This window comes from Flavihumibacter petaseus NBRC 106054, assembly GCF_000974785.1.
Classification (GTDB): domain Bacteria; phylum Bacteroidota; class Bacteroidia; order Chitinophagales; family Chitinophagaceae; genus Flavihumibacter; species Flavihumibacter petaseus.
Map to the genome: position 1 here is coordinate 345006 of NZ_BBWV01000001.1, position 115343 is coordinate 460348.

Annotated in this window: 89 protein-coding genes and 1 tRNA gene (1 of these 90 only partly in view); 37 read left to right on the forward strand and 53 right to left on the reverse strand. The window is 48.6% G+C overall.

Annotation, left to right across the window (positions count from 1 at the left end):
* Nucleotides 1-979, forward strand: the 3' portion of a protein-coding gene (locus tag FPE01S_RS01460; protein WP_046367166.1) for a DHA2 family efflux MFS transporter permease subunit. Its footprint begins 599 nt before the window's first position; 979 of the gene's 1578 nt are visible here — the last part of the coding sequence; its start codon lies off the left edge, out of view; it ends in the stop codon at nucleotides 977-979.
* 3 nt (nucleotides 980-982) lie between these two features.
* Here FPE01S_RS01460 and FPE01S_RS01465 read toward each other — a convergent pair whose 3' ends face one another.
* A complete protein-coding gene (locus FPE01S_RS01465; protein WP_046367167.1) occupies nucleotides 983-1888 on the reverse strand; it encodes an MBL fold metallo-hydrolase in 906 nt (301 codons plus the stop codon).
* A 58-nt stretch (nucleotides 1889-1946) separates the two neighbouring features.
* Between FPE01S_RS01465 and FPE01S_RS01470 the strand changes: the two genes are divergently transcribed.
* Nucleotides 1947-2519 carry an MCP four helix bundle domain-containing protein gene (locus FPE01S_RS01470; protein ID WP_046367168.1) on the forward strand — a complete coding sequence of 191 codons (573 nt, stop codon included), beginning with the start codon at nucleotides 1947-1949 and terminating at the stop codon, nucleotides 2517-2519.
* 129 nt (nucleotides 2520-2648) lie between these two features.
* Entirely contained in the window at nucleotides 2649-5066 is a 2418-nt protein-coding gene (locus tag FPE01S_RS01475) for an ABC transporter permease (protein WP_046367169.1), read from the forward strand.
* 50 nt (nucleotides 5067-5116) lie between these two features.
* Here the strand turns inward: FPE01S_RS01475 and FPE01S_RS01480 are convergent.
* From FPE01S_RS01480 to tgt, 5 genes are all read right to left on the reverse strand, one after another.
* Nucleotides 5117-5190, reverse strand: a tRNA-Ala gene (locus tag FPE01S_RS01480).
* 66 nt (nucleotides 5191-5256) lie between these two features.
* The gene (locus tag FPE01S_RS01485; RefSeq protein ID WP_046367170.1) at nucleotides 5257-5784 is read right to left on the reverse strand and encodes a YceI family protein; all 528 of its coding nucleotides are present in this window, start codon (nucleotides 5782-5784) and stop codon (nucleotides 5257-5259) included.
* A gap of 112 nt (nucleotides 5785-5896) precedes the next feature.
* Nucleotides 5897-7222 (reverse strand): citrate (Si)-synthase, eukaryotic, encoded by a 1326-nt coding sequence (locus FPE01S_RS01490; RefSeq protein WP_046367171.1) that lies wholly within the window; start codon nucleotides 7220-7222, stop codon nucleotides 5897-5899.
* Between the two features lie 90 nt (nucleotides 7223-7312).
* Entirely contained in the window at nucleotides 7313-8401 is a 1089-nt protein-coding gene (locus FPE01S_RS01495; RefSeq protein ID WP_046367172.1) for an LptF/LptG family permease, read from the reverse strand.
* 71 nt (nucleotides 8402-8472) lie between these two features.
* Nucleotides 8473-9612 carry a tRNA guanosine(34) transglycosylase Tgt gene (gene tgt / locus FPE01S_RS01500; RefSeq protein ID WP_217998158.1) on the reverse strand — a complete coding sequence of 380 codons (1140 nt, stop codon included), beginning with the start codon at nucleotides 9610-9612 and terminating at the stop codon, nucleotides 8473-8475.
* A gap of 62 nt (nucleotides 9613-9674) precedes the next feature.
* On the opposite strand from tgt, the gene FPE01S_RS01505 reads away from it, so the two are divergent.
* Genes FPE01S_RS01505 through FPE01S_RS01515 form a run of 3 tightly spaced genes read left to right on the forward strand, consistent with a single transcriptional unit; the run spans nucleotide 9675 to nucleotide 12096 of the window.
* Nucleotides 9675-10808 (forward strand): glycosyltransferase, encoded by a 1134-nt coding sequence (locus tag FPE01S_RS01505; protein WP_046367173.1) that lies wholly within the window; start codon nucleotides 9675-9677, stop codon nucleotides 10806-10808.
* Nucleotides 10778-11428, forward strand: coding sequence for a 16S rRNA (guanine(527)-N(7))-methyltransferase RsmG (gene rsmG, locus FPE01S_RS01510; protein WP_245623919.1), 651 nt, complete (start codon nucleotides 10778-10780; stop codon nucleotides 11426-11428). The genes FPE01S_RS01505 and rsmG overlap by 31 nt, the downstream gene beginning before the upstream one ends.
* 14 nt (nucleotides 11429-11442) lie before the next feature.
* A complete protein-coding gene (locus tag FPE01S_RS01515; protein WP_046367174.1) occupies nucleotides 11443-12096 on the forward strand; it encodes a response regulator in 654 nt (217 codons plus the stop codon).
* A 181-nt stretch (nucleotides 12097-12277) separates the two neighbouring features.
* Here the strand turns inward: FPE01S_RS01515 and FPE01S_RS01520 are convergent, their stop codons facing one another.
* The 6 genes from FPE01S_RS01520 to FPE01S_RS01545 all read right to left on the reverse strand — a co-directional run bounded on the left by FPE01S_RS01520 (nucleotide 12278) and on the right by FPE01S_RS01545 (nucleotide 17718).
* Nucleotides 12278-14191: a M1 family metallopeptidase gene (locus FPE01S_RS01520; RefSeq protein WP_046367175.1), complete on the reverse strand. Its 1914-nt coding sequence runs from the start codon at nucleotides 14189-14191 to the stop codon at nucleotides 12278-12280.
* 22 nt (nucleotides 14192-14213) lie between these two features.
* Nucleotides 14214-14573: a PepSY-like domain-containing protein gene (locus FPE01S_RS01525; RefSeq protein WP_169749116.1), complete on the reverse strand. Its 360-nt coding sequence runs from the start codon at nucleotides 14571-14573 to the stop codon at nucleotides 14214-14216.
* Between the two features lie 148 nt (nucleotides 14574-14721).
* Nucleotides 14722-15390 carry a 16S rRNA (cytidine(1402)-2'-O)-methyltransferase gene (rsmI, locus tag FPE01S_RS01530; RefSeq protein ID WP_046367177.1) on the reverse strand — a complete coding sequence of 223 codons (669 nt, stop codon included), beginning with the start codon at nucleotides 15388-15390 and terminating at the stop codon, nucleotides 14722-14724.
* Nucleotides 15391-15393: 3 nt separating this feature from the next.
* Nucleotides 15394-15639 carry a phosphoribosylformylglycinamidine synthase subunit PurS gene (gene purS, locus FPE01S_RS01535; RefSeq protein ID WP_046367178.1) on the reverse strand — a complete coding sequence of 82 codons (246 nt, stop codon included), beginning with the start codon at nucleotides 15637-15639 and terminating at the stop codon, nucleotides 15394-15396.
* A complete protein-coding gene (locus FPE01S_RS01540) occupies nucleotides 15636-16400 on the reverse strand; it encodes a CDP-alcohol phosphatidyltransferase family protein (protein ID WP_046367179.1) in 765 nt (254 codons plus the stop codon). The genes purS and FPE01S_RS01540 overlap by 4 nt, the downstream gene beginning before the upstream one ends.
* 7 nt (nucleotides 16401-16407) lie before the next feature.
* On the reverse strand, nucleotides 16408-17718 hold the full coding sequence (locus tag FPE01S_RS01545) for an aminopeptidase P N-terminal domain-containing protein (protein ID WP_046367180.1): 1311 nt from the start codon (nucleotides 17716-17718) through the stop codon (nucleotides 16408-16410).
* A gap of 289 nt (nucleotides 17719-18007) precedes the next feature.
* Between FPE01S_RS01545 and pckA the strand changes: the two genes are divergently transcribed.
* Together pckA and FPE01S_RS01555 are read left to right on the forward strand one after the other, a co-directional pair.
* A complete protein-coding gene (gene pckA / locus FPE01S_RS01550) occupies nucleotides 18008-19615 on the forward strand; it encodes a phosphoenolpyruvate carboxykinase (ATP) (RefSeq protein WP_052955433.1) in 1608 nt (535 codons plus the stop codon).
* A gap of 127 nt (nucleotides 19616-19742) precedes the next feature.
* Entirely contained in the window at nucleotides 19743-20345 is a 603-nt protein-coding gene (locus tag FPE01S_RS01555) for a DUF922 domain-containing protein (RefSeq protein ID WP_046367181.1), read from the forward strand.
* 549 nt (nucleotides 20346-20894) lie between these two features.
* Here the strand turns inward: FPE01S_RS01555 and FPE01S_RS01560 are convergent.
* From FPE01S_RS01560 to trpS, 5 genes are all read right to left on the reverse strand, one after another.
* Entirely contained in the window at nucleotides 20895-23030 is a 2136-nt protein-coding gene (locus FPE01S_RS01560) for a peptidase domain-containing ABC transporter (protein ID WP_072053936.1), read from the reverse strand.
* A gap of 1 nt (nucleotide 23031) precedes the next feature.
* Nucleotides 23032-24144: an HlyD family secretion protein gene (locus FPE01S_RS01565; RefSeq protein ID WP_046367183.1), complete on the reverse strand. Its 1113-nt coding sequence runs from the start codon at nucleotides 24142-24144 to the stop codon at nucleotides 23032-23034.
* A 35-nt stretch (nucleotides 24145-24179) separates the two neighbouring features.
* Complete coding sequence (locus FPE01S_RS01570) at nucleotides 24180-24362, reverse strand: hypothetical protein (protein WP_046367184.1); 183 nt, start codon at nucleotides 24360-24362, stop codon at nucleotides 24180-24182.
* 89 nt (nucleotides 24363-24451) lie between these two features.
* Complete coding sequence (locus tag FPE01S_RS01575; RefSeq protein ID WP_046367185.1) at nucleotides 24452-25087, reverse strand: deoxynucleoside kinase; 636 nt, start codon at nucleotides 25085-25087, stop codon at nucleotides 24452-24454.
* A gap of 41 nt (nucleotides 25088-25128) precedes the next feature.
* Nucleotides 25129-26136 carry a tryptophan--tRNA ligase gene (gene trpS / locus FPE01S_RS01580; protein WP_046367186.1) on the reverse strand — a complete coding sequence of 336 codons (1008 nt, stop codon included), beginning with the start codon at nucleotides 26134-26136 and terminating at the stop codon, nucleotides 25129-25131.
* A 40-nt stretch (nucleotides 26137-26176) separates the two neighbouring features.
* On the opposite strand from trpS, the gene gatC reads away from it, so the two are divergent.
* Genes gatC through FPE01S_RS01595 form a run of 3 tightly spaced genes read left to right on the forward strand, consistent with a single transcriptional unit; the run spans nucleotide 26177 to nucleotide 27744 of the window.
* Nucleotides 26177-26467 (forward strand): Asp-tRNA(Asn)/Glu-tRNA(Gln) amidotransferase subunit GatC, encoded by a 291-nt coding sequence (gene gatC / locus FPE01S_RS01585; RefSeq protein WP_046367187.1) that lies wholly within the window; start codon nucleotides 26177-26179, stop codon nucleotides 26465-26467.
* A gap of 1 nt (nucleotide 26468) precedes the next feature.
* On the forward strand, nucleotides 26469-27209 hold the full coding sequence (locus FPE01S_RS01590; RefSeq protein ID WP_046367188.1) for an ABC transporter ATP-binding protein: 741 nt from the start codon (nucleotides 26469-26471) through the stop codon (nucleotides 27207-27209).
* A complete protein-coding gene (locus FPE01S_RS01595; protein WP_174446973.1) occupies nucleotides 27178-27744 on the forward strand; it encodes a cob(I)yrinic acid a,c-diamide adenosyltransferase in 567 nt (188 codons plus the stop codon). Before FPE01S_RS01590 ends, FPE01S_RS01595 begins: the two co-directional genes overlap by 32 nt.
* Nucleotides 27745-27751: 7 nt before the next feature.
* Here the strand turns inward: FPE01S_RS01595 and FPE01S_RS01600 are convergent, their stop codons facing one another.
* Nucleotides 27752-28408: an ABC transporter ATP-binding protein gene (locus FPE01S_RS01600; protein WP_046367189.1), complete on the reverse strand. Its 657-nt coding sequence runs from the start codon at nucleotides 28406-28408 to the stop codon at nucleotides 27752-27754.
* A gap of 85 nt (nucleotides 28409-28493) precedes the next feature.
* Here FPE01S_RS01600 and FPE01S_RS01605 point away from each other — a divergent pair, with 85 nt between their 5' ends.
* Nucleotides 28494-28715, forward strand: a complete 222-nt coding sequence (locus FPE01S_RS01605; protein ID WP_039131553.1) for a DUF2795 domain-containing protein — start codon at nucleotides 28494-28496, stop codon at nucleotides 28713-28715.
* 62 nt (nucleotides 28716-28777) lie between these two features.
* On the opposite strand, the gene FPE01S_RS01610 is transcribed toward FPE01S_RS01605, so the two are convergent.
* The 5 genes from FPE01S_RS01610 to FPE01S_RS01630 all read right to left on the reverse strand — a co-directional run bounded on the left by FPE01S_RS01610 (nucleotide 28778) and on the right by FPE01S_RS01630 (nucleotide 34226).
* Entirely contained in the window at nucleotides 28778-29593 is an 816-nt protein-coding gene (locus FPE01S_RS01610; protein ID WP_046367190.1) for an enoyl-ACP reductase FabI, read from the reverse strand.
* A 25-nt stretch (nucleotides 29594-29618) separates the two neighbouring features.
* A complete protein-coding gene (recN, locus tag FPE01S_RS01615; RefSeq protein ID WP_046367191.1) occupies nucleotides 29619-31277 on the reverse strand; it encodes a DNA repair protein RecN in 1659 nt (552 codons plus the stop codon).
* 72 nt (nucleotides 31278-31349) lie between these two features.
* On the reverse strand, nucleotides 31350-32342 hold the full coding sequence (locus FPE01S_RS01620; RefSeq protein WP_046367192.1) for a sterol desaturase family protein: 993 nt from the start codon (nucleotides 32340-32342) through the stop codon (nucleotides 31350-31352).
* Nucleotides 32343-32358: 16 nt separating this feature from the next.
* Nucleotides 32359-33114 carry a zinc ribbon domain-containing protein gene (locus tag FPE01S_RS01625; protein ID WP_046367193.1) on the reverse strand — a complete coding sequence of 252 codons (756 nt, stop codon included), beginning with the start codon at nucleotides 33112-33114 and terminating at the stop codon, nucleotides 32359-32361.
* 14 nt (nucleotides 33115-33128) lie between these two features.
* On the reverse strand, nucleotides 33129-34226 hold the full coding sequence (locus FPE01S_RS01630; protein WP_046367194.1) for a Nif3-like dinuclear metal center hexameric protein: 1098 nt from the start codon (nucleotides 34224-34226) through the stop codon (nucleotides 33129-33131).
* Between the two features lie 84 nt (nucleotides 34227-34310).
* Between FPE01S_RS01630 and FPE01S_RS01635 the strand changes: the two genes are divergently transcribed.
* From FPE01S_RS01635 to FPE01S_RS01660, 6 genes are all read left to right on the forward strand, one after another.
* Nucleotides 34311-35819, forward strand: a complete 1509-nt coding sequence (locus tag FPE01S_RS01635) for a carboxypeptidase M32 (RefSeq protein WP_046367195.1) — start codon at nucleotides 34311-34313, stop codon at nucleotides 35817-35819.
* Nucleotides 35820-35851: 32 nt separating this feature from the next.
* Nucleotides 35852-36223, forward strand: coding sequence for a hypothetical protein (locus FPE01S_RS01640; protein WP_157473855.1), 372 nt, complete (start codon nucleotides 35852-35854; stop codon nucleotides 36221-36223).
* A gap of 81 nt (nucleotides 36224-36304) precedes the next feature.
* On the forward strand, nucleotides 36305-40651 hold the full coding sequence (locus FPE01S_RS01645) for a PKD domain-containing protein (RefSeq protein WP_169749117.1): 4347 nt from the start codon (nucleotides 36305-36307) through the stop codon (nucleotides 40649-40651).
* Nucleotides 40652-40655: 4 nt separating this feature from the next.
* Nucleotides 40656-41693: a PorP/SprF family type IX secretion system membrane protein gene (locus tag FPE01S_RS01650; protein WP_046367198.1), complete on the forward strand. Its 1038-nt coding sequence runs from the start codon at nucleotides 40656-40658 to the stop codon at nucleotides 41691-41693.
* 36 nt (nucleotides 41694-41729) lie between these two features.
* On the forward strand, nucleotides 41730-42200 hold the full coding sequence (locus FPE01S_RS01655) for a redoxin domain-containing protein (RefSeq protein ID WP_046367199.1): 471 nt from the start codon (nucleotides 41730-41732) through the stop codon (nucleotides 42198-42200).
* Between the two features lie 115 nt (nucleotides 42201-42315).
* Nucleotides 42316-42609 carry a T9SS type A sorting domain-containing protein gene (locus FPE01S_RS01660; protein WP_046367200.1) on the forward strand — a complete coding sequence of 98 codons (294 nt, stop codon included), beginning with the start codon at nucleotides 42316-42318 and terminating at the stop codon, nucleotides 42607-42609.
* Nucleotides 42610-42624: 15 nt separating this feature from the next.
* Here FPE01S_RS01660 and FPE01S_RS01665 read toward each other — a convergent pair whose 3' ends face one another.
* Nucleotides 42625-43797, reverse strand: coding sequence for a class I SAM-dependent rRNA methyltransferase (locus FPE01S_RS01665; protein WP_046367201.1), 1173 nt, complete (start codon nucleotides 43795-43797; stop codon nucleotides 42625-42627).
* 210 nt (nucleotides 43798-44007) lie between these two features.
* Here FPE01S_RS01665 and FPE01S_RS01670 point away from each other — a divergent pair, with 210 nt between their 5' ends.
* From FPE01S_RS01670 to FPE01S_RS01700, 7 genes are all read left to right on the forward strand, one after another.
* Nucleotides 44008-44517 carry a nucleotide exchange factor GrpE gene (locus tag FPE01S_RS01670; protein ID WP_245623921.1) on the forward strand — a complete coding sequence of 170 codons (510 nt, stop codon included), beginning with the start codon at nucleotides 44008-44010 and terminating at the stop codon, nucleotides 44515-44517.
* Nucleotides 44518-44548: 31 nt separating this feature from the next.
* Nucleotides 44549-45715 carry a molecular chaperone DnaJ gene (gene dnaJ / locus FPE01S_RS01675; RefSeq protein ID WP_046367203.1) on the forward strand — a complete coding sequence of 389 codons (1167 nt, stop codon included), beginning with the start codon at nucleotides 44549-44551 and terminating at the stop codon, nucleotides 45713-45715.
* Nucleotides 45716-45765: 50 nt separating this feature from the next.
* Entirely contained in the window at nucleotides 45766-46356 is a 591-nt protein-coding gene (locus FPE01S_RS01680) for an HD domain-containing protein (protein WP_046367204.1), read from the forward strand.
* 14 nt (nucleotides 46357-46370) lie between these two features.
* Complete coding sequence (locus tag FPE01S_RS01685; RefSeq protein ID WP_157473856.1) at nucleotides 46371-49130, forward strand: hypothetical protein; 2760 nt, start codon at nucleotides 46371-46373, stop codon at nucleotides 49128-49130.
* Entirely contained in the window at nucleotides 49120-49560 is a 441-nt protein-coding gene (locus FPE01S_RS01690; RefSeq protein WP_046367206.1) for a Crp/Fnr family transcriptional regulator, read from the forward strand. The genes FPE01S_RS01685 and FPE01S_RS01690 overlap by 11 nt, the downstream gene beginning before the upstream one ends.
* A gap of 188 nt (nucleotides 49561-49748) precedes the next feature.
* Nucleotides 49749-56105 carry an MBG domain-containing protein gene (locus tag FPE01S_RS01695; RefSeq protein ID WP_046367207.1) on the forward strand — a complete coding sequence of 2119 codons (6357 nt, stop codon included), beginning with the start codon at nucleotides 49749-49751 and terminating at the stop codon, nucleotides 56103-56105.
* Between the two features lie 16 nt (nucleotides 56106-56121).
* Entirely contained in the window at nucleotides 56122-58092 is a 1971-nt protein-coding gene (locus tag FPE01S_RS01700) for an adenylate/guanylate cyclase domain-containing protein (RefSeq protein ID WP_083990107.1), read from the forward strand.
* On the opposite strand, the gene FPE01S_RS01705 is transcribed toward FPE01S_RS01700, so the two are convergent.
* The 6 genes from FPE01S_RS01705 to FPE01S_RS01730 form a co-directional block, all read right to left on the reverse strand.
* Complete coding sequence (locus tag FPE01S_RS01705; protein WP_052955434.1) at nucleotides 58072-59814, reverse strand: vWA domain-containing protein; 1743 nt, start codon at nucleotides 59812-59814, stop codon at nucleotides 58072-58074. The genes FPE01S_RS01700 and FPE01S_RS01705 overlap by 21 nt on opposite strands.
* 91 nt (nucleotides 59815-59905) lie before the next feature.
* A complete protein-coding gene (hpt, locus tag FPE01S_RS01710) occupies nucleotides 59906-60445 on the reverse strand; it encodes a hypoxanthine phosphoribosyltransferase (RefSeq protein WP_046367209.1) in 540 nt (179 codons plus the stop codon).
* Nucleotide 60446: 1 nt separating this feature from the next.
* Entirely contained in the window at nucleotides 60447-61619 is a 1173-nt protein-coding gene (locus FPE01S_RS01715; RefSeq protein WP_083990108.1) for a glucosaminidase domain-containing protein, read from the reverse strand.
* Nucleotides 61616-62257, reverse strand: a complete 642-nt coding sequence (locus FPE01S_RS01720; protein WP_046367210.1) for an O-methyltransferase — start codon at nucleotides 62255-62257, stop codon at nucleotides 61616-61618. The genes FPE01S_RS01715 and FPE01S_RS01720 overlap by 4 nt, the downstream gene beginning before the upstream one ends.
* A 24-nt stretch (nucleotides 62258-62281) precedes the next feature.
* The gene (locus tag FPE01S_RS01725) at nucleotides 62282-62977 is read right to left on the reverse strand and encodes an LOG family protein (RefSeq protein WP_046367211.1); all 696 of its coding nucleotides are present in this window, start codon (nucleotides 62975-62977) and stop codon (nucleotides 62282-62284) included.
* Between the two features lie 94 nt (nucleotides 62978-63071).
* On the reverse strand, nucleotides 63072-64535 hold the full coding sequence (locus tag FPE01S_RS01730; RefSeq protein ID WP_046367212.1) for a sodium:solute symporter: 1464 nt from the start codon (nucleotides 64533-64535) through the stop codon (nucleotides 63072-63074).
* Between the two features lie 41 nt (nucleotides 64536-64576).
* Between FPE01S_RS01730 and FPE01S_RS01735 the strand changes: the two genes are divergently transcribed.
* Nucleotides 64577-65116: an LOG family protein gene (locus FPE01S_RS01735; protein ID WP_083990109.1), complete on the forward strand. Its 540-nt coding sequence runs from the start codon at nucleotides 64577-64579 to the stop codon at nucleotides 65114-65116.
* Nucleotides 65117-65130: 14 nt separating this feature from the next.
* Here the strand turns inward: FPE01S_RS01735 and FPE01S_RS24540 are convergent, their stop codons facing one another.
* The 11 genes from FPE01S_RS24540 to ygiD all read right to left on the reverse strand — a co-directional run bounded on the left by FPE01S_RS24540 (nucleotide 65131) and on the right by ygiD (nucleotide 80340).
* Nucleotides 65131-65742: a hypothetical protein gene (locus tag FPE01S_RS24540; protein WP_052955436.1), complete on the reverse strand. Its 612-nt coding sequence runs from the start codon at nucleotides 65740-65742 to the stop codon at nucleotides 65131-65133.
* Nucleotides 65743-65872: 130 nt separating this feature from the next.
* Nucleotides 65873-66922 (reverse strand): PorP/SprF family type IX secretion system membrane protein, encoded by a 1050-nt coding sequence (locus FPE01S_RS01745; RefSeq protein ID WP_046367213.1) that lies wholly within the window; start codon nucleotides 66920-66922, stop codon nucleotides 65873-65875.
* Between the two features lie 17 nt (nucleotides 66923-66939).
* On the reverse strand, nucleotides 66940-70602 hold the full coding sequence (locus tag FPE01S_RS01750; RefSeq protein WP_046367214.1) for a T9SS C-terminal target domain-containing protein: 3663 nt from the start codon (nucleotides 70600-70602) through the stop codon (nucleotides 66940-66942).
* 69 nt (nucleotides 70603-70671) lie between these two features.
* On the reverse strand, nucleotides 70672-72801 hold the full coding sequence (recG, locus tag FPE01S_RS01755; RefSeq protein WP_072053937.1) for an ATP-dependent DNA helicase RecG: 2130 nt from the start codon (nucleotides 72799-72801) through the stop codon (nucleotides 70672-70674).
* 15 nt (nucleotides 72802-72816) lie between these two features.
* Complete coding sequence (locus FPE01S_RS01760; RefSeq protein WP_052955437.1) at nucleotides 72817-74022, reverse strand: glycosyltransferase family 2 protein; 1206 nt, start codon at nucleotides 74020-74022, stop codon at nucleotides 72817-72819.
* Nucleotides 74023-74121: 99 nt separating this feature from the next.
* The gene (locus FPE01S_RS24545) at nucleotides 74122-75282 is read right to left on the reverse strand and encodes a sugar transferase (RefSeq protein ID WP_052955438.1); all 1161 of its coding nucleotides are present in this window, start codon (nucleotides 75280-75282) and stop codon (nucleotides 74122-74124) included.
* A gap of 33 nt (nucleotides 75283-75315) precedes the next feature.
* The gene (locus tag FPE01S_RS01770; RefSeq protein WP_046367216.1) at nucleotides 75316-75720 is read right to left on the reverse strand and encodes a response regulator; all 405 of its coding nucleotides are present in this window, start codon (nucleotides 75718-75720) and stop codon (nucleotides 75316-75318) included.
* 289 nt (nucleotides 75721-76009) lie between these two features.
* Complete coding sequence (locus FPE01S_RS01775; protein WP_046367217.1) at nucleotides 76010-77167, reverse strand: glycosyltransferase family 2 protein; 1158 nt, start codon at nucleotides 77165-77167, stop codon at nucleotides 76010-76012.
* Entirely contained in the window at nucleotides 77160-78095 is a 936-nt protein-coding gene (locus FPE01S_RS01780) for an ROK family protein (protein ID WP_046367218.1), read from the reverse strand. Before FPE01S_RS01780 ends, FPE01S_RS01775 begins: the two co-directional genes overlap by 8 nt.
* A gap of 15 nt (nucleotides 78096-78110) precedes the next feature.
* Nucleotides 78111-79487, reverse strand: a complete 1377-nt coding sequence (locus FPE01S_RS01785) for a sugar porter family MFS transporter (RefSeq protein ID WP_046367219.1) — start codon at nucleotides 79485-79487, stop codon at nucleotides 78111-78113.
* Between the two features lie 19 nt (nucleotides 79488-79506).
* On the reverse strand, nucleotides 79507-80340 hold the full coding sequence (gene ygiD / locus FPE01S_RS01790) for a 4,5-DOPA-extradiol-dioxygenase (RefSeq protein ID WP_046367220.1): 834 nt from the start codon (nucleotides 80338-80340) through the stop codon (nucleotides 79507-79509).
* On the opposite strand from ygiD, the gene FPE01S_RS01795 reads away from it, so the two are divergent.
* Nucleotides 80341-80940, forward strand: a complete 600-nt coding sequence (locus tag FPE01S_RS01795; RefSeq protein WP_052955439.1) for a class I SAM-dependent methyltransferase — start codon at nucleotides 80341-80343, stop codon at nucleotides 80938-80940. It begins immediately after the preceding gene.
* Here the strand turns inward: FPE01S_RS01795 and FPE01S_RS01800 are convergent.
* Nucleotides 80937-82340 (reverse strand): aminopeptidase P family protein, encoded by a 1404-nt coding sequence (locus FPE01S_RS01800; protein ID WP_046367221.1) that lies wholly within the window; start codon nucleotides 82338-82340, stop codon nucleotides 80937-80939. The two genes, FPE01S_RS01795 and FPE01S_RS01800, sit on opposite strands and share 4 nt — an antisense overlap.
* 28 nt (nucleotides 82341-82368) lie before the next feature.
* On the opposite strand from FPE01S_RS01800, the gene FPE01S_RS01805 reads away from it, so the two are divergent.
* A complete protein-coding gene (locus FPE01S_RS01805; RefSeq protein ID WP_046368548.1) occupies nucleotides 82369-83547 on the forward strand; it encodes a DUF3179 domain-containing (seleno)protein in 1179 nt (392 codons plus the stop codon).
* Here the strand turns inward: FPE01S_RS01805 and FPE01S_RS01810 are convergent.
* From FPE01S_RS01810 to FPE01S_RS01855, 8 genes are all read right to left on the reverse strand, one after another.
* Entirely contained in the window at nucleotides 83544-84299 is a 756-nt protein-coding gene (locus tag FPE01S_RS01810; protein ID WP_046367222.1) for an NIPSNAP family protein, read from the reverse strand. The genes FPE01S_RS01805 and FPE01S_RS01810 overlap by 4 nt on opposite strands.
* Before the next feature lie 11 nt (nucleotides 84300-84310).
* Nucleotides 84311-85738, reverse strand: coding sequence for a sialate O-acetylesterase (locus FPE01S_RS01815; RefSeq protein ID WP_046367223.1), 1428 nt, complete (start codon nucleotides 85736-85738; stop codon nucleotides 84311-84313).
* A 280-nt stretch (nucleotides 85739-86018) separates the two neighbouring features.
* A complete protein-coding gene (gene susR, locus FPE01S_RS01825) occupies nucleotides 86019-87644 on the reverse strand; it encodes a SusR family glycan utilization regulator (protein WP_046367225.1) in 1626 nt (541 codons plus the stop codon).
* A gap of 86 nt (nucleotides 87645-87730) precedes the next feature.
* Nucleotides 87731-88150: a hypothetical protein gene (locus FPE01S_RS01830; protein ID WP_157473857.1), complete on the reverse strand. Its 420-nt coding sequence runs from the start codon at nucleotides 88148-88150 to the stop codon at nucleotides 87731-87733.
* 281 nt (nucleotides 88151-88431) lie between these two features.
* Nucleotides 88432-90774, reverse strand: a complete 2343-nt coding sequence (locus tag FPE01S_RS01840; RefSeq protein ID WP_157473858.1) for a hypothetical protein — start codon at nucleotides 90772-90774, stop codon at nucleotides 88432-88434.
* Nucleotides 90771-91910, reverse strand: a complete 1140-nt coding sequence (locus tag FPE01S_RS01845; protein ID WP_046367229.1) for a DUF4249 domain-containing protein — start codon at nucleotides 91908-91910, stop codon at nucleotides 90771-90773. Before FPE01S_RS01845 ends, FPE01S_RS01840 begins: the two co-directional genes overlap by 4 nt.
* A gap of 5 nt (nucleotides 91911-91915) precedes the next feature.
* Nucleotides 91916-94654, reverse strand: a complete 2739-nt coding sequence (locus FPE01S_RS01850; protein ID WP_052955440.1) for a TonB-dependent receptor — start codon at nucleotides 94652-94654, stop codon at nucleotides 91916-91918.
* The gene (locus tag FPE01S_RS01855; protein WP_046367230.1) at nucleotides 94651-95394 is read right to left on the reverse strand and encodes a hypothetical protein; all 744 of its coding nucleotides are present in this window, start codon (nucleotides 95392-95394) and stop codon (nucleotides 94651-94653) included. Before FPE01S_RS01855 ends, FPE01S_RS01850 begins: the two co-directional genes overlap by 4 nt.
* A gap of 123 nt (nucleotides 95395-95517) precedes the next feature.
* On the opposite strand from FPE01S_RS01855, the gene FPE01S_RS01860 reads away from it, so the two are divergent.
* The 6 genes from FPE01S_RS01860 (at nucleotide 95518) to FPE01S_RS01885 (ending at nucleotide 104820) form a co-directional block, all read left to right on the forward strand.
* A complete protein-coding gene (locus FPE01S_RS01860) occupies nucleotides 95518-96609 on the forward strand; it encodes a family 20 glycosylhydrolase (protein WP_046367231.1) in 1092 nt (363 codons plus the stop codon).
* A gap of 54 nt (nucleotides 96610-96663) precedes the next feature.
* Entirely contained in the window at nucleotides 96664-97248 is a 585-nt protein-coding gene (locus FPE01S_RS01865) for an RNA polymerase sigma factor (RefSeq protein ID WP_046367232.1), read from the forward strand.
* A gap of 84 nt (nucleotides 97249-97332) precedes the next feature.
* Entirely contained in the window at nucleotides 97333-98319 is a 987-nt protein-coding gene (locus FPE01S_RS24550; RefSeq protein WP_052955441.1) for a FecR family protein, read from the forward strand.
* A gap of 33 nt (nucleotides 98320-98352) precedes the next feature.
* Nucleotides 98353-101832 carry a SusC/RagA family TonB-linked outer membrane protein gene (locus FPE01S_RS01875; protein WP_169749118.1) on the forward strand — a complete coding sequence of 1160 codons (3480 nt, stop codon included), beginning with the start codon at nucleotides 98353-98355 and terminating at the stop codon, nucleotides 101830-101832.
* 15 nt (nucleotides 101833-101847) lie between these two features.
* A complete protein-coding gene (locus FPE01S_RS01880; protein WP_046367233.1) occupies nucleotides 101848-103443 on the forward strand; it encodes a SusD/RagB family nutrient-binding outer membrane lipoprotein in 1596 nt (531 codons plus the stop codon).
* A gap of 24 nt (nucleotides 103444-103467) precedes the next feature.
* Nucleotides 103468-104820, forward strand: coding sequence for a glycosyl hydrolase family 18 protein (locus tag FPE01S_RS01885; RefSeq protein WP_046367234.1), 1353 nt, complete (start codon nucleotides 103468-103470; stop codon nucleotides 104818-104820).
* A 27-nt stretch (nucleotides 104821-104847) separates the two neighbouring features.
* On the opposite strand, the gene FPE01S_RS01890 is transcribed toward FPE01S_RS01885, so the two are convergent.
* Together FPE01S_RS01890 and FPE01S_RS01895 are read right to left on the reverse strand one after the other, a co-directional pair.
* Nucleotides 104848-106032, reverse strand: a complete 1185-nt coding sequence (locus tag FPE01S_RS01890) for an acetyltransferase domain-containing protein (RefSeq protein ID WP_046367235.1) — start codon at nucleotides 106030-106032, stop codon at nucleotides 104848-104850.
* A gap of 25 nt (nucleotides 106033-106057) precedes the next feature.
* On the reverse strand, nucleotides 106058-106501 hold the full coding sequence (locus FPE01S_RS01895; RefSeq protein WP_157473859.1) for a DUF2141 domain-containing protein: 444 nt from the start codon (nucleotides 106499-106501) through the stop codon (nucleotides 106058-106060).
* A 109-nt stretch (nucleotides 106502-106610) separates the two neighbouring features.
* On the opposite strand from FPE01S_RS01895, the gene FPE01S_RS01900 reads away from it, so the two are divergent.
* Nucleotides 106611-109166, forward strand: a complete 2556-nt coding sequence (locus FPE01S_RS01900) for a phosphocholine-specific phospholipase C (protein WP_046367236.1) — start codon at nucleotides 106611-106613, stop codon at nucleotides 109164-109166.
* 186 nt (nucleotides 109167-109352) lie between these two features.
* On the forward strand, nucleotides 109353-111857 hold the full coding sequence (locus tag FPE01S_RS01910; protein ID WP_052955444.1) for a glycoside hydrolase family 9 protein: 2505 nt from the start codon (nucleotides 109353-109355) through the stop codon (nucleotides 111855-111857).
* Nucleotides 111858-112176: 319 nt separating this feature from the next.
* On the opposite strand, the gene FPE01S_RS01915 is transcribed toward FPE01S_RS01910, so the two are convergent.
* Nucleotides 112177-113550 carry a DUF3472 domain-containing protein gene (locus tag FPE01S_RS01915; RefSeq protein WP_245623923.1) on the reverse strand — a complete coding sequence of 458 codons (1374 nt, stop codon included), beginning with the start codon at nucleotides 113548-113550 and terminating at the stop codon, nucleotides 112177-112179.
* Nucleotides 113551-113751: 201 nt separating this feature from the next.
* Between FPE01S_RS01915 and FPE01S_RS01920 the strand changes: the two genes are divergently transcribed.
* Nucleotides 113752-115293 (forward strand): S10 family peptidase, encoded by a 1542-nt coding sequence (locus FPE01S_RS01920; protein ID WP_046367238.1) that lies wholly within the window; start codon nucleotides 113752-113754, stop codon nucleotides 115291-115293.
* Nucleotides 115294-115343: the final 50 nt, after the last annotated feature.

A 115343-nucleotide genomic window follows, 5' to 3' on the forward strand; every position in this document is an offset into this window, starting at 1 on the left:
CAGGGCTAAAGATGTGGATTGGCTGGGTATTGGCCTGTTGGCAGTTGCAGTTGGCTCCCTGCAGTATGTGCTGGAAAAAGGCCAGGATGATGACTGGTTCAATGATACTACGATTATTTTCCTGACGGTTACCGCCATACTTGGATTCATCTTCTTCATATGGAGACAGCTTAATTACAAAAACCCGATCGTTGAATTAAGAGTGCTGGGAAATGGTAATCTCCGTGTGGGAACCATACTTTCCTTCATCATGGGATTCGGATTGTATGGGTCGACATTTATCGTGCCGCTCTATACGCAGTCGACCCTTGGCTGGACCGCGCAGCAGGCGGGTATGCTGATGATACCATCTGCACTAACCACGGCCTTTATGATGCCGATCATCGGCAAAATGCTGCAGAAAGGCGTACCGCAGCAATACCTCGTGGCTGGCGGCATGCTGCTGTTCTTTGTCTTTACTTTCTGGGGATATAAGATACTCACGATAAGCACCGGCGAAGACGCATTTTTCTGGCCGCTGATCATCAGGGGCATTGGGATGGGTATGTTGTTTATTCCGATCACCACACTCAGTCTGTCAACACTGAAGGGCAAACAAATTGGCCAGGGTGCAGCGTTTACCGGCATGATGCGGCAACTGGGTGGCTCCTTCGGGGTGGCGATCATTACAACTTTTATCACCCGCCGGAATGTATTTCACAGGCAAAGCCTGGTTAGTCACCTGGATGTTAATGATCCTGATGTGCAACAACGTGTCGCTGCGCTTCAGCACAGCTTCACCGGAAAGGGAATGCCGGTGGATGTTGCTGCCAAAAGCAGCTACCAGTTACTGGAAATGACTGTTAACCGGCAGGCTGTTGTATTGTCCTATATGGACGTGTTCCTTTACCTGGGTGTAATGTTCCTTTTGTGCGTACCGTTTGTGTTGATGGTAAGGAGAAACAGGAACAAAGTTGATGTTTCTGAAGCGATGCATTAATCCTCAGCTTTGTTTCGATTCTGTCAGCTCTTCCCAGGCAGCAGTAAGCGAACGTTCGATACCGTCTCCTACCCATTCCGTAACTCCCGGAATGCTGGTATTTTTCAGAAAGGCTTCTTTGGTGATGCCGGATTGTATTTCTTTTCCGGTGAACTCAAGAAGCCTTTCAAAATAACTTTTCATAGCGACGATTGCCTCTTTTTTTCCATAAACCGGAAAGCCTTCCGTAGCATGTCCGAATACAAAAGTGGTCTTGTCATCAAAGGTGGTTAGCGTTTTATTCAGCACACTGATCCAGCCTTTTATCGATGCCCCGGCGGTCCGGTCAATATAGGGATAACGCCGGTTGTTGATGAGGTCCCCCATATGCACAATTCCTGAAGTTTCAAAATATACCAGGCTGTCGCCATCGGTGTGTGCCGGACCAAAATAATGCATGCTGACTGTCTCTCTGCCAAACTTTCCGCTCCACTTTTCAGTAAAGGTGCTGTTCGGAAAATATTGTTTGTCTTCAGTCTTCTGTCTGATGGCAACGGTCCGCTGATTCTTTAATGAGTTCGCGTGGGCCACCACCTGGTCAGCCATGCTCTTGAAACTGATATTTCCCGAAGTATGGTCCCCATGATGGTGCGTATTGATCAGCACACTGACCGGCCGGGAAGACTTGCCTTTGATGACTGTGATCAGATGATCAGCCTGTTCCGGAAATTCAGTATCCACCACGATGATATTGTCCTTTGCAACCTGAAAAAGAATGGTTCCTCCTTTTTCAGTAAAAACGCCCGTTGTCTTGTTCAGCATGGAAATTGTCCACGGATCCTGGTACAATGGTTTGGAGAAGGCGCGTGGAATAAGTAACGCGCCTGCAGCAAGTGCGGAACCCTGCTGAATGAATTTCCTCCGGAGCATAGTCATGATTTAGCTAAAATTAGCAAAATCCTTCCGTTGAATTTAGTATCTTTTGTATATGCCTGCCAAACAGTTCGTGTCACAACATAAACTGAAAATCAGTTTGCTTTTTCTCTTCATGATTGCACTGATTGTGATCAATAACGTACACAACAGAAAAAATCTGACGGAGATGGACCATTCCGTGGCATCAATGTACCAGGACAGGCTGCTGGCTTCAACCTATCTTTTTGATCTGTCCAGCCAACTGCATGAAGGCGATATAAACGGACTGAAGAAAACGATCGATCAGTATGAAAAGACTTACCTGATCCCCCAGGAAAAAATAAAGTGGCAGGAATTTAAATCCAGTATGGTTGCAGTGACGCATGCGCAACCCGGTAAGGCAGATAAATCCGCAGCCATGAAAGCAGCACAGGAAAACCTGAAGCAGTTAATTCACATCCAGGCGGAAGAAGGGAAAAGATTGTTCAGGCAGACCCATGCCGATATTCAATGGTCCTACCTGGGTTATTACCTGGAATTGTCCCTCCTCCTGATCATGTGCATGATGTCTATCCACCTGATGGGCATAACCAAGGACAGTTATGATCCACTGGCCGGCAAAAGTCCACTCCGGATAATTCCATAAAACGGAAACGAACAGTTGCTGTATCAATACCGGACATCTAATCGCACAAAACAGGTAGTAAATCATTGAGACACTTGACAATAACTCACTGGCACGACCTTGGTGGAAATTCACCAATAACCGAGCTCCATGCCATCCCAGAACCTGCGCCTGGCTTTCCGGACACTCTGGAAAGACCGCTTTTTTTCAGTATTGAACATTATCGGGCTTTCCACTGGCCTCGCCTGTACATTTTTTATCCTGTTGTGGGTTCAGGAAGAAAAAACAACCGGCAGGTTTGGAAAAGATGATGACCGGAGATACCAGGTATTGATGAACGTAACGGCACCTGATGGCATCCATACAGGACATCAGACACCGGGGTTGCTGGCACAAACGCTGCAAAGCGAAATCCCGGAAATTGAACATGCAGTTGCAACCATATACCCGGGGGGACTGACCAGTGAAAAAGGCTATTTCAGGTATAACGGAAAGGCGACGGAGGCCCGCGCCCTTTTTGCCGGGGATCAACTACTCGATGTCTTCCCCTATCACCTGCTGTCCGGGAACCGGCAAAAACTTTTCCCGACAAGCCAGTCTATGCTCATTACACGATCCTTTGCCAAAAAGATCTTCGGCGCGGAAACGGTCGCCCCGGGGCGAATGCTTGAATGGAACCAGTTTGGAAATAGCGGACTGTACAGCATCGCCGGAGTGCTGGACGATCTTCCACAAGCGGCAATTGACAGATTCGACGTTGTGTTTCCTTATGCACTGTTCCTGCAGAAAAACCCCAAACTAAACAACTGGAACAACAACGATCCCTGTACTTTTCTCCTGTTGAATAAAGGAACAGATCCCATAGCAGTCAATAAGAAACTGACAGCGTTCATACAGGCAAAAAAGGGTAAAACCACCAGCGGCCTGTTATTACAACCTTATGGGGATATTTACCTTTATAACAACTACAAAAATGGTGCGGTAGACGGTGGCCGTGTCAGTTATGTAAAAACATTCACTGCAATAGCAGTCATCATCCTGTTGATTGCCTGTATCAATTTCGTGAATCTTTCTACAGCAAGAGCTTCGGGCAGAATGAAAGGCACATTACTCAGAAAGGTTATGGGTGCAAAACGTCTTTCACTCATCGTTCAGAGCCTTCGGGAAGCCATGCTGCTTTCCTTTGGTGCAACGGCACTGGCACTAATGATCGTAGTCTTTCTGCTCCCGCAATTCAACCTGATAACCGGTAAGAACATAATCGTTCAGGCAACGCTTTGGCAACTATCCGGAATCTTTGGCATAACGATTATCGTTGGGCTCCTGGCAGGCATTTATCCTGCATGCTACCTATCCGGATTCCGTTTGCCGGCAATGTTCCGGCAAAAGATACAACGCTCAAAGGAGGAAACAGTGTTCAGAAAGGCATTGGTCGTATTTCAGTTTGCGATCAGTGTAATCCTTCTAACCGGTGTACTGGTAGTTCATCAACAGATGCAACTCATCCAAAACAAAAACCTGGGATACAGCCGTAACAATGTAATCTACTTCGATTTCAGCGGATGGGTATCGGATCAGCAATCCGATTATCAGGCTGGTGGAAAATTTGAATCGGACCTTCACAGTTTCCTTGCTGAAGTCAGGCAGTTGCCGCATGTACTGCAGGCTGCAAATTTCAGACACAGCATCATTAACAGGCAGGGCGGTACAAGTGATGTCACCTGGCCGGGCAAACCACCAAACGCCAGTATAAATTTTACAGATATCGCAGCAGGATATGGTTTCATTGAAACCCTGGATATACAAATGGTGAGTGGCCGGCCTTTTTCGGAGAAATTCGGAGATAATAAATCATCAGTCATTCTAAACGAAGCCGCTGTCGCCGCAATGCAGCTGCCTGATCCGGTTGGCAAAGTGATCCGGGTATGGGGAGAAGACAAAACGATTATCGGGGTAACGAAAAATTTCAATTTCGAATCCTTGTATGAACCACTAAAACCCTGTTTTTTTGATTTCACTTTCAGTAACCGGGCTTCGAAAGTAATGGTACGGACGGAGCCAGGTACAACACATGAAACAATTGAAAAGCTTTCGGTGCTGTATCAGTCGTTTCAGCCCGGGATTCCGTTTACCTATTATTTTCTGGAAGATGAATATGCAGCGCTGTATGCTTCAGAATACCGCGTTGCTGACCTTTCCGGTTATTTTGCCATACTTGCCGTAATCATTTCATGCCTGGGTTTGTTCGGGCTGGTTGCTTACACTATTGTCAGAAAACAAAAGGAGATCGGTATCCGTAAGGTGATTGGTGCCAGCGTCTTGAGTATACTTGTCCTGTTATCGAAAAACCTTTTACAACTCGTGGTTCTTGCAGTGGCAATCGGACTTCCCGTATCCTGGTGGATTGCGCAAAGATGGCTTGACAATTTTGAGTACCGCATTGTAGCCGGTCCGCTGCTTTTTGGAGCATCCGCTGCTATTGTACTGATCATCACAGCGATTACAATCAGCGTCCATACCGTGAGAGCAGCCCTGATCAATCCGGTCAAAGTATTGCATAACGATTGATGCAACAAAAAGCCCTGAAACAATTTTAGATTGTTTCAGGGCTTGTCTTGTGGAGGATATCGGAGTCGAACCGACGACCTCTTGCATGCCATGCAAGCGCTCTAGCCAGCTGAGCTAATCCCCCTTACATTGTGCCTGCCTGAACAGGAGTGCAAATATAGACCGGGGAAGCATGCCGGCAAAAAATAAACTAGGCTTTTTTGATCAGTTCCACGTTGATTGACAACTTCACTTCGTCTGACACAACAATGCCGCCAGCTTCAGTTACAGCGCTCCAGGTGAGGCCGAAATCCTGCCTGTTGATCTTACCGGTCATTTCAAAACCAGCAACAGTATTGCCATAAAAGTCTTGCTGCGTGCCACCGAATTCAGCCTGCAGGGTAACAGGATGTGTAGTGCCACGAATCGTAAGATTACCCTTCAGCAAAAATTCATGATCCTTTTTAGGCGTAAGGGACTCAGATACGAAAGTCATTTTGGGATGTCCGCCGGCATCAAAAAAGTCAGGGGATTTCAGGTGCGCATCGCGCTGATCATTACCAGTGGTGATACTGTCAATGTCTGCCGAAAATTGCACTTTTGCATCGCTGAAATCTTCCTTCTCAGCTTCTACTGTTCCTTCAAAACTGCTGAATTTGCCGGATACCGTGGAGATCACGAGGTGTTTTACCTTAAAAGTGATCTCCGAATGATTGGGGTCTATGCTCCAGGTTGCCATATGATGTAGTTTTAATACTGTAAATCTAATGTTTAAACTTCGATATGCAATGTTAAAATAAAAAAAATCCAACAGTTGCTGGATTTCAATTATTTATATGACGAATAGGGGGTTAGTCTCCCCAAATTTCTTCCGTTCCGTTCAACCAGCCCCGCACCAGGTTCGTGGTTACAGACTTTGGCCGCTCAATCGGGAAGCCCAGGGCCCGGTCCCAGATCAGGCTGGCCATAACACCCAATGACCGGCTGACAGCGAACAATACGGTATAGAACTCATATTCCGTCATACCGTAATGCACCAGTAATGCGCCGCTGTGTGCGTCGACATTAGGCCAGGGGTTTTTGATCTTTCCAAGACTCTGCAGGATGGGCGGAACGGTGTCGTATATATTCCAGACAGTCTGACAAAGTGCATCATCAGGCATATGTTTCTTACCGAATTCCATCTGAGCAGTAAACCTTGGGTCGGTCTTCCGCAGAACGGCATGACCATATCCCGGCACAACTTTCCCGTTCGCCAGGGTCTCCTGTACGTATTTGCTGATCTGTTCCTTGCCGGGCAACTCTGTTCCCAATTGCTCCTGCATTTCAAAGATCCATTTGATCACTTCCTGGTTTGCAAGGCCATGCAAAGGACCTGCCAGGCCATTCATTCCCGCAGCAAAGCTGAGATAGGGATCACTCAGCGCTGAACCGACAAGATGCGTGGTATGCGCGCTCACATTGCCACCTTCGTGATCAGCGTGAATGGTCATATACAACCGCATCAGTTCTTTAAACCCATCGTCTTCATATCCCAGCATGTGTGCAAAGTTGCCTGCCCAGTCAAGGAGGCCGTTTGGCTGGATATGTTCATTATTCTTGTACTTGCGGCGGTATACATAGGCAGCAATCCGGGGAAGGCGTGCGATGAGGTCCATCGCGTCATCAAACACATGTTCCCAGTAATCCTTCTTATTCAATCCCCGCGCATACTCTTTGGCAAAATTGCTTTCCGTTTGCAGTGCCATCACACCAACCACAAACATTGTCATCGGATGAGTGTTGAGCGGCAATGCATCGATAGTATTGAACACATGGGTTGGCACATGGGATCTGCGCTGCAATTTGGCAGTCATCTCATTCATGTCTTCCTCACTGGGAAGTTCATCAAACAGCATAAGGTAAAAAATACCCTCGGGAAGTGGTTCGCTCCCTCCTTTTGCTTTTGGCAATTTCTCCTGCAACTCAGGTATCGTGTAACCCCTGAAGCGGATACCTTCATGCGCATCCAGTAAAGATGTTTCAGAAACAAGACCAGTAATGCCGCGCATGCCCTGGTAAATCTGGGACAGCGTTACTTCTCCGATTTTCTTGTTACCATGCTCTTTGATAATGTCCTTGATTTCAGCGGCAGCCGCATCAGCCTTTGTTTTGAATTTTTCTTTATACGATCCCATGTAGAACTTTTTAAATGTGTTCAGAGTGTCGCGCAGGGTTGACTATAACCGATAAAATTAGGTTATTCTGCATTAAAACGGAATGAAAAACTATTTGGGAGCGTTCCTGTAAAGTATCGTGGCAACGATGGCAAAAACGATATTGGGAAGCCATGCTGCAAGGAATGGCGGAAAGTTTCCTTTGGTGCTGAATACTGTTGAAAATTTATCCATCACCACAAAAAGTGCGGCAGATACTATTCCGAAAGCGAGGTGAAGTCCGCTGCCTCCCCTTGTCTTTCGGGCTGCCACCGCAACCCCCATCAACGTAAGGATAATGACCGAAACAGGTGTGGCAAACCGCCGGAACAACTCGACCTTATAGGTGTTCAGACCCTCGGTACCGCGGCCCTCTTCCTTTTTGATGAACTCCCATAATTCCGGTGAGTTCATTTTATCCTTCATGTATTCATCGCGCCGCAACTCACCAGGCTTCATATTGATGTCCAGCAGGAAAGTTGTATGTTTCGTCACGGTTTCATGCAAGCCGTCTATTTTCCGCTCCACGGCATTCTCTACCCGCCATTTTCTGGCAGCCGTATCCCATCGCACATAATCGCCCCGCAGGTTATAAATAACCTGGTTCCCCCGGATTCTGTCCATAAAAATGACACTTGCACTTTTATTGACTGTGTCATAATATTTTATCCCGATAAAACTGTTGGAGTCAGCACGGAAATAAAAATCCCTGCTGTTTCCACCCGCCTGATAGGAACTGTTCCGGTCAATGTACACTGATTTAAAATCACTGTAAATCTGGTTGGCTCTTGGTATGACGAATGCATTTGCCCAGGCCATGATCCCTGCGAGCAGGAAGGCGCCGATCATATAAGGCCGCAACATACGGTTGTAGGGGATGCCTGCTGCAAGTATGGCAACCGTTTCGGACCTGCCGGCCATTTTGGAGGTGAAAAAGATAACAGCGATGAACACGATCAGCGGAAAGATCATGGAAATCAGGAAAGGAATAAACCCGAAGTAGTACTTTGAAATAATCCCCCAAAAGGATAGACCGGACTTCACGAAATCATCTGTCTTTTCACTGGTATCGATCACTACAGCGATTACCGTTATGCACATAATGGCAAACAGGAAAGTGACCATGAACTTTTTAAATATATACCAGTCGAGTTTCTTCATTTGGATGATTGCGCTCTAAATGTACTTGAAATTGTATTTCTGGTTCAAAAGCACCCTGTTAAAACCATGTATCAAAGCCTGGTTTTGAGCAGGGGGATCATTTCGTTCTTCCACGAGAAATAGTCACCGGCTACTATGTGTGCCCTTGCCTCCCTGACCAGCCACAGGTAAAAAGCAAGGTTATGTACACTGGCGATGGTGAGACCCAGTATCTCCTTTGATTTTACCAGGTGTCTCAGATAGGCTTTGCTGTAGTACGCGCTGATTCCGCTTCCGATCCCTTCATCGATGGGTGAAAAATCCTTTTCCCATTTCTTGTTATCAATATTAATAACACCCTGGCTCGTAAACAGCATGCCGTTTCGACCGTTTCGCGTGGGCATTACACAGTCAAACATGTCTATCCCAAGCGCAATATTCTCAAGAATATTCCAAGGCGTTCCCACTCCCATCAGGTAGCGGGGCTTCTCCACAGGGAGGTTTTCACAGCATAATGCAGTAAGTTCATACATCATGCTTTCCGGCTCTCCCACACTCAAACCGCCAATTGCATTGCCGGCAGCACCTCTGCTGCTGATATAATCACAGGAAGCTTTCCTTAAGTCAGGGAAAGTACTGCCCTGCACAATGGGAAACAGATTTTGCGTATAGCCATACAGGTCGGGAGTGTCGTCCAGCCGGGCGATACAACGGTCCACCCACCGATGGGTAAGCTCCATTGATTTTTTGGCATATCCATAGTCACTGGGGTATGGCGGACATTCATCGAATGCCATGATGATGTCCGCACCAATACTGCGCTGAATATCCATTACATTCTCAGCAGTAAAGAGGTGCTTTGAACCATCAATGTGGGATTGAAACAACGCGCCTTCCTCTGTCAGCTTCCGGTTGGCAGCCAGCGAAAACACCTGGTAACCGCCGCTATCCGTCAGAATGGGCTTGTTCCAGCCCATAAACCTGTGTAAACCACCCGCTGCTTCGAGTACTTCAGTACCGGGCCGGAGATAAAGGTGGTAGGTATTGCCAAGTATAATTTCTGCCTGAACATCATGCTGCAGCTGCTGCTGCGAAACTGCCTTAACGCTGCCTACAGTGCCCACCGGCATGAAAATGGGTGTTTCCACAATCCCGTGATCGGTATAAATCGTTCCTCGTCTTGCGCTGGAACCCGGATCCCGGTGGGTCATTTCAAACTTCAAAACTGGCATAAGCCAGCAAAGGTAAGGTTTGCCGGTTTTAAGTATTATTTTCGCGCCAACCCTAGTCGTTTATGGATTTACTGCAGTTCCACTGGAATGGGGCATGGACCGCCTTCCTGATTTTCTGTATCGTTACAATTATCCAGCTCCTGTATTATTGGGGCATCTTCAGCCGTCTTGCATTTTACCGGAAGAAAACCAGGGAGCAAAACCAGCAGCATCCGGTTTCGGTAATTATCTGCGCCCGCGATGAAGCTGCCAACCTTGCCCGCAATTTACCGGGTGTATTATTTCAGCAATATCCTACCACGCATGAGCTCGTTGTAGTAAATCATAACAGCCAGGACGATACGCGTTTCCTGCTGGAAGAATTCAGAAAAACATTTAAGAGCCTTGAAATCGTCAACCTGGAACAGGAAGCGAAAGGTATTCCCGGCAAGAAATACCCCCTATCCATTGGCATAAGGGAGGCCAATCATGAAATTGTGCTGCTCACCGATGCAGATTGCGTGCCCGCTTCTGAATTCTGGATACACCGGATGCAGGATGCTTACGAAAACGGTGTTGACATTGTTCTGGGATATAGCCCCTATCACAAAAAGCCTGGACTGCTCAATAAGCTTATACGTTTTGAAACTTTCCACACCGGCATGCAATACCTCTCTTTCGCATTGGCCGGAATGCCCTATATGGGAGTGGGAAGAAACCTTTCCTACAAACGTCAGCTATTCCTTGCCAACAAGGGTTTTTCCAACATCAATCACCTTCCCGGAGGAGATGACGACCTCTTTATCCATAAAGTGGCCCGGGGAAATAATACCCGGATTGTTATTGATCCGGAAGCGTTTACACTGTCAGAGCCAAAACAAAAATTTGGTGACTGGCTTCGGCAAAAGAACAGGCACTATAGCACCGGTAAGTATTATTCAACCCGTTTCAAATGGATGCTGGGGGCATATTCCTTTACGCAGTTCATCTACTACCCGGCCCTGCTTTTCAGCCTTTTTCTCTTCGACTGGAAACTGACCCTGGCAGTATTCGGCCTGAGATTTTTGTCACAGGCATACGTAAGTTACCAATGCATGAAAAAGCTGGAAGAAAAAGACCTGTGGCCCTGGTGGTGGATGCTTGACATCTGGATGTTCTTTTATTATTGCATCTTTGCACCTGCAATATGGAAAAAGCCCCGTCAAAGCTGGGTCTGATCGAGACCTATTTCAGTGAATTCACGCCCAAACAGCTTGAGCAGCTGGCAGCGCTGGAAGGTTTGTATGACGAATGGAACAGCAAAATCAATGTGATTTCGCGTAAGGATATCAGCCAGTTATATCAGAACCATGTGTTGCATAGCCTGGCCATCGCGGCTGCATATCCATTCCCCAAAGGGGTACAGGTACTTGATATTGGTACCGGCGGCGGTTTTCCGGGCATTCCGCTCGCGATCTTCTATCCGGAGGTGAAGTTTTTCCTGGCGGACAGTATCAACAAGAAATTGACTGTTGTAAAAGAAATCGCAGGTGCTATCGGGCTACAGAATATTGAAACACGGCATACGAGGGTAGAAGAAATCAGGGACCGGAAATTTGACTATGTCGTTTCCCGTGCTGTTGCACCGCTCGGAGACCTCTGGAAATGGGCAAGACCCCTATTGCTGAAACGGCCTTCAGAAGGCGAATTCCCCGCATCCGGACTGATCTGTCTCAAGGGAGGCGATCTCGCAGCCGAAATCGCCGCATCAGGCACCCGACCGCGATTACAGGAAGTATTTGATTTCTTCCCCGAACCATATTTCCGGGAGAAATACATACTTTACGTTCACCGATAAAATGCTGTTTGATCATGGCTATTACAGTTTGCATTGTAGATGACACGAACGATATTCGCCAGGCGCTGGAAGAAATTATCCGTTTGTCGGATGAATTCAGACTCCTTGGCAGCTTTTCCAGTGGCGAAGACGCATTGGTCAAATTGCCGGTTCTCCAGCCAAATGTGGTATTGATGGATATCAACCTGGGCGGTATGAGTGGTATCGAATGTGTCCGTCGGTTAAAACCGGACAACAAAGAGATCCTGTTCATGATGTGTACGGTATATGAGGAAGACGAGAAAATATTTGAGGCACTCAGCGCTGGTGCCAGCGGTTATATCCTGAAAAAAACCTCCCCGGTCAAACTGCTTGATGCGATCCGTGAATTGAATGAAGGCGGGGCACCGATGAGTTCACAGATCGCACGAAAAGTTGTTGCGGCATTTCAACAGAAAAACGCTGTTAATGAGCTGCCGGTCGCCGGCAATTCGAACGGAAAACTGAATACCCTGAGCAATCGCGAAATGGAGATCCTGGAACTGTTGTCTAAAGGAATGCTCTATAAAGAGATCGCCGCCCAGTTGTTCATCAGCCAGGAAACAGTACGTAAACACGTGTATCATATGTACGAAAAACTACATGTAAACAACAGGATCGAAGCGGTAAACAAGTTTTTTGGCAGGTAAAATACCCACTTTGTGGTATGCCAAATTAAATGAGGCGTGGTATTTTTGATAATCCGGGATGCCCAAATATTGTTAATCATTAACCTTGCCTCTCCAATTCCGACAACCCTTACATTAAAACCTTGTCATAAAAAAAGCCGCCGCTAACAGCGACGGCTATATTTTTTTACTGACTGCGTGCCTACCAGGTCAATTCCAGAAGGTTATCTTTTCTGTTCACATCTGCCATCCGCTGCGACGGATCGATCTCTACTTTTACAATTTCCTGCAAAGGTTTCTTCGTCTGGATCTCATACTGCGGTTGTGTCCATTTCCATGGCTGATAAACAGTTCTGTTCATCTTTGGCGTTTCCTCGGGTTTACCACCGAACATCAGGTCAAGCGGCACATAGTGTAATTCCTTACTGCCATCTTTGAAAGTAATCACAACATCTACTGGCATAGGCATCTTACCAGTCCTTTTTAACCTGATCTTCGTTGCGCCATCCTGCTGGTACAGGCTGTCTACACCGTAATCAATGGTTTTAGTAGTATTCACCCAGTATTCCCTGTACCAGTCCAGCTGGATCCCACTGCGGTTCTCCGCAACACGGATAAAATCATTTACGTTCGGGTGCTTAAAATGCCATAGCCGGTAATAATCCAACAGTACTGCATCGCGCACCGATGCTCCGGTTATATAACCGAGTTGCTCCAGGAAAACCTCCCCTTTTGAATAGGCTGCTATGCTGTATGCCATATTCGTCTCGAAATGGTCCGCATGGGTCGTCATGGGCTCTTCCCTTCCGGACTTCACCAGGTAGAAATATCCATCATAAGCGCCTTTGTGAATATTTTCAGGAGAAGCCTCCCCTTTGGCGGGTCCTGTACCTGCGGCATGCGTGGTTTGTGCGCCGCCATGCAGGCCGGCATAGTATTCTGACACCAGGGATTCTGCATAAGAAGTGAATCCTTCATCCATCCAGGCATACAGGCTCTCATTGGTGCCCATCAGCATCTGGTACCAGGTATGCATCCATTCATGAAAGGCAGTACCGAGGCTTGGACCACTGATCAGCGTGCTCATGGGATATTCCATGCCGCCATCACCGCCATGAATAAACGAATATTGCTTGTAGGGATACTTCCCAAAATTCTTTTCAATAAAAGGAAGCACTTCCACCGCGGCATCTGCAACCCTGTTCCATGCCTCATCATTTTTGGCGTCATTCTCCTTGTAATTGTACAACACATGGATCGTTGGTCCGTTCGGCACCTGTCTTACCAGGTGTTTGTATTCGGGATCCGCCGCCCACATGAAGTCATGAACTTCCGGCGCTACGAAGCGCCACGCCAGCTTGGGTGTATTGGGTACCGTGAGTTTGGCTCCGGGTGTCTCATACCCATGCCCTATAGCATTGGGATTCTGCAGGTACCCGGTTCCTCCCAGCGTGTAATTTTTATCAATTCGTATGGTGACATCAAAGTCACCCCATACCCCATAGAATTCACGCGCAACATACAGCGTCGGATGCCATCCTTCATAATCATATTCGCACAATTTCGGATACCACTGGCTCATGCTGTACCGCACGCCGGTATTGGGATTGTCGCGTCCTGCGCGTCTTACCTGCAAGGGTACCTGCGCCTCGAAATCCATATTAAGCGTGACCTTACTGTGTGGCAGGATCGGCCGGCTAAGGTCTACCACCAGGATGGTTTCCTGTACGGTAAATTTCTGCTCTACGCCATTCATCTTCAATGACTGGATTTTCTGATATCCGATCTCATCAGGCTTGAGATTGAGGATCCGGTCCTTTACCCGCTGATCCCAGTCTGGACGGTTATTGATCGATATTTTGCCTAACTCCCTGCTCCGCTGGTCCATGTTGCTGTTTGGCTGAAAGGCGTTCCAGTAGAGGTGATAGTATATTCGTTTTAAGGTATCAGGAGAGTTATTGGTGTATTCGAGTTCCTGTTTGCCGGTGAAACGATTGGTATTGACATCCATGTCGATATCCATCTTGTATTTCACGCGTTGCTGCCACCTGTCGGGCTGCGCCTGAGAAAACAGCGCCAGGAGGGCAAGGATGAGGGTTAACGAGCCTTTTTGCATATGGTGTGTTTAATAAAAGCGGTCAGAGCGTGAGTTTGTCTTTCAGAAGACGTCCTTTATCGCTGAATGTCAGGTCTCTTTTATTGAGGTCAGATTTACGTACAACCAGCCTGTATTCATGGTGATCATCAGGAAAGATCATTTGGTAGTATGTATCAACCGACCAGTCGGCATATTTACTTTTTTCCAGGCCATCTTCAACGGAACCGGGAAGTTGATCTTTGGTGATTTCTTTTTGCGAACCGCTCCAGGTTCCATCATTCTTAAAAGCAGCCTGGTACTTATCGCCATTCAGAATAAAACTAACCTGGAAGTGGGATAGCTTGTCTTTCCATTCCACACTTTCTGCGTTACGGTATTTGTATGTAAATGCATCAGTCACGACTCCCGGGATTTTCCGGATCTGTGCAGTGGAGTGCTTTGTTACCAAACTAAAACCTATAACCAGACAAATCAATAAGGCGGATCTCATAGTATATAACATTGGTTCGTACAAATATCGATGCAGGGCTGATAAGGAAATCACAAAATCAATCCGGTTTACCACCAACAACTATCACGATCTCCCCTTTAACAGCTTTCTCACGGTAATGGTCAGCTACTGTTTGCAAGGTGCCCCGGATTGTCTCTTCAAACATTTTGGTCAGTTCCCTGCTGACGGAGCAGGCGCGTTCGCTGCCGAAGTACTGGGCTAATTCGTCGAGCGTCTTCACCAGGCGGAGTGGTGACTCATAAAACACCATCGTCCTGGGTTCCGCAGACAATTGCTTTAACAGGGTTTGCCGTCCTTTTTTAGGCGGGAGGAAACCTTCAAAACAAAACCGGTTGATGGGAAGTCCGCTGTTTACCAGAGCGGGTACAAACGCTGTGGCTCCCGGCAGGCACTCTACGCGAACAGCATTGCGAATACATTCCCGCACCAGCAAAAAGGCGGGGTCAGAGATTCCCGGCGTGCCGGCATCAGTAAGCACAGCCATAGTTTTTCCTGCCACCAGCTGATCAACCAGGTGTTGCAGGATGCGATGTTCGTTGTGCTGATGGTAAGGCGACAGCGGTTTCTGGATGTCAAAATGCGCCAGGAGCCTGGCTGAAGTACGCGTATCTTCTGCCAGTATCACATCGACACTGCGCAACACTTCGATTGCACGCAATGTCATGTCCTGGAGATTCCCGATTGGTGATGGAACGAGATACAGCACTGTTTAGTTCACACTGATTTCGAACTGCTCCATTACCGGGTTGGCAAGCAGTTTTTTGGCAGCCTGTTCAGCAATGGATTTTGCTTCTTCAGCAGTTTGAGCTTCTACCTGTAAAGTGATATTCTTGCCAATCCTGACATCCTGGATAGATGAAAGGCCGAGATTGCCAAGACCACCCATTACGGCTTTGCCCTGGGGGTCGAGAAGTTCCTTGAGTGGCATCACTTTTACCTGTACTGAGAAAGTCATTCTTGGTGCGTTTTAAGGGTCAAAGATAAGACAATGTAGGCTAGGAAAATAACCGGCATGGCTGCCCATTTCAGGAAAATAAGCGCCAGCAGGGCGATTGCGAGCACAAGGTAACGGGCAAGATTGTTCTTTACACTGTAATCCCTGAACTTAAACGCCATCAGCGGTAACTTACTGACCATTAGGAAACTCAACAGGATTATGATAACGTACAGGAACCAGCGGTTCATCAGCAGGTTGATCAGGGTGACGCTTTCTGTATGCCAATAAATAAGAGGCAGGGATGCGACAACCAACCCAACTGCAGGTACTGGTACACCCTTAAAGCCATAAGACTGGCTCGTATCAATGTTAAACCGGGCCAACCGGTAAGCCGCCGCACAGGGAACGAGCACTGCCGGCAATAGCCAGACCACCCCGGTATCCAGTGCATGTGATTCCCGGGCGATACTCAACCTGAGGAACTGGTAAAGGATCAATCCCGGCGCCACGCCGAAACTTACAACATCAGCCAGTGAGTCAAGCTGCTTTCCCATCTCGGAACTGGCCTTGAGTAACCGTGCCACAAAACCATCCAGGAAATCAATTACCGCAGCAAGGCCGATAAACAGCGCTGCCAGCCAGATGCGTTCAGGAAGATCAAGCAGGTATTCGCCGTTTGAACCGGTGTTAAAGGCAATACCATTTTGCAGAATCACCACGATGGCCAAGCAGCCGAATACAAGATTCAACAGCGTAAAAATGTTAGGGATTTGTTTCATAAGCAGGTCAAGATTTTACTTTGGCTTTTTTTGCGTTCATGAATTTCTCAATTTCATCTGCATGTATGGGAATTTTTGCCATCAGGTCTTTGTTGCCTGTTTTAGTCAGCCAGACATTGTTCTCTATTCTGATGCCCATTTGCTCATTTTCAATATATATACCCGGTTCAACAGTCAGCACCATGCCTGCCTGCAGCGGTTCCGTACGCGTTCCGAGATCGTGTACATCAATTCCCAGGTGATGACTGATCCCATGATACAGAAATTTCCGGTACGCCGGGTTGTCTTTGTCCTGGTTTTTGACATCTGATCTGGACAACAGACCAAGTTTGACAAACTCTTTGGTCGCCTCAATGCCGACCTTGTCAGTATAGTCCAACAGTGTAATGCCCGGCTTAAGGATCGATTTCGCATAATCATGCAACCGGAGACAGGCATCATATACTTCCTTCTGCCGGGGCGTGAACCTGCCATTCACAGGTATCGTTCGCGTCAGGTCAGCACAGTATCCCCCGTATTCAGCACCAAAATCCATCAGGACCAACTCACCATTTTTACATTCCTGATTATTCTCAATATAGTGAAGTACACGCGCCCTGTTGCCGCTTGCGATAATGCTGTTATATGCTGGTCTGGTAGCACGGTTCCTGATGAATTCGTGCCAGATCTCCGCCTCGATCTCGTATTCCATTACTCCCGGCCGTACAAACTGAAGGACCCGTTCAAAGGTCTTCTGCGTGATGTCTATCGCCTGTTGCATCACCGCAATTTCACCCGGAAGTTTAACGGCACGAAGCAGTTTAAGGATAGGTGCACTGCGGCGATACTGGTGTAACGGATACCGGTGCCGCATCTCGGCGGCAAACCGGTAATCCCGAACAGGTACCTGATTATTCTTCCGGTCATTTTCATTGGTGTTCAGGTACACTGTTTCAGCGAGATGTATCATCGGCTGTAACAGACCATCAAGGGAATCAAGCCAAACTATTTGCCGTATACCCGAAATGTTCATAGCCTCCTCCCGCCGGAGCCGGTGGCCGTCCCATTTCTCTTTCAGTTCATTGGGCCGCGTCAGCACCAGGAATTCTCTGAATCGCTGGTCTGGGTTACCGGGAAACAACACAAGCATGGAATCTTCCTGTACGATACCAGTAAGCCAGTACAGATCCGAATTCTGCCTGAAAGGATGCAATGCATCGCCATTGGAGGGCAATTCATCATTGCTGTTGAAAATAGCGATCGAACCGGGTACCATCTGCTTTACAAACCGATCGCGATTTTTCGTGTAGATCGCATTATCGAGCGGGGGGTATTTCATGGAAGCAGTTCAAATTTTCCGGCAAATATTCACTAAACCGGCTGATTATTACCAAAAAGGTTGAAAATCAAAGATGTTCCTTTCCCACGAGAGCGGCATCAAAATTTAGTTTTTAAGCAAACTAACAGTTGTTAGTTTAGATAATAACAAATTGCTCCGCCGCAGATAAAAAACAATTTCAAATAAATATGCCCTGTTATTAGACAGAATCTATAATGTAACAGTTACACATTACTAGGGCAAAGTGTCGTCAACCACTAGATTTGTGAAAATCAACGACTGTTTTGTTATGTCAGTACCGAGTTTTCTGATCCCCCTGAAGCAGATGGTAGCAACTGGCCTGAAGCACACTGAAAACGTTCATTATCAAACTCCTCCGGAAGAACTGGTCCAGCAATCACTGGCTATGGGAGAAGGCGTTCTGAACGATACCGGAGCACTGGTCGTAATGACCGGGAAATTCACCGGCAGGAGCCCGTTAGACAAATACATTGTACGGGACGAAGTAACCGCAGATACGATAAACTGGAACGAATTCAACCATTCCATTGAGGAAAAGACATTCCTTGCCATCCGGCAACAGATCAACGACCACCTGGCTTCCTGCCCGGCTATCTGGGTTCGGGATGCCTATGCCTGTGCCGATCCCCGGTATCGGTTGAACATCCGCGTGGTTACCGATAAACCATGGTTGAGTCTTTTTGCCTATAACATGTTTCTCCGGCCCACTGAGGAGGAGCTGGACGGTTTTGACCAGGAATGGACCATTCTGGCGGCGCCTGATCTCCAGCTGGACGCGAAGGCCCTTAACATCAGGCAGTCCAATGCTGCCGTGATTTCCTTCCGCCACAAGACAATTGCCATCGCCGGCACCGGGTATACCGGAGAGACAAAAAAAGGCATTTTCACGGTGCTGAATTACATCCTGCCCATGAAGCACGATGTATTGAGCATGCATTGCTCCGCCAATAAGGGAGTTAATGGTGATACTGCACTGTTTTTCGGCCTTAGCGGAACCGGAAAAACAACCCTCAGTGCCGACCCCTCCCGTCAGTTGATCGGTGATGACGAACACGGCTGGACCGACAACAATGTGTTTAACTTCGAAGGTGGCTGTTATGCAAAGTGTATTAATCTGTCCGCGGACAAAGAACCGGAGATCTATGGCGCCATCCGGCCCGGTGCATTGGTGGAAAATACCCGGTTCTTGAAAGGCACCAACAAAATTGACTTTGATGACGCTACGATAACTGAAAATACCAGGGTTTCTTATCCGCTCGATTATATCAGCAATGCAGCTGATCCTTCAGTCGGTGCTATCCCGGATAATATTTTCTTTCTGACCTGTGATGCCTATGGCGTTTTACCACCAATTTCCAGGTTGACGGCACCACAGGCCATGTATCAATTCATTTCGGGCTATACCGCCAAGGTCGCCGGCACTGAAACGGGTGTAACCTGTCCGAAATCAACATTCAGCGCATGTTTCGGTGCCCCCTTTCTGCCGTTGCATCCCGGTCGCTATGCAGAAATGCTGGGTCAGCGGCTGATCCGCCACAAGGTAAAAGTGTGGCTGATCAATACTGGCTGGACTGGCGGACCCTATGGTACCGGGCACCGCATGAAACTGTCTTTCACCAGGTCAATGATCAAAGCGGCTATTGACGGCAAACTGGATGGGGTAGCGTATGAAAAAGATCCGGTATTCGGCATGGCAGTACCGCTTTCCTGTCCGGGCGTTCCGGTTGAATTGCTGCAACCCAGGAATACCTGGGCCGACTCAGCCGCTTACGATCAGCAGGCCGCCTGCCTGGCTGCTGCGTTCCAGCAAAACTTTAGTAAATACGCTTCAGGTGTCTCAGCAGAAATCCTTGCTGCCGGGCCCCTGGTTCAATAATTTTTTTCGGTCTCAACGTTGCTTGCAGTCCGCCCTGTTCACAGGGCGGAATTTTTTTTAAATATTTAGGATTTTTTGTAACAAAGACGTGTTTAATAATTTCCATCTTTGCCTTAAAGCGTAACTGGTGACAATCGTTCATTTCCTGTTATTGGTCCCGTCCCTTCTGGTTCACCCGGATCCTCCCCCACTTCAAACGAATTGTTCGCACGAAAGCGTTATTGCATTTCCCTCATTTAATTCACCTGACGCCGAGAAAATCAACTGGAAAGAAAGAAGATTACTGACCTGGACGGATTTCAAAGCTGCCCCCGTTGAATCCGCACCCAATGCCGCGCTGACCAGCACATCCATCCTTTTTGGCTATCACTTTGGTGAAGGTGGTCTGACCTATACCCTTCAATGTGTATTCTATCCGCACAAATCCTGGACGAAAGTCCGGTCTGAAAGAATACTTTCCCATGAACAGGGGCATTTCGACATATCGGAGTTGTTTACCCGAAAACTGCATCAGGCCCTTGCCGCATATAAACCAAGGGAAAATTCACTTGAACCGGACATAAACGCCATTTACCAAAAAGTCGCCCAGGATCAGGCCGCGTATCAGAAACAGTATGATACGGAAACCAATTATTCCCGCGATCTTGAAGGCCAGTCCAGGTGGTCACAGCGCATCAGGCTTGAACTGGAACAGTTACAAAAGTTTGCCGGCTATCCCCAACCGCAATAATCCATTGCCGGAAAGCAGCGTTGTTGATACCCTTTTGCCATTCTTTTGTTTATCCTTTGGTAACCCGGCGTGTAGCCAGATTTTACCCGGATTCTACCTAGTTTTCATAGGGAAAACGGGTCATTTCCGGGTAAAACCCGGATAACCAATGAGGTTCCAAAGGCTTATCAACAGGGTAACATCAGGGTAGATGTAGAAAAAGACTAAAGTTCGTCCATGGAAAACAGAGTTCGTTGCTGTTTCTCCCCCGGAAACGGGTTACCAGTTATTCCAGTTGCCAAAAACTAAGTATCATTTCAGCAGATGTTCAGCTTTGAGCGAGTATAGCCGTATTAAGCTGGAAAATAGTGCAGCCCTGGTGTAAACTACCACCGGTCCTACAGCCGACCTGCACCCGTCCCCCGGCAAACCCACCCTTTCGCTGGGGGACCGCTGTAGGTTTGCTGGTGGTCGGCTATCGGGCGGTTGCTGGATGACCCGGGCAAAACTGATAGTGTTAGTGTGGCTGGCTGATGAAGCAAGTACCCCAGTTTGCCTGCGCAGGAATCGTCAACCCAAAACTGGCCGATCCAAAGCTGCCGTGGATTTTAGGCAGCCGTCTTCCATTGCCAGCACTTCGTCGCAGATCTCCAGCAGGTGGCGGTGATGGGTGATCAGCAGGATCGTCATCCCCCCGGTACAATAGGCCCTGAGCATATTCAGCATCTCTGTTTCAGCAGTAGCGTCAAGATGCGCAGTGGCTTCGTCCAGAATCAGTAATAATGGCTCACGGTACAGCGCGCGGGCCAGGTACAACCGTTGCCATTGTCCGGCCGAAAATTGCCCGGAACGTTCCTTCAATTGCGTATTATACTGATCAGGCAGACGTGTGACCAGTTCGTCAATACCTGTTTCCTGGCAGACTTTCAACATACGTTCCCAGTCGGGAGAATCATTATGAAGGCAAATATTCTCCCAAACCGTACCGGTAATTGCCTGTTGGTCCTGCGACAACCAACAGATTTGTTTGCGAATAGAATACAGACTGAAATTATTAAAACCGAATCCGCCCGCCGATATGCTTCCGGACTGGGGTTCCAGGTGTCGCTGAAGTAATGCCGCAATGGTGGATTTACCACTCCCGCTGCTGCCCGTTAATGCTATCAGCTTCCCGGCAGAAATCGTAAAGCTGATATTTTTCAAAGCCATAAACCCATTGGGATAGCGAAAACTGACATCATCAAAGGAAATGCCACCAAAGTAGCGTTTTCCAAATGTCAAATTGCAACGGTCAGCAATGACTTCAGGTTTTAAAGCTATCATACCAAACAACCGGTCCGCTGCTGCCAGCCCTTCCTGTATCGACCTCCCTGATGCCAGAATGGTCAGCAGGGCAGAGGAAAAATAACCCAACAATGTATAAAATGAAATCAATTCCCCGGCAGTAAGCTTGTGGTCAATCACTGCGCCGCCACAATACCACAGCAACGTAACAGTAATACCTTTCATGAAAAACTCCGAAGCCTGGTTCAGAAGACTATTATTGATCACAGACCTTCGCATACCTGCCATAAATGTGATCCAATAGTTTTCAAATCTGCTGACCATACCAGGCTCAATTGACATTTTTTTTACCATGGGCATCAACTGTATGGATTCCACAATTGCAGCCTCAACTTTTGCCGCTGCTTCCAATATCATTCTGAATGCGTTTCGGTTGTACCGATGAATGAGCCAGCATAAGAGTAATAAAACCGGTAATGTAGCGAATACCATCAGCATCAATCGAACATGGTAAAATCCCATAATTGTCATGGTACAGATAGCTATCATCAGCTGAAGCAAAATCCCGACACCGGCATCACTCACCAACATTCTGATTTTCATGGCATCTCCAACCCTGCTGCTGATCTCACCACTGCTGTATGCTTCCGTAACAGTAAGCGGCAATCTGAAAAGATGATTGATGTAAGACATGACCAGCTGATGATCAATTTGTTGCCCTGACAACAATACCAGCATGTCACGTGATATACCTATGAAACCCTGCAGCAACAGTACAGCAATCATTATAATGACCATGGTATTCAGCGTATCGGGATTAGCCTGATTGAGCACTTCATCCACAACCTGCTGGAGATAGATAGCCATGGTACAGGTCAGCAGCGAATATAATGCGGCGCCCAGGACCACTTTTACCAATAAACTTTTCTGCCATTGAATCAGCGGCCATAATCTCATTATCACAGATGCCTGACCGGTTTTATTACCAGGAACCAGAATTGACGGTGAATTTTCCTGCTTTTTAAATACGATTGCAATCCCTGTCCATTGCTTCATGAAATCCCCAACCGGCAACTTCGAATGTTTGCCGGCAGCGGGATCCATGATTTCAAGGAAATCCGGTGTACACTTCTTCACGCATACATAGTGAAACTGCCCATTCGTGTACCTGATATGTGCAATGATGGGAATGGAAAACGACGATAGCTGATCATAAGACATCCGGATCGCACTGGCTTCCACGCCAAAGGAAGCCGCGGCCTGTACAAGTCCCCATAGTGACGTACCGCTTTTATCAGTTCCCGCAGCAATACGGAGTGTCGTCAGTGGCATCCGGAGTCCTAATCTACGCATCACATATGCCAGGCACGCAGGGCCGCAATCTGTGGCATCCTGCTGCCTGACTGGCTTTGACCACCACATGTCAGATTGATTTGGAAGGTTTAAACCAGTCATCGGGTTTGTCGAATAACACCTGCCAAATTTTTCGTCGTGCGATCACTATAGTTATTCCAACCGGAATCCCGGCAATCCAGGAAAAACTGAAACCATTCGGGAGCGTGAACGAATGCGGCGGAAGCCGGCAGACAATCCGTCGGCACGCCATGCCATTTTTATCTATCGATACAGGGTCAACCTGAATCACCCTGGCGTCAACCGAATTGAAATGATGACTGTAAGCAGCAGCCAACCGGATTCTCGCCGGCATGTTACCATGTATTATCGCCATCTGGATTCCGGAAACAAATCCTTCCACAACAAGGCTATCACCAAAAATGATCCGGCACAACGGTTCCCCTTTCTGCACAAACATACCCGGCATCGCAGCAGCCATCAGCTGAATATTTCCCGCCCCCGGCGCTTTGGCCAGCTTTTCTTTTTGCTCCCATTCAGCACCGTTACGCAACACTTGTTTTGACCGGTTTTCTGCCTGATATGCTTCAATACGTTCCTGCCATTGTTTTTGTGCAGAATAGCGGTATTGCTGTAGCCGGAGCGCAGCAGCAGTCTGCGTTGCCAATTTCTCTTCCCATTCCGACGCCGGTATGATGTGTTCCTGGAAAAGCGGTCTGTTCCGCATTATTTCAAGATCCGCTTTGCCGAGGTCATGTAGCAGCAGTTTTTCATCAGCCAAAAACTGTTGCCAGATTATTTTGCCATTATCTGTTTTCAATTGTAAAGAATCGTTGTTGCGGTGTGACAGCCAGGCGATCAACCCGGCCAGTTCAGTTGCCATTGCTGCACGCAATGTTTCTTCATGGAGCAACTGATGATATCGTACAAGGTTAACTTCGTCCCGCATGGAAAAGATGGCCTGACCTTTCTTCACTGCCGATCCATCCTGAACATAGATGGTATCAATAGAACCGGATTCACGTGCGTAGAGCACAACTGATTCCCGTGAAGGTGTTACCCGACCGGCAGCCTGCACAACAACATCTGCATTGAGGAAGAAAATCAAAAGGCAAACAACTCCTGTGAGCAACAACGTTATGCAATAGATCCAGTTCATCCAGGCTGGCAGTGTTTGTTTCATGGCAATTGAAAAGAGGCCGGTTGCCCGGCCTCCTGCTACTTTTTGGCAATAGATGACTGTGTATCGGAAACCATTTTTCCCAGTTCCCACAAGCTTTGCAGTGCTTTAGCACCTAACTGTGCCAGTTCTCCCGCCAATGTACCTTCACCTGCTGATCCGCCACTGATGCGGGTCATCTCTTCGATGGAAAGCGTTTCCATCGCTTCATGGTTTTTCATGCTAACGATTTTTCTGTGATTGTTTTATTTGTTAACCGGGAACAAATTACAATCACCCAATCGCGTATACCAGCGTGTTTTGACGGGAATTAAAAGAGGCCAAATAACTGGGCATCTACCTTGCTGATGATCTCTCCCAGGTCTTCTTCTTTTTCGGCAAATTTGTTCTTGTCGACATCAATCACCAACAGTGGTCCTTCCTGGTAGGCACCGATCCACTTCGCATAAAAATCGTTCAGCCGTTTGAGGTAATCAAGGCGAATATTTTCTTCGTATTCGCGCCCGCGCTTCTGAATCTGCCCGACGAGTGTCGGTACGGACGCCTGGAGGTAAATTAAAAGGTCCGGAGGTTGGACCATGGATTTGAGCGTCTGAAAAAACAGGAAATAGTTGTCGAAATCGCGTTTGCTCATCAACTGCATTTCATGCAGATTGGGTGCAAAAATATGGGCGTCTTCGTATATCGTTCTGTCCTGGATAACAGTTTCGGTACCACGATGAATATCAAGTATCTGATTGATTCTGCTATTCAGAAAAAATATCTGGAGATTAAAACTCCAGCGGGGCATGTCTTCGTAAAAATCATTCAGGTAAGGATTGTGATCAACATCTTCAAATTGTGGAATCCACTTATAATGTTTGCTGAGCATTTCTGTGAGGGTAGTTTTACCTGCACCGATATTGCCAGCAATCGCGATATGTTTTGGTTTTTTGCCCTTTGCCATAAGTTATAACCTGCCGGGTGGCCAGCTTCAAGATAATTAAATTAATAGTATTTCAGCCCCATTGCCTCCCGTACTTTTTCAAGCGTGGCCTGTGCGCTCTTTCTTGCTTTTTCAGCACCCATTTCCATCACCTCGCGCAGGTATTTTTCATCCTGCCGGATGGCTTCCGCTTTTTCGCGGATGGGTGCGATAAAAGTTACCATATCTTCCCCCAGCTGTTTTTTCATATCACCATACCGGATAGCGGCATCGTTGTAGTTCTTTTCAAATTGAGCAAGGGTATCCGGTTGGCTGACCAGCTGCATCAGCGCAAACAGGTTTTCAATATAGTCAGGCTTGGGGGTTCCCGGTTCGGTCGGACCAGCATCCGTTTTGGCTTTTTTTATTTTGTTACGGATCAGGTCGTCGGTATCTGCCAGGTAGATGGTCGCATTCTGATTTTCACTTTTGCTCATTTTGCCTGCTCCGTCAAGGCTGGGCACCTTTACCAGCTGCTCACCGAAATTGAAAGCATAGGGCTCCGGAAATACTTCGCCATAGCGGTGATTGAAGCGGTTGGCGAAATTACGCGTCATCTCCAGGTGCTGCTCCTGGTCTTTTCCTACAGGAACGTACGCGGCACGTTGCAACAGGATGTCAGCTGCCATCAGCACCGGGTAGGTGAGCAATCCGGCATTGATGTTTTCCGGATGCTGGCGTGCTTTATCCTTAAAGGTGGTCGTTTTCTCCAGTTCACCTTTGTAGGCCAGCATATTCAGGTAGAGGTAAAGTTCAGCCGTTTCCGGGATATGGCTCTGGCAATAAAGGGCCACTTTATGCGGGTCAAGACCACAGGCGATATTTTCGGCCAGAACCCGGTGAACGTTGGCCTTCAGTTCGCTGGTGTCGGGGTGGGTCGTGAGCGTATGCAGGTCTGCCACCATAAAATAACAGTCATAATCTTCCTGCATCCTGACGTAATTCTGCATGGCGCCAAAATAATTCCCCAGGTGGAGCATTCCGGTACTGCGGATACCGCTCATTACTATCCCTTTTTTTCCTTTTTCCATAGCGCGGCGAAGATAAGAACCTTATTTTTGTTGATAGCATATGGAAGTAACCAAAGAACTTATCACACATCTCGCCGGGCTTGCCAGGTTAGAGTTCAATGAAGAGGATACCCGGCAGATTCAGGATGATCTGACCAGGATGATCAGTTTTGTGGAGAAGCTGAACCAGCTGGACACTTCAGGTGTTCAACCGTTACTTCACATGACCGATCAGACCGATGTACTGAGGGCGGACAGGCTGGAACCTTCGCTGGAAAGGAAAACTGCTTTGGAGCTGGCCCCGGACGCCGACGATCAATACTTCTATGTGCCAAAAGTGATCAAAAAATAATATGAGTCACCCGATCATCCATTTAAGCGCCATCCAAAAGAGTTATTATATGGGTAAACAGGCAATTCCTGTACTCAAGGGAATTACGCTTGATATCCATAAAAACGAATACGTGGCCCTGATGGGTCCTTCGGGCTCCGGCAAAAGCACCCTGATGAATATTCTGGGCTGCCTGGATTCACCAACCGCCGGAAAATATGTGCTCAATGGGCAGGATGTCAGTAAGATGGATGATGACAGCCTCGCCGATGTGCGCAATAAAGAAATCGGATTTGTTTTCCAGCAGTTCAACCTGTTGCCGCGTCTTACCGCTGCAGAGAACGTTGCACTTCCGCTGGTATATGCGGGACTGGCTAAGAAAACGCGCCATGAAATGGCCCTGGCGGTGCTGGAAAAGGTAGGGCTGGCGGAAAGAAGCCATCACAAACCGAATGAACTCAGCGGTGGACAGTGCCAGCGGGTGGCAATCGCCCGGGCTTTGGTGAACAACCCTTCCCTGATCCTTGCCGATGAACCAACGGGAAACCTTGACACCAAGACTTCCATAGAGATCATGGACATCTTCGGAAAGATCCAGTCCGCCGGAAATACAGTTGTGCTGGTGACCCACGAGGAAGATATCGCCAATCATGCACACCGCATCGTCCGGCTCCGTGATGGTCTTATTGAAACTGACCGCAGAAACGAACATCCAGCCAAATCTGCTCTACATGGCGTTGAAAATATATACGAGAACGGGTGATGCCGGTCACACCTCCCTGATCGGCGGTACAAAAGTGCCCAAAAGCCACCTTCGGATTGACACCTACGGAACTGTCGATGAACTGAACTCCCATATCGGGTTCTGTGCAGACCAGTTAAAGGATCATGAGTCAGTATTGCGCCTGAAAGAAATCCAGGACCGGCTCTTTACTATCGGCGCTTCCCTGGCTACAGATCCGGAAAAAGAACCGCTGATGCGCATGCCGGATCTGCTACAATCTGATGTTGACCAGCTTGAAAAGTGGATTGATCAGATGAATGAAGTATTGCCACCGATGAAATTCTTCATTCTTCCGGGTGGACATATGGCAATCTCCTCCCTGCATATAAGCCGGTGTGTGTGCCGGAGAGCTGAACGGCTTTGCGTTGCACTTCAGGACGGAGAGCATTTTATTGACCCGCTCGTCATCAAGTACATCAACAGGCTGAGTGATTACCTTTTCGTTCTCGCCAGGTATTCCGGCCATCTGTTGGGTGTAGCGGAAATTCCCTGGAAACCAAGGGTGAAACAATAGCAGGGGGTCAGACGTCTGTCATTCTTCCGTCTTTCATGTGCAACACCCGGTCGCTCATCTTGGCCAGTTCTTCATTATGGGTCACAATGAGAAAAGTCTGGTTAAAATCAGCCCGCAGCCGGAAAAACAAATCATGCAAATCACGGGCATTGGCCGAATCAAGGTTACCTGTAGGCTCATCTGCGAATATGATACGTGGTTCGTTGATCAGTGCCCTGGCCACCGCCACCCGCTGCTGCTCACCTCCGGAGAGCGCCTGCGGCTTATGTTCTGCCCGTTCTGCCAGACCCAGGTGCCCCAGCAACTCCCTGCCACGCTGTTCCACCGCCTCCTTTGGCTTGCCCGCGATCCAACCGGGTATGCAGACATTTTCCAGGGCAGTAAATTCAGGCAACAGGTGATGGAATTGAAAGACGAACCCGATATACCGGTTCCGGAAAAAGGCAAGCTGCCTGTCCGTCATCCCGGTTATTTCCGTCTTGTTAAGCCCTATCTGCCCGGCATCCGCCTTATCCAGCGTCCCAAGTATGTGCAACAGGGTGCTTTTCCCCGCGCCTGAGGATCCCACAATACTTACGATTTCTCCTTCCTTCACTTCAATATCCACTCCTTTCAGTACCTCCAGTGAACCGTATTTCTTTTTTATCCCTTTTGCCTGCAACATGGCGCAATATTAAGCGTTGTAGGTGAAAGGATTTGGAAATTTCGTTTTAACACCTACATTTGCCGGAAATTTAAACCCAGTACAGATGTTTTGGACGCTAGAATTGGCTTCTTACCTGGAAGACGCTCCTTGGCCCGCCACCAAAGACGAGCTGATCGATTACGCAATCAGGAGCGGAGCGCCTATTGAGGTGGTTGAAAACCTGCAGGAACTGGAAGATGAAGGTGAAATCTATGAGGGGATCGACGACATCTGGCCAGACTATCCTTCCCAGGAAGACTTCTTTTTCAATGAAGACGAATATTAGTATGAAATAAAAAAATCCCGCAGTGCGGGATTTTTTGTTAGCGCTATAGCGAAGCTTGCCGTTTATTCCACGCCAAGCTTGGTCATCACTTCCATACTTACGCCCGTGCTGGAATAACCACCATCGTGGAAAAGATTCTGCATCGTCACCATTTTGGTAAGATCTGAGAACAACGTAATACAGTAATTCGCACAGTCTTCCGCTGTGGCGTTTCCGAGCGGGGCAATAGCATTCGCATAGTCGAAGAAATCACCAAAGCCCTTGATACCGGTCCCGGCAGTGGTTTTGGTGGGAGACTGGGAAACAGTGTTCACCCTCACTTTCTTCTCCAAACCGTAATGGTAGCCAAAGCTACGTGCGATTGACTCCAGCATTGCCTTGATATCCGCCATATCGGTATAGAATGGATAGGTACGCTGGGCAGCCATATACGTCAATGCCACAATACTTCCCCACTCGTTCATGGCATCCAGTTTGCGGGCCACACTCATCATTTTATGGAAGGAGAGCGCAGACACGTCAATCCCTTTCAGGAAATAGTCGTAGTTCGACTCGGTATAGGAAATATTCTTCCTGATATTCACACTCATGCCGATGGAGTGCAGCAGAAAATCAATTTTACCGCCCAGGATCTCCTGTGACTGCAGGAACAATTGAGACAGTTCTTCTGTACTGGTAGCGTCTGCAGGGATGATCTGGGCATTGGTCTTTTCCGCCAGTTTCCTGATCTCACCCATGCGCATAGCAATCGGGGCATTGGTCAATACGATCGTTGCGCCCTCTTCAACAGCTTTCTCGGCAACTTTCCAGGCGATAGAATTTTCATCCAGTGCACCGGTGATGATACCGCGCTTTCCCTTTAATAGATTATAAGCCATATGATGGTTTGCTTTGGCTGCGAAATTAGGGAGATTGGATCATTTCCCTTGCATTCTCCATAGCTGCTGCGCTCGGTTGTTCACCGCCCAGCATTTCAGCAATTGCCCGGATTCGTTCGCTTTCGCTCAATGACCTGATCCTTGTTTGTATCTGCCCAGCCTTTTCCTGCTTGTAAACGAATAAATGGTGATCGGCCCTTCCCGCAATCTGTGGCTGGTGGGTGATACAGATCAATTGCCGGGCAGCTGCCATTTCTTTCATAATCAAACCCACCTGCCGGCTGGCTTCTCCTGAAATCCCCGTATCGATCTCATCAAAGATGAGTGTGGGCAGGTCCACTTTTCCGGCTACCAGTGACTTGATACAAAGCATCAACCGGCTGAGTTCACCGCCGCTTGCTACTTTCCTGAGCGGCGCAAACTGCCCGCTTTTATTGGCATCAAACAGAAAGTCGACATTGTCCATTCCCATCAATGCCGGTTCAACCGGCGTAATGGTCACCTTAATGCTGGCATTTGGCATCCCGACACGGTGCAACAGCTGGTTCACCTGCTTCATCAGCGGCGTCGCCTGGGCAGTTCTGAGCGCGGAGAGTTTCTTTCCGGCAGCCTTTAGTTCATCGAAGTTCAATTTAACCTCATCCTCCAGTTGATTCAACCGCTCGTCCAGGGCAACCACCGATTGTAGTTTTTCGGAGAGCTCCACCTGTATGGCCAGGAGCTCAGCCGTTGTCCTGGCCCCATGTTTTTTCAGCAACCGGTTTCCAATGTTCAGTCTTTCTTCGACTGCCATTACCCTTTCGCCATCATAGCTGATCTTATCGCTCCAGCGATCTGCTTCATCAGCAAGATCCGCCAGTTCAAGCTGTACGGAATGGAGGCGTTCCACCAATTCACCCAGGTCTTTCTGCTGCGCGGTAAATGGCTGAAGTTGCTGAACCAGCTGACGGATCACCTGGATGACAGGTTGATCCTGTTCACGAAGTTGCTGATTGATCTGAACCAGTGCCGTCTTGATGCTTTCCGCGTTCGTCAATAGCTCCAGTTCGGCTTCCAGTTGTTCGAGATCACCTTCTTTCAGGTTTACCTCTTCCAGTTCCTGGAAGAGGAAGCGGTTGAATTCAAGTTCCCGGCTATCCCTGCTCTGCTGCTCTTTCAATTTCAGCAATTCCTTCTGATTATCCTGCCAACGTCTGAAAACCTTCTGGTATGCTGCAAGCTCGCGGGAAGACGCCGCCATCGCATCGATTACAGCAAGCTGAAAACCTGAGCTCCCGATCGATAGTGTATCAAACTGGCGGTGCAGGTCTACCAGCATAACAGTCAGTTCCTGCAGCTGCTGAAGCGTTACGGGTGTGTCATTGATAAATGCCCTGCTCTTGCCATTGCTTCCAATCTCGCGGCGAATGACCACTTCATCCTGTACTTCAAGGTCATTTTCTTCCAGAAATGATCTGACAACAGTTTTACCGGAAACTTTGAACACGGCTTCAACAACACATTTTTTATCCTTGTTGAATACAACACCACTATCTGCCCTTTCACCAAGTATGAGTGAGAGCGCACCCATCAGAATGGATTTTCCTGCACCGGTCTCGCCCGTGATGATACTAAGTCCTTCTCTCCAGGGGATCTCCAGCGCATCGATGATGGCGTAGTTCTGAATATGTAACAGTTGCAGCATAGTGAAATCTGCGGCAATTTATGGAATTGTGTGCCAGGAATTCCCCTGCAGGTAAAATCCGGTGGAAAAACGTTAGTGCGGGGTGACAGATTCGCGGAAAGCGTTTTTGGTTACGGTGGCAGTTTTGTGGTCCCCGGTATGACTCCATCCGGGAGGCATGATCATATAGAGGACTTTGTTCTTCAGACCAGGTGCTGCTATCACATCGCGGCCAAGCTCACGGAATTCTCCGAAATATACATCCCAGAAATTCCGGGGATTCATTTTGCGGGTGATGCCATATTCCATGGGATACTGTTTGTCTTCCTGCTGGAACGTGCCAAACAGGCGGTCCCAGATATTCAGAAGGTTGCAGAAATTGGTATCCATGTAAATGGGATTGCGCGCATGATGCACGCGGTGATGCGATGGCGTTAGAATAAGATGTTTCAGCTTCCCCATGCGTCCGTCCTTCATTACTGATTCACCCACATGAATAAAACTGCCCCAGGTACCATCAATAAACATGATAAAAAATAACAGTGGTGCATTAACGCCCAGGAGAACACAGATCGTTGTCCGGATAAAATCGGCATATGGTGCTTCCAGGAAGAAATGTGCGTAGGTAACCGACATGTTCATGGTCTCCGGTGCGTGATGCGTGGAATGCAGGCACCAGAACAACCGCACCTTGTGACCGAGAAAATGATACACGAAATGGGATAGTTCCCAAATGATGTACCCGTAGATCAGCCAGTACCAGGTAAACGTTGTGGTAAAGGGTGCGAACCGGCCAAAAAATGCCAGGCAGAATCCCACCACGGCAAAAGATAAAAACCTGCCGATGAACCGGTTGAAAACAAAGATCAGGAAGGGAACACGATAGTCTTCGATCTTGAACTTCTTGTAAAATAGCGCACGGACGATCTCAATGATCAGCACGAGCGGGATCAGGGGCCCAATAGCAGCAACTACGCCGTCGCGAGTATACAGGCTACTGAAGTCACCGGACTGAAACATGGTCATCCAATGACTGATGCCGAAGAATCCAATGATTTCTTCCCACAAAATCTGCAAGCCCTTCATGACCAACCCTTAGGGATTATTTTACTTCAACGCTGTCGTTCAGGTCGGTATCAACCAGGATACGGCCACAGTTTTCACAAACGATGATCTTCTTACGTTGTTTGATCTCGCTCTGACGCTGAGGGGGAATTGCGTTAAAACAACCACCGCAGGCGTCTCTTACCACAGGAACTACCGCAAGGCCGTTTCTGTAATTTGTGCGGATGCGGTCGTAGGAAAGCAGCAGACGGGGATCGCATTTTTCACGGGCGTCAGCAGCCAGTTTGTTAAAGTGTTTCTCGTCTGTTTCTGTTGTAGAGATGATCTTTTCCAGCTCATCCTTTTTGTGCTTGAGAACACCTTCCTTGGTATTGGTGGTTTTCTTTGCCTTATCCAGCGTAAGCACTTTGTCGGAGATCTCTTCCTGTGCGTCCTTGATATGTTTTTCAGCAAGCTTTACCTCGAGCTGCTGCATTTCAATTTCCTTGGTGATCGCTTCAAATTCACGACTGTTCTTCACATTCGTGCTCTGCTTTTCATATTTCTTTACCAGTGCTTCAGCTTCCTTGATGGCTTCCTTCTTCTGGTTGATGAATTCATTGATTCCGTTGATCTCTTCTTCGATCCTGGTCTGACGGGAATGAAGGCCCTGGATCTCATCTTCCAGATCGCTCACTTCAATCGGCAACTCTCCTTTCAGAATCTGAAATTCATCGATTTTGGATTCGATTTTCTGGAGGGTAATCAGTGAAACCAATTTTTCTTCAACCGAAAAGTCTTTTACAGTAGCCATAATAGCTTTTGAAATTAGGTATAATAATTCACCGGGTTTGTGCTCTGCCCCGTTTTGAAGACGGCAAAGGTAGGGAATTTTTCTGCCAAATATTCATGCAGAAGGTCGATGGTGAATTGCTCGGTCTCAAAGTGACCAGGGTCGGCCAGCAACAGCCTGCTATCGGCATCAAAAAACTGGTGATACTTCATATCCGCAGTAATATACGCATCAGCATTAATACCTATTGCATTGGAAATAAGGAAACTACCGGCTCCGCCGCATACTGCCACCCGCTTTACCGGCCGGTTCAGCAGTTTGGTATGCCGGATTACCGGAACCCTGAAAATGCCCTTCAGCCACTCCAGGAAGCTGGTTTCCGCCATCGCGACAGGTAATTCGCCCCATATCCCGGAGCCTATCCCGTCATGCCTGTTGCCGAGCGGCAGGAGGTCAACCGCTATTTCTTCGTATGGATGACTGTTCCGCAGTGCTTTCAGGATCGCTCTTTCCATCGGCAGGGGATAGACCAGTTCCAATTTGAATTCCGGAGACTCCTGCCGGATGCCGGGCGTGCCATCAAACGGATTCGTGTTTTCCCCACCACGGAAGGTACCGGTTCCGGGCGCTGAAAAGCTGCATTCACTGTAATTTCCGATATGCCCTCCACCGGCTGCAAACAGGGCATTCCGCACCTGATCGAGATATCCCTGCGGAACATAGGTAACCAGTTTCCTCAGCATCCCCTCCTTCGGCTGCAATATCCTGGTATGCTCAAGCCCCATCTGCCGCGCAATCCGCCCGTTTACGCCGTTCAGCACATTGTCAAGGTTCGTATGGATGGCATAGATGGCAATGTCGGCTTTGATTGCCAGGATGATCGCCTTTTCCAGGTAGTTTTTACCGGTCAGTTTTTTCAATCCGGAAAACAGGATCGGGTGATGTGCGACGATAAGGTTACAGTCTCTGTCAATTGCTTCCTGTACAATTTCTTCTGTTGCGTCGAGGGAAACGAGCACGCCCCTGCAATCCCACCCGCTGTTTCCGGTAAGTAACCCGGTATTGTCATAAGCCTCCTGGAAGGCAGGTGGAGCAAGCTGTTCCAGGGCATCTGTGATTTCATTAATGCGCATGGCCAAAGATAGTGTGGCGCTGGTTTATTCGGTATATTACACGCAGCAAAAGCAGTTTACAAAAAAGGTCGTACTGTTGTGATTATGGGATATGAAAACTATGTAGACCGGATGCGCGAAATCGCTGATATCCGATACGCAACTGCCGTACTGCAATGGGACCAGGAAACTTATATGCCTGAGGCCGGAGCAGATGGCAGGTCAAGGCAAATCGCCACCCTGAGCGAATTGGCACATAGCCGTTTTACAGATCCGGCAATGGGTGACCTTGTAAGTCGTTTGCGTTCGTCCGGCAGTACCGATCCCATGGCCACACGCAACCTGGATCTTACCGCCTATGACTTTGATCAGGCATCCAGGCTTCCGGCTGCTTTTGTACGCCGAATGAGCGAAACCGTTTCCAAAGCTTTTCAGGCATGGGTAACTGCCCGGTCTGAAAATAACTTCAACCGTTTCGCACCAATATTGGAGACCCTGGTTACACTCAAGAAAGAGGAAGCCGCCTTGCTGGGATTCGAGGGTCATCCCTACAATGCCCTCCTTAATCAGTATGAGCGTGGCTGTACTACTGATCTTCTCGACAAAATTTTTGGTGCACTCCGCGGGCCGTTGCAGCAACTGATTGACCGGATCGGTACCCGTCCGCAGGTAGACAACGCCATCTTCCGCCAGTATTTTCCTGAAACTGATCAGTGGGCGTTCAGTCTCGATATGTTGAAATTAATGGGATTTGATACCAGTGCAGGCCGCCAGGATAAGTCTGCCCACCCGTTCACCACCAATTTCAGCAGCCGGGATGTACGCATTACCACGAGGATTGACGAAAACGATCTTTCCTACATGACCTGGAGCACGATCCATGAACTGGGGCATGCCCTGTATGAGCAGGGGTTGCCGGAATCTCAATACGGTTTGCCCCTCGGGGAATATGCTTCATTAAGCATTCACGAGTCACAATCGCGGCTTTGGGAAAACAATGTCGGGAGGAGCCTTGCCTGGAGCAGGAATTTTCTGCCCCTCCTGTTGCAGTATTTTCCCATGCAATTCCACAAAACCAATCCCGATCAGCTGTACCGTGCGGCCAATCGCGTGGAACCCTCCCTGATACGTACGGAAGCAGATGAGCTGACCTATCATTTTCACGTTCTCATCCGTTATGAAATTGAAAAATCACTGATCGGCGGAGACCTTTCGGTGAACGATATCCCCGACGCATGGGCAGCAGGTTACAAACGATACCTTGGAATCGAGGTACCGGATAACAGCCGTGGTTGCCTGCAGGATGTTCACTGGAGCCATGGCAGTTTCGGATATTTTCCCACATACAGCCTCGGTAGTCTATATGCAGCGCAGTTTTTCGCAGCTGCAGCCCACGAAATTCCGGATTTGTCTGTCAGGATCGAAAAAGGGGAATACCATTTGCTATTGGATTGGCTGCGGAAAAAGGTGCATATGCATGGCAGATTTTTCACAAGTGAAGAACTCTGCCGGGAGGTAACCGGGGAAGGAATAAACATCGGTCACTTTATGCAATATGTGAATGATAAATACCGTTTCATTTACGCTTTTCAACCGGAGGAGGCTGCGATATGAGAAAACTGGCATGGCTATTAGTAATTACCTTTTTGGGACTTTCCTGCAAAAAAGCCATTGAGGACAAAAAGGAAGATCTGGTACTGGACGCTATGACAAATGGCCGATGGTATGTATATTCCTTTGTAGACGCCGGCCAGGATATCACCGCATCGTTTTCTCCGTACGAATTTCAGTTTTACCGGGATGGTAAGGTCAGTGGCCTTTCCAGCACAGGTGAGGTTAAAGGAACCTGGGATGGAGATCCGAATGCCATGACGATCAGTGCCAGTTTTCCGGAAGCAGGTGACCCTGTTAAAAAACTGAATGCCCTTTGGAAAGTTGTTGATAACTCCTGGGACTATGTGAAGGCGCAGACGACTGTTGATGGATCTGCGAGACAGTTGTATCTGAAGAAGAAATAGATCCAGGTCATGACCCGTATAATCCGTTGTTTCTACCCTGTTGAAAACAAGTTGCTTTCTGAAAAAACAAAAACCGACTTGTTGAGAACAAAACATATTATCCTTCTCCTGCTGCTGGCTGTCACCTCATGGGTGAAACTATTGGCGCAAGCTCCCGTTCCTAAATTTACTGCTGATGTTACTCAGGGTTGTTCTCCACTGGTGGTACGCTTTACAGATCAGTCTACCGGAGCGGGTCCACTAAGCTACCAATGGGATCTCGGCAACGGCGTGCTGACTACTTCCAAAAACCCCGTGACCACTTACGTTTACGATCCGGCCGGTAACAATACGTTTACGGTGAAATTGAACGTCCGCAACCAATACGGCGTACGGAGAACGGAGGGGAAAATAACGGTTTATCCGTCAGCGAATGTTGTTTTCAGGGCAAGTAACAATATAGCCTGTGCGCCTATCGAAATACAATACACAGATTTGTCTACGGTACCCTCGGGAAGCATTACCGGCTGGTTATGGGATTTTGGCGATGGAACGACCTCCACTTTAAAAAACCCCAAAAAGTTATATACCAATGTGGGGTATTACAATGTGACGTTAACGGTTACAACCTCCAATGGCTGCACAGTTACCAATGCCCGGCCCCGGTTTATGCGGATTATCGGTGGAATTACGCCCAATTTTGAATTTTCCAGGTCCACCGCCTGCACCATCCCGGTGGATGTTACCTTTAATAATCAGACTACCGGCCCAGGGATACTTTCCCACAAGTGGGTACTCGGCAACGGCCTGACGTCAAATGACAAGAATCCCACAACAGTTTATGATGAACCCGGTACGTTTAATGTAAAACTTGTTACCACCAGTAACTACGGCTGTAAGGATTCTCTGGAAAAACCGATTACGTTTTCTACTGACAATACCAGTTTTATAGCACCCGATAGCGTTTGTCCCGACAATCCCGTTCAGTTCACGAACCAGGGAAGTTCCACCCCCACTTCAGCTACCTGGGATTTCGGCGACGGAACAACGTCGCTTGAAATTAACCCGGTCAAAGCTTACACAGTACCTGGCATCTATACAGTCAAGCTTATTAATGCCTATGCTGAATGTACCGGAACTTTCAGCAGAACGATCAAAGTAACCACCCCCCCTGACCTTGGCTTCCTGGTGACCAATAGTAAAGGCTGCCAGGCACCACATACGGTAAAGTTCCAGGACACCACGGCAAATTCCAGTAACTGGTTATGGGACTTTGGCGATGGTACTACAAGCACCGAAAAAAATCCGGAGCACATTTATACAACTGAAGGCCAGTTCTCCGTTACGCTGACAGTTACCAACGCCCTGGGATGCCCCAGTACAGTCACTAAAACTGATATCATTGAAATCAGGCCGCCTGTTGACCTCAGGATCATCCCGGTGGCCAATGGAGGTTGCGTACCGTTTGACTACAAGCCTTCTTTTGTCTTTAATTCGCTCGATACCGTTGTATCCTATCAATGGGATTTTGGCGACGGAAGTACTGCCACCGGCCCATTCCCTGTGCACACCTATACAAATTATGGCCGGTATGAAGTTAAAGTTACCGTTACTACGAGTGCCGGTTGTTCGATAACCTACGTATCTCCGGATAGTGTGCGGGTAGGCACTCCTCCAACTATAGACTTTACCGTTTCCAAAAATGCATTTTGTGCAGGTGAGGCGGTAGACTTCACCTCCCTGGCAACGCCGGCTGATCAATGGATCTGGCTTTTTGGCGACGAAGGAAAGTCATCCGAAGAAAGTCCCAGTTATATGTACCAGGATACAGGCAGGATGGATGTAACCCTGATTGCCTTCAATAATGGATGCCCCGACACCCTGGTAAAGGAGGGATTTCTCACCACCTATGCACCTGTCGCTAAATTTGTGGCAAATGTGGATTGTTCCAACCCCAGAAGAGTGAGTTTTGAAAACCTGTCAATTGAAGATGCAACACATGGAACGACCACTTATTTCTGGGACTTTGGAAACGGCACCACCTCCACACTGAAAGATCCACCACCAATTATATACAGCAGTTTCGGATCCTATACTGTTTCCTTAACGGCGAAAGATGATCAGTGTCAGTACAGAAAACAGGTCCAGGTGAATTTATACCGGCTTAATCCGGAAATAGAAACAAATAAACCTCAATACTGCCCGAACGATCAGGTCCGGCTTACGGTTCCTGCTGCATTCACCGAAAATATTACTGAATACCTTTGGTCTATTGAAGGGGTACCAACCTCAATTACCGACGACACCGCTACACTGCGAATTCCGGTTAAAGGCAATTACGATGTTTCACTGTCTGTAAAAGATAAGAATAACTGCTGGGTTACGGTAACCAAAACCGACCTGATCAAAATAGTAGGCGCTGAAAATGATTTCTCTGTTGCGAATAACGGTGGTTGCGTGAATGCGCAGATCGGTATTACAGATCTGTCAACCCCTCCGAACTCAATAAAGAGCTGGAGATTCACTTTCGGCGATGGTACAGACACAACATTCACCGCACTGCCCATAACCCATTCCTATACGAATGCCGGCACTTATTCCATCAGGTTGATCACGGTTGACAATTTTGGATGCAAAGACACTACAACTAAAACAGCTGTCGCCATTATAACCAAGCCTCAGGTTAATTTTATGGCAGAAGACACAATTTATTGTCCTGATGTTGCTGTCAGCTTTTTTGACATGACAAAAGGAAACGGTCTTTCTTACCAATGGGATTTTGGCGATAATGGAAAGTCCACAGCTAAGGATCCGGTGCATACCTATACGGGAAAAGACACGTCCTATACTGTCCGGTTGATCGTGACAGACGAAAACGGATGCATTGACTCGCTGATCAGGACGAGCTATATCCGTATTGCAGCACCAACTGCATCTTTCGAACTGTATGATTCTTCGTCAATATGTCCACCACTTGAAACAAAATTTGTTTCAACGTCAACCAACGTCGAAAGCCTGCTTTGGGATTTTGGAGATGGCAACCTATCTAACCTGCCTTCTACCAGTAACTTCTATAATACATACGGGAAATATACTGCAACCCTAACTGTAACAGGGTACCACGGATGTAAGAGAACTGCTTCTGCGGAAGTGAATGTGTATAATCCCAATACGCAAACGGTATTCACCTACAATCCGCTTGAAAACTGTAATACGCTTACAGCAAACTTCACTATTGTTCCGCCGCCGAATACGGCCTATTCCATTTCGTTCGGTGACGGAACATTTGATAGTTCGCAGGCTACAAATCTGACCCATACCTATCTGAGACCCGGTATTTATTCTCCCAGGCTCACGCTTTATGATAGCCTGGACTGCCAGGTTAATGTTGGCGGAAGCAGCCGCATAACCGTTAACGGCATTCTGCCGGACTTTGACCTGAGCAGTAAAGCATTTTGCGATACAGGAACAGTAGCTTTCCAGGACTACAGCCTGGATGGTGCAGACAGCATAGTATCCTGGAACTGGACCATGGGTGATGGTGGCGTTATGACCGGCGAACACTTCTCTTATCATTTCGCCAACCCGGGAACCTATCTCGTCACTGAAAACATGACAACAGCCAAAGGTTGCGTAAACAGCAGGACAGACACTGTCAGGGTATACCGTACACCATTGGCGGTTATCAACGGGCCGGATGAGGTATGCGTGGGTAATGTTGTTGAATTCAGGGCTACTACCGTAGTTCCGGACTCACTGACCATCTGGAAATGGACCTACAACGGCAGCCAGAATTCAGCAGAGCCGGTGATCCGCAACAATTATTCATCACCCGGCACCCAGCAGCTGGCACTCGTTGCTTCCAACCTCCTCGGATGTTCTTCAGATACCACCAAAGAAGTAATGGTTTGGCCGAACCCGGTTATTACCAACCAGCCAGAAGTCTCCATGCCGGTGGGCGGAAGCGTAACACTGCCGGTTTCATACAGTTCCAACGTAATGACCTGGACCTGGACGCCGGCGAATAATCTCAGCTGCACTAACTGCGGTACACCCACTGCCAACCCGCAATTCACGACCAACTATAATATCGCCGTCGTAGACTCCAACGGATGCCGCGCTACCAGCAATATAGTTGTAACTGTACTGTGCGTAGGTGACAACTACTTTATTCCAAACACCTTCAGCCCGAATAATGACGGACAGAATGATGTCTTCTACCCGAGAGGCAAAGGTCTGAACAGGATCCAGTCCATGCGCATCTTCAATCGCTGGGGTGAGATTGTATTCGAGAAAAAGAATTTCCCTGCAAACGACAGGTCGCAGGGCTGGGATGGTATGGTCCGCGGTATGAAGGCTCAATCTGATGCCTATGTTTATATCATTGAAGTGATCTGCGACAATGGTCAGATCGTTCCGTTGAAAGGAAATGTCACCCTGATCAGATAAGACTATGAAAACCAGATTTTCCCATATCACTTTCCTGATGTTGATGGTAACGCTGCTGACCACGGGGAAGCTGCGTGCACAGGACATTCACTTTTCCCAGTTCTACGAAGCACCGCTATTGCGGAACCCTTCACTTGCCGGGATCTTTACCGGAGACATAAGGGCACAGATCGTCTACCGGGATCAGTGGAACAGTTTTACAAACGCCTATCGCAGTGGTTCGCTGAATTTTGAATACAAGTTACCGGTTGGAGGAACCGAGGATTTCATAACTGCTGGCCTGCAGATGCTGTATGATCGTGCCGGAACTGTATCCCTCACCTCTACCCATTTGTTGCCTGCCATCAACTATCATAAATCCCTCAGCAGCGAACGAAACATGTTCCTTTCCGTTGGTTTTATGGGCGGGATGGTACGCAGAAGCATTGACCAGTCAAAAATCACAACCGACAACCAATTCACCGGCGGCGCCTTCAATCCTGCCGTAGCCAGTGGAGAAACCTTTGCAAATGCAAATTACTGGTACCCGGATGCCAGCGTTGGGACTGCATTCAACATGAGTTTCGGTAAGGAAGAAGACAACAACCTGTTCTTTGGTGTAGCCTACCACCACGTCAACCGTCCCTCCAACTCATTTTACAGAAATGCCAATGAAGCGCTTCATCCCAAATGGGTTGTTTCCGGTGGTGTAAAATTTGATCTGAATGACGAAAGTTTTTTCAACCTCCAGGCAGACTATTCCAAACAGGGAAGCGCGTCAGAGGTCATTGGAGGTGCCATGTATGGCTATAAGTTCGGCGATCCGGAGACGCCTGATTATGTCTTGCAGCTGGGTGCTTTTATTCGTGCCAAAGATGCCCTGATCCCCGCACTCAAGATAGATTACAATCCTTTTTCACTGGGATTCAGTTATGATGTGAACGTTTCGCAGCTCAAGACAGCCAGCCAGGGCCGCGGCGGTTTTGAATTATCGGTCACCTATATTGGTTTCCTGGATCGTGAAAGTTCTTCGAAATTCAAGATCCACTGTCCCCGTTTTTAATCCGTACCCTTTCACTACCTACTAAAATGGTAACCCATGCACCCTGTTCCAGGTCAGCCGGCACCGGATTTCAACCTCTTCAGTTCGGAAAAAATAAGGGTATCCCTTTACGAACAGCGGGGTGAAAACGTGCTGTTACTATTCTACCCCCAGGCATTTTCCAGCGTTTGTACAGCAGAGTTATGCAATGTGCGGGACAATCTTACGTTGTATAATCAGCTCGATGCCCGCGTTTTTGCAATCAGCGTCGATTCCGTTTATACCCTGGCAAAATTCAAAGCCGACCAGCGACTGAATTTTACGCTGCTCAGTGATTTTAATAAAGAAACGTCAGCAGCATACGGGGTGCTTATGGAATCTTTCTCCTTTGACATGCGCGGCGTATCGATGAGAGCAGCTTTTGTGATCGACAGGATGGGGATTGTGAAGTATGCGGAAGTATTGGAAAATGTGAAAGAACAGCCTGATTTTGAGGCAATTAATAAGACACTTGAAGGATTGCCCTAATATTCTGTTAGATTTGCCGGCTGGCATTGTATTTTTGAGAAAATTGAAATAACTTGTTTAAAAGGACCTGTAACCGTAATCGCCGATGAGGATATTTTTTACATTATCCCTTTTTATGGTATTTGCAATTGAAGGAATGGCCCAAACCAGCCAGCCTCAACCTGCAGCGGTCAGGTTTTATCCCAACCCGGCAATCAGCCAGATTACTTTCGATTTCCCCCGTCAATACGATAAGACTTATAGCTTTGAAGTATTCAACTTCCTGGGTAAGAAAGTGTTCGAACAGAAGAATGTAAACCCCAAAACGACCATTGATCTTTCGCAGTATTTTCGCGGCATCTACATCTACCAGTTACGCGATAAAACCGGGAAAATAGTTGAATCCGGTCGTTTTCAGGTTACCAAATAATTTATTTTCATTCAGTTACAACACCTGAACGATCAGGAATTTCAGGTAGTGTGTGTTTTCCAGTCCCCATACAATCGGATGGTCACTTGCCTGTGCGCGGTAAACTACCTGCCTTAAGGTTCTGCGTGCATCTTTAGCGGCCATTTCAATAATTTCCAGGAAAAGATCCGGCTGCACCAGGTTTGTGCAGGAAGTTGTAACGAGAAATCCTCCCGGTTTAACAAGCTTCATTCCCCTCAGGTTAATTTCCTTGTAACCGGTAATCGCCTTATTGATATTTTCCCTGCTTTTTGTAAAAGCCGGCGGGTCGAGCATCACCACGTCAAACTGGCGGCCTTCCTTTGCCCAGGCTTTTAATACATCAAAAGCATTCACTTCCATGAAACTGCACACTTTATCAAACCCGTTCAGAGCAGCGTTCCGGTCGGCCTGCATGACAGCGTTTGCTGAAATGTCGAGTCCCAGCACTGATTTCGCGCCGTAATGCGCGGCGTGGATTTCAAAAGTTCCGGTATACGTAAATGCACCCAATACGTCAGCCCCTTTGACAATATGCTCAATCGCCCTGCGGTTGTCCTGCTGATCAAGGAAATAGCCTGTCTTCTGACCATTTTCCACATCTACCAGGAATTGCAGACCATTTTCCCTGATCGTGATCAGCGTATTAAATGGTGCGGAAAGGAAGCCTTTAACCAATGGTAATCCCTCCAGTTCCCTGACAGGAACGTCATTTCTTTCATAGATTCCTTTGGGTGAGAATACCGTATTTAAAGCATCCACGATGGCAGGTTTCCACCGGTCGATACCCAGCGCCAGTGTCTGCAGCACAAAATAATCGTTGAATTTGTCGATAATCAGTGCAGGAAGAAAGTCGGCTTCGCCAAAGATCAGGCGGCAGTTTTCAGTATAACCAAGCTTCTGGCGGTATTCCCAGGCAGTGCTGATCCGGTTCAGGAAAAAGGCATCATTGATCATTTCCTGTTTGTTCCGGGTAAGCAGGCGGACAAATATCTGGGACTTGGGATTAGCATATCCCCTACCGACAAACTTCCCCTCATGGGTAAGGAGGTCCACAATATCACCCGGGTCGATGGCACCTTCAATCTTTCCCACTTCATTGGCAAAAACCCAGGGATGCCCGTTTTCTACTCTTCGGCTAACCTTCTTCTTAAGATAAACTGCTGTCATGGCCGCAAAGGTAGCTTATCGGACAGGTCAAATGAGACAAAATGTCCCTTTTACACGCTATGGCAAAAAAATTGACTGAACTAGAGGAATCATCAACCCAGGCAAATCCGGCATGCTGTATGGCGACTTCCGTCATAAATGGCAAAAATTGCTAGGTTTGCTGCCAATTTGTACGACATGGAAGATAAAGACAGGGAAAATCAAGTTGATATGGACATAAATGCAGATAGCGACGTGCCGGGCACCAGCCATTTGCAGCAGCCCATCGGTGATGCGGCAGACCTGGAAAAAATGGAGCAGGAACTGGCTGACAGCAAAGACAAATACCTGCGTCTGGTAGCGGAATTCGACAATTTCAGGAAACGGACAGCCAGGGAACGCCTGGAACTGGTGCAAACGGCCGGTAAAGATGTAATTACATCTTTGCTTGACGTTCTGGACGATGCTGAGCGGGCGGAAAAGCAACTGGCAGGAATCGATGAAAGCCAGGGCGAAGGGGTAAAACTGGTGTTCAACAAACTTCGTAACGTATTGCAGGCGAGAGGTTTGAAAGCAATGGAGAGCATCGGCACCGATTTCGATCCCGATAAGCATGAAGCGATTACCGAGATCCCCGCACCGCAACCTTCACTGGCTGGAAAGGTAGTGGATGAAGTAGTCAAAGGATATTACCTGAATGATAAGATAATCCGGTTCGCCAAAGTGGTGGTCGGAAAGTAAGCGTAGAAAATAAGCAGAACCCAAAGAGCAAATGTCAACCAAAAGAGATTTTTACGAAATACTGGGGGTAGGAAAAACCGCTTCCGCCGATGAGATCAAAAAAGCCTATCGTAAGGTGGCCATGCAGTATCACCCTGACCGCAATCCGGGAGATAAGGCAGCTGAAGAAAAGTTTAAGGAGGCTGCCGAAGCATATGAGGTCTTAAGTGACGCAGACAAACGAACCCAATATGATCGTTATGGTCATGCCGGGCTGTCGGGAGCGGGCCGAGGATTTGGCGGTGGTGGAAATATGAATATGGATGACATCTTCAGCCAGTTCGGAGACATTTTTGGGGATGACATATTTGGTTCGTTCTTTGGCGGACAAGGTGGCCGCGGACGCGGCGGTCAACGGCCAAGGGGTATCCGTGGCAGTAACCTGCGCGTTAAACTCAAACTGACATTCGAAGAGATTGCCAAGGGTGTTACAAAAAGCATCAAGGTCAAAAAATATGTAACCTGTACCACCTGTTCCGGTTCAGGTGCAAAAGACAAAGGGAGTGTTCAGACCTGTTCTACCTGCTCAGGTAGTGGTCAGGTAAGAAAAGTTACCAATACCTTCCTTGGACAAATGCAAACGGTCACTACCTGCCCCACCTGTAATGGAGAGGGAACTACCATAACGGCAAAATGCGGTAGTTGCAAAGGGGAAGGACGTGTCTACGGCGAAGAAACTGTTACCATAGATATACCGGCTGGCGTACAGGAAGGCATGCAGCTGAATGTAACAGGAAGAGGTAATGCCGGTGAAAGAGGCGGTCCTTCCGGCGACCTGATCGTTCTGATCGAGGAAGAAGCACATGCCCAGCTGCAGCGCGACGGACTTAATGTAGCCTTTGACCTCTATATCACCTTCCCTGATGCCGTTTTTGGTACCCAGGTGGAAGTGCCCACTATAGACGGAAGGGCCAAGATCAAAATACCAGCCGGCACCCAGAGCGGTAAAATATTCAGGCTGAAAGGCAAGGGATTTCCGGCTGTGAACAGCTATGAAAAGGGCGACCAGCTGATCCATGTCAATGTCTGGACACCGCAACACCTCAGCCAGGAAGAGAAAGCCATGATGGAAAAACTACAGGCTTCCAATAATTTCAAACCCAATCCTGACAAAAACGAAAGGAGCTTTTTCGACAAGGTTCGCGAGATTTTCTCCTGATTGCAAAGCCGGGAAATAACCATTATATTTAATGGGTAATTCAGCATGATATGACTGAAACCGGTTTTCATGCCCTAAAACAACATATCATTCAACGATTGTCGGCCGGCCTGGATCCGAGATTTACTTATCATAATCTCGCCCATACCCTGGACGTTCTGGAACAGGCCAGCCGAATAGCTTCCCTTGAAGGTATTTCTGACGAGCGCAATCTTTTATTGTTAAAGATTGCAGCGCTTTATCATGACACCGGTTTCCTGTTTACCTATCGTGGGCACGAAGAGAAGTCCTGTGAAATTCTTGAGGAAGACCTTGGTGACAAGGGTTTTTCAAAAGAAGAAATGGATTGCATGAAGGGGATGATAATGGCTACCAAAATCCCCCAAAGCCCGGCCACCCTGATGGAAGAGATTATTTGTGATGCAGACCTGGATTACCTGGGAAGAGATGATTTTGAACCGATCAGTGAGAGCCTTAAAGCCGAGTTCCTGGCTTATGGCATCATCCGGGAGGTTGCAGAATGGGATCCTATTCAGGTTTCATTTTTTGAGAAGCACCATTATTTCACTTCCAGTTCAATCAGGCTCCGGGACCCCGTGAAACAGGACCATCTGGCCAGGCTGTATCAGAGAACCGAATAAAAGGCGAATCCCACATGAGACCCAACCATCGCTGGTTGAAATTGCTCAATGTACATGATAATGAGTGGCTGACCGTGAAGAAGCTGTTTTGGCTGCAGTTCTTTCAGGGAGCAGGTATTTCATTCTTTTTTACCGCCGAATTTGCGCGGTTCCTGGAACGGTTTCCAATCTCCCGGTTGCCCTGGGTAATGATCCTTTCTGCTTTTCTCCTTTGGCTCTCCGGCCTCGTCTATACAGTTCTTGAACCACTGATCTCCTTTAAAAAATTCAATACGGCGCTTATCCTGTTCATGGCGGGTAGTATGTTGATGGTCCGGCTGGGAAGCATCGTTTTTCCTCAGGATTGGTTTTACTATTTCAGCCTTGCCTGGTTTTATGTACTGTACCTTTTAAATAATCTTGAATTCTGGGGGATAGCGGCACAGCTGTTTGACATCCGGCAAAGCAAGCGGCTTTTTGGCGTCATCAGCGCCGGTGACATACCCGCCAAATTTGTCGGTTATACGCTCGCGCTGGTGTTTGTCAGTTTTACCGGAACCCTGAACCTGTTGCTGGTCGGTTTCCTGTGCATGCTCGCCTCACTTCCCTTTTTTACCAGGCTTGCAGACGATGAAGCGGCAGCTTTCGGACATGGCCATCAGCATGGCGGCCATTCTTCCGCACACCCCTGGCAATCCGTTTCAAACCTGATCGAGGATTTCAAACACAGCAAGATCATCCAGCGGATCGCCTGGATTTCCCTGACTACCGGCGCCTGTATGATCATCGTTAATTATGGCTTTTACGCCAAGGTCAAGGAGAACAATCACACAGACATTGAACTGGCCCGTTTTATCGCCGTATTTATGATCACCCTGCGCGTTGCGGCTATGGTTACCAAAACAATCTTTACCGGCAGGCTGACCATGCATCTCGGGGTGAGGCAAAGCCTGTTTATTACGCCGGTAGCCATGGTATTGCTGGTAGGGTTCATCCTGGTGTTCAGCCACGGTAACAATAACCCAAAACTCATATTGTACCTTTTCGGAGCAACCAGTATCGGCGTAGATGTATTGCGAACAGCGATCAATGCACCGGTGATCCTGACCGTTATGCAGCCGTTACCCCTACACGAAAGATTGCGGGCACACAATATTGTGAAAGGCATTATGGATCCATTTGCCACGCTATTCTGTGGCATATTATTGCTGGTATTGTTCCATTACCAGCAATCGATCAACCTGGTGACGCTCTGTTATGTGCTGCTGATCATTGCAGCGGCCTGGATCATAGGCATCGTACTGGTGAACGCCGAATACCTGAACATGCTGATCAAGACCATCAGCAGTCGCTTCTTCAGCCAGGAGGAGTTTAACCTGAATGACGCTGAGACGCTGACCAAAATCCAGGAAAAGATAAAATCGGGCTCAGAATCGGAAGTGATGAGTGTGTTGCTGATGGTGGCAACCAAACAAAATCCACTTTCCACCGACCTGCTGGAGCGGTTTCTGGAGCATCCGGCACGTGACATCCGGCTCGAAACGATCCGCATTATCGGTTCCAAAAAAATCACCTCACTGAAAGAGCGCCTCATCCCCTTTGTATTTCGAGAGGAAGAACAACTTTTACAGCTGGAGGCTGTGAAAACCATTTGCCAGCTTGCCGACAACGCGATGGAACTCGATGCCTACCTCAATCACCCCAGTGCGATCATCCGTCAAACAGCAATGATCGGGTTGATGAATAACACCCAGGGCATACCCGCCGGACAGGCTGGATCGATCATCGGAACGATGATCGACAATGGCGACAAAGCCGAAAAGCTCAGGGCGCTCGACATGCTCGAAGCTGCCAACGAAGTTTTCGGCCTGGATGCCCATGCGGGTTTGCTGAGTGATACCGACCACCAGGTACGTACACGCGCCATCAATGCACTGGGAAAAGCGGCAACCCCCAATACTATTAAAGCGTTGGCTGCCATTGCCCCTAAAGAAGAGAAACTGGCTGTGAAAGCTTTCCAGCGTATTGGCCCTGCTGCCCTGCCCCACCTTCGCCAATTGCTGCTTAAACTGCATGCCGGTCAGAATATCCGGAAACAGCTGTTACTGGTCACCGGCAGGATCGGCGGCGAAGCGGCCCAGAAGATCCTTTTGGAACAACTGACAGCAAAACCCGCAGACGCGGCAGATATCGTGAAGGCTCTCTACCGGTCTAAATATATAGTAACTGCTGAAAGCCGGGGAATGCTGGAGGAATATTGCCGCCACTATATCAAGAATGCTGTCGAACTGCTGCACATGCAGAAAGCTTTACCGGAAAAGCAGGACCCCGACCCTTTATTGTTCAGTGCTGTACAGATCGAATTGCAGGAAATCAGGGAGGTCCTCTTATGCCTGTTTGCCTGCCTCTATGACCGTAAACAGATCAAAAAGGTACGTAACGGCCTTCTGGCGAACCGCAAGGACAATATTGCCAATGCCCTGGAGATCATCGAACTGACGGTAAAGAAGGACCTGGGTAAATATTTCAATATCTTATACGAGAGTGTGCCAATTGAACGGAAATGCGACCTGCTGAAAATGCTGAATGGCGGTTTCCGCTATGACCAGGCGGGATCGGTTCTTGGCCGTATTCTTTCTGAACAGCCAATCCGGTACCTTGACTGGACAAAAGCCTGTTCATTGTATATTACAAGAAAGTATACCATCCCGGTAGAAGAACAATTATTACTTAAATTCCTGGAAGCTGAAAGCCTCCTTTTACAGGAAACAGCCCGATACGCTTATGCAAACTGATAAATTACTGTTGGTAGAAAAAGTTCTGATCCTTAAGTCTTTGAGCATCTTCCGTGAAACACCCGAAAACATCCTGGCCGACCTGGCACCATTGATGGAAGAACTGGAATGCGAAAGGAACACACTGCTATTCCATGAGGGCGAAATAGGCGATTGCATGTATGTTATCCAGCAGGGCGAAGTAAGGATTCACAAAGGAGACATTACCCTTGCCGTTCTCAAAGACAGGGAAGTTTTCGGGGAATTATCCCTGTTAGATGCGGAAACCCGTTCTGCATCAGCTACCTGCGCTTCGGATTGCAGCCTTTTCAGGATCGACCAGGAGCCCTTTTATGAACTTATAGATTCCCGCCCCGAAGTTGCCCGGGGCTTTATTAAAATCCTTTGCCAGCGGCTTCGGGCCCAAAATGAAAAATCGGTTAAGGGATAAACATCAACTTGCGGGGTTGCCATATTTTGCTTACCTTAAATCGCCTGACACCGTACATTCTACTCTATAAAATACCCTACGTATCCTTTTCAGCTGATCTACCGACCTGGTGCGCGTAAAAATTGTTAACCCTGGACCCGGCCCGGAAAGGTTACCCTATTCCGTGGTTTGGTTATTAATTGAAGTAAATGAAAAAGCTGAACAGGAAGAACGTCTTCCTTACCTTTCTGCCACTGCTGACGGCATTATTGACTGCACTTCCGGCTACTGCACAACAACTAAAAATCCAGGACTTTGTCATGTATGGCAAAGGCACTGTTGAAATCGGAGGTTCAAATACCTTCACCGGCAAGGGTGCAATTGCAAGTTCTACCTACATTAAATCTTCCAGCACTTCCCTTATAGCAGGCGATTTTCATACTTCCGGAAAGATCGAGTATCAGAATAACAATTCTATTGAAGGCAATATCAACGCTATTTCCACTATAACAGCGGGAAATGGCTTTAACCTGAAAGGCAATATCAAAGCAGGTGGAAAGGTAACCATATCAGGAGGAAAAATCACTGGAACCGTTACCACGGGCACTTCCTATTCAGGTCCAACACCAGGTGGCGGACCGGCTATCATTGCCCAACCAGTGCTGCCCGCACTTCCCGCCTTTCCTGCTGGTATTAATTTTACCGCAGGCACAACCGACATCACCGGTAACGCGTCCCTGACACCGGTAAATGATACCGCGCGCGTACGCAAAGTCAGTTTCAGCGGTAGTAAAACGCTTACATTCAACGGCCCCGGTGTATATATATTTGACGACATCAACTTAACGGGATCTACCAGTATTGTCTTTGACCTGAAAGGCAAATCCGGAAAGATTTATATCCTGGTAAAAGGTAACATGTTGCTGGGAAATGCAACAGCATCCTATAAAAATGCACCGGCTAATGACAGCGAGATTTCGATAGCTTCCAGAATTCTGACAATCGTCAATGGGTCCGGGGGATCGGACAAAATCGCATTCCGGCTGAATAACGGAACCGGTAGCTATGTCTCCAAGTGGCTGGGCACTATCTGGACATCTGCCGGCGGTGTGGAACTGGGTAAAAATTCAGGAAAATCATTTTTCACCGGTGCAGTAATATCTGCCGGAGACATCAAACTGAATACTGGCGTTTCAATTGTGTTCAGTCCCTATGGAGACTGCCTGACGAAACCCAACGCCAACGCGGGTAGTGATAAGCAACTTACAAGTGATATTACAAGTGTCACACTAAACGGAAGTTCAACCACTGCTAATGCCCAGTTTGCATGGACAGCCTTAGCTGGCGGCGCCATCCAGAGTGGCGCCAATACTGCATCGCCTGTAATTGCACAGGAAGGTACATACGTTCTTACAGTGACGGACCCTGCTTCAGGCTGCACGCAAACGGACACTGCCATTGTCACCCGCAAATCCGGCATTGATCCTGGTTATGAAAGCGATAATTTCAAAGTCAATGATATTATCGGACCAGAACTCACTGCCCTTGCCGGCAACAAGGAAATCAATGCCGGCCAGAACCTGTTTATCATTGATGGCAACAGGGTTTACATCGAAGTAGTTACTGTGGCTACCAAATACAACGATGTATTATCGCTGATTCAGACGTCACCTTATGGCATGGACAATATCATTCCCAATCCCAGTGGTTCACTGACAATTACGGGAAGATATCCTATCGCAAATCTCACCAAGCTTAACCTCCTGCCGGATCTGATCCGGTATGTAAAGCCACTGATCCCACCCATCATGGAAAACGGGATTGCGAATACGCAGGGTGATATTGCCCAGAAAACCGACTATATCCGGAACGCTTATAACCTTGATGGTTCTGGTATTAAAATCGGCGTGCTGTCTGATAGTTATAGTACAATTCCCAATAAGGCTTTTCAGGACGTCCAGAACGGTGACCTTCCCGGCCCAGGTAACCCCAACGGCATCATCACTCCGGTAGATGTTTTGCTTGATTACACCTTCGGTCAGAAGCTGGATGAAGGAAGGGCCATGTTGCAGATTATTCATGATATCGCTCCAAAAGCCACACTGGCATTCCGGACCGGGTTTCTGAGTGCCGGCGATTTTGCCAATGGCATCCGGTCACTCAAAACTGCGGGTTGCCAGATCATTGTTGACGATATTACCTACTACACAGAGCCTTTCTTTGCAAAGGGGCAGGTTGCGAAGGCTGTAGAAGAGGTCAGCAGCCAGGGTGTTGCCTATTTTACTTCTGCGGGTAATTTCGGAAGTAAATCCTACCAGGCCCAATTCTCACCAGGCACACTCCCCGCTGCATCCGGATTAACTGGTACAGCGCATAATTTCGGCGGAACGGTATTGCAGAAACTCAACCTGAAAACAGCAGGCGTATTCACCATAGTGCTGCAATGGCAGGATGATGTCTATTCCCTTGGCCAGTCAACCACCGGCACACAGAATGATATTGATATCTACCTCACGGACAATAACGGAAAGATCATTTATGGTTTTAACCGTAACAATATAGGAGGTGATCCTTATGAAATCCTTCCCTTCCAGATTGATGAGCCTACACAGGCAAATATTATGATCGTCAGGGCACAGGGCACTGGAAACCCCAATCTCAAATACATCGTACTCCGCGGTGACGCTGAAATTGTGAACTACAGCGGCAGCAGCACGATTTTCGGACATGCCAACAGTCCGGCTGCAATGACGGTTGGTGCTGTTCTGTATTCCAACACACCTGCTTATGGCGTTAATACACCAACAATTGCCTCCTTCTCCTCAGTCGGTGGCGGAGTATTTGAAACTGCCATTCCCAATAAACCTGATTTCACCGCGCCCAACGGCGTCAGCACTACCGTGGTATTCCCGAATGCACCGGACCCTGACGGTGATGGCTTCACCAATTTTTACGGCACATCAGCTGCCGCCCCGCATGCGGCTGCAATGGGAGTATTGATTGCGCAGGCAAGAAAAAAATACTTCAATCTGGACGCAGATGGTGCATATATCCGCAACCTGTTGAAGAATACCGCCATAGATATGAATGCCGGAGGCTTTGATTTCATTTCAGGTTCCGGGCTTATACAAGGCGACGCTGCACTGGCCAGCATGCCTTCCGCCCCTACACCCAAGCTGATTACAATTGACCTGCCACCCAATACCAATATTACCAATGGCTCGACTGCGCCGCTCCCCATAACCATCAACGGCGACTACTTCAACGAAAACTCAGTAGTGTATGTTCGGAATACGCCGTACACACCAACTTCTATTACTGACGAGCAGATCAAAATAACATTGCCTCCTTTCACAGGAAACCCGGCAATAAGGGTCTATACTCCTTCGGAAACTCCCAGCGAACTTGATGGCGGTTTTTCCAATTCTGTCAATATTGCCGACATTCCCAAGAAAAATGTGGTAGTCACGGTCCAGAATGCTACAAAAAAATTCGCAGAAGCCTTACCTGATTTCGCCATCACGGTGACTGTAAACGGCGCCTCACTTCCCAGTGGCACTACATTGACGAGTCTGGGCCTCGACCAGGTTCAATATGCAACTACCGCAAATAGCCAAAGTCCCGTAGGCAGCTACCTCGTCAGGGCAACGCGGACATTCGATCCGGCTAATGACGCTGACGCAGGCCTGCTGGAATTGTACAATTATTCTTTCGTGGGTGGTGTATTGACTGTGGCGCCACTTCATGTTACTATAAAACCGGAAGACAAAACTGCTGTTTACGGCGAATCACTGAAAAACATTTCATTCAGGTATATCTACGATGATTCAAAAATACCAATTGGCGAGCGTGCAGCATTCCTCTCCAAACTCCAGACGCAACACCAGGCCAATTTCATGAGAAACACGACTGTGTTGCTGTCCGCCAGGTATTCGAATATTACACCCTTAACAGCCTCCGATCTCACCAACCTCGCCGTTCTTGTCAGCCGTACAGCAACTTCAAAGGGTGTCCCCTTTGTAAATGGCATTCCTTTCGGAGAAGGTGGAACCGGAACAAATGATACCACTATTCTGGTAAGCGTGAATCCACAGGGCATCTATGACCTTAACAACCAGGTGACCAATGCACTCACCAGAAAAGGAGTACCGCTGATCAATGGTAATCCTATCTATAACGGTGTGCCTTATGTCAATACCACTGCGGTACTGAATACTGTCACCCTGCTTGAAAATGAAGCTGTGGTAAATGGCGTGCCGTTTGTGAACGGTGTACCATTCGTTAACGGTGTGCCGTACATCAATGGTGTGCCGTATATCAACAGGAAATCATATGAATCAATCAACGGTGTTCCCTATATCAATGGAGTACCGTATATCAACAGCGGATTTGAACTTATTAACGGAGTTCCCTACATTAACGGCGTGCCGTTCGTAAACAGCGGATTCGAAATGGTTAACGGTGTGCCGTTTGTAAATGGTGTTCCACTGATTAACAGTGGGGAAATGTACCTGATCAATGGTGTTCCATTTGTCAACAATGGCGGCCTCTACCTGATCAACGGAGTACCTTATATCAACAGCGGATTCAATATTCAGAATGGCGTTCCTTTTGTCAATGGAGTGCCGTATATCAACTCTGCATTTACCCTTGTAAATGGTGTTCCGTTTGTTAATGGCGTACCGTTCGTTAATGCATCCGTCTCTTTGCAGAACGGAGTGCCTTATATTAATGGTGTTCCCTTTGTTAATAACCTCAGCGGTTTCGAGTTGATTAACGGTGTGCCGTATATCAATGGCGTTCCTTTTGTAAACAGCAATATCGTGGTACAGAATGGTGTTCCATATATTAATGGTGTTCCATTCGTAAATACTGCCATAACCCTGCAAGCTGGCGTACCGTATATCAACGGCGTGCCGTTCGTTAACAGCGGTAGCAACTATATAGTCAACGGCGTCCCCTTTGTAAATAGTGGCGGCTCACTGGCCAGCGTTATAGACGAGGAAGATCTGGCTCTTGGAGATAAGAGTCTTGTCCTCCAATCTGCCAATGCCATTACAGGGTATACAGTCGGACAACAATATATTGTGCCCGGCGCCTTCATGCCCGGCTCTGTTCTGGGCAATAACCTTGACATCAATTACGAATCCGGCTTATTGAACATTACGCCGGCGACACTGACCATCAAGGCTGATGATGTAACAGTAGCGTTTGGTGCGACAATTCCGGCTTACACTGCACAAACTACCGGCCTGCTGCTCGGAGATCTTGCAACGTCAGTGCTGGATGGTCCGATCACGTTCACCACCACCAATGCGACCAACCAGATTGTGACGCCGTACAAACCCGGTCTGTATAACATCAATCCGCAGGCAACCACACAAACTTCTGCCAACTATGTACTTGACCTTAAGAAGGGGCAACTTACTATTGGTAAAGCGCCATTGACAATAACGGCTGAAAATAAATCAAGGGCTTACGGCGATGCCAATCCTGCATTCACCTTTGTATACTCCGGATTTATCGGCACAGACAATGCAGATATCCTTCAGACAAAGCCAACGGGAACTACTATTGCAACAGCAACTTCTAACGTTGGCCCGTATGATATCACTGCGGCGGGAGCGGTTTCAGATATCTATTCATTTACGTATGTGAAAGGAACACTAACCGTTACGCAGGCAGCGCTGACGGTTAAAGCGGATGATAACTATATGTACCAGGGTGATGCTTTCCCATCATTCACAGCCACCTATACCGGTCTCAAAAATAGTGACCGGACCCTGATCGGATCGAACAGTCTTACTTTTACCGTTAACAATTACACTGGTCAGGCCGGCACCTATCCAATCGTACCTTCTGCGCTTAACTTCAGCAAAGTTGGAAACTACAGCATTACCTATCAGAATGGCTTGCTGTATGTTAATCCGAAAGGCAATGGTGCCAAAAAGATCAGGGCCTACCTGGATTGCATCAGGGATCTCGGTGCCGGAACAACACCGTATCGTTACGTGGCAAGATTCTTCTACGTAAATGATAATAGCACGGCGATTCTTATTCCCAATACCAGCAATGACAATAAGCTGTCATCGTCCGGCAGATTTGATGGCTCAGCGCAACCATCCGTATTCCTTCCAGGCACAGCATCATTTGATGTACCATTTGACGGCACCAAACTGACCTGGACGGTTACCAGTTATGAGTCTGCGAAGAAATCCGCAATCGCTGCAACCGGAAGTTCTACTTCCGGCAGGTGCAACAACAGCCGTGGCTCCGGAAATACTGCTAAGGAAACAGCGGTGGTAACTGAAACTATAGACGCCAGCTGGAAATTCTACCCCAACCCCGTGATCAGCCGGTTGATGATCAATAGCGGTAAAGAATCAATTGATCCGAAATCTGTTTCCCTGTTTGACGCTTCCGGCAGAAGGTTGTTGCTGCCAGAAACCAGGCAGGTAACCAGCCGACTGGTGGAACTGAATCTTTCCGGATTACCGGCAGGTATTTATATTGTGAAGGTGGAAACCACAAACGGACAAAAACTGATGCGTATAGTGAAGCAATAGATTAATAAATGATTAGATGAGTAAATTCCTATGTAGTTGTTGGGCATTGCTGATGGCACTGATATCCTTCGCGCAAAACCAAACAGCCGACAGCCTTTTGAAAGCCATACAGGGTATGCAGGAGGATTCCCTGAAGGTCGACGCCCTGATCCAGCTCAGCAGGAATTATTACAATGATTCCTGGGACAATGCCATCCGTTACGCGAACGAGGCAAAGGACCTGGCTGCAAGGATCGGGTATAAGAAAGGGGAGGCCCTTGCTTTCAAAGGCATTGGTATCGCCTATTATGTAATGGGCCAGCCGGTTAGTGCCATCGGTGCCTGGGAGGAATCTCTAAAAGCCTTCCGGTCACTTAATGACAAAAGCGGTATTGCCAACATTCTGGGTAACCTGGGAGGCGTGTATGAAAGAAGCGACGAAGCTAAAGCGATGGAATACTACCTTCAGTCGCTGAGCGTGGCTGAGGAGATCGGTGACAATTATCGTATCGCCACCATGATGCTCAATCTTGGCGCACTTTACGATAAAAAAAGTGCTACTGCTGCGAAGGCCATGGATGCCTACCGCAATGCGATTGCTATAGCCACGGCTCATAACTACCCCGATGCCCTCGGAATGGCTACCGGAAATATCGGTGACCTGTTCCTGAAAAAAGGAGAAATCGATTCAGCCCTTCATTATTTCAAACTGGCAGAACTCAATCTTCAGGGAAATGGCAACCTGCCTCTTGCACTGAATAATATCGGCAGGGCATATCTCCAGGCAAAAAATATCCCGGAAGCCACTACCTATCATCAGCGCGCTTACCAGGAAGCAAGCAGGTCCAACAACAAGCTTTACATGACGCAGGCCCTGCTGGGGCTCGCAGATATTGAAGTACAAAAGGGCGAAAACGGGCTCGCCCTGAAAACCTACCTGGAAGCGGAACAACTCGCCACCGAGCTGAAAGCCAACGACGAACTCAACAAATCGTATGAGGGACTATCGGCTACTTATTCCCGCCTTCGTGATTACAGTCATGCCTACCAGTATCAGGTCAAACTGACAGACCTCAAACAAAAGATTTACAATAAAGAAGCAGACGACAAAATCAAAGACCTGCAATTCGAATTTGATCTTCAGAAAAAAGAAACAGAGATCAACCTGCTATCGCGGGACAAAGCCCTGCAGGATGTGGAGATCCGGCGCCAGCGTTTTGCCAAGAATGCCCTTACCGCAGGACTTATAGGCATCATTGCCATCGTCTTCATTCTCTACAGGGGATACCGCAATAAAGTGCGCACCAACCAGTTACTGGACAAACAGAAAATAGAGATTGAACACCTGTTGCTCAACATTCTTCCGGAAGAAGTTGCCCATGAACTGCAGACTGAAGGAAGTGCAACGCCGAAAAACTTTGAACAGGTTTCAGTTCTGTTCACAGACTTCAAAGGATTCACCAAAATGGCTGATGTGCTGTCGCCGCAGGAACTGGTCGCCGAACTGAATGAATGTTTTATGGCATTCGATGAAATCATTGAAAAACACCACCTTGAAAAAATAAAAACCATTGGTGATTCTTACATGTGTGCCGGCGGAATTCCTGTACCTGACAGTAACCATGCCACTCATATTATAGAAGCAAGTTTTGACATCATAAGGTATCTCGAACAATGGAACAGCCGCCGTATTGAAAAGGGCCTGCAACCCTGGGAATTGCGTATAGGCATCCACGTAGGCCCGGTAGTGGCGGGTGTGGTAGGTAAGAAGAAATACGCCTATGATATCTGGGGTAGTACAGTGAATATTGCCAGCCGGATGGAAAGCGCCGGTGAACCAGGCAAGGTCAATATCTCTTCCAGCATGTTCGAACTGGTACGCGATCAGTATGAATGCCGGTATCGTGGAAAAATCTACGCCAAGAATATCGGTGAGATCGATATGTACTTTGTGGATGGGGTCAAAGCGCAGACAGGTGAAATCCCGTTAGCGATGACCGCCTCTTGAGCGTAACGGCTTCCCTTTATAATACAGCTTTCTTGCCTTTTCCATCAGTGCAAGAAACTCCTGATCCAGGTACTCCTGCGGTCTCACCACCGGCGTCATGATCGTTTGCAGATCTATCCAATTGCCATTTTTGATAAACCGTGATTCTTTCAGCAATGAACCAAAAAGAACCAGGCCCGTTGCAAAGCGGTAGTTTCGGGGCAACTCTATGAACGGTGTCACCTCATTGCCAATACGCAGGGAACAAGTCATTTTCTGGGTTTCCCCTGGTATCTTATAGCTTAATTCCACATCTGCCAGGTAAGGGGGGATTGCCGAGGCATCCAGTGAATCTCTCTTCTCCAATTCAAACACAGCCATCATCGTGTGGCCGGAACCCAATTCTCCTCCTTCCAGCACGCTGGAAGTATCTGCTATTGCAGACCGCTTGTTATCAAAACCCAGTAGCCGGTATGACCTGATCGCATCGGGCTGAAACTTTACATGCAGCAAAGCATCATCCGCAACCGCATACATGGTTTGTGTGATCTCTTTCACCAGCACTTTCTCAGCCTCCTTTTCATCATCCAGGTAAGCGAAATTGCCATTGCCTTTTTTTGCCAGCACTTCCAGCTTTGAATCCTTGTAATTCCCCATTCCCACACCAAGACAGGTCAGGTAAATGCCCAACTGCCGCTGCTGGGTGATCAGGCGTTCCAGGTCCTCCTCACTGGTTTGTCCCACATTGAAGTCACCATCCGTTGCAAGTATCACACGATTGTTTCCATTAGGTATAAACTTGCTTTGCGCTAGCTTGTATGCGGCACGGATACCCGACTCCCCCGCAGTTGATCCGCCCGGCTCCAGTTCTTCTATTGATTTTTTGATCTTGTCCTTTTCGGCTCCGGAAGTAGGAATCAGCCAAACCCCAACCGATCCGCCGTATACTACGATGGATACCGTGTCAATAGGACGCAGGTTATCGATCATCAGTTTAAATGCCGATTTCAGCAGCGGCAGCCTGTTGGGCATGTCCATTGATCCGGAAATATCTACCAGGAATACCAGGTTGCTCGGTGGAATATTCTGGAGGTCAAGTTTCTTCGCACTCGCTTTAATAAACAATAACTGGTTTCCGGGCTTCCAGGGGCAGTCACTCAGTTTTGACTGCACGTTGAACACCTTATCACCTTCCGGCGCATCGTAACCAAGATCAAAATAATTCAGCATCTCTTCAATGCGCACCGCATCCGGCGGCACGGTACTGCCCATATTCAGAAAACGGCGGATATTACTGTAGGAAGCCTTATCTGTATTTATAGCAAAGTCCACATCCGGAAACCTGTGAGAATCCATGTATTCATTTTCACTCAGATTACTGTATGTTTCGCCACCCGCAGCAACATTAGCCTTTTCATTTGATGGCAACCCACGCGTAACTGACATAAGCCGGCGTTCCTGCCTTGTCTGCTTCTGTGCTATAAGTTTGAGGACAAAATTGTTTTCCCGGCCATTTTCGAGCGAGACAGTCCGCGACTGATACCCCTCCAGGCTAAGTGTAACAGAATCTTTTGGATTGGCAGACGTTATGCCAAATCCTCCATAAGTGCCTGTATAATAAAGATAACCGCTTGAATGGAGCATCATTTTGACATTGGCCAGGGGTTTCTGGGTTTCGTCTTTGATCTCTCCTCTCAAATAATACTGGGCCTGCAGCGGTAACTGGGCCACGATCAACAGCAATATGGCAAAAACAGTTTTCAGGAGGGGGTTTTCGGGGAGAAAGTTACATGATTAAGCAGTCATTGTCAAGTCTATAGCTTGAAGTGCGGTATTATTCCTCTTTTAACCGGTAAATTTCCGGAATATTCCTTCCCAATCCATCAAAATCAAGCCCATAACCCAGAACGAACTTATCGGGAATAGAAAATCCCAAATATTTAATACCAATTGGAAATTGGGTGGCTGATGGCTTGTGAAGCAAAACTGCCAGTTCGAGAGAAGCAGGCTGCTGGTGATGCAATTGAGGAAGAAATTCATGAAGTGTCTTACCGGTATCCACGATATCCTCCAGGATGATTACATGGCGCTGATGGATATCAGTATCCAGGCCGATAGCGGTAATTACCTGGCCGGTTGATTTAGTGCCTTTATAAGAAGCCAGCTTGATGAAACAGATTTCTGCATCTATAGTGACAGCCTTGAACAGGTCAGCGGCGAAAATAAATGAGCCATTCAAAATTGAGATAAACAGTGGTCTTTTGCCTGCATAGTCATGGTTGATCGCTGCAGCAATTCGGTGCACCTGTTCCTGGATTGCGGCAGCAGTCAGATAAGGTTCAAACACCTTATCCCTGATATTAACTGTCGGCATATTAATTCGTGTAGATGATTAATTCCTGGCCTGAATGCAGGCTATTGGATGTGAGCCTGTTCCATTCCCTGATCTGATCCGCGCTTACACCGTATTTCCTTCCTATACTAAAAAGGGTCTCTTTCGTTTGTACTACATGTCTTTTAGTCACAGCGGGCTGGCTGGTCACAACAGGTGAAGAAGTTGCAAGTCGTGGAGCTTTGGTGGATTTTTCACGAAGGTTGATCACTTCGCCCGGCATAGGTTCCTGTCCCGCATTCAGCAGGTTAAGTTCGAGAATGGATTCATAACGGACACCTTCGGACTGTGCAATATCATACATTGTTTCCTCAGGTACTACAATATGCTGTGCGTTCACGCCTGTTTTCCTTTTTCGCTGCAGAAACACAAGCTGATCGTCTGCAAGTATATCTCCCTCTCCCGGCGTCATGTCATTAAATTCCAGGAGTCGGGATAAGGTCAGTCCATTCTGATTGGCAACTGCCAGTAATGACGTCCCTCCTTTTACAAATACAACCGGTGTCTCATTGATCTCAAATCTACCGGCAGGATAGGCGGGAAAAATTGGCGCAATCACCTTCTCCGCATTATTCTCTGCCACAGCTTCACTGCTTCCCTGAGGCGCTTTTAAGGCAAGATCAAAGTCTGCAGTTTCCCTTCCCAGGGCGATCAGGGTATAGTGCTGGAGATCGTAAGTTTCGATCAGGCGGATCAGTATCTGAGAATACTTGGGATTTGTGGCATAACCGGCTTTTCTCAACCCGTGGGCCCAGCCTTTATAGTCTGTCGGCTGCAACTGAAACAGGAAAGCGTACCGGCTTCCGTTACGCAGGAAATCTGAATGGTCCTGATAGGATTGATAGGGATCGGTATAACTTCTGAAACATTCCCCGCGCGCGTCGTCATCATGATAAACTTTTGCTCCTGTCCATACAGATTTGCACTTGATACCGAAATGATTGTTTGATTTCAGTACAAGCTCACTGCGGCCTGCTTCCGTTTCATGAATACCCTGTGCCAGGGTAATAGAAGCGGGAACACCAGTCCGCTGCATTTCAGCGATTGCCATCGCCCTGTAGGTATTCACATATTCCTGGATAACATCAGCAGGCTGAGCATGTGAAAAAACACCTGAAAAACAGAAAATAACAGTATAGAATAGGATCCTCATCATCTATTTTTTTGCAATAACAGCACCCCATCCCGGAGAGTCAGCAACACGCGATCCACCCGGTTATCTTTCAACACATGGTCATTAAACGCCTGAATGGCTTTTGCAGATTTTCCCGTAACGGGTTCTTCCAGTACCTGTCCGTGAAACAAAACGTTGTCTGCGATCACCAGCCCGCCCTTCCGTAATCTCGGCAATACCAGTTCATAATAATTGATATAACCAGGCTTGTCTGCATCGATAAAAACCAGGTCCCACGTAAATGGAAGAGATGGAATAACAGACCCGGCTTCACCGGTATGTTGTACGATCTGGTGGCTGTATGCAGAGGCTTCAAAATAATGGCGGGCTGTATTTACTTCCTGCTCACGCAATTCAATGGTGTGCAACTGACCGTCAGCGCGAAGGCCTTCAGCCAGGCAAAGGGCACTATAACCGGTAAAGGTTCCCACTTCAAGTATATATTGGGGAGCAACAAGCCGGGACACCATTGCCAGGAATCGCCCCTGGAGGTGCCCGCTTAGCATATGGGCTTCCTTATGATGGGCATAAGTATCCGCGGCTACCTGCTTCAGCAGGTCCGACTCCGGAGACGTAAAACGTTCTGCATATGCCTGGATGTTGCCGGGAATAAGCTCCACTACAAAAATTTGGTGCGAAATTACTCAGAAATTCGGTTGTAACGGGTTCTTGCTGTAAAACTGCAACATATGTTCAGTCACTTCCTCGGCCGTGTCCACAACTGCCAGAAGGTCAAGATCAACGGCCGATATATATTGTTCATTCAACATGGTTGACTTCAGCCAGTCCATCATACCACCCCAGTAGGATTTCCCGACCAGGATCAGGGGTACCTGTGACATCTTACCGGTCTGGATCAATGTAGCCACTTCAAAAAATTCATCCATCGTACCAAAACCGCCGGGCATCATGACAAAGCCCTGCGAGTATTTGGTAAACATTGTTTTGCGTACAAAAAAGTATTCAAAATGAAGATTGGAGTCGCGGTCGATATAAGGATTGGCATGTTGCTCAAACGGAAGTTCAATATTGAGTCCAACAGACTTACCGCCACCCAGTTGCGCGCCCTTATTGGCTGCTTCCATAATACCAGGTCCTCCCCCGGATATGATACCAAATCCTTCTCCTGCAAGTTTTTTTGCAATATCTACGGTCAGTTCGTAGGCTTCATGCCCGGGCTGGGTCCGGGCAGAACCAAAAATGGATATGCATGGGCCGATTTTCGCAAGGGCCTCAAATCCATCTACAAATTCCGCCATAATTTTAAAGATCTGCCAGCTCGAATGTGCTTTTGATTCACTCCACCGCCTCTGTTTGGTCATCCGTATCGTATCGTTCATACACTCGTTTTAAGGGTTTGGAGATAATAATGCCACCCGTTGTTGACCAAGGATGGCATCGTAATCCTGCTTATAACAAGAACGTATTTTTTCGTCAATTAGTTTGTTTTGCAGCAGTTTTTTTGGATATCATTAACAGACCGAGGAATGTAAGTAACCCATTGATTACCAGTAGCTCAATCCCTATCTGGAACCCTTCTGGAGAAGCTGCAAGATACTTGCTTAGCAAATAACAGATCACTGGTGAAACAAGGCAGATCAGGGTTACCCATCCATTATCCGGAAAATTGCGTTTGGTCAGTATGCCAAAGGCGAACAGGCCCAGCAGCGGGCCATAGGTATATCCTGCCAGATCGAGTATTATATTGATGATGGATTTATTGTCCAGCCATTTAAAGATCATAATGCACAACAGAAAGACAACCGTAAAAGTGAGGTGTACCGTACGGCGGATCTGTTTCTGTCGCTGATCAGTCAGTAAGGGATCTCTCTTTATTCCCAAAATATCAATACAGAAAGATGAAGTCAGTGCAGTGAGTGCGCCATCTGCACTGGGAAATAACGCTGAGATTAGCGCAATGATAAAGATGATTCCGATAGCAGGTGGTACATGGTTCAAAGCCACTGTCGGAAAAAGATCGTCTCCTTTAACCGGAAGCTGGTGCTGCTCTGCGAACAGGTATAGCAAACCACCAAGGAGCAGGAAAAGGAAATTGACGAATACCAGCACCACACTGAAGCTGATGATATTCTTCTGGGAATCGCCCAGTGTCTTCACCGAAATATTCTTCTGCATCATTTCCTGGTCGAGTCCTGTCATCGCAATGGTAATGAACGCGCCACCTATGATCTGTTTCAGAAAAAACCCTTTGCTGTTGACATCTGTATTGAAGATCCGCGTAAACCCTTTGGTCGAAATGGCATCCATAGCGCCGGTAAAATGAAAACCAAGTTGCTGCATGATATAGAAAACGCAGATCACCAAACCCAGGAGCATACAGGATGTTTGCAGTGTGTCTGTATATACGATCGTTTTTACACCACCTTCGAAGGTGTAGAGCAATATCATCAGCAGGATAACAATCGCCGTTACTATAAACGGCACGTGCAGGGCATCGAGTATAAAAATCTGCATCACATTGATAACAAGGTACAGCCGTGCCGTCGCGCCAACGGTACGCGATATGATGAAGAATAATGCACCGGTCTTATAGGCAACGGTTCCGAATCGGTGTTGCAGATAATTATAGATTGATGTCAGGTTCAGGCGGTAATATAGCGGCAACAATACGAAGGCGATCACCAGGTATCCCAGAAAATATCCCAATACCACCTGCATATAGGTGAAGGCATTGGCTGCCACTGTTCCAGGAACGGAAACAAACGTAACACCACTCAGTGAAGTACCGATCATGCCGAAGGCCACCAGGATCCAGTTGGAATTCCTGTTGCCGATAAAAAAACTGTCATTGTTAGCGTTGCGCGAAGTAAACCAGGCAACAATCAGCAGAATTACAAAATAGGCCAAAACAAATCCAAAGAGAAGCGACGCTGACATAGACGCATTTTTTTGTAAAATAGTTACTTTAGTACAATTATATGAACATTAAAGCGATCGCCGTTTTTTGCGGATCTCACGCCGGAGCAAATCCGATGTTCCTTTCACATACAGCTGAACTGGGAAGACTACTGGCAATGCTCGAAATCAAACTGGTTTATGGCGGAGGAAAAAAGGGCCTGATGGGCGCTATCGCCGATGCTGTATTGAAGCACGGTGGAGAAGTAATGGGCGTAATTCCCAAAATACTCACTGAATGGGAACAACAACACGAAGGGTTAACCGAACTGGCGGTAGTGCCTGATATGCACAGCCGAAAAAAGATGATGTACGAAATGAGTGATGCTGCCATCATTCTTCCCGGCGGGTACGGGACAATGGATGAACTGTTCGAAATGCTGACATGGAATCAGTTGAAAATTCATGATAAGAAGATTTACCTCCTGAATTCAGCCAATTACTACCAGTCGCTGATCCATTTCCTGCGGCATGCAGAAAAGGAGCAATTCCTGTATGACCCCCTGGAAGAGCGCATTATTGTATGCAATAATCCCGTGGAAATTTTCAACAAGATTACCTGAAACCAAGCCAAAATCTATCGGCCACCACCCAGGCCGAAACTGAATCCGATACTGATAAATGGCTTGTTCCCGTATGGCGTGGATGGATCCGTAGGCAAATATCCGGTCTTATTCAGCAAGTCATATTGCACCATGATCATCAGGCCCCCGACGCTACCCATCGGTAATACACCGCCAGCACCAAGCAAGAGTGACGGCATTATGCCACCGTTGACTGAACTTTTGGAATCACTGAGGTAATCTGTATAACTTCCCCATATGTAGTTCAGTTCAGGCTGTACCTGAAGGAACGCCTGGGGAATGGGGAAAAAACGGCCAAATATGTTCATGCCGGCAACGCCATAGTTTGACCGCGCAACCGTCTCATTATCATATCCACGCGTCCGAATCTGGGTATATTGGCCATTGATGCCGATCCCCGCTGCAATCATCTGGCTGAACCGGTAACCGGCCTGAGGAGAAACATTGATGAAGGTGTAATCGCCAAAACTCATCCCGAAATTGCCGCCGATAAACATCCTGCTCTTGTCAAATCCCTTTTTCGCTGCCGAATCCTCGTCATACTGCGCAGTTGACTGCGTGATCATCGTTACCACCAGCGCAAGAGCCATCAAGAGTTTTTTCATAATTATGTTTTAGGTCGGTAATTGCCAATAATTAAGAGACAGTTACAGGCAGTGCTTCGCTGCCCGCCAATCAGGCTGCACCCGGCAAGCCGGTGTAAAAGTCGTAAAAATAGTTTTGCGGCAACACTTATCAGAAACGGGGACACAGAGATTGTCGCTGACTGCCGTTATAATCGCTGTAAAAGCCCTGTTTCAGGAGAGAAAACTCAATGGCCCCACGGGAATTGTTATAGGCTGCAAGCGAAGATGTGGTAACATCGTAGGTAAAACTCATCCGGAAATTCTTCCATTGAAAACCGATCAGCGGAATAATTGATTCTCCTGCCCTGTAAAAAGCCCCCCCGATAAGCTGAACTTCACCATCGCCGCTGAGATTATAATTGGCACTTCCCCCCAATACCAATTCATTGGCCGTAGCCTGGCTGGTATAATATCCCATGGGGTTAAGTATAACCTGGTCATTCAGTTTAATGCTGGCACTAAGAAATCCGATATACCGCATTGCCAGGCGATTGTCAAAACCACTCTCCGTAAAAAAACTTTCTTTCGGCCGGTTCAGGTGATGCACCGAAAAGCCACCATTAATGTACAGATTGTCCGTCGGGAAATAAGCATAGTTGAGCCCCGCCTGGATATCCATATAAGTAATGCTGGTATTGGTAAAAACCACATTGGTGGGTAACCCCGCATCGAAAAAACCGGTCGCCTGGTTGAACTGGTCAGGGAACTTCAGTTTGGTCGGGTCGATTCGCTTATTTGACATTCCCACATTAAATCCCGCCGTAAGCAAACTTGCATAGCCAAGCATCTGGTGGTATGCAATAGAACCGTACAATTTGGTCGAAGTAAGATTTCCGCTACCGGCCGCATCCCTTAATAACACGCCACCCAATCCTAGCCACCCGTTTTCAAAACGGTCACGGAAAACCTGGGCATCACCATAAATGCTGAACGTCTTATAAGGCACCGACATCACATTCACCCACTGGTTACGGTAATTGGCGCCAATACGGTAGTCCGCATCGGGTATAAAACCGGTGTTCGCAGGATTTGTTGTCAGCGGTGAATTGAAAAATTGGGAAAAATGCAGATCCTGACCGATAGCCTGCCCTTGCGCCAATACGGCCAGAATAAACATCAGGGTCCAAACTTTACCGGGTTTATATATTATGCAATCCATTTCCCTTTCATTAATGGTTATCGGATCAGAGTGATATCTCCTTTCTTGGTGGTTCGGGTGCCGTCAATGAACTCGACTTCCAGCACATAGGCATAAACATCCATCGGTTGCACCACACCATTATAGCGACCATCCCAGCCACCTTTAACCGTATGCGATTCAAATACCTTCTGCCCAAAACGATTGTAGATCATGAAGCGCATTTTTGAAATACCAAAGCCTTTCACATAGAAAATATTATTAGGTGCATTGCCCAACGGTGTGAATGCATTTGGCAGATCAATCCTGGGTACCACGATTGCTTCAACCGGTTGGCAAACGGTATCCACACAACCACTGGCATTGGTAGCTTCAAGGCATACATCAAACCTGCCGGAACTGTTGTACTGGTGTTCCACCTGTGCGCGACTGGTTGTTGCCTGTGTTTCGCCATCGCCAAAAGACCAGTTAAAACTGATGGCGTCTGGTGAAGATGTGTTGGTGAAAATATGCGGTGTATTCTCCACCGGAACCACCGGCGCATAAGTAAACGCTGCAGTAGGCTTGTCCTGCACCAGCACGCTCTTCGTAATCCTGTCTGTTACATTACAGGTGTTGGGATCCGTGGCAGTTAGTGTCACCTGGTAAGTGCCCGCATTATTGAAAATCTTAACGGGTGTCTTCTCGGTAGAAGTTGTACCGTCGCCAAAATCCCATAGCCATGTCATTCCGGCAATACTGGTATTGGTAATAATCGCATTATAGGGTGCGCAACCATTGGGAATAATGAAGTCTGCTTTCACAAGCGGACTGAGATAATACTCTTTAATAATTGCATCATCAACATTACAGAAGATCGTATCCCTCAATACCATTCTCACCTGATAAGAACCAGCTGATGCAAAAGAATGCACCACCGGCTGCACACCAGTGATCAATGTCGTTCCATCACCAAAGTCCCACAGGAAGCTCGAGTCAGTGAAGGAGTATCCGGCGGGAGGCGTGGAAAGGTTGGTAAACTTGAAAGTCAGCGATTCGCAGGGCAACTGTTTGGCGCCTGTAAAATCCAGCTGCGCCTCTGCAGCACTCACCTTCACATGTATATAGGAGGTGTCAGCGATATTACAGGTGTTGGAGTCAATGGAAATCAATCTGACCCTGAACAACCCAACATTGTTATAGGTATGCTGAATCTGCCCGTCGGTGGTCTTCACATCTGGTGAACCATCGCCGAAGGACCATACATAGGTCTTTGCATTGCGAATGGTGTCTTTCAGCAGAACAGTTAACGGCACACATCCCATGGTGTCTCTCACGCCGTTGATATAGGATGCGACCCCTGAACCAACACCGGCAAAATTGAAGTGAATTTTTACAGCTGCAAGGTTGCACTGTGCTCCATTTCCATTCCCGCTGGGATCATAGGCTCCCGAAAATCCATTGGAACAACACCAGGCCCCTGGTGTTACGGGAAAACGCGGCCGCGGATTCGAACCAGTAAAACAGTTGGCACAAATTGCCTGGTAGATCACACCATTCTGATCATAACGGCTGGTTCCACCGTCAACATGCTCCGACAGATCACCGTTTTGCCCAAAGAACGATGCATATAATAATTCAGTCGCATCGCGTTTGATCACTATAAAATAAAAATCATTTCCATCTGTGGTCTTCTTAATCGCATCAGGCGTTACCTGCATGCCGAAAGTACCCTGCATATTGAAACTGCCGAGATTGGTACCACCCCAGCCGGAAACATATACGTTCTGGCAACGGTCAACCAGAAAAGCCACAGGTGAGATATTGGGTTTGCCCTGCGCCGTACCGAAAGTAGTGCGGTATTGCCAGTCGGACAGATCTTTCTTTAGTTTCCCTACAAACTGACGCGCATTGTCTGTGCCATATACCGCATTGATCTTTGGCATATTTCCGAACGTTATCCCCATGGTATAGGGATCGCCAAAACGGTCGAATTCAAATCCCAGTACGGCATCCCGCTGATTCGTACCGATGTAGGTGGATTTTTTGACTGAAGTGCCGTTACCTGGAAACACAGCAATGAATCCATCTGTTTCGCCGCCCTGGTAGCTTGAGCCGACTGTTCCTGCATGGCTTCCGGGAAGATCATCGCTTTCTGTAGAACCGGCAATATAGATGTCACCGTCAAGGGGGTTGATGCCGACAACAAATGCAGCATCACGTTTTGAGCCGCCAAAATAAGTTGACATCAACACATTGGACAGATCAGGATTTGTCTTGATCAACACACCATCCTGCTCTCCGCTTAAACTCCTGTTAGGAGCGTTAGCGGTAGTATAGAAATTATCAGACTGAGTACAGGATGCCAGGTAAATATTGCCACCCCCGTCAATGATCACTTCACTGCGGGCATCATCACCATAAAAATTAATCAGCCCGTGAGTTCCGCCCTGATGGCTATTGGCAGTATTAAGTCCATCGTCTCCACCACCTCCGATCCGGATTGATCCGACCAGCGCTGTACCAGCCGGATTCAATTCAGTCAGCACGATATCCCAGCTCCCCTGAGGTCCATAGGTATTGGCGGGAACGGTAACAGGATAATCAGGAGAGTGCGTCCGCCCGGCGATAATAAGGTTGCCACGGTTGTTAACAATCAGGCTGTGCGGCTGATCTGATTCTTTTCCACCGATATAGGTTGCATATACCCGGTTCGTCCCCAGCGGGTCGAATTTCATGATTCCCATATTGAATGGTGAAGTACCGGCTGACCCCCTGTAGTCTTCCTGAAATGCGCCGTCTGACACCGGAAATCCGCTACCAAAAACTATTCCCCCGGAATATAACGTTCCATCCGGACCATAGGTGGCGGTGTATCCCCAGTTGTCCGAACGGCTTTTTGTAAACGTTGAGAATATCAGGGTTGGATCAATCACCAGCAACTGCTGCGGATCATAGGAACCAAGAGAAAATCTCACAGTATTTCCCTTTACCTGGTAACGGTTAGACACTTCAGTCCTGCCCTTTCCGGAGGTTTGATAGGTATACGGATTAAGTTCGGTAACTGTGCCCACTGAAGTACCTACCATAAGCTCACCCTTTTTCACGGCAAGCTTGTCGGTACCTTTATACTCGAGTACGATGCTGGAAGGATCTCCCCCGGGCCGTACAATAAATTCATATTTCACCCATCCCTCTTCGGTATAAAACCGCATATCAATGTTGGGATAAACATCTTTGTATACAACGGCACCATATATCCGGCACCCTCCCGCCCATTTGCTTCTGTCATCTCCCAGCATGTAATTGTTGTAGCCCGGCAACTGTTTATCGCCTGAGATCAGGGGAGCTGGATTGCCACCTTTTAATTCTACCGTATATGCGTGAGAACGAAGGGTGATTTTATCTTCATCTACCGCTGTTGCAGCTTTGCGATAGGTTTTGCCGCCACCACCTGATCCACCCTGTCCGCCTGGCTGCTCATTGCCATGTGCAGCCGAAAGGTGTGAATCGAATTTTGCAAGGTCTGCTGGATTGTGCTGAAGGATAGTGAAGCCGTTGCTGCGCAGAAAGAACGCACCGTTATCCAGCTCCCCCATGAATTTTACACGCTGATCCCACTGCCCTTTATTCTCAACGAATTCCAGGGAGTTGGTATTTTTCTGTGCGAATGCCGACACAGAAAATAGGGTAATCAGAAATATGGACAGAAATCTTCCCAAGGTCTATTGAATTTACATCAAATAAATGAATACCGCCAGCCGGGGTCTCGATTAAAACCACTTTAATATCTACGAAATTTTACTCCAGGCAAGTTTCCCTTTCTGCGATTGTAAAAAAGCCCTTAACGCCGTATGCGCGGGATCCCTTAATTCAGGGTCGGATTCCACCAGTGCACCTGCCATCCTTTTCGCCTGTTCCAGCAATTGCCTGTCAGATACAAGGTCCGCCAGCCTGAAATTCAGTTCCCCGCTTTGCCGCGTGCCTTCGATATCACCCGGTCCACGCAACTCAAGATCTTTCTCTGCAATAAGAAATCCGTCATTCGTAGCACACATTGTCTTCAACCGCTCACGCGCGTCATTGTTGACCTGCATACCTGTTAATAATATGCAAAAACTTTTCTCCGCCCCTCTTCCCACCCTTCCACGAAGCTGATGCAGCTGTGAAAGCCCGAACTTTTCTGCGCTTTCTATTACCATTACACTTGCATTTGGTACGTTTACCCCCACTTCAATTACTGTTGTTGCCACCATGATGTGAGTGTCATTTTGGACAAACCGTTGCATATTGGTTTCTTTCACATCTGCGGCTTGTCTTCCATGAACAACACTGATCCAGAATCTCGGTTCAGGAAAAAAGGCTTTGATATTCTCATAGCCGCGCATAAGATTTTCCAGGTCAAGTTTGTCTGACTCTTCTATCAGCGGGAATATGAAATAGGCCTGCCGTCCTTTGGCTATTTCTGCGCGCACAAAATCCATCACACTGGCCCTCGCATGTTCATAACGGTGAACCGTGCTGATGGGTTGCCGGCCTGGTGGTAATTCATCAATTATGCTATAATCGAGATCGCCATATGCCGTCATCGCAAGTGTCCGGGGGATTGGTGTAGCGGTCATCACCAGAATATGTGGCGGAACTACAGCTTTTTTCCAGAGCCTCGCACGTTGTGCAACGCCGAAACGATGCTGTTCATCCACAATAGCCAGCCCAAGTTGGTAAAAAACCACTTTGTCCTCCAGCAAGGCATGCGTTCCGATTACCCAATGTATTGAACCATCTGCAAGCCCGGCCAGGATCATTTTACGTTCTGCAGCCCGCGTTGAACCCGTCAGCAAAGCAATTTTCAACGGCATCTTTTTTACCAGCTCAGAAATACCGGAATAGTGTTGCGCAGCCAGGATTTCGGTTGGCGCCATAAGCAGGCTCTGAAATCCGTTGTCGGCTGCCAGTAACATAGTCAGTAGAGCCACCATGGTTTTACCGCTTCCTACATCCCCTTGTAACAACCGGTTCATCTGCCTCCCCTGGCCCATATCTGCCCGGATTTCCTTAAGTACCCTTTTCTGAGCGCCGGTAAGTGCAAACGGAAGATGCTGCTCATAGAATTCATGGAACAAATTTCCTACCTGTCCGAAGACAACTCCTTTTGAATACCGGTGCCTTTCCAGCCTGATCAGGCTTAACCGGAGCTGTGCAAGGAAAAGTTCTTCAAATTTCAGGCGTTCAACGGCCTGGCGCCAGGCTGCTTCGTTAGCCGGAAAATGAATCTGCCGATATGCTTCAAACCTGCTGGGAAAACCAAAAGTGGCCACGAGTTTTTCAGGGAGGTTCTCGGGCAGATCTGCCGGCTGCAGCGCCTGGAGTAGCTGGCCCGTAAATTTTGCCAGCTGCCTGCCGCCGAGGGATTTCGCTTTCAGCTTTTCGGTGCTGGGATAGATAGGTTCCAGTGTAGAACGACCACCCGCCTTTTCGCGCGAATACAACTCTATCTCAGGGTGGCTGATTTGCGCCCGCCCGTTAAACTGTCCCATTTTTCCAAAGACCAGGTAAGACTGTCCCGTTTCCAGGTTCTTCTGGATCCAGTGAATGGCCTGGAACCAGATCAGATCCAGCTCACCCGTATCATCACGAAGGGTTCCGATTAACCGCTTGCTCCTGCCCTCACCCAATACCTGCAATTGAACCAGTACACCGGCAGTCTGCACATAATCATTGGCACTTGTTGCCACCCTGATGGGATCCACCCTTGTTTTGTCAATGTGTCTGAGAGGAAAATGGTCCAGTAAATCTTTGTAGGTGAAAACAGAAAGCTCTTTTTTGAGCAGGTCGGCTCGGAGAGGGCCCATTCCTTTCAGGTACTCAATCGGGCTGGATAGTATAGTAGCGTCAAAATGAATGGAAACAATTTCGCACAAATTTAAGGGCGTACTTTATTTGGGAGGGGGTTTGACGCCTGTAAATGTTTTGGGGGTATGTATGAACTCCTTGCGGCCCTTTTTTACCCGGAATAGCGCCTTCATCATGCTGATCATCAGCATGGGCAGGCTTAATAATGCCGCGACGGTCTGGTAAGAATAAAACCGCGAGGGAATAGCGATTGCCAGGGTGAGCATAAAAAACAACAGCAGGCTCAGCCACCAGCCAGGTAAGGGAAAGAACAATGACCAGCCGGTCAGATAATGCACGGATACCAGTAAAACAATAGCCAGGAAAACGACCAGGTACAGCGACCTGGGCAACAGGAGATTCTGAACGAGTTTGTTAACATACTGCCGGTTTTTGGGAATGCCTTTCATATCCGGTTCCAGAAACCGCCGCACATGATACCATTGCGCCTCCATCCAGCGGACCCGCTGTTTTTCAAATACTTCATGACTCGATACTTTTTCATCCAGTACCCAGGCATCCGGAATGAAATGCATCCTGATACCCCGCTTCAGCAATTGCATATCAATTTCCCGGTCTTCTCCGGGATTCTCAAGAATCGGCCTATAGGTAAAGATGGACTTCAGCAATTTTGTTTCAAATGCCATCCCCGATCCCGACGGCGCTGCAGAAAACCCCAGCGCCTGTTGTCCCAGCCTGAAAAGATGATTATTGATCTCCTCGCTGATGGCATCCAGCTGGGCTACATTCGTTTGCAGATTCTTAGCCGTCCGGTGACACTGCAAAGCATGGTGCCCCGCCTGGTAGTATTGATTCACCAGTTTCAGGCAGTCATCCTTCATGATATTGTCCGCATCCAGTATCATCACCATGTCATACTGGTCCTCTGACAGGCGCTGCAATGCGGCATGGATGCTTTTTGATTTCATTCTCGCCTGCACTTCAATCACCCGGACGCCCAGGTTCCTGAGTTCTTGCACTGTGGCCGACTGCAATGAATCGGCAATCACAATCAGATCAAACAGCTCTGCCGGATAATTGTGCTTCAGTGCTTCCACTGCAGAATGTACAATGATCTGATCATCGCGGAAACAGGGAATCAAAACGGCAAATTTGGCGAGTCTGGCAGTTTCGGGAGGAGGTACTTCCTTATACATCATACCGGCAATAGATACTACCAATAGGTAGGTTATACTGCAGAACAGGTAAATAAATACTATCAGGCCGATAAAATAGATAACGGTCAGCACGGTTTGGGAAAATAGGTAAATTTCAAGGTATCACCAATTACCCTAAACGAAAAGCCGGCACTGGCCGGCTTTTACCACAACTTAAATAACATTAATTCGTCATGCATTTTCCTTCTGGATCAAAGCCGGGGGCGTTTGCGCAATAATCCAAAGGTCATACAGGAAATTCTGTTTTTGGGAATAGGTAATATCCAGTCTGATACGCTCTTCAGTGGTCATGCAGTGCCGGTTCTTTTTGTGAATCTGCCAAAGTCCGGTAATTCCTGCAGGAGCCATAAAGCGGATCGAAAATTCATCTGTTGTAAGCATTGAAGCTTCGTAAAGCGGTAAAGGACGATTGCCAACAAGCGACATGTCGCCAAGCAGTACATTGAAAAACTGGGGTAACTCATCCAGGCTGGTATTCCGCAACATCTTCCCGATCCTGGTGGTACGGGGATCATTAGTGACTTTAAAAAACACTTTCTCCTTCTCTTCACCGAATGTATTCAGATGCTTCAGCTGTTCTACCTGCTTCTCGGCGCCGCAACGCATGGTGCGGAACTTAAGAAAATTAAAAACCCGGTAACCCCTTCCGGCCCGCTTGGAAATATAAAGTACCGGTCCGTTGCTTTCGAGTTTGATGGCTGCAGCTATCAGCAGCATTAATGGCAGCGTTACCAGAATGGCCACAGATGCAAAAAAGATATCAAAAAGGCGACGGCCAGAATTCAGCGTTGCATTTTTGCGGAGTGCCGCCAGAATATCGAGCTTCTCCTGTGACTTTTTAAGGCTTCTTTGTTTTACCTTTTCCAGGAACTGGATCCGTTGTACCAGTTTATTATCAGCCTTCCGGGCATCAATCACATCATCAAAAATCCGCATCAGCATCGCCGGATCCGGACAATCATTGCTGGATGTTGACTTGTCCATGATCACAGGAATACCCCGGAATCGCACATCCGCACGGAGATAATTGACCAGTTCGGCTACAGCCGGAAGTGACATTTCACTATCGATGATAAAAACCTGGGGATACGATTTCTGTTGTTGCTCTATCCTTTTCAGGATGTTGAGGGCTTTTACAGTATTCTCCGCCGCATAGCCTCCATCGAACAGGTTCACGAGGTAGTCGATGCTGCGGGTGTTTTTTCCGATATAGAAAAACTCACGTGACAGTATACGCGCTACAGGAGCTTTGTCCTGCTCGCGGTAAACTGAGTATCTTCTGTAAGTTGGCGCCGTTTGTGGAGCGGCAGTTAGCGGTACAATTGATTCCATTCAGGTAAGATTTGCGACAAGGTGTTAAAAAAACTATACCACCTTCAACCTGTTTAAGGAAGAAAGGGGCGGTGCTTTAACCAGGGCGTCAAGTCTTTGCTTAAGATCAATTGGATTGAAAGGTTTCTGGAAGCTGGCTTCCACGCCTAAAAGACGGGACTGCCTTAAAACTGTTTCCTCAGGCTGAGAAGAAATTACCACCATGGGTATGTGTTGATACAATCCGCTGGTCTTGAAATATTCCACCAGTTCCCAGGGTTCTGTGTCGGGTAATTCCGGGTCTATCACGATAGCATCGGGTAAGGATGCCTGAGATATATAGTGAACCGCCTCACCGCCTTCTGCAGCAGTAGTGGTTACATAATGATCATGAAGGACTGTTTGCAATAAAAACCTGATGGCCTTGCTTTCAGTAATCACGAGTATCTTTTTTTTCATCCCTGAATAATTAAGTTGTATTAAACTCAATTTTTCAATAGGCATGCCATTGGAACGGTTAGGTCTTCAAAAGGTATCTAGAAAGTAATCCACCGGATATTACTATCCGAACATCGTAATAACACTGGAGTTCTTAGGATTTGTGGAAGAAAGCTATCAGGCCTGGTTCAGAGGATTTCGATCAGGTATTGTGGGATAAAAGTAATATATATTTCCATTTCCGGAAATGAATCGGGATAAATTTATTATTACCAGCGTGGATTTACCCGGACACCCGGACATATGAATATTATTTAACGGGCATGGTTAGCCGGTCGGATTTTACCCACCTGCTGTCGGATTTTCCCATCGCGTAGTACAGCCACCCCCGGATCACCGAAAGGTTCATGAACGAAAAGTAGTATGGGATATATACGAATGGCCATTTCGTATTAGTCCGGACCCCTATCCAGCCGATCAGGGCCAGTCCGTAAAATACAAGTTGCAACAGGTAAATGAACCGGTAAGGCTCACCCGCGCCTGAAATGACCAGGCTGGCGTTAAGGAAGAAGAATAAAACCAGGCAAACAGGTGCCAGCGTCCACCGCAGGACACGGTGGGAAACGTACATAAAGCTCAGTAAGGGGTGTTTCCAGAATTTCAGCAACTCCCGGAGCCGGATCATCGCCTGTACCCCCCCTGCGGCTATCCGGATTTTCCGCTTTTCCTCTTCCCGGATACTGGCTGAACCAGCTTCCACGGCTTTAGCCCCAGGTTCATACCCTACACGGTATCCCTGCAGGCAGATCCGCAACGAAAGCACAAAATCATCCAGCACGGTATCCGGCTCCAGCGGGATGTACAAGTCTTTCCGGAATGCCAGCAACTCTCCGGCAGCACCAACCAGGGTGAGGACTTCAGCATCCTGCCGTTTAAGATAGGATTCGTATCTCCAGTACAAACCCTCCCCTTCTTCCAGCACGGCTTTTTCTCCCGAAACAGCCCCGTTTCTGCGATCGTCAAAATGGGTTGCCAGCCGCTCGAGGCTCCCCGCCACAAGATGGGTATTCGCATCGGTGATTACCACCCAGTCTGAACTGACCATTTCCATTGCGCGGTTCAGCGCAGCCGCCTTTCCCCGCCTGACCGGATCATGAAATCCGTGAACCTGCGGGAAAGCAGCCACAATCTGCTCACTCCCATCATCTGAGCCGTCAGTAAGCACCCAGATCTGCAATTGTCCTCCCGACCAGGACTGCTCCAGCGTGTTCCGGATTTTTGTACCTAAAACAGCTGCTTCATTAAATGCGGGAATGATAACAGTAACGGAAACAGGCTTACCCAAACTTTCAGACACAGAAATCCCGCGCCTGCGGACCAGCCGGATCAGCGTAATTATCATGGCATACCCAAGGTAGGTATACAACACTACCAGGAAACATAACCAGTATACAACATAACTACCCATGCAGACCTGTCACCTGATCTCCGGCAACCAGTGCCGCAGCGCCGAACACACCGGCACTGTCACCCAGAACAGGTTTCAGCACAGGTACATCCAGCCGGTTATTGAAGATGAAATGCTCCAGCGACTGGAGTCCTTTTGAATAAAGACTATCTATATTGCCTACTCCACCACCAATTACGATCACATCCGGATCAAGCATATTGGTGATCATGGCAAGGCCCTTTCCGAAAAAATAATGGAGCCTGTCCAGCATTTCGACTGCAGGCTTTTCTCCTTCCGCCGTTCTGGCCATGATCTGTTTCAGATTCAGTGGTTCACCACCCGCCTGCTGGTAATAACGCTGCAACGCCGGACCGCTCAATATGGTTTCAACGCAGCCTGACTTCCCGCAATAGCAGGCCCCGCCTGACTCATCCAGAAATATATGCCCCCATTCCCCGGCTATTCCATGCAGGCCATTCCAAACCCTGCCGTTAATAACCAGTCCGCCACCCACACCTGTTCCCATAATAATGCCGAACACCATACGCGCCTGCGGATGTTGTTGCTTCACCACGCCCCAGTGCGTTTCCGCAAGCGCAAAACAATTGGCATCATTGGCCAGCACCACCGGTATACCCAGGGCCTTCTCCACATCCGCCTGCAAAGGCTGACCATTCAGTGCAGTGCTGTTACAGTTCTTCATCGTATGCAGCCTGGGATCCAGCACCCCCGGCGTACCTATCCCGATAGCGCCGGGCTGAAGGCCGCTTTGCTCCTTCATCTGCTCTACCAGTTTGGCGATCTGCCCGACAATGTGATGATACCCCTTTACCCCTTCCGTATCAACCCGGGTCCGTATAATCGGTTGAGGATTATCCAGGTCCGGAAGGATCACCCCCTCAATCTTGGTTCCGCCGAGGTCAATTCCCCAAATCGGTGCTTGCATAAATAACGCGTTTTATTATTTTTCAATGCCAAGATCCCGCTGGATCTGCTCAAGACTTTTCCCTTTTGTTTCCGGAAGAAACTTCCAGACAAACAGCAGATGCAGTACCATCATTACGGTATAGAAAAGAAAACTGTAATAACCGCCGCTGGGACTGCTTTCCACAATCACCGGAAAAGTCCAGCTGATTATGGCAGCCATGATCCAGTGGGTAAAGCTACCCAGGGAACCTCCCTGTGATCTCACTGAATTTGGGAAGATTTCAGAAATGAACACCCAGATCACTGCGCCCTGGGAGAACGCGAAAAATGCAATGAACCCGACCAGGTACCAAACCACGGCACCGTTACCGGAAAGCTCACCTTTGAAAGCCCATGCAGTCAGCCCCAGGAAGAGGATCATACCGAGTGAACCGATAATCAGTAAAGTTTTTCTGCCGAACCGGTCAATAAAACTCATGGCCAGCAGCGTAAAAAGCAAATTCGCCAACCCGATAAATACGGGCTGCAGGTAAGCCTGGTCATGTCCATATCCTGCCATTTCAAAAATTCTGGGTGCGTAATACAGGATCGCATTGATGCCCGCAAGCTGGTTAAACATAGCCAGCAATACTGCAAACAGGATCGGTTTGATGAACTTCCGCTGGAACAGCCTTTCGTTGATACCATTCCGGGCAAGGGCATGCTCTTCACGGATATGAGTCAGTGCCTCCGTATCGCCCGTCCGCTCAAAAATGCGGCGCGCTTCATCATCACGATTGTTCAGAACCAGCCACCGGGGACTCTCCGGGATTGTTCTTACCAGGATGGCGAATATCGCTGCAGGCACCAGCATAATGCCAAGCATCCAACGCCAGGAATCGTCGCCCAGGCCCTTGAACAGGAAATTGGTAAGGAAGGCAATAAAGATCCCGAATACAATATTAAGCTGGAAGGAACCTGCAAGCCGGCCCCTCATATGGGCGGGTGCGATTTCTGAAATATACATTGGCCCTACAACGGAAGACGCCCCGACAGCAAGCCCCCCGACGAAACGGAACAAAACAAATAACGCCCATACGCGCGTACTCGCACAACCTATGGCGCTGACCACATACAGCAGCGCAATAAACATCAGCACCTTTTTTCTGCCGTACCGCTGGGCAGGAGCGCCGGCAACCAGCGAACCAAGTACAGTGCCGATAAGGCTGGAGGCAACAGTGAAACCCTGCCATCCCGAACTGAGCGACCACAATTGCTGGATCGTTTTCTCAGCACCGGATATCACGGCCGTTTCAAATCCGAATAGGAATCCGCCCAAAGCGGCAATAAGGGAAACGCGAAGTGCATAATAGGAAATCGGACGGTGAGTGGAGGTCAGGGCACCGGGATCTTTTTCAAATATGGTTTGCATGTCATAAATCTATGAAATACTACCCGAATCTTACAGAGGTCATCGTAAGTGATCCGCCCACTGCCCGGTCATTAAAAAATGCGACGGGTTCACCATTCCCCTGCAGACCTAACATATAAATGAGCGGATAATAATGATCCGGGGTCGGAATTGCCAGCGATGCAGGTTTTCCCATCCGGCTGTAATGGATCAGCTCATCATGATTGCCGTCCGAGATCGCCAGCTTGAATTTTTCATTCATCTCCAGCGCCCAGTCATATCCATAGGATGGTTCACCGAGTTTATCCCACGCGACCATTCGCAGATTATGAACCATATTACCGCTGCCGATGATCAACACCCCTCTTTCACGCAACTTTCGCAGTTCAGCAGCCAGCGCATAATGGTAAGCAGCATCCCGCCCGTAGTCGATACTGAGCTGCAATACGGGAACATTGGCATCAGGATACATGTGCCGCACCACCGTCCAGGTACCGTGATCCAATCCCCAGTCGTGATCAAGGCCCACCTGTGTGGACTTTACCAGATCGGCCGTGGACTTCGCTAAAACCGGGTCTCCCGGAGCAGGATATTGCACCTTAAACAGTTCTTCGGGAAAGCCGCCAAAATCGTGGATCGTACGGGGTTGCTCCATTGCAGTGACATGTGTGCCACGGGTCAGCCAATGGGCAGATACCACCAGCACTGCAGTTGGTGTTTGTATCGATGCCGCTGTACCTGCCCAACCCGCCGTAAAATCATTTTGTTCAATACCATTCATGGGAGATCCATGACCGATAAACAATACCGGCATAATATTGCCATCAGTTGTCAGACCGTCTGTAAACCGGTTAAATGCTTTAATGCTGTCCATATGTCAGTATATCCGCTTTTGCTCCACGAATTCCAGCTATATCAACAAACTGTTGGTATTTATGTTCCCGATCCCGAAGTGGTACGCCGTGGCAGTACCAACCCCTTCCCCTACTGGACAAAAATCTGGCCCGCTGCCCTGGCGCTGTCAGCCTTCCTGCAACGACAACCGGAATGGATAGCCAAAAAAAATGTGCTGGAACTGGGCGCCGGCCTGGGCCTTCCCGGATTCACCGCAGCGTTCAGAGCAGCATCCGTAGTCATCAGTGACAACAATTCCTCTTGTATCCCGGTACTGGAGCAAACCGCCCGTCACAACGATTTCTCCAATGTTTCCATAGAAATGCTGGACTGGAACAGCCTGCCAGATCCAATCTCCGCAGAATGTATCCTGTTAAGCGATATCAATTATGATCCGGAACAGTTTCCGGAACTGCTATTGTTGTTTCAGCAATTCATCCGGCAGGGTAAAACCATTCTGCTCAGCACTCCTCAACGCCTGGTAGCGAAAAGCTTTCTGACCCCTCTGTTATCATCTTGTCGTTACCATGAACCTGGTGGCCTGTACGATGGCATGGAGACCAGCATCTTCATTTTTTAGTAGCGGGTCTGCACCATGGCTTCTACTTCAGCTGCCGTGGTAGCCAGCGGCTTTCCGAATAGCCGGGAGCCTGTTGCGGTTATCAGGTAATTGTTTTCTATCCTGATGCCCGTAAAATGACGATATTTTTCCAGCAATGGATAGTTGATCATGCCTGCCAGTTTATTTTCCGCTTTCCATCGATCGATCAATTCAGGAATAATATAAATACCAGGCTCAACAGTGAGTACATATCCGGCTTCCAGTTCCCGGCCCAAACGAAGGTATTTCCATCCGAAATCCTTGCGTTTCGCCAGTTGAGGCGAATACCCGACATATTGTTCACCGAGGTCTTCCATATCGTGTACATCCAGGCCCATCATATGCCCCAGTCCGCACTGGAAGAATAATGTGTGTGCTCCTTCCTGCACGCCTTCTGCGGGATCACCCATAAACAGACCGATTTCCTTCAATCCCTGCAGCAATGCTTCACATGCCAGCGCATGAATGTCAATGAACCGCTTTCCCGGATGCAATTGTCCGGCTGCACGCTCCAGGGAGTTCAGCACAACATCATAAACTTCCCTTTGCTGATTGGTAAATTTCCCTCCTGCCGGAAAAGTCCTGGTAAGATCACCGGCATAATGCATCACCTGTTCTGCGCCGGCATCCAGCAATACCAGGTCGCCGTTGCGTATCGTATTACCATAATAATGATTGTGCAACACCTGTCCCTCAATGGTACAGATCACATTGTATGACAACCGTCCCCCGGCAGCATGCGCTACCTCCAGCACTTTAGCAGCCAGCTCATGCTCCTTCATTCCGGGTTTCACATGCTTCATGGCGGCATGATGCATATCCACACTGATAGAAACCGCTTCTTCGATGGCTGTTGCCTCAATCGCTTCCTTAATGGCCCGTTGCCGCACCACGGCTTCGATCAGGGGAACAGATACTTTATCAGGCACCTGCGCCACGGGAATCCCGAACCATTCAGCCAGCCGCATCTGGTTCAGCTCGCGATAAGGCGGAAGGTAATGAACAGTATGCAGTGCCCCCGCTTTCTTCAGCCAGCCAGGCAGCGCATCAAATGGTTCAACGGTAGTGATGCCTGCCGCGGCAGCCATTTCACGCAGCGAAGGGAGGGGTCCGGTCCAGATAATCTGATCCATAGTCAGCTCATTGCCAAAAAGTATCTCTGCACCCGATTCCGGATCTATTACAGCCGCCAGTCCGGCAACATCCAATCCAAAATAATAGAGAAAAGTACTGTCCTGACGGAAGGGATAGGTATTATCGCGGTAATTCATACCGCTCTCCTCATTGCCCATTAACAAAATCGGGCCACCGGAGATTCCTGAACGGAGGACTTCTCGTCTTTTTTTATATGTCTCTGCGGGAAATAGTTTAAAATGCATGACCAAAATTAGCCTTAATCAGATAACCATGAAACGCTTTCTGCTGGTCTTTTCCCTGATCCTGCTTTTTGTGTCTGAACTGGCATCGGTTTATTTTATCATGCCATTACCCGGAAGTCAGAAACAAAACACGCTGCCGTTCGCTTACTGGCTGCACAATAACCTCGCATGGATCAGAACCCTTCTGCTCGTAGTCATTTTCTTTACCGCACTGCCGGTTTTCCGATCCTCAAGACGCTGGCCGAAAATAGCCGTGTCCGTCACACTGCTCCTTTACGGTGCCATTTACTATATGGTCCATTTCCAGATGAGTGCAGACAGGATGTTCTATCAACCAAACCAGGTAGATATGGTGCCCGTTTCCGGCAACAAAATACCAGCCGGCAAACTGATCATTGGTATCATTGACGGGAACGAAGCAAAAGCTTATCCGATCCAGCTGATCGGTTATCACCACCAGGTACGTGACAGTATCAATGGAAAACCAGTGATGGTCACCTATTGTACCGTATGCCGTACGGGAAGGGTCTACAGCCCCGAAGTGAATGGCAAGCCTGAAAATTTCCGGCTGGTAGGCATGGATCATTTCAATGCCATGTTCGAAGACGAAACAACCAGGTCCTGGTGGCAGCAGGTGAATGGCAATGCCGTTGTGGGTCCGCTGAAAGGAAAACAGCTCACCGAAATACCCAGCCGGCAGATGAGCCTTGAAAAATGGTTACAGCTTTATCCGCAAAGCCTTATTCTGCAGCAGGACAGCACATTCCGGGAAATCTACGAGAAAATGGACAAGTATGACAAGGGCTCCGGCAACAGTGATCTTACCAGGAGAGATTCTTTATCCTGGAAAGATAAATCATGGGTCATCGGCATTCAGGATGGTACCTATGCCAAAGCATATGACTGGAACCAGCTGCTCAGTAAACAACTGATCGAAGACAGTGCATCAGGAAAATCCTGGTTGCTTTGGGTGGAAAAAGACAGCAGCAGTTTCCATGTTTTTAACCGCAAACTGGATACACTGACACTTGCTTTCCGGGTGCAGAACGACTCCCTGCGCGATGTGCAGACATCAAGCACCTGGAACAGCGGGGGTTGGGCTGTCGACGGCCCTTTAAAAGGAAGGCACCTGGAAAATATTCCCGCCTACCAGGAGTTCTGGCATTCCTGGAGACAATTTCATCCGGGCACACTAAAAGGCGATTAAAAATCGGAATAGGTTGTTGCTTTCAGCAGGTAGATGTCCATATGAGACACATTATTCTGGTACTCCGGAAGGGAAGACAGTGTTTTCCACTCCGCATCTCCACCAAAAGTCTTCCAGTGTGCCTCACGATCCTGTATTGAATTAAAACTGGTCATATACATCAGGTTTGGCATGTGGCTGCCGGCGATCACCGATCCATAAAAAACGGCATTGAATCCTAGCCTGGCGAACAACGCAATCTCGCCGCCTTCATTAAACATCTTTACCTTGTTGCGGAAAGCCATGTCAGATGCCGATTCATAACTCCGCAGTTCATAAATATGTTCCGACCTGTTCTGTGATAAGCCTGCTGGCGTTGACAGCTTCGGTGCAAGATCAAAAGCCTCGAGTAATATTGTCTCAACACGGGTAAAGGGTACAGATGAATAATTGGTAGTATCCCGAAATGCCTTAAGGGACAGCTGCTGAAAGTGGCGGGCATCCTTCAGCGGCATCAACACAAAGATCTTCTTGTCTGCCGCCGTATCATTGGCGATAGCTTTGAAAGCACCAACAGTTTTGACCGATTGACGATGCAGCATGGGGAGCAACTGATCCTGAAGATATTGATCAAGCAATTTTTCCTGCCTGTCTTCCTGAAAATGATAAACGCGCAACAACAACAATTCTTTTCCTGAATGCTGCGCTGCTACAACAGCAATGCTGAACAGAAACAATACAGCCAAAATGATTTTGCGGTAAACAGTATGCATGAGAATTATAGTTAAGGGTTAGGTTTTTCTGCCAGCCAGTCATCTGTACGGAAAGGCACAACAGGCAACCCTTCCTGGCTTGATACATTCCCGATGATCGTGTTGCTGAATCCATAACGAACATGATAAGCGTTCGCCAGTCCAGGTGCCCATACGGTAATAACATCCTTCTCAACTTTTGCTTTGGCAGGATACCATTTCTCCTGCTCATCACTCAGGAAAAATCCGGTCGGCTCCTCTCCATGCACTACCAGTCCGTTCTCCGCATGCGAGAATCGCAGGATCATCTTGTCCTTATCCCGGATTGCTGATACCAGTTCGGGACTTCTGTAAACAATACCGGTTTTCTGGTAGGTATCCGCCAGCGCCCAGTTGGCTAATCGCTCGCCAACAGGCTTCTTTCGGGAAGGATGAATATTGCTCACCGAGTCTATGAGGTCAGTTACCACCACCATACCCGTTTTCGGATAAGTACTGCTCTTTGTCTGCTGTTCCTGCAACAACGCACCATTATAGTTATTGCCATATTCGAACGGCGCAATCTGTACAAAATAAAAGGGAAACTCCTTCCGCCATGCCTCCCGCCACGCGGCGATCATGGTTGTGAACAGGTTCTGATAGGTAGCTGCAGTGCCGGTATTGGCTTCACCCTGATACCAGATTGTACCTGCTATACTGTAGGGCAGGATCGGGGCGATCATTCCATTATAGGTCTGCCCGGTAACAGTGGGCCACCAGGCGTAGGTCTGAAGCTTTGCCGCGGCAGCTTTGAGTTCCGGGTCACGTTGCACTTTCGCCTCCGGCGTCCATGTTTCAGCCGGAGTTCCACCCCAGGACGAATTGATAAGTCCGATAGGCACGTTCAGTTCCTGTTGCAGCTTTTTGCCGAAAAAATATCCGACCGCACTAAATGACTTGAGGGAAATGGAATCGCAGGTTGTCCATTTAGCCACTACATCGTCCTGTGGATATGACGTGGCCTTCTTGGGAATGTGAAAAAAACGGATCATGGGATTGACCGGCGCTTTCAGGTCCTCGTCCAGGTCCCTGGCGCCGTTGTACCAGCTCCATTCCATGTTGGACTGCCCGGAACAGACCCACACCTCCCCGATATAGACATCGGTAAGGGTTATGGTATTATTGCTTCGAATGGTTATGGTATAGGGGCCACCAGCTGCGGGTGTGGCAATCCTGACCTTCCAGGATGCCATATTATTGACAAGAGCGGAGTCTGTCCGGTTATTCCAGCTGGTCGTTACAAATACTTTTTCCCCCGGGCCGGCCCAACCCCATAAAGTGGTGGAATCCTGCTGCTGCAACACCATTCCTGAACCAACTATGGCAGGCAGCCGCAATTGTGCAAAAAGCCCGGCGGGCAATACTGCTGACAGCAGGAACGTGCCTCCCGCGAAGAGGCTTTTCAGGATTAACTTCTTCATGGGACTAAAATAAGGTATGAACCTTATTTCAGCTGCAAAATCAGATGATGGTCGCCAGACGGTAGCGCCGGTCCGACCCTGTAGCCACACGTCCGCCGCAGCAGAAAATATTGTTGAAAGAGCCTTTACAAATGAAGCGGATTGCTAAGGCTGCACCAATTTCTATCGGGAAAATATACCTGATTATCGCTTGTTTAACTGTATATACAAAATCAACTTCCTGATTATCAATCACTAAACGTCACATTAAAAATTTTACTATATACTGATGATGTGGCGGCTAAAACGCTTTTATCTGCATGATTGCCTGCTCAAAGGCTTCATTCGGGAGAATGGACTTGTTCTTGATTTTGGACTTATAGGCCTTAACCGTGTTCCCGGAATACTCCAGTATATCCGCGATCTTATCGTTGTCGTGAATGCCCATCCGGATCAGGGCAAAGATCCTCAGGTCGTTATTAAGCAGCTCGCCATCTTTCAGAATGACCCGGTCCTCTTCCTTAAAAAGGGCATTGAACTGCTCCACAAATCCCGGGAACAATTTCAGGAATACTTTATCAAAATTTTTCAGCAACTCGTTCTTCTCCTCGCGGACGTTGATATTGTTGATGTGAAATCGGATCTCATCCATTTTCCGCTCATTGATCTTCAGTTCGATCACCTTCTTGAACCTTTCGATCTTGGCAAAAAAAGCCGCATTCACATTAAAAAAGTAACCGATATAGGCCTCTTTGATCGAATTTGCTTCGCTCAACTTCTCATTGATAACCTGCAGTTCGTGGTTAATCGCCTGCTCCTTGCTGTGAGCTTCGCTGATGATAAGTTTGGCTGCCTTGAGCCGGGCAATCTGACGGAAAATAATAAAGGCCAGGGCAAGCACCAGTAATAGCAGCAGTGTCGTGATGACAGCGTAGGTGACCACTGCCTTCTTCTCCGCTTCCACCCTTTTCAGCTTCTCACCTTCGATCAGGGGCAGAATGGCACTGACCTGCACCTTACGCTGCCGCGCACCATAAAAGGTCGCATCGGCAATCGCCTGTTCAATATAATCGGACGCACTTTTCACATCACCCTTCCGGTAAAGAAGCTGTGACAGGTTAAAGATTGCAGCAGTCTCCTTGGTAGAAGACCGGATGTCTGCCATGGCAGCCTGAATCAGTAGCTGAATCGCCGTATCGGTCTGATTATTCTGGATATAAATATCGCTGAGGGTAGATGCCACTATTGCCACCTGGTGGTCTGTAAGATTTCCTCCCTCCAGCAACCTCCTGAAATCCGTCAGCGCACTATCCTTCTTCCCTGAACGAATCTCCTTCAGGCCACGGAAATAATTATAGGAAAAACCCTCCTTCGGGTAATACAACAATGCCGAATCGATAAATCCATTTGCTTTCTGATTGTACAAAGGAGAATGATAGGCATCATTATCAAAATCAGCCAGGTCGTAATAATAACGCCCCATGAGCGCATAGTAATCAGCACGGGTACTGTCCGGCAATGCAGCTGTCCGGATATCACCCAATGAATCAAGGGTTTCCTTAAATAATCCGGAAGACAACAGCGTAAATGCCATTTTAATCCTCGCTTCTGCCAGGCGCGGCGGGTCATTCAATTCCACGGCAAGCGATGACAATTGCTTTGCATAATGGAACGCCGAATCGTAATGAAATACTTTATAGGCCTCAAACAATTGCAGGGCCGCATGGTAGCGGCCGGTGATATCTTCAGATGGCTGTTTCAGGTATTGCAGGCGGAGCAAACGGATCGATTCCTCTTTGGCAGCATCGAAAACAGGTACGGATTGAATGGTTTTATTCAGGGAAAGCAACGCCGTATCGGGCGTTTCAGCCGAGCGGGCAGTAAGCAGGGTTCCAGTAAGAAACAAGGACAGGGTCAATTTCCACATGGCTGGAAATTAAATAAAAAACGCATGCACCAGCCCCGCAGCTGGTACATGCGTAAATATTTACCTTTTATAATACTTCGGCAGCCTTAGAGCTTGGCAACAACTACCTGTTCGATCACCTGGCTGTTGCGGTTGATCTGGAAAATTTCAGTCTGGCTCTTTTTACCCTGGCTAACAGTCAGTTTGATTTTGATATCATCAGAACCCTGGTTATCAAACTGGAAACGCTTTGCAATTTTCTTGTCTGTGAATGAACCAGTGTACAGTACGTTACCATCGAGGTCACGGAGCGTGATGTTCATTGCTTCACCGGCAGGATTGTCATAGGCAACTTCCAGAACGGGTTGCTGGTTGATGCTGCCTACATAGCGAACGTCAACAGGAATACGGTTGGCATCCTTTACTTTTTCACCATTAGCATTTGCAGTACCTGCAGTAAATACCAACGCCAGTACCAGTGCACCGAAAGCGGCGATGCGTTTAATTGAAGTGTTTGCGGTTTTCATAATTTTCATTTTTGTGTTTAAAATATTGTTAACAAAAATCTTTCAGGAGGCAATCGGGCAAGCTGTATATGGAGTGGGCAACCGGCTTGCTGAGTGGGTTCAACGGGATGTTGAAGTACTGTTGTGTGTGTTAAACTCAGAAGCTGAAACAAATGTAATACGGGTTTTTTTGCGCCACAACACAGATTTTGCCTGTTTTGCTTAGCCCAAAAGTGTCAACGAAAAATTAAAACCCGCCGTGGTAGCGGGTTTCATTGAATTTCCTAACTTACATCCAACGGTTATTTTACCTCAAAAAAGGTCTCCGCATAATACGGCTGACCGTTATGATCCAGCCCCTGCAATACGACTCTATATTTACCCGTTACATCAGAAGTAAAGAATCTCAATGTATTCCTTCCGGGGGCTGCCCCTTTCAGTCTTGGTTCCCAATACAAAAGTTCCCTTCTGTCAGGGATCCTGCTGAACCTGGCCTGCCCTTCATATTGCGGCGAGTAAAAAATTCTTCTTTGTTGTAATCCCTGGAAATTCACTACTGCATCTGTAGCTGGCAGTTTATATCCTGCAAGATCACCGGCATAGGTTTTGAAACTCACTACCCCTTCGCGAACCAATTTACCGGCAAACAATTTTTGCATTACGATCTCTATCGATTTTACCCGCAAAGGATCCAGTTGCATCAGGCTCGCCGCATGTTTAACGGGCACGCCATCCACCAGCAACAATGGTTCGTTCAGAAAATAGTCATTCAACATCTGGTTTCTCACACGGAAACTATAGGTATCCCCTGTTTTTCTTACGCGGATCTCAGGAATAAATTCATGCAACACTTCTTCAGTAGTGGGGAAGCGCGTATAATCATCCAAAGGGTAGACCTTATCCGGATGTCCATAAAACGAAATGCGGTTGGTAACCGAATCCTTTACCCGGCTCTTTTTTTCGACCTCAAAAGCGCGGTCAAGCTGAAAATTCCTGCTGCTTTCTTCAAGTTGAAGCAGCGGCCGGGCCGCTACGTGATGCAGGACAAAATAACCTGCAAAGTGATCAGAGAACGAAGGCTGAAGATCGACCCGGTATGCTGATCCACTTTGATCGATAGCCTGGGTAACCAACTCTTTGTTCCCATAGAACTGTTCAAGGTTAAACACCAGTTTACCCGCTGTATCAGCCACTGCTTCAGACAGGCGGAAGTCAGTACCCGGTACCGATAGAAACGCCTCCGCGCCCGCGGCCGGCCGGCCCGTTTTACTGTCAGTTACCTGACCGTGAATCAGTAGCCCCTCCCGCTCCGGTAAATACTGTAACAACGGCGCAGTACCACCCGTAAATTCTTCCGGATTGAACCTTGACCATCCATTAGTCGACAACACCAGGTCAAGCGCTCCTGAATAGCGCGGATCAGCAGGCTGCCAGGCTGGATCAGGAAACTCAACGGGCCCGTTCAGTTCTGAAGATGCCAGCAAATATTCTGCTATCGTGTTGCCTCCTTCAAGAAGTTGTTCTCCAACAAGATAGACCGCCACAGAATTTTCTTCGGGAATCTGCCCCAACTGAAGTGTCACTCCCGACCTGCGCTGATAATACATACTGTCGGTCTGCAGCTCAGGCGCACGCACGGCCGGCTGCTTCCATAATAATCTTTCCCCAACGGGTTGCAACTTGCTATCGAACAAAATTGCATGGCTGATGCCTTCTCCCAACAATGACTTATCGATCGTAATGGATGTTCCTGCCGGATAGTCTAAATTATACACCGCTTTTACCAGCTGGCGGGTATGAACCAGCAGGTGCAATCTTTCACTTTTCCCGGTAACCGGTGCGGATTGTACGCGTAATATAATTTGTTCGCCACCACTATCACGTGCCACCAGTGCATAGCCGGCTTGTTCTACCCGGGGCAACGACACCCGGATGGTGGTGTCAGGAAAACTGAACACGGCATGGTAATATTCTCCGGATTTTGCATCCAGCTGGAATTTTCCCATCCCTTTCCAGGTTGTCTGAATAGCCGCAATGGTATCTCTGTCACCCCTGATCAGTACTCCCCTGACATCCTCCCCTTCTCCATATCCGTTGATCACTTTGAACGCCACCTGGTTGGCAATCCCATCAAGCAGGTGACCAGACTCGGGGAAAAACTGGATATTCCTTTTTTTTGATTTACCGGAACTTGCCTTTGCTGCAGGCAGAAAAGCATTCTCAATTATCAGTTGCCGTGAATAATAACCTTCCGGTGAAAAGTTTTTCATCCACGATGTATATGCCCTCAATTGGTAAACACCATCCGGAAGATCCCCCGGCAAGTCGAGTGTACCTTCACCCCGGCCCTGCTCCAGTGAAACAATCTGCTGCAAGGCCGGCTTCTGATCCGCTCCCAGCAATTCGACATACAGGTACCTGCTGACGGCTGACAACCTGTTCAGGTAACCATCAACGTTATAAACGCTGAACCATACTGTTTCTCCGCTGAGGTAGCTGTTTCTGTCTGTGTGCAGGAAAACTTTCTCCTGGTATCTGGTTTGCTGGTAACGGGCGAATTTTTCCCGCAACTGACTCTCGGAAGTTTGAGCAACAACACTTCCCGCAGCCATCAGGCAGGCAATTAGTATTAATGGATTTTTCACCAGTACGACGGTTTTTGGTTGGTGCCGCCCTGAAGCCGGCAATCAAGGCAACTTTTTTTGGCAACCCATGCGCCACCACCGGTCATGAAATACCATAGTGTAACTGTAGGATCCGTGTAGTCCCATTGGGGATAGGCCAGGGGATTATAGTCGATCGCCAGTTTATTGCACTCGTCAGCCGGTAGCACCTGCGACCAGTCATTCAGCTCACGCCTGTCGATCAGAATTCGTTTTGATTCCACGGCAGTCGCACTGATATAACCCAGTACCGGTTCATTGGCGTCAGTGAGACTTTCCAGATTACCGTTGAGGTTGGAAGGCAACTGGTCGAACAATGTTCCCAGTTCCTGTGAGTTTTTTTCAACGATCTGCCAGTAATGGTATGCTTCCGTTGTCAAGGCATACTGGTTCACCAGTATACTGTATTTCCAGTTCAGTCTTACATCGGGGTTAGGAATGGTCAGCAGGGGCTGCTCGCTGATAACTGCCTCACTTAAAGCAGCCGAATTTCCCAGGATGATCATACTTGAAAACTGCCCCGTCCAGCAATAGTTGCCCTGATTCGAATTGTCGGCAATGTACACCTTATCGCCAATAACAGTCCAGGGTGTCTCCAGCTGTGCATGATACTCCCATGTCTCCACATAGTCCCATCGGAAGAATCTTGCATTACCGGTGGGGTCATGCGAATTGACATAGATGGTCAGATCTCCGGGTTGCTTCCAGGTAACACTGTCGATCGGTGGCGTAATCAGCGGTTCAACAAATGCACTGCGGTAAACCCGCCCATCAGATGTTTCTATATTTAACCTGTACCTGCCGTTGGGAGAAAGATACAGCGGGGCACTCTGGTAATCACCCAGGTCATTAACTGAGGGTACTGAATAAATCTGTCCGTTGTCCGTCTCAATACTGACCTGAGCACCCGGTTCGGGTACAATGATCACCGTATCCTGTAATCCTTTGGTTCGAGACAGGTTAATATGAGTCTGTCCGCCTGATGCGACATTCACCACGCCGTTCACCACAAGAAAACGGTAATCACGCTGCAGCACCTCCGGTTCATAGGGCTTCCTGCAGGAACCAGCCAAAAGCAACACACTGAAACCAAACCAGAAAAATATCCAACACTTCATAGGTTTCAGAATTTAATATTATAGGTGACGAATGGAATTGCCGTACCAAATATTGACAACTGGTATCCCTTGATTTTTCCGCCCTCATTCACAAAATAAACGGAATAAGGATTCTGACGGGCAAGCATATTGTAAACACCAAACGACCAGCTGTTGTGTGTTTTCTGTTTTACTTTATGATTTCCATCCAATGTGGCTGAAAGATCCACACGGAAATAGTCGGGAATACGATACTGGTTCCGCTCAGAATACAAAAGCGCCTGCGTGCCACCCATATTGAAAATTGCTATTGGAAGGGTGATCGGCCGCCCTGTTGTGTATACCACATTCATCGAAAGACTGAACCGGTGTGAAAAACGGTAGTTACCGATCAGGTTTAAATTATGGGGCTTATCAAAACTGGCGGGATAATATTTACCACGATTTATCCTTTCACCCGCCAGTGAATCGTCCTGCTGCAGGAAGGTCCTGGAATAGGTGTAACTGAACCAGCCGTTTAGCTTGCCGCTATTCTTCTTCACGAGCAGCTCAACGCCGTACGCCTTGCCTTTTGTGTTGATAACATCAGTCTCAATATGATGATTCATCAACAAATGTGCTCCGCTTTTATAATCGAGGAAATGCCGCATCCGTTTGTAGTATCCCTCAACGGAAGTCTCGATTGCGCCGTCTTTAAAATTCCTGTACAGGCCCAGCGACAACTGTGCCCCCTGTTGTGGCCGGATATAGGTATCACTCAGTTTCCAGATATCGGTTGGCGCTACTGAAACAGTATTGGACAACATATGTATATACTGCTGCATGGTATTAAAGCTGAGCTTCACCGAAGTGTTACTGCCCAGCGCATACCGCATACCCACCCGGATCTCCGGCGCCTGCCAGGTCTGGACAATACTGCCGGAGGAATAGTCCTTCACTCCTGTAATAGTAGAAGTGTCACGGGGAAGTCCAGGAACATACTGGTTCACCGAAGCCGGTCCGAATTTGTTGAAAATGCTGTAGCGGATACCTGCAGTAACAGAAAACCGGTCAGACACGGTAAAATTATCGCCAAAATATATTGCCGTCTCCAGCGCCTGTTCAGTAGCCACTTCGTTTTTGGCCACAATTGATTCTCCGCCTTTGGGTTCCAGGTTTCCGGGTTGCAAACGATACACTATTGCGTTGATGCCAAAACTCAGCTGATGTTTGTTATTGATGGAGTAACTGGCATCTGACCGCAGCGAATATTGCCTGATATTAAATGACAGCTTAAAATCATTCACCGGGTTCGTATTGCTTTGTACGGAATACAGGTAATCATCTATCCCCACCGTCACTACATTGTTGAGGGCGTTGTTGAAATTATGCTTCCACTTGAAATTGGCGTTCCTGTTGCCATAGCGGTAGGTGGTGTCACCGTTGAATTTGAAATTGTCCTGGCTGAAATAACCGGTAATATAAAGTGCATTTTTAGCGTTGATCGTAGCACTGTATCGGATATTGGCATCGTAAAAACCAGCCTTGCTGTTCTGGTATTCCTTCTCCGGTATAAATTGCATCAGCCAGTTGGAATAGGTGGCCCGTGCACCAAACATCAGCGACGACTTTTCTTTTTTTACCGGTCCGCCGATACTTATTTTGCTCGTCAGGGGACCGATACCCGCCTGACCGGACCACTTCTTCGTATTACCATCCTGTAACCCGATATCCAGTACGCTCGACAAGCGACCACCATACTTTTCAGGAATTGCTGCCTTGTATAATTCAACACCTTTCACCACATCGGGATTAAACACTGAAAAGAAACCAAACAGATGACTTGGATTATAAATAGTCGCATCACTCATCAGTATCAGGTTCTGATCAGTTGATCCGCCACGCACATTGAAACCATTCGAGGCTTCACCGGTGGAGGTAACACCAGGAAGCGCCAACACGACCTTCAGCACATCGGCTTCTCCGAACACAACCGGCACCTGCCTGATTGCCTTGATGGAAAGGCGGTTGGTCCCCATCTGCAGATTCCGTGTATTGGAGTTTTTCTCCGCAGATACAATTACTGTCTTGAGACTCGCGACATACTCCTGCAACTCCACATCAAGCTTGCCATCATTGTTCAGCTGAATCTGCCTGGCAGTAGCGGTCATTCCCACGCTGCTGATATGCAACACCTGCCTGCCCCTTGGCAACACGATGTTGTAATAACCATACTGATCGGTATGTACGGTTACAGATGGGCTATCCACTGCAACAGTAGCGCCCACAATCGGATCCCCCGAACGCTGATCGCGCACATAACCGGCAACGGTCGCCCTGCCTGAACCGGATCTGCTGTTCCTGACACCAATATCATAGATCTTGCTCTCCGCATCGACCTTCAGTTTCTCCCCAACATCCGTAGCTATTCCTTCTATTGCTTTTGCCGGGGAAAAACCACCATGCACGGGATTTATCCTGACCTGGTACGTAATAAAGACAGCATTTTCCCGGTCCACCAGAAAATAGAATGACTTATCCCTGAAAATAGCTCCCAGCATTTCCTGCAGGGTCGCCTGTGAAAAATTACTGCTGATCACCAGGGTATCCACCTGTTGGGGATCAAAATAAAAATGATAATCAGATTCCGCTTCGATGATCCTTACGAATTCAGCGAAAGATTTGCCACCGGACGAAACGGTAAACCGCTTATTATCCTGGCCGCTTACCTGGGAGGTGATGGCTGCAACCAGCATTGCGAGCAACACAAGCTTGCGAACAATCATAGCGCGGCTTTTATTTGATTATAAAAAGCAACAGCAGCTGAAAGTACCGCCTCTTTGTCCCTCCTGAACCGGAGCTTGTTTTGCTTCAGGTACTCTTTAACAGCCTCCTGCCTGTCAGCTACTATAGCCATCAGGTCATCCGCAGTGTTTATTTCTTTAAAGGCGTTGACAGACTGTATAAAATAACGGGACTCATATCGGTAACCGGGAAGTGCATTTTCATCAGCTTTGGCTGACTGTTCAAAGTATTTGGAACGTTTCACCCAGAGCTTCAGGGCTCCGGTCTGAGGCAATTCAAAATATCCTGATGACAGGCCGCTGATCCATTGAGGCAGAAAAGCAAAACGGTGCTGGTCGAGATAAAAACTGTCCACTTCTTCCGCAAACAGGGCAATCAGCAATGATTTCCGGAAATCCTGTATGACCAGTTCATCTTTTTCAATGTCCAGCATCATGGGAATGCTTTCATAACGTGCCCCCATATACCATAAAGTACCCGGTTGCAGTTCCTGATCCAGATAATAGGCATTGCCATTGGTCCTGGTTGCTCGCCGCAAATATTCAGTACCCGTGAACAGATGTGAGGATTGCCCGATAGATTCCGTATACAGCTTATTCACCGCACCGACCGTGGCGGCAACTGCTGAAGTATCCCGCACAACCGCCTGTCCGCGCAAGTGCGCTGGCATAAAAAGCAACGTGCTGGCAACCACCAGCAGGCAAATCAATCGGGTGCACATAAGCAGTTAGATAACTGAATAAATTAGGAAAATATCAGTAACCAAAAAAGTTTGTTTGAAATCTTTCATGTTCACCACAAAATATTGCAATGCAATGCAGACGCCGGCTCTTAACTTTAAAAAATGAGAAAATACCTGTTCACCCTGATCATAACCCTGGTAACGGCAACACTTTGCCGGGCACAGGTTGGTGCAGATAGTCTTTATCCCATCCGCGCCTTCGCCATCGAAGCACCGCGTCCTGCCAACCTGGAAGCATTCCTGCAATTCATGAAACAGGAACTGGCACCCAGAAAGATCAACCGCCTCATCCTCCGCGTTGAATACAACTTCTCCTTCCGCAGCCACCCCGAACTGATCGACACTGGTGCGCTCACTTTGGCAGATGTGACCAGAATCGCCCAAACTGCCGCAGCCTCGGGTATGGAAATCATTCCCCAGATCAACCTGCTCGGACATCAGTCCTGGGCGTCACGAACCGGAAAATTGCTCGCTGTCTATCCCCAGTTCGACGAAACCCCGTGGGTTAAAATACCCGAAAAATATGCCTGGCCCAACGCCGACAGCCTCTATTGCAAAAGTTACTGTCCCCTTCATCCCGACGTTCACAAAATAGTTTATGACCTCGTGGATGAACTATGCGATGCATTCCATGCAAAATCATTTCATGCCGGCCTGGACGAAGTATTTTATATCGGTGACAGCCGTTGCCCCCGTTGCAAGGGAAAAGATAAAGCAGTTCTTTTCGCAGGGGAAGCGAAAAAGATCAGGGATCACCTTGCCCTGAAAAACCGTACACTTTGGATCTGGGGCGATCGCCTCATCGACGGTACCACCACCGGCATCGGTGGATGGGAAGCCAGCTTCAACTATACATGGCCCGCTATCGACCTGATCCCGAAAGATATCGTGATCTGCGACTGGCACTATGAGCGCGCCGATAAAACAGCCGTCTACTTTGCCGCGAAAGGCTTTCCTGTGATCACCTGTACCTGGAACCGTCCGGCTGTTGCTGTGGAACAAGCCAGGGACATGCAAAGATTCCGTACACAATCCACACCGGAAATGAGTGGCCGCTTCCTCGGAATGATGCAAACAGTATGGTCACCGGCAGGAAGGTTTCTGACAGAAGTGAATCAGCGGCCTGCAGTCGATACTGTCGGTGCAAATGGCAGAAGCTCGCAATGGTACACCTTCCGGCAGTTATTCCCCTGAATTTCCGCATCCGGATTTTTTTTACAATCTTAGTAGCATTCCAACTGCAAGAGAATGCTGCCCGCTGATGAGATTCAATTATGGAAAGACTTCTGCCAGGGAAATGAAAAATCCCTGTACCAGTTGTATCAGCTCTATCACGGAGAGCTGATCCGCTATGGATGGAGTTTTTGCAATGATCCTGAAGTCATCCGCGACTATATCAACCGGACAATCGTTGACCTCTGGAATAAGCGCTTTTCCCTGCCTGATGTTCAACATCCAAAGGCCTTTATCCTGACCTGTTTCCGGAATAAGCTGCTGCAGCGCAAACAGGGAAAATCCACCCTTAAAATAGTGCCGCTGGACGCAACCCTGCTTCCCGGCGCGCTCCATGAAGCGTCCTGCGAAGAAACGCTTATCGAACTGCAGGACTTTCAGTCCCTTCGCGTTCGCATGCAGCAAATGATGAACCTACTGTCTGACCGCCAGCGACAGATCCTTACCCTGCGTTTCATGGAAGAGCAATCCTATGAGGAGATCGCTCAACGGCTGGACATCTCGGTGAGGACCGTCTACAATAGCATCCACGAGAGTATCAAACAGCTCAAACAGGCCGCCGGAACCCGGCAACTGAAGGATACCAGAAAATTTTTCTGAAATAATTTCCCGATTGACGGTAAAAACCGGGAACGCCGGTTAATCTATATTTGAGGCATTCAATGATCGCCTAAGCTTTCCCGCATGCAACGTAAAGAGCAAATCAGCAGTGAAGACCTGCTGGCAGAAGAAACTTTTATCAACTACCTGCTGAACAGCAACGGGAAAGATGTGGCCTATTGGAAAGCCTGGATCAATGAGCATCCGGAAAATGATGCAGCGGTAGCGGAAGCCAAAGAGCTGTTTTTTGCCCTGCGTCCCCCGGCAAGCAGCGATCGCAATGCGCCCATACCAATGGAAGAATTCCGGAATCTGCTAAACCTCGAGCCCGAACTCACTGCCGGGAAAAATAACCGCACCTGGCTCCGTATTGCTGCCGCAGCCGCAGTCCTGTTCGTTGTCGCAGGCGCATGGTGGTTTACCGCCAACCGGCAGGCCCCGGCCATGGCATACTATTCCAACCATGAAAACAACAGCAAGGAAGTGATGTTGCCGGATGGCACCCGCGTATTGCTGAATGCTGATGCCGCCATCAGTATTCCTGCAGACTACAATGCTTCCACCCGGCAGGTAACCCTCGAAGGCGCCGCATTTTTTCACGTTGCCAAGAATCCTGATAAACCACTGACAGTTAGCGCAAACGGCATTGCAACCACTGCCATCGGAACAGCCTTCTACATCCACCGGAATCCTACGACCGAAAAGATTCAGGTTTCCCTGCTGGAAGGGAAAGTGAAGATTGCCAACGGCAACCAGCTGACCTATCTGAAACCTGGTGAAGAAGCCAGTTGCTCCCCCACCACAATCGTAGTCAGCACTTTTGACAGTGCGCAGCTGTCCAACTGGACCCGCAAAAAAATTGAATTCAACAAAGCCGGCCTTCCGGAAATTGCCAGGACCCTGGAAACCTATTTCAATTACCGGGTGACCATCACCGGTACACAGAAAGAAACTGCTTTTACAGGAAGGTTTGATGTAGATCATCCGATCGAAATACTCGAATCACTAAAGTTTACCTATAACATTCAATATACCGTCCGCAACAACCAGCTCACGCTGTTCGTGAACTAGAATAACAACTGCATAACCAAAACGCTTATGAAAATGAGTAAACTCATTTTGCACACCCGTGCGCGCCCTCATCTTTGCAGGATCCTGCTTTTCCTGCTCCTGCTGACCACGCTTACAGGCCGCGCCCAGACCAGCCCGGTCTACACTGTCGGCTTCGACCAGGCCCCGCTCCGCGACGTCCTCTCCCGCGTTACCCAACTGAGTAAGATCGGTTTCTCTTACGATGAAGCAACCATCGACCTGAATCGCAGGATCAGTATACCCAACGGAAAATATTCCCTGCGCGAACTTGTGGAGAAAGTCTGCAGCCAGGCCAACCTGGAATTCAAGGTAAATGAAAACAGTATCAGCCTGAAAAACCGTGGCGGTAAATCTTCTGTGATCACAGGAACTGTCAGGGATAATGGTGGTCACCCCATTCCCGATGTAACTGTCGAAAACCATCAGTCGCATCAGTCCACTTCGACAGACAGTAAAGGCAATTTCTCCATCGGCGCCAGCCCGCAGGACGAACTGGGTTTTTCCCATGTAAGCTTCGAAGAGAAAAGTTTCATCGTTCACAATATGAATCGCCCGATGACGATCACGATGGGTTCAGGCACCCAGAACCTCAATGAAGTGGTCGTAACTTCTCTGGGCATCAAGCGCGAAAAGAAAGCATTGGGATATTCCGTCGGAGAAGTAAAAGGTTCGGAGATTGATAAAGCTAAAGAACTCAACGTCGTGAATTCACTGGCCGGCCGCGTCCCGGGTCTTATTGTGAACAATACTGCAGGCGGCCCCATGGGTTCTTCCAAAGTAGTGATTCGTGGCAGTACAGACATCACCGGTTCCAACCAGCCACTATATGTGGTCGATGGTGTGCCGATGGACAATTCCAATTACGGCATGACAGGCAACGACAAATATGCAAGCGGCCAGGACCTGGGTGACGCGATCTCAGGCATCAATGCCGACGATATCGAAACGATCACTGTACTGAAAGGCCCTGCCGCTTCCGCCCTGTACGGTAGTCGCGCCGGCCATGGTGTGATCCTGATCACCACGAAAAAAGGCGTTAACAAAAAGGCACTCGGTGTTGAAGTGAATTCAACAGCAACTGCTGAAACACTCCTCACCCGTTTCGACGATTACCAGTATGAATATGGCCAGGGAACAGCAGGCACGATCCCCCGCGATGTCGCCATGTCGCGCAATACCCTGTTCAGCAATTTTGGCGCCCGCCTCGATCCCAACCTGCAGATCCCGGCATTTTACGGTGGAACATCTTCCTATGGACTGGTCCCCAACAATATTGAAAACTTCTTCCAAACCGGCTCTTCCTTCAATAACAACATAGCCGTGACTGGTGGTTCAGACAAAAGCAATTTCCGGTTCTCGTATAACAATCTCCGCTATAATGATGTCGTTCCGAATACCTACATGAACCGGCAGAATTTCATGTTGCAGGGATCGAGCGATATCACGCCACAGATCAACCTGAGCGTTCGTGCCAACTACATGAAGGAACATGTGAACAACCGGCCTGCCCTCGCTGATGACGCTGCCAACATCGGCTTCAACTTCGTGGGCCTGGGCAACAACATGGACCAGGAAACTTTCAAGTCCCACTACCAGGATGAATTCGGCAACTATATCGAATGGGGCGGCGGACAATACCGGCTGAATCCTTACTGGGTAATCAACCGGATGAAGAACACGACCGACAAAGACCGAATCATGGGCGCATTGCAGCTCACTTACAACCCGACCACCTGGTTGTCCGTGCTCGGCCGCGCCAATACTGACTTCACCTTTCTTGATTATGAAAAGTTCAGCCCGAGAACAACGCCCGGCGCAGAATCAGGTGTACTGGAAGGCAGAAAGTCAAAGTTCAGTACCACCACTGCCGACTTCCTCGTGACCGCCAAAAAACAACTCAACAACGCCTTCTACGCCAGTGCAAGTGTCGGCGGCAGCATCCTGTACATCAATAGCCCCAGTACCGCTTTCCGCGGTGAGGATATGAAACTCACAGACGCGATCTCCTTCAACAGTTTCAAAAAACAGACTGTTGTAGAAACGCCTTACGAAAAGCAGATCAATTCTTTTTATGGCATGATCAGCGCATCCTATAAAAACTACCTTTTCCTGGATGCGACCCTGCGCCGTGACGCCACATCCACCCTCCCTCCCGAATTCAATACTTACTGGTATCCATCAGTAGGCATGAGTTTCGTAATTACTGATGCCCTCCCGAATCTGAAAGGCAAAACCATCAGTCACGCCAAAGTGCGCGCATCTGCTGCCGAAGTGGGCAACGACACCGACCCCTACCAGCTGGGATTATTCTACGGGCTCGACCAGTTCCAGCCTGCTGATGTAACTGTAGGAGGCATCATCAACCAGACCCTGCCCAACCGCCAGCTGAAACCCACCCGTACCCGCAGTTTTGAAGCAGGCCTCGATGTCGGCTTCTTCAACAACCGCATCGGCTTCGAATTCACCTATTATACGCAGGATTCCCGCGACCAGATCAACTTCTCCGATATCCCTACAACTTCAGGATACGGCAAGTATATCCTCAACGCCGGCAACCTTACCAACCGCGGGGTTGAACTGCTGCTGAACACCAAACCTATCGTTGGCAAAGCTTTCAGCTGGGACCTGTCACTCAATGCTGCACACAACAAAAACATCGTGCAGAGCCTGGCTCCGGAAGTCACCTACCTGACCCTCTCCGAAGCCCGCTGGCTTGGCCTCTCCGTGATTGCCCAGCCCGGCATGCCCTTTGGCAGTATCATCGGTTACGACTACCAGCGTGCCCCGGACGGTCAGGTAATCCTTGATCCCATAAATCTCACTCCATTGTCTACCAGCGACCGTAAAGTGCTGGGTAAAGGCACCTGGGACTGGACCGGCGGTATGATCAACACCTTCAGGTACAAAAACCTTTCACTCACTGCAGTGATCGATGTGAAATATGGCGCTGATCTCTTCTCCATGACCAATCTTTTTGCCGTGATCCGCGGGCAGGAAAAATCCACCCTTGCCGGCCGTAAGGAATGGATCAGATCTGAAGAAGACCGCCAGGCCGCAAACATGACTCCAGCCGAGTGGCAGGCTTCCGGAAACATGCAGGGATACGTGCCACAGGGTGTTGTACAGACCGGTGTCGATGCAGACGGAAAACCGGTTTACGAGAAGAATACCAAACCGGTTGACCCTAACGTATTCTTCGCTTCGTTTTATGGTGATGACCGCGGCGTGGCCGTTCCCTTCATCTACGATGCGAGTTATGTGAAAATGCGTGAACTGACCCTCACCTATGCCCTCCCCACCAACATTTCCCGGAAGATCAGGGCACAGCTGATCAGCATCTCGTTCGTAGCTCGTAACCCCTTCATCATTTATAAAAATGTACCCAATGTTGATCCCGACTCCAACTACAATAACGGTAACGGTCAGGGTTTCGAATATGGCTCACTGCCTGGCAGAAGAAGCTGGGGCGGCAACCTCAACATCAGGTTCTAACGGAAAAATATGAACATGAAAAAGATTTTATCCCTCCTGCTGTTCGCACTCGCTCTACAGAGCTGCAACAAGTTCGGAGACATGAATACAGATCCTACAAAATCTGCCGATATGGATCCGGCAATTGAACTCGCCTTTGTGCAGCAAAGATTCTCCGGCGACATGAGTACGCAGGAAGTGACCGGACTCATTCTTTGCATGCCGCTCGCCCAGCATTTCGGAGGCGGATGGGCCAACCAGTACGGCCAGTTCTACCAACGGCAACAGGCTTATATGGCCAACCTCTGGCAGGGCAATTACGGCGCTGACGTAAAAAACATCACAGATGCTGTGTACCGCAGCCGCACCGGCAGCGGACAAAACATCAATGCCATGGCCCGCGTCGTACGCGTATATCTTTTCGCACGCCTGACCGACCTGTACGGTGACATCCCGTACTCCCAGGCCGCAACCGCCTTCACCAATGGTGTGCTCACCCCGGTATACGACACGCAGGAAGACATCTACCACGATTTCTTCGCCCAACTCGATACCGCCATGAACCAGTTCGCCACCGGCCAGGACCGTGTCACCAACGACGTCTTCTATAAAGGCGATATCGCCAAATGGAAAAAATTCACGTCATCGCTCCGCCTGCGTCTCGCCCTTCGTGTTGCCAGACAGGATCCCGAATTTGCAAAAGCGCAGGTAATGAAAGCCTACAACGATGGCCTCATGACTTCCAATGCCGACATCTGTGTAACCCGCCACGACAATAACTTCAACACCTATGCGAATTATACCGGCAACGGCTTGTCCTCCGCCATCCGTCAGACCGGATCCCCCGTTAATAATGGCTACCGCCTGCACAGCTCGCTGATCAACCAGCTCAAAAATACCAATGATCCCCGCCTCGACATTTTTGCCAAAAACTACTGGGACAATATGCCGGGTGCCACTTTTGAGAACCGCCTGGATATCACCGAACAGGTACGCGCACAAATCGGAAGTGTTGGTGTAGGTCCGAAAGCTTTCATCTGGGAAGACTGGATGAATACCATCACTATTAACCACCCTGCCGCCGGAATGATCCAGGTGGGCAACAACGAACAGAAACTGCAGCTCGCCGCCTACATGATGGAAAACGATGCACCCTTCCTCCACATAACTTATGCAGAAACAGAATTATTGCTCGCAGATGCCACCATCCGCCTCAGCCTGTCATTGGGTGCTACAGCAGAAGAACATTACGTGAACGGCATACGCGCCGCCTGCCAGCAACTCGTGCTGTACAAAAATGCACCGGTGATTTCTCCCGCTGCCATCGACCAGTTCATTGCAGACAATTCCCTGCAGCCCGGTAAAGAACTGCAACTGATCGGCACACAACTCTGGATCAACTATTTCCTCAACGGGCCCGAAGCCTTTGCAAGCGTTCGCCGTACCGGCTTCCCGGTACTGCCTTCCGGTTACCGCACAGACGGCTATTCAGATTCACCTGAAATGCCCCGTCGCCTCGAATACCCGCTGACGGAAAAAACACTGAATGCCGCTAACGTGGAAGCCGCCATCGGCAGACTACCCGGCGGCGTGGACGACTGGGAAGTGCGCATGTGGTGGGACAAAGAATAACACTAACCAAAACACAACTGACTTATGATGTTTCAAAAGCATCCGCTCCTGCACACCCTGGCAACATTGATCTGTTGCTGCTGCCTCCTGCAGGCCTGCAAAAAAGACCTTGCCGAAAATCCCACCTGGGAGGATGGCGACTATCCCCGCATCTTTTATATGGGCGACCAGTTTCCCACTTCCGTCGTGATTGATGAAGGCGATACAGCAGTTTACAATAACCTGAAATATTCTCCCGCCGGCCAGGTCAACATTACCTGGTTCGTGAACGAAGAAGTCATGTCACATGACACGCTCTTCAACTTCGTTCCCACCACCGGCGGAGTGTTCAACGTATTGCTGGAAGCAGAACTCAACGGGCTCCGTTCCGTACGTCGTTCACAGGTGATCGTCAAGCCTTCTTCATACACACCAAAAACATACGACAAAGTTATTTTGGGCTATCTCAGCGAGAACGGAACCGTAGCGAGTGTACAATGGAACCATATCTCCCATCTCGCCGTGCAATTCGGGCAGGTAAAATCCGATGGATCGCTCGATATTACCCGCGGCAATATCAACCAGAAAGCCGATGAACTGGTGGCCCGTGGCCATACTGCCGGCGTTCCCGTATTGCTCAATCTCTTTGGCAGGTTAACTCCTGTTGATGGCTGGGCCCTTTATGAAAGCGATGATATGGGTGCCGCTATCCGCGATGCCGGCAAAAGAGCAGGGCTCGTTACACAGATTGCGAGCTACATCACCGCTACAAGAATGGATGGCGTCGACATCATGATGACAGACTTCAACGGATCACCTTACTATAGCGCCAATCTCGCCGCCATAGCGCCCTTTATCTCCGAACTGAAAGCCGCCATGCCCGAAGGTTCAATTGTTACGGTAACGGCTACCCCAGGCTGGCAACACTGGGAATACCCCAACCTTTCTGCTGCTGACTGGGTGAACGTCCGCGCCTATGAGGATGGGCTGCATGTTGGACCTGGTGCCCCGACCGGCCAGCCTTCTTCCCTGGAATACATGAAGGCAGCCGCCGATATCTGGAAGAATTTTCACCTGGCACCGGAGAAACTTGTAATTGGTTTCCCCGTATTCGGCCTGCGCTACAATGAACTGGACGCCAGCGGCAACAACGCCTCCTGGGGTTCCTATGATTACACGCCGTTCAGTTACATACTGGGCCTGGATCCTTCCGCAGCGGAGAAAGAATACATCAACTCGTCAAAGGGAATTTATTATAACGGATTGCCATTGATCGAACAGAAAGCTGACTACATCAAAGGCAGCGCATTCAAAGGCATGTATGGCTGGTACATCGACGCAGATGCTGCCGACTCCACGAAGTCATTATTCAAAAAAGCGTGGGATCAGCTGAATTAAATCTTTACTGGCATAAGCCGGTAGTTTTCAGAGGTAAGATAACCACCAGTAACCCTGGTGGTTTCTTTTATATTCCCCAAACCAGCGGCAGGGATAATACAATGACAATACGATGAACATCCATACCAGGTACACTACCGGCAAAGAAAATCCATATTGGATCGGCCGGAAAAGAAACGGTGAATTCGGATCCGCAATCTGGCTGGCATCATGTCCCGTAGCGAAAAAGCAGATGACGGTAATAACATGAATAAGATAAAAATGAATCACATAGTAGAAGAATGGCACTTTGCCATACACTTCCCCAAACCGCGTAAACGCATTCTGGTGTTGCTCAAAGAAAGCTAATAATACCAGCCCCGGTCCGATTGTCATACAGTGGTACAACAGGCTGGGCGGATACTTGGTAGTGTTGAGAAAGGACAGGAATGACTGGTAGGCATGCGGAAAAGATTGCCAGCGGGATGGATCACCGTACACATTGATGCCCCGTATTATTACAAAAGCTGCAATTACGATCGCCCCCGCACGGTATAGCCAGCGGCGGCGTTTTGCAGGATCATAATCTGGTGAATACAGTCCTGCGAGGCAATAACCCAGCAACATGATGCCCGTCCACGGTAAAATGGCATAGAACACGCCGATAAAATGCGTCTGGTTCAAAGGCAGCACCGTGCCCGAAGCTGTCAGCAATATGCGCATCAGTACTGAAACGGACCCTTCTGAAGGAAGGGTGACAAAGTCCAGGATATTATGGCCCAGGAACAACAGCAGGCCAACCGGAAGGATCAGTTTCGGCGCAAAACGCACCAGCAATCCCAGGATGATCATGCTCCAGCCTATCGCCCAGATCACTTGCAGGATTACAAAATTGTAGAAGGGATTAAACGTAATGCCGAGTGTAATGATCACCAGTTCCACCAGCACCAGCCAGAAACCCCTTTTCAGCAGGAAGGCACCAGCTTCTGCAGGTGTTCGTTTGCGGGAAGCGATCGCTGCCGAGAGTCCGGACAGGAACACAAAAATAGGTGCACAGAAATGCGTGATCCACCGTGTAAAATAAAGCGGCACCGTAGTGGTTGCCGGATCAAGCGGATCGGCGGTAAGTGCTGTCACATGAAAAAAATCACGGGTATGGTCAAGCGCCATGATGATCATGACGAGCCCGCGGAGAATATCTATGGCATGGTAGCGTTGGCTGGAGGGGGTCATGGTTACAAAATAACCATTTTTCCTTTCATTTCAACCGTATCGAACGGCTGCCGTCCTTCCCCTTTACATCAAATTTCGACTCCTCGAAAGTGGCCGCCCTGGTCATAGGCAATACGTTGTTGGAGAACCCGTAATCCTCCTTCGGGATTCCAAGGCCGTTGGTATCCAGCTTGCCATTATCGTTCTGGTCGAGAAAAATACTCACTGCATAGGTACCGTCCTTTACCCCGTCAAAAGTTACCGTGATACTGTCCTGCTTATCAACCGGCACAATTTTGTGCAGTACCGCCTTCTCCCTTGTAAGAAAGCCATCCTGCGAAATATACCAGGCAATGTAGACCTTTCCTTTTTTCTTATCCAGGTTGGAAATTTGCAGGGTCTGCGTGGTACCGGCAGCCGCAGGTGTCTGCGCAACCGCACGGGTGCCGGAGATCAGGATTCCGATCAGGATAACATAACGTAATTGCATAGGCGGTTTTTTTGTCATACAACAGAACTTTTCGAAGGTTCTGTATTACCATCCTTTTAATTTAATAAAAAAGCATGGAGCAAGTACCACATGCCCCTAAATTTACCCCATGGAAACCAGAAGATCCTTTCTCAAAAAAGCAACAGTAATGGGTGGCGCATCCGGGCTGTTGCAGATCCTGCCCGAATCTATCCAGAAAGCAATGGCCATCGACCCTGCCCCTGGTTCTTCCTGGCAGGATGCGGAACATATCGTATTTCTGATGCAGGAGAACCGTTCCTTCGATCACACTTATGGCAGCCTGCAGGGCGTGCGTGGTTTTAATGATCCCCGCGCCGTCCGCCTGCCTGGTGACCGGCCCGTTTGGTTGCAGGCCGATCCGCAAGGCAATACTTACGCACCCTTTCACCTGGATATAAAAAATACCAAAGCAACCTGGATGAGCTCCCTGCCGCATTCCTGGGCCAACCAGGTAGATGCGCGCAACGATGGCCGTTATGACCGCTGGCTCGAAGCCAAACCTTCCGGTCACGAAGCCTACCGGCGCATGCCCCTTACCCTTGGATACCATACCCGGGCCGATATCCCCTTCTACTACGCACTCGCCGATGCCTTTACTGTGTGCGATCAGAATTTCTGTTCCTCACTCACCGGCACTACACCCAACCGCCTGTATTTCTGGACCGGTACCATCCGCGGCAAGCACGATCCCAACGCCATCGCCTGCGTCTGGAACGAAGACGCTGACCTCGATACTATGGCCAGCTGGACCACCTACCCCGAGCGCCTCGAAAAGGAAGGTGTTTCCTGGAAGGTTTACCAGAATGAGATCACTGCAGATACCGGTTTCGAAGGCGAAGAAGATCCCTGGCTCGGAAACTTTGGCGATAACCCGCTGGAATACCTCAGCCACTACCATATCAAACTGCACCCACGGTACATTGCCAACCTCCCCAAAGCCGCACAGAAACTACAGGCCGTCCTCAGCAAACGGCAATCAGAACTCGCTGCCCTGCCCGCCGGTGAGTCTGCAGAGAAGGTCAGCAAGTTGAAAAATGAAATAACCTGGCTTGAGCAGTCAATCAACCGTAATGCCAAAGAACAACAGGAATATACCCTGGAAAAATACAACGCCCTTCCGTCCTTTGCAAAAGCCATCCATGAAAAAGCATTCACCACCAATACTGGTGATCCCGCCTTCCGCCAGCTTGATGTACTGAAATACAATGACGGCACGCAGGATCGTGAAATGAAAATGCCGAAAGGCGATGTGCTGCACCAGTTCCGGGAAGATGTGAACAAAGGCAAACTGCCCACGGTATCGTGGCTGGTAGCGCCGGAGAATTTCTCCGACCACCCTTCCGCCGCCTGGTATGGCGCCTGGTATATCAGTGAAGTAATGGATATCCTGACGAAGAATCCGGAAGTCTGGAAGAAGACCATCTTCATCCTTACGTACGATGAGAATGACGGTTACTTCGATCACGTGCCACCTTTCGCCGTGCCCCGTCCCAATGATCCATCCACCGGAAAAGCATCTGCAGGTATCGATACTGCCCTGGAATACGTTGCGACCGCCGCACAACAATCCAAAACAGATCCTGCCCGCATCAGCCCCATCGGACTCGGATACCGTGTACCGATGGTGATCGCCTCCCCCTGGAGCCGCGGTGGCTATGTCAATTCAGAAGTATTTGACCATACCTCCTCACTGCAATTCCTGGAGAAATTCCTGGAAAAGAAATTCCGCAAAAAGATCACGGAAGAAAATATTACCGCTTGGCGCCGCGCCATTTGCGGTGACCTTACTTCCACCTTCCGTACGTGGAACGGTGAGGCCATCCCTACCCCCCAATCCCTGGACCGCGATCATTTTCTCGAAAGCATCCACCAGGCACAATTCAAAAAGGTGCCGGACAACTACTATCAATTAACGCCGGCAGAAATTGAGCAGGTAAGTAAGGCCTCTTTTTCCGCACCCCCCGCTGCCTTCATGCCGCAGCAGGAAAAAGGCACGCGTCCCGCGTCCGCGCTCCCATACGAACTGAAAGTAAACGGCGGCCTCACCGAGGACCGCAAACAGTTCCGTATCGCCTTCACTGCTGCCAACACCGTATTCGGTGATCACGCCGCCGGTGCACCCTTCCAGGTCTATGCCCCCGGCACCTACGCTGGTCAAAACGTCCGCACCTGGGACTATACCGTGAAAGCCGGTGACACCCTGGAAGACGCCTGGCCGCTCAGCGCCTTCGCGAACAACCATTACCACCTCCGCGTTTACGGCCCCAATGGTTTCTTCCGCGAGTTCGCCGGCGAAACCGATGCCCCGGCCCTGGAAATCCTGGTTGATCCCGAACGCGTGGCAGGCAAACCTTCCCAACTTACCGGCAACCTGCAGGTTGTACTGCTCAACCGCAGCAATAAATCCCTTAAAGTGGATCTCACTGATAACAGCTATCACCAACCGAAAAAATCAGTAACCCTCGATGCTGCCGGCAAAAAAGGCGCCCGCACCAGTATCGTAATAAACCTTGCAAAAAGTTTCTCCTGGTATGACCTGACGATTGCCGTCAACGGCAACACCACCACCTACCAGCGCTTTGCCGGCAAAGTAGAAACCGGCAAATCCGGACAAACTGATCCCCTGATGGGCCGGGTGTCATAACCACCGCTCCACCTTTTTCTTTGCGGCTTTGCTCCTTTGCGTGGCGCGAAGCGCGCCATTGCGTGAAAAATCTCCGTGTGAAACACCTGCCAAAGCTTGACCGCAGGCAGGAAAAGTATCAGCAATTGCGGGAAAAGTATCAGCATTGCGCGAACGCCGCAGGCGCGCACGAAGTAACTTTCCGGCATGCGAAAAATTGTTTGCCTGACATTTCTGCTGATGCTGCTGCATCTGGCGGGAACCGCCCAGAAGAAACGCCCTGCAGGCTTCTTCCTCAACGACAAGGAATACCTCGAAAACGGGGCCGTTAACGTAATGCTCGCACATGACTTCTACCCGGAAGGACACCAGGGCGGTGTGGGCATCATCCAGATGGGACAACGCGTTGCCACCAATGGTGATCTCCGCCTGGAGCCGACACCCGGACAATGGTCACCCATCCCGAAAGTAGGAAAACGCGTGATCGACGCCGCCACCGGTACTGTCAGCGTGCGCATGGAATATCCAGACAGCTCCATCGACCGCAAGGGCTTCAACCCGATCATCTATCCGGATCTGCATTTTGCCTATACGATCAAAGTAAAACCTGAAGGCAATTCTTTCCGGATCATCGTGGACCTGGAAAAACCGCTGCCCGAAGACTGGATTGGCAAAGTAGGGTTCAATATCGAACTCTTTCCCGGGGTACTCTTTGGCAAGAGCTGGTATATGGATCAGCAGTCCGGCATCTTCCCTGCACAATCCTACAGCCAGATGGTGAAAGACAATGAGGGCAAATGGCAGGCGGCGCCCATGGCATCCGGCCATAAACTGGTGGTGGTTCCGGATGACCCCATGCAAAAACTGGTGATTGAAAACAGGAAAGGCGATGGACTGCAACTGATCGATGGCCGTTCGCTGCATACCAACGGCTGGTATATCGTGCGCTCGCTTGTACCGAAGGGTGCAACCACCAATGCGATCGAATGGCTGGTGACGCCGAACAATGTGGAGAGATGGAAATCATCGCCCGTGGTGCAGGTATCGCAGGTGGGATATCATCCCGCGCAACCAAAATTCGCGGTAGTGGAACTTGACAAAAATGACAAGGCCCGTCCCGCTATACAACTGAAACGCATCAATCCCGATGGTGCTTCACAAACTGTCCTGCAAAAAGCAGGTACAGAGTGGGGCGATTTCCTGCGGTATCATTACCTGAAATTTGATTTCAGCAGTATTCAGCAGCCAGGAATGTATTTCATTCAGTATGGCAGCCATCGCAGTGAACCATTTAAGATTGATAACAAAGTATACCAGAATAATGTGTGGCAGCCGACGCTCGAATATTTCCTGCCGGTACAGATGTGCCATATCCGCGTGAATGACAAGTACCGCGTTTGGCATGGCGCCTGTCACCTCGATGATGCGCTGATGGCACCGGTCGATTCTAATCACTTTGACGGGTATATCCAGGGACATGAAACGATGACGCGTTTTCAGCCTGGTGATCCGGTACCGGGACTGAACCGTGGTGCCTGGCACGATGCCGGCGACTATGACCTGCGCGTCGAATCGCAGGCGGAAACTGTCTGGGGACTGACCCTGGCGTATGAAGCATTCCATCCGCAGACAGACAATACCACCATAGATCAGAAGAACCTTGTAGTGGAAATCCAGCAGCCGGATGGCAAGAATGATCTCCTGCAGCAGATTGAACATGGCCTTTTGAGTATTGTCGGCGGCTACCAGAACCTTGGCAGGTTCTATCGCGGAATAATAGAACCGACTTTGCGGCAGTATGTGATGCTGGGCGACCCCATCAATCTGACAGACAACAAGGTTTATCCCGATCACAAAATTTTACCTGCCACACCACCTGTCGGCCTGCCGAATTCCATGGATGACCGCTGGGTATTCACGGAGAACAATCCGCATCGCGAACTCGAGGCCGCTGCAGCGCTGGCTGCCGCTTCCCGTGTAATGAAAGGCTACAACGACACACTCGCATCACAATGCCTTAATATCGCCCAACAAATCTGGAGCATTACGAAAGAAAAAAATCCGCTCGACCGGGCGGCACTGGCTGCAGAATTGCTGATTTCCACCGGCGAAAAAACATACAGTGATTTTCTGAGAGCACATGTACAGGAGATCGCGGCTAAGGCAGACCGTTATATCTGGCAGGTGGGAAGAACTATACCGTTGATCAATGACGCCGCCTACACGAAAACACTGGAGGATGCAGTAAAGACCCTGTATGCCGGGATCCAGGCGGCAGGTAAAAAAACGCCCTATGGTGTTCCCTACGAACCCAATATCTGGGGGGCCGGTTGGGGCATCCAGAACTTCGGTTTCCGGCAGTACTTCCTGCACGAGGCTTTCCCTAAAATTGTTCCTGCTGATGATATGCTCGCAGCGATCAACTTCGTACTGGGTTGTCACCCCGGTTCCAACCGGGCCTCCTTTGTGTCTGGTGTGGGTGCCAACTCAATGACGACCGGCTACGGCTTCAACCGTGCGGACTGGTCCTATATTCCGGGTGGAATTGTTTCGGGCACAGCGTTGATCCGCCCGGATTTTCCGGAGCTGATGCACTGGCCTTATTTCTGGCAACAGGCGGAATATGTGCTGGGTGGTGGCACAACCGACTATCTCTTTATCATTCTTGCAGCCGATCACCTATTGAATCAGCAAGGAACCGGCAAAAGATAAGAACCAAACCCAGCCCCAAAACCTCCTGATTTTCATTCAGGTGGATTTCTTCTGTTGAGTGGGAGTGTCATTTTACAAAATTGATCAATTTGTAAAACCGAGTGAAATGAGCCACTGGCCTGCATTTGATAGCCGTATGTGAATAATACGTTTATGTATCAGCCGTTACAAGGCCCTATTTTCCAACCTACAATATCCACTTAGAAACGCGTATGTTTCTGAAACGTAATCTGGTGGCTCATTTCACTGGGTTTTACTAAATGCCCGGTTTCAAAAAACAGCCCCCATTTCGACAAGGCATCTGTCTTTACATAAGCCCCTAATTCCCCGTGGGCAAACTTTTCAGGTTGATCGCCGGAGCACTTCCAACTGCAGCACGCTGAAACGTCGATCCAATCGGTGTAAAGTGGTCAAAGAAGCCATCATTTTTCAGGTAAAAACGTTTGCCGTCTGAACCACCCGCGTAGTCTTTCCTGTAGCCTATGCGCGCTGTATTGTCGGCCGTGAATTTTGCGGAAGTCAGTTGCACCCATTTGCCACTGGCATCGGCCGCCCACTGGTTGCCGAAAAAGACCTGGCGTGAAAGCGTTCCGGTTTCTGGTATAAAGTTTTCGAGAAAAGAATGCAAGCGTGTCAACCAGGTGTTCGTTCCCGGCCGCTGGAACGACGCGATCATCCGCCAGCCGTCATTAACGGCAGCACCACCCGCTTCCGGATCGCGGAACCATGCGGTATAGGTTGTCATTCCTTTCCCATTGGGCACACCACGTAACAAGAAACCGTAGGTGCGGCCAGCTTTCCAGGGAAAGCGCAGAAAACTTTGTCCACCGGAGCCTTCATTCCCAAACTCACCGGTATACACGTCCTTCCCTTTACCCAGCATCCTGATCTTCTGGCTGTCTGGGATCAGTTTAGGATCATCGGTATGAAACGGACTCCAAACGGAAAACAACACCCTTCTTTCCGTGGGAGAATTTACCTGCATCCCGAAATAGCCTTCGCCAAAACCATTCGCCATAAAATAGGAACCGACCTGATCCTCACCTTCCGGAACAGTTACTTCATTGTAGAACCATTCTGCCGCAAAATCCTTTGGTAGCATATAATTGAGGTGAACAGACGGTCCGCGGCGGCCCCAATAGAAATAGTTGCCTTCATTGTTCTTTACATAATTATTCTCTCCTGATAACGCATCGCCTTCCAGGCGATAGGCTTTAATGCCACTTTCTGAAAGTTTGGCTGCAGCAGCTGCTTCTTCATCTTCTTCATCTTGCCCTTCACCCTGTTTACCTGTTTGCTTCGCATCCGGCTTTTTATGTTCTTTCGAATTGGCGCGGCCATAGGCATATACCGATCTTGTCTGCAAAGCCCCGGCAAAGAGGGCATGATAGCCGGAATCTGCAAGCTGCCATTCGCCCACCTTCACAAAACCAGTATCCCCTGCAGGAAGCATTACCGACTTTTTCTCATCATTCAGGCTGAAGGTCCACTTTCCGCCTTTACCATCCCCCTTGATATAAACCACCACATTACCCGCCCGGCTCGTCCGGAACCATGTCTCCCATCCCGCCGGCTGCGCGGCCCAGGAATTGCCCGCAAAGGGAACCTCTATAACATTGCTTTTTTCCTGCCCTGTCGCAAACAAACTCAACACCATTAACGTGGCTAAAAATGTTCCTGAACTAAACTTCATGCTACCATCAGATTATTCAGTCAAGATAGAAAATAGACGCGATCTGCAAGCAACAAACGATTGCGCGTCTTTTACCAAATACTACCTTACCAGGGTAAACCCTTATCCAATATCCAAATGCAACAATGTCCCTTCATCACCCATGCAACTACTAAACTCCCAAACCCCCAAACTTCTAAACATTCCTTTACATTTGACGGCATGAAACTTCTCCCCATTCTCGCACTGGGCCTGATCGCCCCCATCCTCCTCCACGCACAACCGAAAAACGTGCCACCCGCTGTTCCGGCCAAAGCAGAAAAGTCTGCCGCCACCAGCTCCGGCACCGATATCCCCTTCAACCCCGACACCCAGATCACTACCGACCATGAAGTGACCATCAAGGGACAAAAAGTGCCCTATAAAGCGACAGCCGGCACACTGCCCGTGTGGGACGAAGAAGGCAAGACCATCGCGGGCCTCTTCTACACCTATTACGAACGCAGCGATGTAAAAGACCGCGATGCCCGGCCCCTCGTCATCTCCTTCAATGGCGGTCCCGGAACGGCTTCTGTCTGGATGCACCTGGCCTATACAGGTCCCAAACTCCTCAAAATAGACGATGAAGGCTATCCGGTACAACCTTATGGCTACAAAGACAACCCCTATTCTATCCTCGACGTAGCCGACATCGTTTACGTTGACCCCGTTAACACCGGCTTCAGCCGCATCGTCAACAAGGAAACCCCGAAAAGCAAATTCTTCGGCGTAACCGCCGATATCAAATACCTGGCGGAATGGATCAACAGTTTCGTTTCCCGCACCAACCGCTGGGCCTCCCCGAAATTCCTGATCGGTGAAAGCTATGGTACCACCCGCGTGTCCGGTCTCGCCCTCGAACTGCAGCAGGCACAATGGATGTACCTCAACGGTGTCATCCTGGTAAGCCCCACTGAACTGGGTATAGAAAGAGGTTCCGCTACCGACGCCGCCCTCCGCCTGCCCTATTTCTCAGCAACTGCCTGGTTCCATAAAAAACTGCCGGCCGACCTGCAACAGAAAGACCTCACGGCCATGCTGCCGGAAGTAGAGAATTTCACCCTTAACGAACTGGTTCCAGCCCTGAACAAAGGCAGTCTCCTGCCTGATGCCGACCGCAAAACTATCGCGGCCAAAATGGCCCGTTACAGCGGACTTTCAGAAGCAGTGATCCTCCAGAATAACCTTGACATTTCCCCCAATCTTTTCTGGAAAGAACTCATGCGCGAAAAAGGCTTCACTGTAGGCCGCCTCGACTCCCGCTACCTGGGTATCGATAAAGCCAATGCCGGTGAAAGTCCCGACTACAATGCCGAGCTGACCTCCTGGCTGCACTCCTTCACCCCGCCGATCAACATGTATCTCCGTGAAGAACTGAAATGGAAGACCGACCTGAAATATTACATGTTCGGCCCCGTGCATCCGTGGGACCGTAACGGCGATCATACCGCCGAAAACCTCCGCCAGGCAATGGCCATGAACCCGTACCTCCACCTGATGGTGCAATCCGGCTACTATGATGGCGCCTGCGATTATTTTAATGCGAAATACAATATGTACCAGATGGACCCCTCAGGCCGTCTTAAAAACCGGATGCGCTGGGAAGGCTACCGCAGCGGTCACATGATGTACCTCCGCAAGGAAGACCTGATCAGCAGCAATGAACATATCAGGGAATTTATTAGAGCCGCCCTGCCCAAAGCAGGCGAACCCGCGAAATACTAGTCGGGCTGCGGTTGCCCAACAGCGATATTGACCGCTGAACAAAATCGGTT

What these genes read in the sequence shown, in the direction of transcription:
- FPE01S_RS01495 (WP_046367172.1), bottom strand. Translation starts at nt 8,401, where the DNA reads ATGAAGAAACTCGACTGGTATATATTTAAAAAGTTCATGGTCACTTTC.
- gatC (WP_046367187.1), top strand. Translation starts at nt 26,177, where the DNA reads ATGGAAGTAACCAAAGAACTTATCACACATCTCGCCGGGCTTGCCAGG.
- FPE01S_RS01745 (WP_046367213.1), bottom strand. Translation starts at nt 66,922, where the DNA reads ATGGATTGCATAATATATAAACCCGGTAAAGTTTGGACCCTGATGTTT.
- FPE01S_RS01655 (WP_046367199.1), top strand. Translation starts at nt 41,730, where the DNA reads ATGCACCCTGTTCCAGGTCAGCCGGCACCGGATTTCAACCTCTTCAGT.
- FPE01S_RS01545 (WP_046367180.1), bottom strand. Translation starts at nt 17,718, where the DNA reads ATGAAATACCCCCCGCTCGATAATGCGATCTACACGAAAAATCGCGAT.
- FPE01S_RS01830 (WP_157473857.1), bottom strand. Translation starts at nt 88,150, where the DNA reads ATGAAAACCGCAAACACTTCAATTAAACGCATCGCCGCTTTCGGTGCA.
- susR (WP_046367225.1), bottom strand. Translation starts at nt 87,644, where the DNA reads ATGTGGAAATTGACCCTGTCCTTGTTTCTTACTGGAACCCTGCTTACT.
- FPE01S_RS01885 (WP_046367234.1), top strand. Translation starts at nt 103,468, where the DNA reads ATGATGTTTCAAAAGCATCCGCTCCTGCACACCCTGGCAACATTGATC.
- FPE01S_RS01715 (WP_083990108.1), bottom strand. Translation starts at nt 61,619, where the DNA reads ATGATGAGGATCCTATTCTATACTGTTATTTTCTGTTTTTCAGGTGTT.
- recN (WP_046367191.1), bottom strand. Translation starts at nt 31,277, where the DNA reads ATGCTGCAACTGTTACATATTCAGAACTACGCCATCATCGATGCGCTG.
- FPE01S_RS01795 (WP_052955439.1), top strand. Translation starts at nt 80,341, where the DNA reads ATGTCAGTATATCCGCTTTTGCTCCACGAATTCCAGCTATATCAACAA.
- FPE01S_RS01865 (WP_046367232.1), top strand. Translation starts at nt 96,664, where the DNA reads ATGCTGCCCGCTGATGAGATTCAATTATGGAAAGACTTCTGCCAGGGA.
- FPE01S_RS01805 (WP_046368548.1), top strand. Translation starts at nt 82,369, where the DNA reads ATGAAACGCTTTCTGCTGGTCTTTTCCCTGATCCTGCTTTTTGTGTCT.
- FPE01S_RS01880 (WP_046367233.1), top strand. Translation starts at nt 101,848, where the DNA reads ATGAAAAAGATTTTATCCCTCCTGCTGTTCGCACTCGCTCTACAGAGC.
- FPE01S_RS01685 (WP_157473856.1), top strand. Translation starts at nt 46,371, where the DNA reads ATGAGACCCAACCATCGCTGGTTGAAATTGCTCAATGTACATGATAAT.
- rsmG (WP_245623919.1), top strand. Translation starts at nt 10,778, where the DNA reads ATGGAAAAAGCCCCGTCAAAGCTGGGTCTGATCGAGACCTATTTCAGT.
- FPE01S_RS01465 (WP_046367167.1), bottom strand. Translation starts at nt 1,888, where the DNA reads ATGCTCCGGAGGAAATTCATTCAGCAGGGTTCCGCACTTGCTGCAGGC.
- dnaJ (WP_046367203.1), top strand. Translation starts at nt 44,549, where the DNA reads ATGTCAACCAAAAGAGATTTTTACGAAATACTGGGGGTAGGAAAAACC.
- purS (WP_046367178.1), bottom strand. Translation starts at nt 15,639, where the DNA reads ATGACTTTCTCAGTACAGGTAAAAGTGATGCCACTCAAGGAACTTCTC.
- FPE01S_RS01890 (WP_046367235.1), bottom strand. Translation starts at nt 106,032, where the DNA reads ATGACCCCCTCCAGCCAACGCTACCATGCCATAGATATTCTCCGCGGG.
- trpS (WP_046367186.1), bottom strand. Translation starts at nt 26,136, where the DNA reads ATGGAAAAAGGAAAAAAAGGGATAGTAATGAGCGGTATCCGCAGTACC.
- FPE01S_RS01475 (WP_046367169.1), top strand. Translation starts at nt 2,649, where the DNA reads ATGCCATCCCAGAACCTGCGCCTGGCTTTCCGGACACTCTGGAAAGAC.
- FPE01S_RS01660 (WP_046367200.1), top strand. Translation starts at nt 42,316, where the DNA reads ATGGTATTTGCAATTGAAGGAATGGCCCAAACCAGCCAGCCTCAACCT.
- FPE01S_RS01670 (WP_245623921.1), top strand. Translation starts at nt 44,008, where the DNA reads ATGGACATAAATGCAGATAGCGACGTGCCGGGCACCAGCCATTTGCAG.
- FPE01S_RS01600 (WP_046367189.1), bottom strand. Translation starts at nt 28,408, where the DNA reads ATGTTGCAGGCAAAAGGGATAAAAAAGAAATACGGTTCACTGGAGGTA.
- FPE01S_RS01855 (WP_046367230.1), bottom strand. Translation starts at nt 95,394, where the DNA reads ATGTGCACCCGATTGATTTGCCTGCTGGTGGTTGCCAGCACGTTGCTT.
- FPE01S_RS01875 (WP_169749118.1), top strand. Translation starts at nt 98,353, where the DNA reads ATGAGTAAACTCATTTTGCACACCCGTGCGCGCCCTCATCTTTGCAGG.
- FPE01S_RS01630 (WP_046367194.1), bottom strand. Translation starts at nt 34,226, where the DNA reads ATGCGCATTAATGAAATCACAGATGCCCTGGAACAGCTTGCTCCACCT.
- FPE01S_RS01770 (WP_046367216.1), bottom strand. Translation starts at nt 75,720, where the DNA reads ATGAAAAAAAAGATACTCGTGATTACTGAAAGCAAGGCCATCAGGTTT.
- FPE01S_RS01515 (WP_046367174.1), top strand. Translation starts at nt 11,443, where the DNA reads ATGGCTATTACAGTTTGCATTGTAGATGACACGAACGATATTCGCCAG.
- FPE01S_RS24550 (WP_052955441.1), top strand. Translation starts at nt 97,333, where the DNA reads ATGCAACGTAAAGAGCAAATCAGCAGTGAAGACCTGCTGGCAGAAGAA.
- FPE01S_RS01540 (WP_046367179.1), bottom strand. Translation starts at nt 16,400, where the DNA reads ATGAAACAAATCCCTAACATTTTTACGCTGTTGAATCTTGTATTCGGC.
- FPE01S_RS01700 (WP_083990107.1), top strand. Translation starts at nt 56,122, where the DNA reads ATGAGTAAATTCCTATGTAGTTGTTGGGCATTGCTGATGGCACTGATA.
- FPE01S_RS01735 (WP_083990109.1), top strand. Translation starts at nt 64,577, where the DNA reads ATGAACATTAAAGCGATCGCCGTTTTTTGCGGATCTCACGCCGGAGCA.
- FPE01S_RS01505 (WP_046367173.1), top strand. Translation starts at nt 9,675, where the DNA reads ATGGATTTACTGCAGTTCCACTGGAATGGGGCATGGACCGCCTTCCTG.
- FPE01S_RS01845 (WP_046367229.1), bottom strand. Translation starts at nt 91,910, where the DNA reads ATGAAGTGTTGGATATTTTTCTGGTTTGGTTTCAGTGTGTTGCTTTTG.
- FPE01S_RS01725 (WP_046367211.1), bottom strand. Translation starts at nt 62,977, where the DNA reads ATGAACGATACGATACGGATGACCAAACAGAGGCGGTGGAGTGAATCA.
- FPE01S_RS01570 (WP_046367184.1), bottom strand. Translation starts at nt 24,362, where the DNA reads ATGAAAAACCATGAAGCGATGGAAACGCTTTCCATCGAAGAGATGACC.
- FPE01S_RS01690 (WP_046367206.1), top strand. Translation starts at nt 49,120, where the DNA reads ATGCAAACTGATAAATTACTGTTGGTAGAAAAAGTTCTGATCCTTAAG.
- FPE01S_RS01565 (WP_046367183.1), bottom strand. Translation starts at nt 24,144, where the DNA reads ATGAAACAAACACTGCCAGCCTGGATGAACTGGATCTATTGCATAACG.
- FPE01S_RS01485 (WP_046367170.1), bottom strand. Translation starts at nt 5,784, where the DNA reads ATGGCAACCTGGAGCATAGACCCCAATCATTCGGAGATCACTTTTAAG.
- tgt (WP_217998158.1), bottom strand. Translation starts at nt 9,612, where the DNA reads ATGCCAGTTTTGAAGTTTGAAATGACCCACCGGGATCCGGGTTCCAGC.
- FPE01S_RS01850 (WP_052955440.1), bottom strand. Translation starts at nt 94,654, where the DNA reads ATGATTGTTCGCAAGCTTGTGTTGCTCGCAATGCTGGTTGCAGCCATC.
- FPE01S_RS24540 (WP_052955436.1), bottom strand. Translation starts at nt 65,742, where the DNA reads ATGAAAAAACTCTTGATGGCTCTTGCGCTGGTGGTAACGATGATCACG.
- FPE01S_RS01650 (WP_046367198.1), top strand. Translation starts at nt 40,656, where the DNA reads ATGAAAACCAGATTTTCCCATATCACTTTCCTGATGTTGATGGTAACG.
- FPE01S_RS01490 (WP_046367171.1), bottom strand. Translation starts at nt 7,222, where the DNA reads ATGGGATCGTATAAAGAAAAATTCAAAACAAAGGCTGATGCGGCTGCC.
- FPE01S_RS01605 (WP_039131553.1), top strand. Translation starts at nt 28,494, where the DNA reads ATGTTTTGGACGCTAGAATTGGCTTCTTACCTGGAAGACGCTCCTTGG.
- FPE01S_RS01780 (WP_046367218.1), bottom strand. Translation starts at nt 78,095, where the DNA reads ATGCAAGCACCGATTTGGGGAATTGACCTCGGCGGAACCAAGATTGAG.
- FPE01S_RS01785 (WP_046367219.1), bottom strand. Translation starts at nt 79,487, where the DNA reads ATGCAAACCATATTTGAAAAAGATCCCGGTGCCCTGACCTCCACTCAC.
- FPE01S_RS01895 (WP_157473859.1), bottom strand. Translation starts at nt 106,501, where the DNA reads ATGCAATTACGTTATGTTATCCTGATCGGAATCCTGATCTCCGGCACC.
- hpt (WP_046367209.1), bottom strand. Translation starts at nt 60,445, where the DNA reads ATGCCGACAGTTAATATCAGGGATAAGGTGTTTGAACCTTATCTGACT.
- FPE01S_RS01910 (WP_052955444.1), top strand. Translation starts at nt 109,353, where the DNA reads ATGCGAAAAATTGTTTGCCTGACATTTCTGCTGATGCTGCTGCATCTG.
- FPE01S_RS01920 (WP_046367238.1), top strand. Translation starts at nt 113,752, where the DNA reads ATGAAACTTCTCCCCATTCTCGCACTGGGCCTGATCGCCCCCATCCTC.
- FPE01S_RS01810 (WP_046367222.1), bottom strand. Translation starts at nt 84,299, where the DNA reads ATGCATACTGTTTACCGCAAAATCATTTTGGCTGTATTGTTTCTGTTC.
- FPE01S_RS01900 (WP_046367236.1), top strand. Translation starts at nt 106,611, where the DNA reads ATGGAAACCAGAAGATCCTTTCTCAAAAAAGCAACAGTAATGGGTGGC.
- FPE01S_RS01665 (WP_046367201.1), bottom strand. Translation starts at nt 43,797, where the DNA reads ATGACAGCAGTTTATCTTAAGAAGAAGGTTAGCCGAAGAGTAGAAAAC.
- FPE01S_RS01595 (WP_174446973.1), top strand. Translation starts at nt 27,178, where the DNA reads ATGGCGTTGAAAATATATACGAGAACGGGTGATGCCGGTCACACCTCC.
- FPE01S_RS01860 (WP_046367231.1), top strand. Translation starts at nt 95,518, where the DNA reads ATGAGAAAATACCTGTTCACCCTGATCATAACCCTGGTAACGGCAACA.
- FPE01S_RS01680 (WP_046367204.1), top strand. Translation starts at nt 45,766, where the DNA reads ATGACTGAAACCGGTTTTCATGCCCTAAAACAACATATCATTCAACGA.
- FPE01S_RS01695 (WP_046367207.1), top strand. Translation starts at nt 49,749, where the DNA reads ATGAAAAAGCTGAACAGGAAGAACGTCTTCCTTACCTTTCTGCCACTG.
- FPE01S_RS01815 (WP_046367223.1), bottom strand. Translation starts at nt 85,738, where the DNA reads ATGAAGAAGTTAATCCTGAAAAGCCTCTTCGCGGGAGGCACGTTCCTG.
- FPE01S_RS01610 (WP_046367190.1), bottom strand. Translation starts at nt 29,593, where the DNA reads ATGGCTTATAATCTATTAAAGGGAAAGCGCGGTATCATCACCGGTGCA.
- FPE01S_RS01800 (WP_046367221.1), bottom strand. Translation starts at nt 82,340, where the DNA reads ATGCATTTTAAACTATTTCCCGCAGAGACATATAAAAAAAGACGAGAA.
- FPE01S_RS01915 (WP_245623923.1), bottom strand. Translation starts at nt 113,550, where the DNA reads ATGAAGTTTAGTTCAGGAACATTTTTAGCCACGTTAATGGTGTTGAGT.
- FPE01S_RS01520 (WP_046367175.1), bottom strand. Translation starts at nt 14,191, where the DNA reads ATGCAAAAAGGCTCGTTAACCCTCATCCTTGCCCTCCTGGCGCTGTTT.
- FPE01S_RS01575 (WP_046367185.1), bottom strand. Translation starts at nt 25,087, where the DNA reads ATGGCAAAGGGCAAAAAACCAAAACATATCGCGATTGCTGGCAATATC.
- FPE01S_RS01625 (WP_046367193.1), bottom strand. Translation starts at nt 33,114, where the DNA reads ATGGCTACTGTAAAAGACTTTTCGGTTGAAGAAAAATTGGTTTCACTG.
- FPE01S_RS01775 (WP_046367217.1), bottom strand. Translation starts at nt 77,167, where the DNA reads ATGGGTAGTTATGTTGTATACTGGTTATGTTTCCTGGTAGTGTTGTAT.
- FPE01S_RS01620 (WP_046367192.1), bottom strand. Translation starts at nt 32,342, where the DNA reads ATGAAGGGCTTGCAGATTTTGTGGGAAGAAATCATTGGATTCTTCGGC.
- FPE01S_RS24545 (WP_052955438.1), bottom strand. Translation starts at nt 75,282, where the DNA reads ATGGAATCAATTGTACCGCTAACTGCCGCTCCACAAACGGCGCCAACT.
- FPE01S_RS01635 (WP_046367195.1), top strand. Translation starts at nt 34,311, where the DNA reads ATGGGATATGAAAACTATGTAGACCGGATGCGCGAAATCGCTGATATC.
- ygiD (WP_046367220.1), bottom strand. Translation starts at nt 80,340, where the DNA reads ATGGACAGCATTAAAGCATTTAACCGGTTTACAGACGGTCTGACAACT.
- FPE01S_RS01590 (WP_046367188.1), top strand. Translation starts at nt 26,469, where the DNA reads ATGAGTCACCCGATCATCCATTTAAGCGCCATCCAAAAGAGTTATTAT.
- FPE01S_RS01560 (WP_072053936.1), bottom strand. Translation starts at nt 23,030, where the DNA reads ATGTGGTGGTCAAAGCCAGTCAGGCAGCAGGATGCCACAGATTGCGGC.
- pckA (WP_052955433.1), top strand. Translation starts at nt 18,008, where the DNA reads ATGTCAGTACCGAGTTTTCTGATCCCCCTGAAGCAGATGGTAGCAACT.
- FPE01S_RS01470 (WP_046367168.1), top strand. Translation starts at nt 1,947, where the DNA reads ATGCCTGCCAAACAGTTCGTGTCACAACATAAACTGAAAATCAGTTTG.
- FPE01S_RS01730 (WP_046367212.1), bottom strand. Translation starts at nt 64,535, where the DNA reads ATGTCAGCGTCGCTTCTCTTTGGATTTGTTTTGGCCTATTTTGTAATT.